Raw genomic sequence first — 88,619 nt, 5'->3', positions numbered from 1 at the left:
CAGGCACCCTGGTGTGCAGGGTGCGGCCCCCAGGCCGTCGCCGTCCCGGTACCGCCGTGTCAGATGGCCGCCTTCTTCAGACGCCTGCGCTCACGCTCGGACAGGCCGCCCCAGATCCCGAAACGCTCGTCGTTGTTGAGGGCGTACTCAAGGCATTCGGACCGGACTTCGCAGGCGAGACAGACCTTCTTGGCCTCTCGGGTGGAGCCGCCCTTCTCGGGAAAGAAGGACTCGGGATCGGTCTGGGCGCACAGCGCGCGCTCCTGCCAGCCGAGCTCTTCGTCCGCGTCCTCGACCAGCAGTTGCTGGAACAGCTCGGTCATGTGCGCCCCTCGTCTGTCTCTTGCGTCCCCGTGATGCGGCCGTTATCGGGCGGCCGAACGACACGAGTGAAATTACAAGTGTGTAGCTTCGGGCCAGTCAAGCGAAGATCTGCTATTGGCCTCGGGATTCACTCTGCGGAACCAAGCGTATGCAGAAAGTACCCAAATCACCAAAAACCTGACATATGCCTCAGGCTCCGCCGACCGAAGCTTCTCACTGAGTGAGACGAGCGGGCCCGGCCCGACGTTGCGGTTTGATCACCGAAGCGACCAAGATCACATTAAGGTCACGGTGCGTCAACCACGTTCACGGACACGGCTGATGCGCCACCTTGCCTCCGAGAGGGGGGCTAAAACCTTTCTCCTTTCACGGCAACCGGATGGGGTGAAACATTGCCGCCAAATCGGGCATTGGGTTGACAAGGGGCGGGCCCAGCCGCTCTTCTTGACCCCATGCCAGCGACCGCAGCGATGTACACGACCCACGTCCGTGGGTTCCGTACCGCTGTCCAGGCACGCTGTTGCTGTTCCAGCTGTCACAGCTGTTGAAGCCGTAGCGCTCCAGCTCTGATCCAGCCGCGTCCCACCGCATTCCGGTCTCCGCGACACCCCACGCACGCGCATCCACATGCCGAGGAACCACCGCACCCATGAACAGCGACAGCGATCTCTCCATCGCCGGCGACATCCTCGAGGTCCAGCACCTCCTGCGGCCCGCCGCCCCCCACCCCACCACGGTGGCCGGCTTCGTCGGCCTCGCCCGCTCCATCGCGGCGGACCGCACGCGCTGGGCCCCGCTCGTCCGGTACGACACCACCACCCGCTGGTACCACCGGCTGCACCAGGGCCCGGGCTACGAGGTATGGCTCCTGAGCTGGGTGCCCGGCCAGGGCAGCGGCCGCCACGACCACGGCCTCTCCTCCGGTGTACTCACCGTCCTGGAAGGCGAGTTGACCGAGCACACGGTCCGTGGAGCGCAGTCGCTGCACGCCGGTGCCCAGCGCGTCTTCGCCCCCGGGTACGTCCACGAGGTCGTCAACGACTCGCTGCAGCCCGCTGTCAGCCTGCACGTCTACTTCCCGGGGCTGACCCAGATGCCGATGCACGCGGCACGGTGCGAGGCGGCCACCGGGAACCCCGTACCGGCCGTGTGACCCGCGGCCGCACAGGACCGGGCTCCGCCTGACACCCCACCCGTCGCCCGCCACCACCCCCACAACGGTCAGGCTCCGCCTGACAGACTGTTGGGCATGCGCATTGTGGTTCTGGCCGGCGGTATCGGTGGTGCTCGTTTCCTGCGTGGCCTCAAACAGGCCGCGCCCGACGCGGACATCACGGTGATCGGCAACACCGGTGACGACATCCATCTGTTCGGGCTGAAGGTCTGCCCCGACCTGGACACCGTGATGTACACCCTCGGCGGTGGCATCGACGAGGAGCAGGGCTGGGGGCGTACCGACGAGAGCTTCCGGGTCAAGGACGAGCTCGCCGCCTACGGTGTGGGCCCCGAGTGGTTCGGGCTGGGGGACCGTGACTTCGCCACCCACATCGTCCGTACGCAGATGCTCGGCGCGGGCTATCCGCTGAGCGCGGTCACCGAGGCCCTGTGCGCACGGTGGAAGCCCGGGGTCCGGCTGATCCCGATGACGGACGACCGGGTCGAGACGCACGTGGCGATCGACGCCGACGGCGAGAGCAAGGCCGTCCACTTCCAGGAGTACTGGGTGAAGCTGCGGGCCTCCGTACCCGCGCGGGCCGTCGTGCCGGTCGGGGCCGAGCAGGCCGAGCCAGCGCCCGGGGTGCTCGAGGCCATCGCCGAATCGGACGTGATCGTCTTCCCGCCGTCGAACCCCGTCGTCTCGGTGGGCACCATCCTCGCCGTACCGGGGATCCGGGAGGCGATCGCCGAAGCGGGGGTGCCCGTGGTGGGGCTCTCCCCGATCGTCGGGGACGCCCCCGTCCGGGGCATGGCCGACAAGGTGCTGGCCGCGGTGGGCGTCGAGTCCACCGCCTCGGCCGTGGCCCGGCACTACGGCTCGGGACTGCTCGACGGCTGGCTCGTCGACAGCGTCGACGCCGGGGCCGTCGACGAGATCGAGGCCGCCGGGATCCGCTGCCGGGCCGTCCCCCTGATGATGACCGACGTGGACGCCGCCGCCGAGATGGCACGGCAGGCCCTGGCGCTGGCCGAGGAGGTACGGGCATGAGCGCCGGCCCCGCGGACACCGCGCCCTCCTACCGTGTCTGGGCGCTTCCCGGCATGCCCGAGGTACGGGCCGGCGACGACCTCGCGAAGCTGATCGCCGCGACGGAGCCCGGGCTGGCCGACGGGGACGTACTGCTCGTCACCTCGAAGATCGTCTCCAAGGCTGAGGGCAGGATCGTCCAGGCCGAGGACCGGGAGGCCGCCATCGACGCCGAGACGGTCCGGGTGGTCGCCAGGCGCGGGACCCTCAGGATCGTGGAGAACCGGCAGGGCCTCGTCATGGCGGCGGCCGGCGTGGACGCGTCGAACACCCCCGCCGGGACGGTTCTCCTGCTGCCCGAGGACCCGGACGCCTCGGCCCGGCTGATCCGGGACGGTCTCAGGGACGCGCTCGGCGTCGACGTCGGCGTGGTCGTCACGGACACCTTCGGCCGGCCCTGGCGCAACGGGCTGACGGATGTCGCGATCGGGGCCGCCGGGGTCAAGGTCCTCGACGACCTGCGGGGCGGTACCGACGGGTTCGGCAACCCGCTCAGCGCCACGGTCGTCGCCACCGCCGATGAGCTGGCCTCGGCCGGCGACCTGGTGAAGGGCAAGGCGGCCGGGCTCCCGGTGGCGGTGGTACGCGGCCTCGGCCATGTGGTGGCGGACGCCCCCGAGGAGGGTGCCCGCGCCATGGTGCGGGTCGCGGCGGACGACATGTTCCGGCTGGGCACGTCCGAAGCGGTGCGGGAGGCGCTGAACCTCCGGCGCACCGTGCGCGAGTTCACCGACGAGCCGGTCGACCCGGGCGCCGTACGGCGCGCGGTCGCGGCCGCGGTGACTGCTCCGGCCCCCCACCACACGACGCCGTGGCGCTTCGTCCTGCTGGAGTCGGAGAAGGCCCGCGTACGGCTGCTCGACGCCATGCGGGACGCGTGGATCGCGGACCTGCGGCGGGACGGGCGCGGCGAGGAGTCGGTGGCCCGGCGGGTGCGCCGGGGCGACGTCCTGCGCAACGCGCCGTACCTGGCCGTGCCCTGCCTCGTCATGGACGGATCGCACACCTACGGGGACGAGCGCCGGGACACCGCCGAGCGCGAGATGTTCGTGGTCGCCGCCGGCGCGGGCGTCCAGAACTTCCTGGTGGCGCTCGCCGGTGAGCGCCTCGGCTCGGCGTGGGTGTCCTCGACGATGTTCTGCCGGTCCGTGGTGCGCGAGGTCCTGGACCTGCCGGACACCTGGGATCCGCTGGGTGCCGTGGCCGTGGGCCATCCGAAGGGGACCCCGCCGGCCCGGGCACCCCGGGACGCCGGCGCGTTCGTCACCGTGCGCTGAGGAGGAGCCTGCCGGGCTGGACGGTGTCGTCGAAGTGGCTTCGCCCGCCCTTGAGGGCGGGGTCGGCCGGGTCCGGTGCGTGTGATCGCACGGCGGAGGAGGGCGGCGACGCTCGCGTCGTCGACCTGCGTCGACCCGGCGAGCGCGCGTGCCGGACCCGGTCGGCCAGGAGGGACTTCGACGACACCCTGACGAGCTCGTTAGAGCCGGGCGATGTCGCGCGGTGTCATCCGCGGGGCCCGGCGGGCCGGGGTGTGGCCGGAGAGCATGATCAGCCGGGTCGCGCGGTGGCGCTGGCCCTCGTAGGGGGCGAGGAGGGCCAGCATCTCCTCGTCGTCGGCGTGCCTGTTGCCGGCGAGGGCGTGGCCGACGATGCCGGGGAGGTGGAGGTCGCCGACGGTCACCGCGTCGGCCGCGCCGTTCGACCGCTGCAGGGTCTCCGCCGCGGTCCAGGGGCCGATGCCCGGGATCAGCTGCAGTCTGGCCATCGCCTCGGGGAGGTCCATGGCCGCCGCCTCCTCCATGCGCCGGGCCGCCCGGACCGCGCGCAGGATCGTGGCCGAGCGCTTCGAGTCCACGCCAGCGCGGTGCCACTCCCAGGACGGGATCAGCGACCAGGTCCGCGCGTCCGGCATGACGTACAGCCCGTGGGCGCCGAACGCCTCGTCCGCCGGTCCCGGGGCTGGGGTCCCGTAGGTGCGGACCAGGAGCCGCCAGGCGCGGTACGCCTCGTCGGTGGTGACCTTCTGTTCCAGGATCGACGGGATCAGCGACTCCATGACCAGCCCCGTGCGCAGCAGGCGCAGGCCCGGCCGCCGGTGCTGGGTCAGGGCCACGAGCCGGTGGCGCGGCTCGAAGGCGTCCGGGGTGTCGTCGGCGCCGAGCAGGGCCGGGAGTCCGTCCAGGAGCCACTGCGCGCCCGGACCCCACGCCGCCGCGGCGACCGTGCCGTCGCGCCGCGAGGAGACGCGCAGGGTACCGGGGCCCGCCGGGGTGCGGGTGGCCCGCCAGAAGGTGCCGTCGGGCAGCGCCCGGTAGGCCGGGTCCGCCGGGCCCCGGCGCAGCGGGCTCAGGACGAGCCGCAGGTCCAGCGGTCCGGTCGGGGTCCAGGTCCGGGTCAGCGGGGCGGACGCGGCGTCGCCGGGCCCTGCCGCCGGCTCCTGCCGGGGCACGGCGGTGGTGCGGGGTACGAAGCGTCCTGCCACAGGGGTCCTCGGTCGTCGGGGTGCCGGGGGTCGCCGGGCGGATCAGGTCCGCGCCGCGGTCCCGGGCGGATTCCGCCGGGCACCCCTGTGACGAGGGTACGGCCGGCGGGCGGCGTTCACTGGTCGGACGAGAAGCGGACCGAGGCGTCCGGGAGGACCGCGCCGCACCAGACGCGGATGCCGTCCCGGAGCTCGTTGTCGGCTCCGACCTGGGCTCCGTCGCCGATCACCGCACCGGTGAGGACCGTACGGCTGCCGATCCGCGCCCCGGCGCCGACGAGTGAGTCGGTGATCACGGCGCCCGGTTCGACCACGGCGCGCTCCAGGACGGTGGAGCCCGAGATCCTGGCGCCCTCCCCGATCAGGGCGCCCTCCCCGACGACCGTGCCGCCGGTGAGCTTGGCGCCGGGGGCGACCGACGCGGTGGGCAGCACGAGCCGGTCGCCGCAGCGGCCGGGAACGGCCGGGGAGGGGGCGCGGCCCAGGACGAGGTCGGCGGAGCCGCGTACGAACGCCTGGGGGGTGCCGAGGTCCAGCCAGTAGGTGGAGTCGACCATCCCCTGGAGGTGGGCGCCGGACTCCAGGAGGCCGGGGAAGGTCTCGCGCTCCACGGAGACCGGCCGGCCCTCGGGGATGGTGTCGATGACCGACCGGCGGAAGACGTACGCGCCCGCGTTGATCTGGTCGGTGACTATCTCCTCGGGCGTCTGCGGCTTCTCCAGGAAGGCCGTCACCCTGCCGGTGGCGTCCGTCGGCACGAGGCCGAAGGCGCGTGGGTCCTCCACCCGGGTGAGGTGGAGGGAGACGTCCGCCCCGGAGGTGGCGTGCGCCGTGACGAGGGCCCGGATGTCGAGGCCGGTGAGGATGTCTCCGTTGAAGACGATCACCGGTTCGTCCGGGCCCGAGGTCAGCCGCGACGCCACGTTGCGGATGGCCCCGCCCGTACCGAGGGGGTCGTCCTCGGTGACGTACTCGATGGAGAGGCCGAGCGAGGAGCCGTCACCGAAGTACGGTTCGAACACCTCCGCCAGGTAGGACGTGGCGAGCACGATGTGCTCCACCCCGGCCGCCCTGGCGCGAGCCAGCTGGTGGGTGAGGAACGGCACCCCCGCCGCCGGGACCATCGGTTTCGGGGTGTGCACCGTGAGCGGGCGCAGCCTGGTGCCTTTGCCGCCGACCAGGAGGATCGCTTCTCTTGCCTCTGTCACAGCGCCGTCTCTGCTTCCTGCTGGGGCCGGGCCTCGTTCGGCTGGCCAGTGTATGCAGACCGGCAGGGGCCTCCCGGTCAGCGGCCCTGCAGCTTCGCGGAACTGGTCCGTACGGTGCCGAGCTTGTTGTAGAGACGGATTCCCGGGCATTCGGTTGCGAAGCCGTCCCGGTGCCCGGAGATGACGTTCAGATTGGCCTTGGCGCCCTTCGCGTACTTCCCGCTGCCGCCCGAGACGAGTGTCACCTTGCCCTTGGGGTTGCGGCCGAAGAGTCCGAGCTTCCACGCGGTGAGCTTGGCGATCGCGGTGACCGCGGCGGCGGGCGGGGTCTTCGAGCTGTAGGTGCCGAGTACGGCGATGCCCATGCTGTTGGTGTTGAAGCCGAGGGTGTGCGCGCCGAGCACGGCCTTGGTCACGCCGCCCGCCCGGCCTTCGTAGATGTTCCCGCACTTGTCGATGGCGAAGTTGTAGCCGATGTCGCGCCAGCCGCTGCTCTTGACGTGGTAGCGGTAGATACTGCGAAGGACCGAGGGTGCCTGGGCGCAGGTGTAGTTGTTGCCGGTCGCGCTGTGGTGGACGAAGGCGGCCTTGACCGTCGAGGTGTAGGCGAAGGTGCGCTCCCGCAGGCTCTCGTCGGCGCCCCAGCCCTTGCGCGTGACGATGCCCGGGCGGGGCCCCACGTACGCCTTGGCGGCCGCTCCGACGACCGCCTGCTCCTCGGACTCCTCCTTGCTCAGCGCGGGGATCATCGTGGCGCCGAGCGGTGCGAGATCGGCGTTGACGGCTGAGCTCTCCGCCGCGGCGACGCTGGTCGTCGCCGTCTCGGGCAGCGTGCCGGGCTTGGGTGCGGTGGCGGGGGTGGCGGTCCCGGGGGCCGGGGTGTCCTCGGCGCGCGGCTGGTCCGGTTCGTCGCCCGGATCGACGAGTTCCACCCGCAGTCCCGCGGGGAGGAGGGGCGTCTCCTCGTCGTCTCCGCTGCGCGGTCCGGCGCTCTCGGAACGTACGCGGACCTCGACGCCGTCGGAGTCCCCGACCCAGAGCGGGGCGGTCGAGCCGCGCACGGTGCCCGACTCGCGCTCGGGGCTCCCCGCGTCGGCGGCGTGGTCGGTGTTGTGGGTCTCCAGCGACTGCCAGCCGGTCCAGGTGGTGGTGCCGGCCCTGCGGGTGCGGACCTGGACGGTGCCGTGCAGTTCGGCGTCGGCGTCGTCCCAGACGACGCCGACGAGTGAGAAGCGGTGCGAGCCGCGGCGGTTGAGTCCTTGCTCGGACCCGGGCCTCGTGGATTCGGAGGGCGTACCGGTGGCCCTCGACGAGGTGTCACCGAGCGGCCGCAGGGGCAGCGACTGGGTCGAGCCCGCCGGCTCGACGGGGGTGGCCGCGGGTGTCTGTGCGACCCGGGCGGGGACGGGGGCGGCGGGGGCCGGTGCGGCGAGCGGAAGGGTGAGTGCCGTCGCACAGGTGACGCCGATGGAGGTTGCAAGAAGTGCACGCATACAGGAAATCCTTGACAGAACCCGGCATTCCCGGCTACTGGAGTGCGCGCGCCTCCAGCTGACGCCCCGTCTGCCGAACCGGTGTACGGGGCACCCGTCACGTCCGGACGGGCCCGCGTCCGCCACGTACCCTTGCGCGGATGAACGCCAGTGATCGCACCCCCGCCGACCTGCTGCGATCCGCGCTCGCCGCGGACCCGGCCCGCCCACTCGTCACCTTCTACGACGACGCAACCGGAGAACGCGTCGAACTGTCGGTGGCCACCTTCGCCAATTGGGTGGCCAAGACGGCCAATCTGCTCCAGGGTGAGCTCTCCGCCGAGCCGGGCGACCGGCTCGCCCTGCTGCTCCCGGCCCACTGGCAGACCGCCGTCTGGCTGCTCGCCTGCTCCTCCGTGGGGGTGGTCGCCGAGGTGCAGGGCGACCCCGCCTCCGCCGACCTGACCGTCTCCGGGCCGGACTCGCTCGACCGCGCCCGCGCGTGCCGGGGTGAGCGGATCGCGCTGGCCCTGCGCCCGCTGGGCGGCAGGTTCCCCCAGCCCCCGGAGGGGTTCGCGGACTACGCGGTGGAGGTACCGGGCCAGGGTGACCGCTTCGCCCCGTTCGCCCCCGTGGACCCTGCGGCACCGGCCCTGACCGTGGCGGGCACCGCCCTGACGGCGGACCAGCTGGTCGGCCGGGCGCGCGAGGACGCGGCGCGGCTCGGACTCGGACCCGGCTCCCGGATCCTGACGGGGCATGGGTACGACTCCTGGGAGGGGCTGTCCACAGGGCTCTTCGCGCCGCTCGCCACCGGGGGTTCCGTGGTGCTCTGCCGGCACCTGGACCGGCTGGACGCGGCGGGGCTGGCGGGGCGCGTCGAGAGCGAGCGGATCACCGCCACCGCGGTATGACAAGCGCTCCGAGCACCACTCGTCCGGCCCATGGCGTGCCGAGCCCCCGGGACTGCGCACCGACGGCGGTACATGATCGGCGGTACGAAAGCACCGCCGGGAATGCCCTCTGGATGCACAACCAAGCGTGAGGCTCAGCCGTCTACTTCTGCGACCGGCGGCCCCTCGTGCCGCCGAAACGTGAAGGATGGACGCAGACGTGAGCGACAGCCCCGGTACCCCGGCCGACCCGGAGCGCCCGGACCACCAGGCCGGGGGCGGGCCGGCGGACGGGACCGGGGACCCCTCGCGGGAGACACCCCGGGACGACCGGTCCGGCGGTGAGTCACCCGCCGGGGAGGATCCGGGTCCGGACGCGGGCGACGGTGCGGGGGGCGGCGGCGACGGGACGTGGTCCGCGCGCCCCGGCCGCGCCGCCGGGGGCCGGCGTCACTGGCTGCGCTGGACCGCCCTCGGCGTCTCGTTCCTCGTACTCGTCGCCGCCGGTGTCGGCTGGTGGCTGTACCGGAAGCTGGACGGCAACATCACGACCGACACCGGCGCCGCCGCCGAGCTGAAGGCCTACGAGAAGGAGCGCCCGCGGCCCATCGCGCGGGACGCCCAGAACATCCTGCTGATCGGCTCCGACACCCGCTCCGGCGACAACAGCGCCTACGGGCGCGACGACGGCGGGAGCCAGCGGTCGGACACCACGATCCTGCTGCACCTCGCGGCCGACCGCCACAGTGCGACGGCGGTGTCGATCCCACGGGACCTGATGACGCAGATCCCCAGCTGCCACACGGCGGACGGCAAGGCGACGCAGGCGAGGTTCGCCCAGTTCAACTGGGCCTTCGAGCTCGGCGGCACGGCCTGCACGATCCGCACGGTCGAGAAGATGACGGGCATCCGCGTCGACCACCACATGGTCATCGACTTCAGCGGCTTCAAGGACATGGTCGACGCCGTGGACGGCGTCGAGGTCTGCCTCAAGGAACCGGTCGACGACAAGGACGCCCACCTCAAGCTCCCCGCGGGGCGCCAGGAGCTCAACGGCGAGCAGGCCCTGGGTTACGTACGCGCCCGCAAGTCGATCGGCGACGGCAGCGACACCGAACGCATGGACCGTCAGCAGAAGTTCCTCGGGGCCCTGGTCAACAAGATGCAGAGCAACGGGGTGCTGCTGAACCCGACGCGGCTCTACCCGGTCCTGGACGCCGCGACCAAGTCGCTGACCACGGATCCCGGCCTCGACTCGCTGAGGGACCTCTACGACCTGGTGCGCGGGATGCGGAACGTGCCGACGGAGAAGGTGCAGTTCCTGACCGTGCCCCGCACCTCCTACCGGGCCGACCCCAACCGGGACGAACTCGTTCAGCCCGACGCCGACCGGCTGTTCACGCAGCTGCGGGAGGACGAACCGGTGGCGGTGGTGCCGGCCGAGGAGAATTCAGGGGATTCACAGGCGGATCACAGCTCCGGGAACGAGCGGCCGGCCGAAAAGCCGGGCTCTCGGACCGGAAGCCCGACCCCGGCACCCACCTATTCGGGGTCGAATGCGGCCGACGACCCGTGCGGCACGTAAAGCAATTCTCAAACAATGGGCGGTAATCGCGACAGAACAGGCGGAATGCCCGGTTATAAAGGGCGTGGAATCTGTCACGCCCGGCCCCGGCGGCCGATTCCGCCGGATAGTGTGACGCGATCCGGTACGCGCGGCCTCGGGGCCCCGCGGCCGGAACGAGCGACCGGACGCCCCGACGGGAAAGCGTCCGCGCGGTACCGACGGAGGACTCAGCAGCCGTGGACGGGCACAGCCGTGGGCGGGCGGAAGGAATTCGCCGACCGGTGGACCGGTTCCTCGCGGACCTTCCGTCACGAATTGCGACCGGTTCGCTCCGAGGCGGAGTCGCCGCTCCCTTCCGTTCGTCCCGAGGGGATTCGTGCACGGTGCCGCACGTGGGCAGTGGCATGACATGGAGGCGCGGGGATACCCGTCATCGGACCGGCAATGGCGCCGGGCGGTATGCGACGGCCGGCGTCGGCACGGCGGAATGCGCGAAGTGACGGACAGTCGCGCCACAACGGAATTCTGAGATGCAGGGGGGTCCGGTGGGACGGAGCAGCGTACGCGGAGAGGGGACACGGCCGCGCGGCCGCCACGACGGGCCTCCAGGCTCCCGTGGGGCGGAGTCCGCGGGCGGCCGGGGCCGGCGTTCCGGGTCCGCCCCTGCGGGCGAGGGGCCGGGCCGGGGGCGGCCGGACCGTCGGGCCCGGCGGGCACCCAGGAACGGCAGGCGACGGGTCCTGCGCTGGGTGGCGACCGTACTCGCGCTCCTGATACTCGGCACCGGCGGGGCCGGTTACCTCTACTACAAGCACCTCAACGGGAACATCAGGAAGGAGGATCTGACCCTCGGCGACAAGCAGATGGCCGACCACAAGGCCAACGCCGCCGGACAGACCCCCCTGAACATCCTGCTCATAGGCTCCGACGCCCGGGACTCCGAGGCCAACCAGAAACTGGGCGGCGCCAAGGAGACCTTCGGCGGGACGCCCCTCGCCGACGTGCAGATGCTGCTCCACCTCTCCGCCGACCGCAGCAACATCTCCGTCGTCAGCATGCCGCGCGACACCATGCTGAAGATGCCGAAGTGCACCGACCCCGAGTCCGGCAAGGTGTACCCGGCCAGCACGGTCGACGTGCAGACCAACGAGAGCCTCGGCCGCGGGGGCCCCGGCTGCACGGTCGCCGCCTGGTACGAACTGACCGGCATCACGATCGACCACTTCATGATGATCGACTTCGCGGGTGTGGTCTCCATGGCCGACGCCATCGGCGGCGTCCCGGTCTGCGTCGACGCCAACGTCCACTCGCGCGGCAGCGACGGCAAGGGGTCGGGACTCAAGCTGAAGGAGGGCACGACCTCCGTCAAGGGCAAGCAGGCCCTCCAGTGGCTGCGGACCCGCTACGGCTTCGAGGACAACACCGACCTCGGCCGGACCAAGGCGCAGCACCAGTACCTGAACTCGATGGTCCGCCAGCTGCGCAAGGGCACCAAGCTCACCGACCCCGGCAAGCTGATGAACCTCGCCGAGGCGGCCACCAGCGCGCTGACGGTCGACAAGGGCCTCGACACCGTCAAGAAGCTGTACGACCTCGCCGAGGAACTCAAGAAGGCCCCCACCGACCGCATCACCATGACGACCATGCCGAACGTCTACGGCACGGGACGGTTCTCCGGGCGCGTGTACCCGAAGGCCGGGGAGGCCGAGCAGGTGTTCCGGATGATCCGTGAGGACATCCCGCTCGACGGCAAGGCGTCCAAGCGCAAGGCGCCCGTGGTCAAGGACGCGGCCGCCCCGGACGACCAGATCGCCGTGAGCGTCCGCAACGCCACCGGCACGGACACCATGGGCCCGGCCCAGGGTCGGGCGAGCGCGGTCAAGGGACTCCTGACCGACGCGGGCTTCACCAAGGCCTCGGTCGACTCGCAGAACACCGACCCGGCGGCCAGGACCGGCCTCCTCTACCCGAGCGCGGACCTGCAGGGCGACGCGCAGGCGGTCGCCAAGGCCCTCGGGATCCCGGTGAGCCAGGTGCAGAAGTCCACCGGCGTCTCGGGCATCGTCCTGGCCGTGGGAGCCGACTGGCGCGAGGACGGGGCGTACCCCGCCAAGGCGGTCGACGAGAAGACCCCGGAATCGGCGAACCCGCTCAACGGTGCGGACGAGGGCGCGTGCATGCACGTCAATCCGAACTACACCTGGTGACCGTGCGGAGATGAGGAAGGGCCCCACCGGTGGTGGGGCCCTTCTCCGTGGCCTGTCGGCGATCAGGCGGTCTGCTCCTGGACCGCGGGGCGGCGCCCTGCGATGACCTTCCTCGCCAGCGAGCGGGGGCTGGTCAGGAATCCGTAGCCCCACGACATGTGCATGGTGGCCAGCGCCAGGGGGATCTGTGCCCGCGCCTTCAGCGGCAGCCCCTTCCCGGCGGGCAGCGACCCCGCGACGATCGCCGCGGCGTAACCGGCGGGCACGACGAAGGCCCAGGGGGTGACGGCGGCGCCCACCACGAGCCCGGCCGCCATCGCGCAGACGGCGGTGGGAGGGGCGAGGTAGCGCAGGTTGATCGAGCCGGAGTGGTAGCGGGCGACGACGTGGCGCCAGCGGCCGTACTCCTTGTACTGCTTGGCGAGCGCGCGGACGCTGGGGCGCGGGCGGTACTGCACCTTCAGCTCGGGCGAGAACCAGATCAGGCCACCCGCCTCGCGGATGCGGAAGTTCAGCTCCCAGTCCTGGGCGCGGATGAACTCGACGTTGTAGCCGTCGGCACGCTCCAGCGCCTCCCTGCGGAAGACCCCCAGATACACCGTCTCGGCCGGGCCGGCCTTGCCGCCGGTGTGGAAGGCCGCGTTCCCGACGCCGATCTTGGAGGTCATCGCGGCGGCGACGGCGTCCTCCCAGGCGTTCTCGCCCTCGGCGTGCATGATGCCGCCGACGTTCTGCGCCCCCGTCTCCTCCAGGAGGCGGACCGCTGTCGCGATGTAGTCGGGGGACAGCATCCCGTGTCCGTCCACGCGTACCACGATCGGGTGATGTGAGGCCTTGATCGCGGCGTTGAGGGCGGCAGGGGTGCGGCCCGTCGGATTCGGGACCGTCTGGACCCGGGAGTCCTCCCGGACCAGCTCGGCCGCGATCTCGTCCGTACGGTCGTTCGAGGGGCCGAGGGCGATCACCACCTCCATCTCACCGGCGTACTCCTGCTCCAGGATGTGCCGGACCGCGTTCCTGAGATGGCGTTCCTCGTTGAGCACCGGCATGATCACGGAGACGGCGGGGTACTGCGCGGCAGACATGTGGTCCTCGGGTCCTCGGGGGTGCCAGGGCTCCGGGGGGTTTCGCACCGGAGGAGGTGGCGTGATTCCGCCGCCACGTTACCGCGAACGAGGGACAGCGGCGCGCGCCGCTGTGCCTTCTCCCGGTCTGCAGATCGTATGGGCCTACCGTGCGAAAGTCCCACTCGCACCGCGGAGGTGTCCCTCGTGCCCACGCCGCACCGATCGCCCCGTCCCCCGCACCCCCGCACCGCTCCCCCGCGCCGCAGGACGTCGCGGCAGCCCGGCACGGCGGCCGGACGGCCCGCACCGCGGAAGCGGGCGGGCGCCCGGAAGGAGCGGCCACGCTGGGGCATGCGGATCGCCACCGGGCTGTCCGTGCTGGTGCTCGGTGCCGGTGGCATCGGTCATGCCGTGGTCAGCGGTCTGGAGACGGGGATCGACCGGGTCGACCCGTTCAAGGACATGAAGAACCGCCCTCAGGGCGGTCACGGCATGAACTTCCTCCTCGTCGGCACCGACGGCCGTGACCGGATCTCCGCGGCGGAGAAGAAGAAGTACAGACTGGGCGGCGCCCCCTGCCACTGCACGGACACCCTGATGCTCGTCCACCTCTCCGCCGACAAGCAGCGGGCGAGCGTGGTCAGCCTGCCGCGCGACAGCTACGCCGAGCTGCCCGCGCACACCGACGCCACCACCGGCAAGGAGCACTCGCCGCATCCGGTGAAGCTGAACGCCGCGTACGCCGAGGGCGGGCCCCACCTGACGGTCCGGACCGTCGAGCAGATGACGGGCGTCAAGATCGACCACTACCTGGAGGTCGACTTCACCAGCTTCATGAAGACCGTCGACACCCTGGGCGGGGTGGAGATCTGCACCGCCAAGCCGCTCAAGGACTCCTACACCGGCCTGGACCTGACCCCCGGCACCCACACGCTGGACGGCGGCCAGGCCCTGCAGTACGTGCGCTCCCGCCACCTCGACGGGGCGGCCGACCTGGGCCGGATGCAGCGGCAGCAGAAGTTCATGGCTGCCCTGATCAAGCGGACGACCAGCAGTGGTGTGCTGATGAACCCGGTGAAGTTCCAGCAGGTGGCCTCGTCGATGCTGGAGTCCGTGCGCGCCGACAAGGGCTTCGGCACGGAGCAGATGCTGGAGCTCGGGAAGGCGATGCGCGGCTTCACCCCCGCGTCGTCCGAGTTCGCCTCCGTACCGTTGGAGGAGAAGGGCCTCCAGGTCAAGGGCATCGGCGCCACCGTGAAGTGGGACGCCGCGCGGTCGAAGAAGATGTTCCGCGCCCTGCGCGAGGACCGGCCGCTCGCCCAGCACGTCCCGAAGGCTCCCGAGGCGACGCCCGTCGACGTCGCCCCGGAGCAGATCCGGGTGCAGGTCTTCAACGGGACCACCAAGGACGGTCTCGGCCAGGAGGTCGACGCGGCGCTGCGGGCCACCGGTTTCAACACCACCCGCGCCCCGCTGAACGGCGGGCCGAGCGACCTGACCCGCACACGGATCACGTACGACCCGCGGTGGGACCGTTCGGCGAAGACCCTGGCCACGGCGCTGCCCGGCTGCGAGCTGCGGCCGGTGAAGGGGCAGGGCGCGACGATGGAGGTCACCGCGGGCTCCGACTTCACCAAGGTGCGGCGGGTCAAGGCGGAGGACGCCCGGCGAGGGGAGTTCGGCACGGTCACGGGCGACCAGGTGGTCTGCCCGTGACCGCGCCCGCGCGTTCAGTCGTCGATGCCCTCGGCGGCGCGCTGCTCCCGTAGCTCCTTGATCGCGCGACGGCGGGCGAGGCGGTGCGTGCGGCGGATCTGGGCCTCCTGGTAGCGGCGCCTGTCGCGCTCCGTCTCCGGAGCCACCTGCGGGACGCGGCGGGGCTTGCCGTCCTCGTCCACCGCGGCGAACACGAGGTAGGCGCTGCCGACCTGCTGGGCGGGGGTCGACTCGTTCCACCGTTCGGCCATGACCCGGACGCCGACCTCCATCGAGGAGCGGCCGGTCCAGTTGACCTGGGCCTTCACGTGGACGAGGTCCCCCACGCGCACGGGCTCCAGGAAGACCATCTCGTCCATGGAGGCCGTCACGGCCGGGCCGCCCGAGTGGCGGCCGGCGACCGCGCCCGCCGCGTCGTCGACCAGCTTCATGATCACGCCGCCGTGCACCGTGCCCAGCAGATTGGTGTCGTTGCCGGTCATGATGTGACTGAGAGTGGTCCGGGACGCCGAGGTCGGCTTGACCGGAACATCACCCTCCGTTTCCTGCGGCTGATCTGTCATGCCCTCCACCTTATGCGGGGGCTTGCGCCCGGTTGCATTGCATCAGCTTGGCAACAGCCACGCCCCGATCCCCGATACACCCTGTAAGAGCCCCCGGCCGAGACGGCACACTGGTCGGCATGAGCGATTGGCCCGAAGGACGGAACGGCGGACCCGGCGAGCACTACGGGCGGGGCAGTGCGAGCCCGCAGCCCGAAGGCGCCCGCGCCATGCCGCACGTCCGGCGGCGCCCCGCACCGCCGCAGTCCCCGCCCCGCATCCCGCCGCAGCAGGGCCAGGGCTACGACGGCTACGACGAGGCCCCCGGCTACGACAGCGGCTACAACACGGGCCAGGTCTACGGCGGCGGGCGGGGCGGCGGACACGGCGGGGGCGGTGGCTACGGCGGCGACAGCGGCTACGTACAGCCGCGACCCGCCCCGAACTGGGGCCGGCGGATCAAGGTCGGCGTGCTGACCCTGGTCGTCGTGGTGCTCGCCGTCTCCGTCGGCACGTACTTCTGGGCCGACGGGAAGCTCAAGCGTGACGTGGATCTCTCCAAGGTCATCGACCGGCCGGAGGAGGGCGACGGCACGAACTACCTGATCGTCGGCTCCGACAGCCGTGAGGGCATGACCGACGAGGACAAGAAGAAGCTGCACACCGGCTCGGCCGAGGGCAAGCGGACCGACTCGATGATGATCCTGCACGACGGATCCAACGGGCCGACCCTGATCTCCCTGCCCCGTGACTCGAACGTCGAGATCCCCACCTTCGTCGGCTCCGAGTCCGGCAAGAAGTTCCCGGGCACCGGCCGCCAGGTGAAGCTGAACGCCGCGTACGCCGAGGACGGCCCGGAACTCCTGGTCCGCACCATCGAGTACAACACCGGGCTGCGCATCGACCACTACGTGGAGATCGGCTTCGGCGGGTTCGCCAACATCGTGGACGCCATCGGCGGCGTCGAGCTGGACATCCCCAAGGCCTTCAAGGACAAGAAGTCCGGCGCCGACTTCCAGGCCGGCAAGCAGACCCTGAACGGCGAGCAGTCCCTCGCCTTCGTCCGCACCCGGTACGCCTTCGCCGGCAGCGACCTCGACCGTACGAAGAACCAGCAGAAGTTCCTCGCGGCCCTGGCCTCCCAGACGGCGACCCCCTCGACGATCCTCAACCCGTTCAAGCTCTACCCGACGATGGGCGCGGGTCTGGACACCCTGGTCGTGGACAAGGACATGTCGCTCTGGTCGCTCGGCAACATGTTCTTCGCGATGAAGGGCGTCACCGGCGGCGAGGGCACGTCGATGAACATCCCGCTGACGGGGCAGAGCGTGAACGGCAACCTGATCTGGGACAAGGACAAGGTCAAGCAGCTCGTCGGGCAGCTGAAGAACGACGAGAAGGTCACGGTCAAGGGCAGCTGACCGGATCACGGGCGAGGGCGGGCCGGGGAGTACGCTCCCCGGCCCGCCCCATGACCTCGTCCGCCCGCCGCCGGGCCCTCACCCGCGGAAGGTGATGGTGCCGCGCCGCCTGACCCCGTCGAACTTCGCCGGGTCGACGGACGGGCGTGGCGCCGGCCTGGAGGCCATCAGCTTGATGGTGTCGCGTCCGGCCAGGGCCGCCTGCCACTGCCCGAGGTCCGGGCGGCTGCCGTAGTCCCCCGCCGCCTGTGCCCACAGACGTTGCACCGCGGCCTCGCGACGCTCGTCCAGCGTCCCCGGCACCGTGACCAGCTCCCGGCCGGGTGCGACGTAGGCGTCCTGTGCCAGCACCCTGCCGATCATCAGGGCGGCCTTGTACCGGTCGCTGTCGACGGAGGCCGACCCCCTCGGTGCGCGGGGATCGAGCCAGTCGGGGGTGTCGGCCTGGTCCAGGACCGGGCGGTGCCCGACCAGCCGTGCGCCGTCGCAGTCGAGGAGATACGCCGCCGGACCGGGACGGACGGCCCACAGGACGTTCGCCTGCGAGAGATCCCCGATGACCAGCCCCATCGAGTGGAGCCACCGGTACATGTCCGTCAGCGCCACCGCCAGAGCGAACCGCTCGGCAGGGGACGGCTGGACGACGGCCTGCCAGGCGGGTCTCGCTTCGCGCAGCAGGTACGCAAGCTCCGTCAGCTTGCTGTCGCCGCGCGCCGTGGTCCACGACATGGGAGCCGGAGCCCGGTACATGAGAAATCCGGTGACCAGCTGACCGTCGACGACCCGGCACAGCGGCCAGGCCGTCTCACGGTCGAGCCGCCCACGGTCCTCGGGGCCCAGGGACTGGCGGAAGGCGACGAGGGCGGCGAGTGCGTCACCGTCCACCTTCCTCGGCTCCCGGTAGCTCTTGTACAGGAGTCCTCCCGGCCCTCCGACCGTGTGGACCTCCCCCTGCCCGCCGTCCCCGATCTTGCCCAGGAGGTGCAACGCCGCCCTGGGGGTGTCGGCGCCGTCGCGCTCACTCATTCCTGCCCTCCCAGAGCACCACGGCAGTCCGGTCGTCGTCGTACGACTTCACCCGGAACTGCGTCTGCCAGAGGAAGTCGGCGGGCCCCGGCACCGTGCCGCCACCCCAGGCCGACGCCAGGAAGGCGCGCATCTCCGGTTCCCCCGCGAGCGGTGTCGACAGCCCGTCGGTGCACAGGAGGAGGACGTCGCCCGGCGCGACCGGACCGATCACGGATGTCGTCGCCGACCGGGCCAGGGGCAGCGCGTCCGTGCGGGTGTCGATCACGCCGGAGCCCTCGCCACCGGCCTCGGTGATGTCCAGGGTCCAGCGTCCCGCGCGCAGCAGAGCCGTCCCGCCGTCACCGACGGCGAAGAACCCCCGGAGCCTGACGGCGGGGTCGAGCGGCACCAGCAGCACCCGCAACGTCGTCGCGTAGGCCGCCGGGGGATGCCCGTTCCGCAGTGCGAGGTCCGTGAGCAGGACGGCGATCTCGCCCACCACACCGTCCACCAGCTGGGCCAGCGCCGCGCCGTCGCCCGCTGCCAGGACGGCGCACAGGTCTTCCGCGGCACGGTCCAGGTAGGCGGCCGTCAGCCGGCAGGCCTCGTTCGACCCGACGTGCGAGTGCGCGGCGGAGCCGACGCCGTCCGCCACAGCGAGGACGAGCAGCTCGCCCGCGCCGGGCCTTCCGATCCGGGTGACGCACAGGGCGTCCTGGCGCGGCTCGCCGAGGTAGCGGTGGGAGTCGCCGCGCACGGAAGCCGCGCGCACACACGACGAGCCGTGCTGCGCACCGTCCACGACGATGTCGGGGAGCACGGCGGCCGCCGGATCCGCGCCCACGTACGGCAGCTCCAGGGGTACGGGCGGATACATCGGCGGCTTCGTGCCGCTGTGCGCGGGCTCGCCCAGCGTGGGCGGCGGCGCCTCCGACGAGGGCTGCTCCGCCGGGGCCGCGGGCTGATCCGCCCGGAACCCGCCCACCGGATGCGGTTCCTGCCGGTCAGGCTCCGGATACGTCTGCCCGTCCTCCCAGGCACAGGCCTGCGAAGGCGGGCCGTACGCCCCTCTCTCCAGGTCCGGCCGCCGGTCCGGGGCCGGACGGCTCCGGACCTCCGGGTCCGGGAGGGGAAGCTCCCGGTCGGCCTCCGGCCACTCCGGATGTGTCAGCGGGCTCACGGGGGTGGCGGCCACGACCCGCTCGGCCGTGCGCCATGTCTCGTCCAGCGGGTCGTTCACGCCGCCCTGATCTCTCATCGCCGGCCTCAGAGCTTGTCGAGGGACACGGTCGAGAAGCCGGGGACGGTCTCGTCGACAGCGAGCGTGAAGCCCGTTCCGCCGTCGGCCGCGATACTGCTGGCCGACCTCACGATCGAGCGGGTCAGGCTGGAGGCGAACTCCCGTAGCGCCTGCGCCGGCGACACCGTGGCGTCCTGCTGCATGAACGCGCGGAAGTTGGCGACCTGGCCGATCGTGACGGCCTCCGCGTCCCCGATCCCGAAGGCGATGATCTTCGGGCAGTACCGCGATTCGGTCAGTTCCTTGTGGGCGTACTCCCAGTCGTCGTCGGTGGGACCACCGTCGGAGAGGAAGAAGGCAACGGGCCGGTAGACCTCGTGCCCCTGGGCCTTGAGATCCGCCACGTCCTTCTCGATGCACCGGAGCAACGTGCGGAACGCGTCCCCGTACGAGGTCAGTCCGCCGGCGGCGAGCGCGGGCACCTCGTCGATGTCGCTCAGGTCGACGAGGGGCTGGAGCACACTCGCCTCGGTGGAGAAGCCGATCAGACAGAACCTCGTCTTGTCGGCGACCGTCGGGTTGGTGCTGATCTCGTGATGCAGTTCGGGCAGGGCGCCGTTGATCGCGTCGATGGGAGGGCCGGCCATCGACCCCGACTCGTCGCACAGCAGGTAGAAGGGAAGGATCTGCACGGTCTCGTACCTCCGTCGGTGCCGGTCAGTAGGTGTAGAAATAGATCTCTAGGTCGGCGTGGCCGGCCGGCGACCCGCCCTTCCAGAAGTCGCGTGTGGTCGTGCCCTCGAACATGTCGGGACGCGCTTTCCTCAGCAGCGAGTTGACCTCATGGGCGTACGCGCCCCCGGCTCCCGGGTCGGAGTGCCGCCCGAAGGTGAGGACGAAGGCGGCCCGGCGCCCCTCGTAGCGCGCCGTCACCGCGCGCAGCCGCTGCTCGATCCGGCGAGTGTCGCCCGGACCGGCGGTGATGGAGACCTTCACCGGCTTCTTGAGCACGGCTCGCGGGCCGCTCGGCTCCGGAGAGGGCGACGGCTTCGGCTCAGCGGCGGCGGACGCGGACGGACGGGCGGTCGCGGCCATCGGGTCGCCGCGGTCCCCCATCGCGACGAGGGCGAGCACGAGCAGCAGATCGGCGAAGAGCCACCCGGCGAGATGCAGCGGGTTGAAGCGGGGGACGGTCACCGCACACCGTCCCGGGGCGGCAGGTCCTCCAGCCACACGTCACCGGACGGCACCCCCTCGGCGTCCTTCGCCAGGGACACCGTGACGTCGTCGGCGGACCGGCTCGACGGCACGGGGACGCGGACGCTCCGGGACGCGTCGGAAGCGCCGGCCGGCCCGGGCACGGTCGTCGGTACGGCCGCGGCGGCCCCGGCCCGGCCGAGCTGCTCGGCGGCCCGCCGCAGCCCCTCTGTCTGCTCGGCCAGCCGACCGAGCGTCGCGTGTGACTCGGCGATGCTCCGGGCCGAGTCCTCGGTGACCTCCCCGAGGCGCGCGAGCACCTGCGAGGAGACGTCGGATGCCACCTCGACCCCGGTCGTGAAGGACCGCTGCGCCGCCGCGAGGGCGTGCACCGACTCCTCGACCCGCTCGCCGGCCCGGTCCAGGACGTCGCGGATCTCGCCGCTCGCGTTCCGCGCCCCCTCCAGAGCCCTGCTCACCATGGCTCCCCCGTCGGCCACAGCCGCGCCGACGTCCTTGGTGTTGCTCCGTACGGCCTCCTCGATGCGCCCGGCCGCTTCCTCCAGCGGCCGTACGGCCTGATCGACGCCGGCCAGACGGCCTTCGGCCCGCCCCACGGCTTCCCCGACGACCTCGGCGGCCGACGACAGGTCCTTCTGCACCTTCACCGCCCGTCCACTCAGCCGGGTCAACGTCGCGGCCGCCTCGGTGAGTTCGGCTGCGAAGCGCTGCGGGGAAGCCGTGCGGTGCACGTTGAGCACGAGCTGGGCGCGGGTGAGGACCGGGACGAGGCGTCGCATCAGCCGCTCCGCGTCCCTGGCCGCCTCCTCCTGGCCCCGGGCGACGGCGGAGCGCCGGATGCCGTGCACCAGCACCAGCGCGAAGAGCAGTGCGATCGCGGTGGTCGCACCGGTCGCCACATGACCGAAGGTGAACGCATCGGCCAGATGGCCCTCGAACCCGCTCTGCCACAACTGGAGGAACGGCCTGGCCGCGGACTTCGGGTCGGCACCGATCAACGCCTGGTAGGCGCTGGACGCCTGCGTCAGCCCGTACCACGTCATCAGCAGGGGCACGAAGACCAGTGCGCCGAGGGCTGCTTCCAGCCACGACCAGAGCTTGTGCCCCTGGGCCGGGTCCCGGTCCGTGCCGATGCTCTCCGGGCGGGCGAAGGCGTGGAGCAGGTCGAGCTCCGCCCACGGATCAAGACGCGCCGTGTCCGTCACGGCCAACGCCTCACCGAGGGAGAGGAGTTCGTCGCGCCTGGACGAGAGCCTGGGCTCGGATGCCAATTCCTTGATGTGCTGGGAGACCTCATGACGGTCCACCGGAGTCACTACGGGCATATCTGTCCCTGATGAGAGAAACCCCCAGGGGGCTCCCCACCCCGCGCCCTCCTCGCCCCCCGGCGAGTACGGAACGCGCATGCCCCCGCGCGACGGCACCGGTCCTCACCGGGCCGTCGGCGGCCGAGCGTATCTCACGGACCGTCAGCTGATTGCCGTATTCCGGCGATGTACCGAAACCGGAACGTCTGGTCCGGACCGAGGGCACCGGTCGGGCGGTCCGGACCTGGCGGGCCCGCCCGGGCGGGCCGGGCGGGCCGGACGGGCCGGGCGGGCCGGGCGGGCCGGACGGGCCGGGCGCCTGGGCCGGGCGCCTGGGCCGGACGGACGCCTGGGCCGCGGTGACGCGCCGCACCGTGGCCCACGCCGGCGCGGATCGCGCCGTGCGTGAGGTCCGCGGGCACGGCGCGGTCCACCACGCCTCGGTCGCGGCTCAGTGCTCGCAGAGGGAGAACTCCCGCTCGTAGAGCTGCTCGTTGTGCTCGTCGACGAAGAACTTGCGTTCCTTCATGAGCTGTTCGCGGTACTCCTCGGCCTGCGCGCGCGTCATCGTCGACGTCCCGGCCCACGGCTGCTGCGGTGGCACGTCCGAGGTCGAGACGAGTGGCACCGAGGGGTCGACCAGGAAGAACGCGAGGATCTTGCGGTGCCCCGGCCTGGAGGGGTCCGCGAGCCGGAACGGGCCGACGCGGTGCTGGAGGATGTTCGGGAACGCGAGCGCGCGGCCCGACGGCGTCGGGACCGAGCCGAGGACCTGGTTCAGCCGCCCCTCGTTCTCCAGGCCGTAGACCTCGCTCACCCCGTTGTCGTCGCTCTGCTCGTAGTCCGGTTCGTCGACGCCCGTCCTGAAGCCCAGCCGGCTCTCGGTGATGTTCTCGCTGTCCCAGTAGTAGATGCCGGTGGAGACGATCCGCTCGTTCATCATCCCCTCGACGTGCCAGGAACCACCCGCGTACTCGGGGTCCTCCGGCGTGAGGTGGACGGTGGCGAGCTTGACGATGACCTGGAGGCGCCGGCCGCGCAGGCTGACCCGGTCGGCGCCGCCGGGTACGTCGGGCGGGACGAAGACGGGGGCGTCCGGGACCACCGGGCGTCGCGTGTGCCACCACGCGTCCATCGCCTCCTCGTACCTCTCCCACGCCTCGTCGTCCTCGGTGTCCGGCTCGACCGGCTTGTCCGGGGACTCCTCGTACCAGCCGTACGGATCGGCCTCGATCCTCACGGGCCGCGGGTGGCGCAGATCGGTGAGCACGTTCTCCAGGAGCGGCAGCATGCGGCCGAAGAGGCCGGGCAGCACGGAGGCGAGTTCGCGGTGAGCCTCGGGATGGACGTTGTTGACGTACGAGCGGAAGACCGCCTCACCGTCGTCGCCGACCTCGACGTCCGTGGGCAGCCACTGGAACTTCTCCGAGAACTCGTAGCGGGAGACGGTGTCCGGCGGGCTCGGCCAGGCCTGGTCCGGAGTACCGCTCACGTCACGCACGCGGCAGAACAGGGAGGGGTGGACGAGGTCGAGCACCTGGCCGCCGGATCCCGGATGCCAGTCCCGCTCCGCCTCCGGTACGTCCTCCAGGACCCGGACCGCCTCCCGGAGCCTGGCCCTGAGCCCTTCGTCGATCAGCGTGTCCGACTGCCACACCCCGTCGACGGCGGACACCTCGACGCCGGTCGTACCGTCCCGCAGCTCGGCGTAGTGCGCGAGTTCGTCCAGCACGTAGCGGATCTGCGCCTCGGTCATGCCCTGCTCCGCGGCCTCCCGGGCCCACCTGCCGGTGATCCCGGCGTCCCGCATCTTGGCGGACCATCCCGGCTTCGCCCGGATGTGGGCGCTGCACCGCGCCATCTCCAGTTCCCGCAGGGTCCTGGGCTTCGCGAAGGCGGGGGCGCGGGCGCCCCTGAAGGGCAGCGGGAATGCGGCTGTCTCGGTCAACTCTTCTGTACCTCCCGGTCGGTGACGAGCGGCGGAAGCATACGGGAGGGGACCGGCACGGCCGCGCGGGCCTCCGGCCTCGGGGCACGCGGAGGAGACGGGCGCGGGACGGCCGGAAGCATGCGAGCGGCCCCCGGGAATCCGTCGGAGGATCCCGGGGGCCGCTCGGTGCCAGGGGCCTTCGGCCCGCGGAGAGCCCGTTACGGAAGGTTCCTCGCCATCACGATTCGCTGGACCTGATTCGTGCCCTCGTAGATCTGAGTGATCTTGGCGTCGCGCATCATGCGCTCCACCGGGTAGTCCCGGGTGTAGCCGTAGCCGCCGAGCAGCTGGACCGCGTCGGTGGTGATCTCCATGGCGACGTCGGAGGCGAAGCACTTGGCCGCGGCGCCGAAGAAGGTGAGGTCACCGTCGAGGCGCTCGGACTTGGCCGCGGCGCTGTAGGTGAGCTGGCGGGCAGCCTCCAGCTTCATGGCCATGTCGGCGAGCATGAACTGGACGCCCTGGAAGTCGCCGATCGGCTTGCCGAACTGCTTGCGCTCCTGGACGTAGCCCTTGGCGTAGTCCAGGGCGCCCTGGGCGATGCCGAGCGCCTGGGCCGCGATGGTGATGCGGGTGTGGTCCAGGGTCTTCATCGCGGTGGCGAAGCCGGTGCCCTCGGCGCCGATCATGCGGTCGGCGGGGATGCGGACGTTGTCGAGGTAGATCTCGCGCGTCGGGGAGCCCTTGATGCCGAGCTTCTTCTCAGGGGCGCCGAAGGAGACGCCCTCGTCGGACTTCTCCACGACGAACGCCGAGATGCCCTTGGAGCGCTTCTCCGGGTCGGTGACGGCCATCACCGTGTAGTACTCGGAGACGCCCGCGTTGGTGATCCAGCGCTTCACCCCGTTGAGGACCCAGAAGTCGCCGTCGCGCACGGCCTTGGTCTTCATGCCCGCCGCGTCCGAGCCGGCGTCGGGCTCGGAGAGGGCGTACGAGAACATCGCGTCGCCCTTGGCGAGCGGGCCCAGGTACTTCTTCTTGAGGTCCTCGGAGCCGGAGAGGATCACCGGGAGCGAGCCCAGCTTGTTCACGGCCGGGATGAGGGAGGAGGACGCGCAGACGCGGGCCACCTCCTCGATCACGATAACCGTGGCGAGCGCGTCGGCACCCGCGCCGCCGTACTCCTCGGGGACGTGGACGGCGTGCAGGTCGTTCGCGGTCAGGGCGTCGAGCGCCTCCTGCGGGAAGCGGGCCTCCTCGTCCACCGCCGCCGCGTGCGGGGCGATCTTCGCCTCGGCGAGCGAACGGATCGCCTCGCGGAGCATGTCGTGCTCCTCGGCCGGACGGTACAGGTCGAAATCGGTCGAACCCGCCAAGATGTTCACTCCCCAAGCTGCTAACTACCGTTAAGTAACCTGATTTTAGTGGGCCCTGTCCCGGTCGGCATACGGGCCGGGCACGTGAGCTTGCCGACAGGGCCCGGCGCGGCCGGAAAACGGGCGTCCCGCCGCCGCGGTTATGCTCGGCTCCGCACGTCTGTCCGCATCGTTCAGGAGCACCCCATGGCCCTCAGGATCACCGTGATCGGCACCGGCTACCTCGGCGCCACCCATGCCGCGGCCATGGCGGAGCTCGGCTTCGAGGTGCTCGGCCTCGACATCGTGCCCGAGAAGATCGAGATGCTCTCGGCCGGCCGGGTGCCGATGTACGAGCCAGGGCTGGAGGAGATCCTCCAGAAGCATGTCGCGGGTATCGAGGGATCCACGGGGCGGCTGCGGTTCACCACCTCCTGGGAGGAGGCCGGGACGTTCGGCGATGTCCACTTCGTCTGTGTGAACACTCCCCAGAAGCACGGCGAGTACGCCTGCGACATGAGTTACGTGGACAGCGCCTTCGAGTCGCTGGCCCCCCACCTCACCCGCCCCGCCCTGGTCGTCGGCAAGTCGACCGTGCCGGTGGGCTCGGCCGCCCGGCTCTCCCGGCGGCTGGCAGAGCTGGCGCCGGCGGGCACCGACGCGGAGCTGGCCTGGAACCCCGAGTTCCTGCGCGAGGGCTTCGCGGTCAAGGACACCCTGCACCCCGACCGGATCGTGATCGGTGTGGAGAGCGAGCGGGCCGAGAAGACGCTGCGCGAGGTGTACGCGGGACCGGTCGCCGAGGGCTCCCCCTTCGTGGTGACGGACTTCCCGACCGCCGAGCTGGTGAAGACCTCCGCGAACTCCTTCCTCGCGACGAAGATCTCCTTCATCAACGCGATGGCGGAGGTCTGCGAGGCGGCCGACGGCGACGTGGTGAAGCTGGCCGAGGCCATCGGGCACGACGAGCGGATCGGGAAGAAGTTCCTGCGGGCCGGGGTCGGCTTCGGCGGGGGCTGCCTGCCCAAGGACATCCGGGCCTTCATGGCACGCGCCGGCGAACTCGGCGCCGACCAGGCACTGACCTTCCTCCGGGAGGTCGACTCCATCAACATGCGCAGGCGCGGTCACATGGTGGAGCTGGCCCGGGAGGCCGTGGGCGGCGGTTCGTTCCTCGGCACGCGGGTCGCCGTGCTGGGCGCCACCTTCAAGCCCGACTCGGACGACGTACGGGACTCACCGGCACTGAACGTGGCGGGGCAGATCCACCTGCAGGGCGGCCAGGTCACCGTGTTCGACCCCAAGGGCATGGAGAACGCCCGCAAGCTCTTCCCGACGCTCGGCTACGCCGAGACGGCGCTGGACGCGGTGCGCGGGGCGGACGTGGTGCTGCACCTGACGGAGTGGCGCGAGTTCCGGGAGCTGGACGCCGTGGCCCTGGGAGAGGCCGCCGGACGGCGGATCATCCTGGACGGCCGCAACGCACTCGACCCCGAGGTGTGGCGCGAGGCCGGCTGGACGTACCGGGCGATGGGCCGCCCGAAGGCCTGAACCGCGAGGACATGTACGACGAGGAGGGGCGGCCGCGCGGCCGCCCCTCCTCGTCGTCGTACGGGGTCAGTGCCCCGGACCGTCCAGCTCGCCGATCGTGGCGTGGGACGGGCCGACCCGGGCGCCCAGGTCGCGGGCCACGGCCTCCGCGTCGCGCAGGACCCGTACCGCGTTCTGCCAGGTCAGCTTGGCCAGGTCGCTCTCCGACCAGCCGCGGTTGAGCAGTTCCGCGACGAGGTACGGGTAACCGGACACGTCCTCCAGCTCCAGCGGGAGGAACGCGGTGCCGTCGTAGTCGCCGCCGATGCCGATGTGGTCGATCCCGGCGATCTCGCGCATGTGGTCGAGATGGTCGGCGATCGTGCCCACCGTCGCCATCGGACGCGGGTTCAGCGCCTCGAAGTCCGCGTGGATCCGCATGGCGGCGGGCGTGGTGTCCAGGTGGTGCAGACCGTGCTCCCGCATGTTGCGGTCGGCGGCGGCCGTCCACTCCACCGCGGCCGGCAGGACGAACTTCGGCACGAAGGTCGCCATGGCGACACCGCCGTTGGCCGCGAGCATCCGCAGGACGTCGTCGGGGACGTTGCGCGGGTGGTCGCAGACCGCGCGGGCGGAGGAGTGCGAGAAGATCACCGGTGCGACCGAGGTAGCGAGCGCGTCCCGCATCGTGGTGGCCGCCACGTGGGAGAGGTCGACCAGCATCCCCACGCGGTTCATCTCGCGCACGACCTCGCGCCCGAACTCCGACAGCCCGCCGACGCGCGGTGAGTCGGTGGCCGAGTCCGCCCAGTCGGTGTTGTCGTTGTGCGTGAGCGTCATGTAGCGGACGCCGAGGGTGTGCAGGGCGCGCAGGGCGCCCAGTGAGTTGTTGATGGAGTGGCCGCCCTCGGCCCCCATCAGGGAGGCGATACGGCCCTCGGCGCGGGCCTTCTCCATGTCGTCGGCCGTCAGGGCCCGCCGCAGGTCGTCGGGGTAGCGGTCCAGCATCTCGCCGACCACGTCGATCTGCTCCAGCGTGGCGCTGACCGCGTCGTCGCCGGCCAGGTGCGAGGGGACGTAGACCGACCAGAACTGCGCGCCGACGCCACCGGCGCGCAGCCGGGGGATGTCGGTGTGCAGGATGCCGCTCTGGTCCCGCGAGATGTCCCGGGCGTCGAGGTCGTAGCCGCACTGTTCGCGCAGGGCCCAGGGCAGGTCGTTGTGGCCGTCGACGACCGGGTGGCCGTCGAGGAGGAGACGGGCGCGTGCCAGGTTCGCGGAGGAGGACACGGGCCGCCTACTTCCCGAAGCCGAAGGAGTCCGCGCCCTGGGTCTTGGCCCGGAGCCGCTTCCCCTTCTCCGTCGCCTGGTCCTTGAGCTCCTGCTGGAAGTCCTTCATCCGCGTCAGCAGGTCCGCGTCGTGTGCGGCGAGGATCCGGGCGGCGAGCAGGCCGGCGTTACGGGCCCCGCCGACCGAGACGGTGGCGACGGGGACGCCGGCCGGCATCTGGACGATGGAGAGCAGGCTGTCCATGCCGTCGAGGTACTTCAGCGGGACCGGTACGCCGATCACGGGCAGCGGGGTGACGGAGGCCAGCATGCCGGGCAGGTGGGCCGCTCCTCCCGCTCCCGCGATGACGGCCTTGAGACCGCGGTCCGCCGCCGACTCGCCGTAGGCGATCATCTCGTGCGGCATGCGGTGTGCGGAGACGACATCGACCTCGTAGGGGATCTCGAACTCGTCGAGAGCCTTCGCGGCCGCTTCCATCACGGGCCAGTCGGAGTCCGAGCCCATGACGATGCCGATGACGGGTGCGGAACCGGTTGCGGTCATTCGGTGATCGTTCCTCGCAGGTAGTCGGCCGCGTGCCGGGCGCGCTCGCGCACGTCCGCCAGATCGTCGCCGTAGGTGTTGACGTGGCCCACCTTGCGGCCCGGCTTCACGTCCTTGCCGTACATGTGGATCTTGAGCTGCGGGTCACGGGCCATGCAGTGCAGGTAGCCCTGGTACATGTCCGGGTAGTCGCCACCGAGGACGTTGCACATGACCGTCCAGGGGGCGCGCGGCCGGGGGTCGCCGAGCGGGAGGTCGAGGACGGCCCGCACGTGGTTGGCGAACTGCGAGGTGACCGCGCCGTCCTGGGTCCAGTGCCCGGAGTTGTGCGGGCGCATGGCGAGTTCGTTGACGAGGATGCGGCCGTCCCGCGTCTCGAAGAGCTCCACCGCCAGGTGGCCCACCACTCCGAGCTCGGCGGCGATCCGCAGGGCGAGCTGCTGGGCCTCGCCCGCGAGCTGCTCGTCGAGGCCGGGCGCGGGGGCGATGACGGTGTCGCAGACACCGTCGACCTGGACCGACTCGACGACGGGGTAGGCGACGGCCTGGCCGTGCGGCGAGCGGACGATGTTGGCCGCCAGCTCGCGGGCGAAGTCGACCTTCTCCTCGGCGAGGACGGGCACCCCGGCGCGGAAGGGCTCGGCGGCGTCCTCCTCGGAGCGCACCACCCAGACACCCTTGCCGTCGTAACCGCCGCGGACCGTCTTGAGGATGACGGGGAAGCCGCCCACCTCGCCGGCGAAGGCCGCGGCGTCCGCCGGGTCGGCGACGATGCGGTTACGGGGACAGGGCGCCCCGATCTCGGCGAGCCGGGCGCGCATCACCCCCTTGTCCTGGGCGTGCACCAACGCGTCGGGCCCCGGGCGTACGGGGATGCCGTCCGCCTCCAGGGCCCGCAGGTGCTCCGTCGGCACGTGCTCGTGATCGAAGGTGATCACGTCGCATCCGCGCGCGAAGGCCCGCAGGGTCTCCAGGTCTCGGTAGTCGCCGACGACGACTTCACCCACCACCTGGGCCGCCGAGTCCTGAGGGGTGTCACTGAGGAGCTTGAATTTCAGGCCGAGGGGGATACCCGCCTCGTGGGTCATACGGGCGAGCTGACCGCCGCCGACCATGCCGACTACAGGGAACGTCACACGCCCAGGGTATCGGGCGCGCGGAACCGCCCCCTCACCGTCTCCCGGGCCCTGCCGCGGAGACCGCGAGGGCGGGCGCCGCGGCGCAGCCCCGGCTGCTCACAGGCATCACACGGGAGGGCTGGTTAGCATGGCCCGGTTGACGAAACCGACCGGACGGGGCTGAGCGATCACCATGGGAGAACGGGGCACGCTGCGGGCCCGGCTCGATCTGCTGGCCCGGGAGGTGGCCAAGTTCGGCGCGGTCGGCGCTCTCGGGCTCGTGGTCAACATGGCCGTGTCCAACTTGATCTGGCGCACCACGGACATCCCGGTGGTGCGGGCAGGGCTGATGGGGACGGTCGTCGCCATCCTGTTCAACTACGTCGGCTTCCGCTACTGGACGTACCGGGACCGCGACAAGACCGGGCGGACCCGGGAGCTGATGCTGTTCCTGCTGTTCAGCGCGGCCGGAGCGGTGATCGAGACGGGGGTGCTCTATCTGGCCACGTACGGCTTCGGGTGGAACAGCCCGGTCCAGAGCAACCTCTTCAAGATCCTCGGCATCGGGATCGCCACCCTCTTCCGGTTCTGGTCCTACCGCACCTGGGTGTTCCGGGCGCTGCCCCCCGAGGAGGCCGTGCTCGACACGGACCGATTTCTGGAGCAGCGGCGGCCCTCCGACGCGGTAGCGCCGGGGCCCGTCTCGAACTGACGGCGGGTCCGGTGCGGGTCAGCGCACCGGGCGGACGTTCTCCTCGCGGCTGGGCACGACGCGGCTGAGGAAGAGGGCGAAGACCGGTGGCTGCTGCTGGAGCAGTTCGAGCCGGCCGCCGTCGGCCTCGGCCAGGTCCCGGGCCACCGCGAGCCCGATGCCGGTGGAGTTGCGGCCGCTGATGGTGCGCTCGAAGATCCGCGCCCCGAGGTCGGCGGGGACTCCGGGTCCTTCGTCGGTGACCTCGACGACGACCTGGTTGCCGGTGACCCGCGTACGCAGGGCGACCGTGCCGCCACCGTGCATCAGGGAGTTCTCGATCAGCGCGGCCAGCACCTGGGCGACGGCCCCCGGTGTGCCCACGGCCTCCAGTCCGTGCTTGCCCGAGCAGACGACCGCCCGGCCGGCGCTGCGGTAGGCCGGGCGCCACTCCTCGATCTGCTGCTTGACGACCTCGTCGAGGTCGAAGACGACCGCCGAGCCGGTGCGCGGGTCCCGGGCGTTGGTCAGCAGCCGCTCGACCACGTCGGTGAGCCGCTCGACCTGGACGAGCGCGATGTTCGCCTCCTCCTTCACCGTGTCGGGGTCGTCGGTGACCGAGATCTCCTCGATGCGCATGGAGAGGGCGGTCAGCGGGGTGCGGAGCTGGTGCGAGGCGTCGGCCGCGAGACGCCGCTCGGCGGTGAGCATCCGGGCGATGCGTTCCGCGGAGGAGTCCAGCACATCGGCGACCCGGTCGAGCTCCGTCACCCCGTAACGCTTGTGCCGGGGGCGCGGGTCCCCCGAACCGAGGCGTTCGGCGGTCTCGGCGAGGTCGGTGAGCGGGGAGGTGAGCCGGTCGGCCTGGCGCACGGCGAGGAGTACGGCGGAGATGATGGCGAGCAGTGCCACCGCCCCGATGATCAGCAGGGTCCGGCCGACCTCCCGGGTCACCGTGGACCGGGACTCCTCGACGGTGACCTTCTCTCCCTGCTCACCCGTCTCGGTGCTGCGGATGACGCCGCCCGTGGGGCGCTCGCCGACCTCGATGGGCTCCCTGCCCTGGATCTCGACCCGGGCGTAGCGGCTGGGATCCACCTGTTCGGCGAGGACACCGGGGGTGATCCGCTCGGCGCCCAGGAGCCGGCTCTCCACCACGCTGATCAGCCGGAAGGCCTCGGAGTCCACGCTCTCCTGGGCGCTGTTGCTGATGGTGCGGGTCTCGACGATGACGAGGGAGACGCCGAAGACGGCGATCACGACGAGCACCACGGCGAGCGTGGAGTTGATCAGTCGGCGGCGCATGTCTGTCTCTGTACGTCAGCTCTTCTCGAACCGGAAGCCGACGCCCCGGACGGTGGCGATGTAGCGCGGATTGGCCGCGTCGTCGCCGAGCTTCTTGCGGAGCCAGGAGATGTGCATGTCGAGGGTCTTGGTGGAGGACCACCAGGTGGTGTCCCAGACCTCTCGCATCAGCTGGTCGCGGGTGACGACCCGGCCGGCGTCGCGCACGAGGACGCGCAGCAGGTCGAACTCCTTCGCGGTGAGCTGGAGTTCCTCGTCCCCCATCCACGCGCGGTGTGACTCGACGTCGATCCTGACGCCGTGCGTGGCGGGCTGCGGGGCGGGCTCGGTGGCGCCGCGCCGGAGCAGGGCCCGGACCCGGGCGAGGAGTTCGGCCAGGCGGAACGGCTTGGTGACGTAGTCGTCGGCGCCCGCGTCCAGGCCGACGACCGTGTCGACCTCGTCGGCGCGGGCGGTGAGCACGAGGATGGGCACGGCGTGACCGTCGGCCCTGAGACGCCTGGCGACCTCCAGGCCGTCCATCCCGGGCAGTCCGAGGTCGAGCACGACCAGGTCGACGCCTCCCTGGAGTCCGGCGTCGAGCGCGGTCGGGCCGTCCTCGCGGACCTCGACCTCGTACCCCTCCCGACGCAGGGCGCGAGCCAGTGGCTCCGAGATGGATGCGTCGTCCTCGGCGAGCAGTACACGGGTCATGCAGTGATGGTAGTCCGCGTGGGACCGCTGGGGTGAAGCGCTCGGCAGGCCCTGCGAGCCAGGGGAGCGGAGACGTCTTACACCTTCGAATATGGGAGTGTGGTTCCACTGGGACCTGTGATCCATCTCTCAAGTCCTTTCATATCCCCCTGTGTCATGTCGTATGGTTGCTCGACGCCTGTTGCACCACCCATGACCTTTGGGCGATGTTTCGCACCGAAGGTCGGTTTTGTGTACGGGCCGGTTCCCCCCGGCCCCGATCAGTGAATGACCTGTGGGCCGGGCCCGGAACGCGAGGACGCGCGCCGGGCGTGGATCCCGGAGCGGTCGTCCCACGATTCCGCCACCCGCCCCTCCGTACGGAGCCCGGCGGCCGGATCGATCCCCTCGAGGCGTCGGGGGTGGGCCATGTCCGTACCGGTGCCGGCCACCCCCCACCGGGCGCGTAACGCTCACGAGGCGACGCGTCCCGACCAGCAAGGATCGACCATGGCGTCCAGCCTGACGAAGGACTCCGCCGGTACCGCCGGCTCGGAGAAGACCTTCTTCGGCCACCCCCGCGGCCTGGCCACTCTCTTCATGACGGAGATGTGGGAGCGTTTCAGCTACTACGGCATGCGCGCCCTTCTCCCGCTCTACCTGATCGCTCCCAACGGGCTTCACATGAACCCCGCCACGGCCACGGCGATCTACTCCGTCTACGTGTCGCTGGTGTACCTGCTCGCCCTGCCGGGCGGATGGTTCGGCGACCGCGTCTGGGGGCCCCGCAAGACCGTCGCCATCGCGGGCGGCATCGTGATGCTCGGCCACCTGGCCCTGGCGCTGCCGGCCGAGGGCACCTTCTTCGCCGGCCTCGGCCTGGTCGCGATCGGCTCCGGCATGCTGAAGTCGAACATCTCCACGATGGTCGGCCACCTCTACGACGGCCCGGACGACCCGCGCCGTGACGGTGGCTTCACGATCTTCTACATGGGCATCAACCTGGGCAGCTTCGTCGCCCCGCTGGTGATCGGAACGATCGGCGAGAACGTCAACTGGCACCTGGGCTTCGCCCTGGCGGCCGTCGGCATGGGCCTCGGTGTCGCCCAGTTCCTGCTCGGTACGCGCCACCTGGACGCGCACAGCAGCATCGTGCCCAAGCCGCTCTCCGCGGCGGAGCGCGCGTCCACCCTGCGCAAGTCGATGATCTGGCTGGGCATCGCGGCCGTCTTCTACATCGTGACCGTCGTCACCGGCGTCTACACGCTGAACTGGCTGCTGGTCCCGATCACCCTCGCGGGTCTGGTCATCCCGGTGCTGGTCCTGGCCCGCATCAAGCGGGACAAGGAGCTCACCGGCGCGGAGCAGAAGAAGGTCTCCGGCTACGTCTGGTTCTTCGTGGCCGCCGCCATCTTCTGGATGATCTACGACCAGGGTGGTTCCACGATGGCCATCTTCGCCGACTCGTCGGCGGAGAACTCGGTGCTCGGCTGGGCCTTCCCGGTCTCCTGGTACCAGTCGGTCAACCCGATCCTGATCATGGCGCTGGCCCCGGTCTTCGCCGCCTTCTGGATGGCGCTCAACCGCCGGGGCAAGGAGCCCAGCACGATCGTGAAGTTCAGCTCCGGTCTGGTGCTGGTCGGTGCGTCGTTCTTCCTGTTCCTGGCGCCGCTGGCCATCGCGGGCGACGGCCACAAGGCCGCCGCGATGTGGCTGGTCGCGATCTACTTCGTGCAGACCGTCGCCGAGCTGACGCTGTCGCCGGTCGGCCTCTCGGTCACCACGAAGATGGCCCCGGCCAAGTACGCGAGCCAGATGATGGGTGTCTGGTTCCTCGCCGTCACCGCGGGTGACTGCACCACCGGCCTCCTGTCCATCGCGGGTGTCGATCTCAACGGCACCGGGATCGTCGCCCTCCAGGCCGCCCTCGCGGTGGCCGCCGGTGTCGCGATCTTCGTGTACCGCGGCAAGGTCAAGACGCTGATGGGCGACGTCCGCTGATCCGGACCCGCCCCTGAGCGTGACTGAGGCCCCGCACCGATCGGTGCGGGGCCTCAGTCATGCTCCGGGTTACGTCGGCCGGGTCGCCCAGAAGGACTCCCTACGCGGGAGCCGCGAGCTCCGCCCAGACGGTCTTGCCGGGCTGGTCCGGGGTGCGGGTGACGCCCCAGTCGAGGCAGAGCCGCTGCACGATAAACATTCCGTGCCCGCCGGGACGCCCCGCCCGGTGCGGGGTACGGGGGGCCGGCTGGCCGGCGCCTCCGTCCACGACCTCGACGCGGAGCATCTTGGGCGAGCAGGCGATGCGGAGTTCCTCGGGGCCCTCCGCGTGCAGGCAGGCGTTGGTGACGAGCTCCGAGACGACCAGCAGCACGTCCTCGGCGGCCGCCCGGCGGTCGGCGCCGGCCGCGGGCAGCCAGCCCCAGTCGTGGAGGGCCTGACGGGCGAAGTCGCGGGCCATCGGCACGATGCCGCTGGCCCCTCTCAGCGAGAGGGTGCGCCACTGCCGGTCAGCGGGTACGGCAGAGGCAGTGCCCGTGCCGTCCGGCTCGCGGCCGAGGCCGCCCGGCGGATGCTGCCGGGTGGTGCTCATCAGCGCTTCACCTCACCGATTCACCGTGTGTTGCCATCGAACAGATACAGAGTGTGCGGGCTCCATGACCCCGACGGGATGACTTCTGCCCGTCTGAATGGGGGCGACACCCACTTCGTCCACGCCATCGGAGTGACGCGCGCGATAGTCGGGGCTCCCGGGCCCTGGGATACGCATCGCGGCGGCCGCTGTCAGCTGCTCAGGGCGTCTTCGAGGGACGCGTGGACGGTGAAGACCGCCTCGGCTCCCGTGATCTCGAAGACGCGCGCCACCACCGGCTGCATTCCGGCCAGGTGGACCGCGCCGCCCTCCGCCTCCGCCTTGAGGCGGGCGCCGAGGAGCACGTTCAGTCCGGTGGAGTCACAGAAATCGAGGCGCGAGCAGTCGACGACCAGGCGCGTACGCCCTTCCTCGACCGCGTTCTCCAGGGGCTCCCGCAGCAGGTCGGCGGTGTGGTGATCGAGCTCACCCACCGGCGTCACGACTTCGCTGCTGCCCTCGGTCCGGACCTCGACCTGTAGCCGACCCCGGTTCGCACTGCCGACCGTCCCGCGGTCCATGCCGTCCCTCTTCGCCGTTCGTCACTGCCCGCGGCACGGTGTGTACGCGGCTGTCATCGTGGCTGCCCCCGACGTGCGTAAAACATTACGCGTTTCCCTCGCCACACGGTAGTCGAAGAACTCAACAAACCGGACATACAGGCGCATTTGGCGCTTGTAACTCACCGCTGGGACCGGGTAAGGGTAGAAGGGACATCCACACCAGAACCCGATCGGCTTCGGAGGCGCCGCTTCACCGCAGGAAGACGTATGGGCATCGGCAGCCATATGCCGAGAACGATGGAGGAGAACCATGTCACCCCGGCTCGACGTATCGCGTACCCACATCGCGACGTCGGCATGTCCTCAGGGACCGACCGATTCCGACTCCGCTGCCGCGAGCACCGTTCCCGGTCCGCGCATCAGCACCACCGCAGACACGACCGCCGACGACCACTTCACGGACGACGGGTTCGAGGGCCTCGAAGGGCTCCCCGAGATCCCGCACCACTCCGAGGTCGGCGCGCTGGACGCCCGGGCCCTGTCGAAGACGCTCTTCGCACGGCTCGAAGCCCTCGAGGAGGGCACCCACGAGTACGCGTACGTACGCAACACCCTGGTCGAGCTGAACCTGGCGCTGGTCAAGTTCGCCGCCTCCCGGTTCCGCACCCGCAGCGAACCGATGGAGGACATCGTCCAGGTCGGCACCATCGGCCTGATCAAGGCGATCGACCGCTTCGAGCTCAGCAGGGGCGTGGAGTTCCCGACCTTCGCGATGCCGACCATCGTCGGTGAGATCAAGCGCTTCTTCCGCGACACCAGCTGGTCCGTGCGCGTGCCGCGCAGGCTGCAGGAACTGCGGCTCGACCTGGCCAAGGCCGGCGACGAACTGGCCCAGAAGCTGGACCGCGCGCCGACCGTGCTCGAACTCGCCGAACGGCTCGGCCTGAGCAGGGACGAGGTCGTCGAGGGCATGGCCGCGAGCAACGCGTACACCGCGAGCTCGCTGGACGCCAAGCCCGACGAGCACGGAGACGGCAACGAGGCCGCTCTCGCGGACCGCCTCGGCTACGAGGACAACGGCATCGAGGGCATCGAGTACGTCGAGTCCCTCAAGCCGCTCATCGCCTCGCTGCCGCTGCGCGACCGCACCATCCTCTCCATGCGCTTCGTCTCCAACATGACGCAGTCGGAGATCGGTGACGAGCTCGGCATCTCGCAGATGCACGTGTCCCGGCTCCTGTCCAGGACCCTCGTCAAGCTCAGGAAGGGCCTGACCGTGGAGGAGTGACCCCGCGTCACCTCCCGGACGGACGACTCGCGGAAGGACCCGCCCCGAAGGGCGGGTCCTTCCGCGTTCGCCGGTCCGCCCTCCTCCGTGAGGCTCAGACGACTCTCTCGCCCCGGCGCCACACCGCCCGGACCAGGGGCATCCCCGGCCGGTAGGCGAGGTGCACGTGACTGGGGGCGTCCAGCATCACGAGGTCGGCGCGGGCCCCGGGGGCGACCCGGCCGACATCGGTGCGGCGCAGCGCGGCCGCGCCGCCCGCGGTCGCCGACCAGAGCGCCTCGTCGGGTGTCATCCCCATGTCCCGCACCGCCAGGGCGACGCAGAACGGCATGGAGGAGGTGTAGGAGGAGCCCGGGTTGCAGTCGGTGGAGAGGGCGACGGTGGCGCCGGCGTCCAGGATGCGGCGGGCGTCGGGCCAGGCCGCCCGGGTGGAGAACTCGGCGCCGGGGAGCAGGGTGGCGACGGTGTCGCCCTGCCCGAGGGCGTCGAGGTCGGCGTCGTCGAGGTGGGTGCAGTGGTCGGCGGAGGCCGCGCCCAGTTCCACGGCGAGCCGTACGCCGGGGCCGTGGCCCAGCTGGTTGGCGTGGACGCGGGGGTGCAGCCCCTTGGCCGCTCCGGCTGTGAGGATCGCGCGCGCCTGGTCCTCGTCGAAGGCGCCGCGCTCGCAGAAGACGTCGATCCAGCGGGCGTGCGGTGCGCAGGCGTCGAGCATCGGGCCGGTGACGAGTGCGACGTATCCGGCGGGATCGCCGGCGTACTCGGGGGGTACGACGTGGGCGCCCAGGAAGGTGACCTCGTCCGTGTGGCGGGCGGCGATACGCAGCGCCCGGGTCTCGTCCTCGACGGTGAGCCCGTATCCGGACTTGGTCTCGAACGTGGTGGTCCCCTGGCGGAGCGCTTCGGCGAGGTGCCGTGCGACGTTGGCGGACAGCTCGTCGTCGGACGCCTCGCGGGTCGCCGCCACGGTCGTCCGGATGCCGCCGGCGGAGTACGGGCGTCCGGACATCCGGGCGTTGAACTCGGCGGTGCGGTCGCCCGCGAAGACCAGGTGGGAGTGGGAGTCCACGAAACCGGGGATCACGGCCCGGCCTCCGGCGTCGACGGCGTTGTCGGTGACGGGTGCTTCACTGGATTCACCGGTCCAGGCGATGCGGTCGCCGTCGATGACGACGGCCGCGTCGCGGATCAGGCCCAGGGGGGTCCCGTCACCGAGGGAGGGGTCGTTGGTGACCAGGTTCGCGATGTGGGTGATGGCGGTCGTGGTGGTCGTCATCGGGGTGCGGCTTTCGTCGGGTTCGGCAGGCCGGGCCGCGGGGCGGGCCGGCCTGGGCGTGGGTCGCGGTCGCGCGGGCGGCGCGTCCGTCGGGGTCAGCCGTGCAGTGCCGCCACGGCCGAGGCGAGCGCTCCGGGCACGTCCTCGATCCGGGTGTGCCTCCCGTCGCGGACGATGTGCCGTCCCGCGACCACGGTGTGCCGCACATCGGCGGCGGTCGCGGCGAATACGGCCGCCTCGGCTGCCAGCCGGGGGACGGGTCCGGCGGTCCTGACGGAGTCCAGGGCGACGGTCGTGAGATCGGCGGGCGCCCCCGGTTCGAGGATGCCCGCGTCCGGGCGGCCGAGCGCCGCGTGCCCGTCGGCGGAGGCGGCCCGCAGCAGGGCGGCCGCCGTCCAGTGGCCGCGTACATGGGTGCGCAGCCGTTCGTGGAGTTCCATCGCCCGCGCCTCCTCGAAGAGGTCGATCACGGCGTGGCTGTCGCTGCCCAGCGAGAGGGGGGAGCCCGCGCCCTGGAGGGCGGTGGCGGGGCCGATGCCGTCGGCGAGGTCGCGTTCGGTGGTCGGGCACATGCAGGTGCCCGTCCGGGAGGTGCCCAGCAGTTCGATGTCCTCGGCGGCGAGGTGGGTGTTGTGGATGCCGGTGGTGCGGGGGCCGAGGACGCCGTGGTCGGCGAGGAGGCGGGCCGGGGTGCGTCCGTGGGCGGCGAGGCATGCCTCGTTCTCCGCGGTCTGCTCGGAGAGGTGGACGTGCAGGGGCGCGGACCGCTCCTGGGCCCATCCGGCGACGGTGGAGAGCTGCCCCGCCGGTACGGCGCGTACGGAGTGGATGGCGGCGCCGATGACGACCATGTCGTCGTCGCCCTTGAGGAGGGAGGCGCGCTCGGCCCAGGCGTCGGCGGTGGTGTCGGAGAAGCGCTGCTGGTGCCGGCTGGGCTTCTCGCCGAATCCGGCCGCCAGGTAGGCGGTGTCGAGCAGGGTGATCCGGATGCCCGCCTCCGCCGCGGCGGCGATGAGCGCCTCCCCCATGGCGTTGGGGTTGTCGTACGGAGTTCCCCCCGGCGCGTGGTGCAGGTAGTGGAACTCCCCGACGGCGGTGATCCCGGCGAGCGCCATCTCCGCATACGTGGCGCGGGCCAGGTCGTAGTAGGTGTCGGGGGTGAGCCGGGACGCCGTCCGGTACATCGTCTCGCGCCACGTCCAGAAGGTGCCGGAACCGACCTGGACGGTGGAGCGGAGGGCGCGGTGGAAGGCGTGCGAGTGGGTGTTGGCCAGGCCGGGGACGGTCAGCCCGTCCAGCACGGTGGCTCCGGGCGGCGGGGCGTCGATGCCGGTCCGGACCCCGGCGATGCGTCCGCCCGCCACGTCCAGGAGGACGCCCGGCTCGACATGGGTGCCGAGCCAGGCGTGCGACATCCAGTACGTCGCGGTGACCGGTGTGCCCGTCGGTTGCGTTGTCAGCTGCACGCGAGACCTTCCAGTACGTCGGCGAGTGCCCCCACCCCGGCCACGCAGTCGTCCTCCGCGGCGTACTCGGCGGGTGAGTGCGAGATCCCGGTGGGGTTCCGTACGAACAGCATGGCCGTCGGCACGGAGGCGGACAGGATGCCCGCGTCGTGTCCCGCGCCCGTGCCGAGCACGGGCACGGTGCGCCCCGAGCGGTCCGGGCCCGGTTCGTCCAGCAGCCGGCGGATCTCGTCCCGGAGCGCGTGCTGGAAGTCCACCACCGGGGTGAACGACTCCCGTACGACGTCGAGATCGACCCCGGCGCGTCCGGCGTGCTCCCGGGCGGTCCGCTCGACACCGCTCACCACGGCGTCCAGGGTGGCCTGGTCGGCGGCGCGCGAGTCCAGCCAGCCGCGCACGAGGGAGGGGATGGCGTTCACCCCGTTCGGCTCCACGGCGATCTTGCCGAAGGTGGCGAGGCCGCCGGCGAGCTCCGCCTCGCGCCGGGCCGCGAGCACGGTCTCGGCGTACGGGAGCATCGGGTCCCGCCGGTCGGCGAGCCGTGTGGTGCCGGCGTGGTTGGCCTCCCCGCGGAAGTCGAACCGCCAGCGGCCGTGCGGCCAGATGGCCGAGGCGACGCCGACCGGGTCCCCGCCGATGTCGAGGGCGCGGCCCTGCTCCACGTGGAGTTCGACGAACGCGCCGATCCTGGCGAGGCGTCCCGGGTCGGGACCGATGGCGTCGGGGTCGTACCCGGCCGCCTCCATGGCCCGCGGCAGCGGGACACCGTCGGCGTCGCGGAGCCGGTGCGCCTGCTCGACGGTCAGCTGCCCGGCGGCGAGCCGGGAGCCGACGCAGGCGAGACCGAAGCGTGCCCCCTCCTCGTCCCCGAAGTTGACCACGGCGAAGGGTCTGGTGAACTCCGCTCCCCTGCGGCGGAGTTCGTCCAGGGCGGCGAAGGCGGACACCACGCCGAGCGGGCCGTCGAAGGCCCCGCCGTCGGGCACGGAGTCGAGGTGCGACCCGGTGACCACGGCGTCCCCGGCGAGAGGGTCGCCGAGCCAGGCCCACTGGTTGCCGTTGCGGTCGGTCTCGTGGACGAGCCCTCGGGACTCCGCCTGGGCCCGGAACCACTCCCGGCACTCCAGGTCCGCCTCCGACCACGCGTAGCGCCGGTAGCCGCCGCTTCCCGGGTGCCGGCCCAGGGGCGCGAGGCCGCGCCACATCGCGTCGAAGGACTGCGGCGCGGCCCCGGCTCCGGCCTGCGGGCCGGACGTGGACGGTACGCCGGCCCGCGCGTCCGTCACCGGTCCGCCGCCGTGCTCCCCTGCCGCGGCCTCACCGTCGTCAGCCGTGTTCACCGGGGTTCGTCCTCCGTCATCGGGACACGCACGCCCTGGTCCGCGGCGACGGACCCGGCGATGTCGTACCCCGCGTCGACGTGCCGGATGACCCCCATCCCGGGGTCGTTGGTGAGCACCCGCCGGATCTTCTCGCCCGCGAGCGCGGTGCCGTCGGCGACCGTGACCTGTCCCGCGTGGATGGAGCGGCCCATCCCCACACCGCCCCCGTGGTGCAGGGACACCCAGGACGCCCCGGAGGCCACGTTGACCATGGCGTTGAGCAGCGGCCAGTCGGCGATGGCGTCCGAGCCGTCCAGCATGGCCTCGGTCTCTCGGTAGGGCGAGGCGACCGAGCCGCAGTCGAGGTGGTCGCGCCCGATGGCCAGGGGTGCGGCGAGCTCGCCGCTCGCCACCATGTCGTTGAAGCGCTCGCCGGCCCGGTCGCGTTCGCCGTAGCCCAGCCAGCAGATCCTGGCCGGGAGGCCCTGGAAGTGGACCCGCTCCCCGGCCATCCTGATCCAGCGGTGGAGGGACTCGTTCTCGGGGAAGAGGTCGAGCAGCGCCTTGTCGGTCTTGTGGATGTCCGAGGCCTCGCCGGACAGCGCGGCCCACCTGAAGGGTCCCCTGCCCTCGCAGAACAGCGGCCTGATGTAGGCGGGGACGAACCCGGGGAAGTCGAACGCACGCCCGTAGCCTGCGAGTTGCGCCTCGCCGCGGATGGAGTTGCCGTAGTCGAAGACCTCGGCCCCCGCGTCCATGAAGCCGACCATGGCCTCGACATGGGCCGCCATCGACTCCCGGGCGCGCCGGGTGAAGTCGGCGGGCTTCTCGGCGGCGTAGGAGGCCATGTCGTCGAAGTCGACGCCGACGGGGAGGTACGCGAGCGGGTCGTGGGCGCTGGTCTGGTCGGTGACGATGTCGACGGGTGCGCCCTCGGCGAGCATCCGGGGCAGCAGTTCGGCCGCGTTGCCGAGCAGGCCGATGGAGAGCGGGCGCCTGGCGTCGCGGGCCTCGACGGCCAGCTGGAGCGCGTGCTCCAGGGAGTCGGCCCGCACGTCCAGGTACTTGTGCTCGATGCGGCGCTCGATGGCACGGGGGTCGCAGTCGACGCAGATCGCGACTCCGTCGTTCATGGTGACCGCCAGCGGCTGGGCGCCTCCCATGCCGCCGAGCCCGGCGGTGAGGGTGATGGTTCCCGCGAGCGTGCCGCCGAAGCGCTTGGCGGCGACGGCGGCGAAGGTCTCGTACGTGCCCTGGAGGATGCCCTGGGTGCCGATGTAGATCCAGGACCCGGCGGTCATCTGGCCGTACATGGTCAGGCCGAGGGCCTCGAGACGGCGGAACTCCTCCCAGTTGGCCCAGTCGCCGACCAGGTTGGAGTTGGCGATCAGGACGCGCGGCGCCCACTCGTGGGTCTGCATCACACCGACGGGCCGCCCGGACTGGACGAGCATCGTCTCGTCCTGCCTGAGCGTCCTCAGGGTGCGGACCATGGCGTCGAAGGAGCGCCAGTCGCGGGCGGCCTTGCCGGTGCCCCCGTAGACGACGAGCTCGTCGGGGTGTTCGGCGACCTCGGGGTCGAGGTTGTTGTGCAGCATGCGGAGGGCGGCTTCCTGCTGCCATCCCAGGGCGCTGAGCTCCGTACCGCGCGGTGCCCGTACGGGCCGGGGTCCTGACATGGGGATGCCTCCTCGCGAATGTGACTCACCTATTCACATCCTGTCTAGCTGAATAGTCCTAGTCAACAGGTGAGGTCCGCGTCTCTCCGGGAAGGCCTTCCGGCACCACACCCACGGGGAGGCCCCATGTCCGCACCGCAGTCGGCGACCTCGTCCGGTGAGCCCGCGCTCAAGCGGGCCATCGGCCCCAAGCTGCTCATCCTGTTCGTCATCGGCGACATCCTCGGCACCGGCATCTACGCCACGACCGGCAAGGTCGCGGGCAAGGTGGGCGGAGCCCTCTGGCTGCCGTTCCTCATCGGGTTCCTGGTCGCGATCCTCACGGCGGCCTCGTACGTCGAACTCGTCGGCAAGTACCCGAAGGCCGCCGGGGCGGCGCTCTACACCCAGAAGGCGTTCAAGGTCCCGTTCCTGACCTTCGTCGTCGCCTTCATGGTCATGTGCTCCGGCCTGTCCTCCGCCAGCGCGGCGGCCCGCGCCTTCGGCGGCGACTACCTCGGCGAGTTCACGCACGCCCTGCCGCCCACCCTGGTGGCGATCCTGTTCATCCTCGCCCTCGCCGCCGTCAACCTGCGGGGCGTCGCCGAGTCGGTGAAGGCGAACGTCGTACTGACCCTCGTCGAGCTCAGCGGACTGGTGGTGATCCTCTCCATCGGCGCGTACGCCGTCCTGTCCGGGGGCGGCGAGCCCTCCCGGCTCACCGAGCTGGAGACGGGCGGCACCGGCTACGCGCTGCTCACCGGCGTGCTCGGGGCGACGGCGCTCGGCTTCTTCGCCTTCGTCGGCTTCGAGGACTCGGTGAACATGGCGGAGGAGACCCACGATCCGGCCCGCACCTTCCCGCGCGCCATCTTCATCGGCGTCGCGGTGACCGGCACCATCTACGTGCTGGTCGCCCTGGTCTCCTCCCTGCTGGTGGACTCCCGGACCCTGGAGGGGTCGAGCGGTCCGCTGCTGGAGGTGGTGAAGGCGGGCGGCGTCGACTTCCCGCCGAAGCTCTTCGCGCTGATCGCCCTGTTCGCGGTCACCAACTCGGCCCTGATCAACATCATGATGGCCTCGCGCCTCTGCTACGGCATGGCCAACGAGCGCATCCTGCCCCGCGCGATGGGCCGTGTCCTGGCCAAGCGGCGCACGCCGTGGGTGGGCATCGTCTTCGTGACCGTCCTCGCCGTCGGCCTCGTGTCGACCGGGGAGATCGAGGGCCTCGGCGACACCACCTCGTTCCTGCTCCTGTGCGTGTTCGCCGTGGTCAACATCGCCGTACTGGTGCTGCGCAAGGACCGGGTGGAGCACCGCCACTTCCGGGCGCCGACGGCGCTCCCCGTACTGGGGGCGATCACCTCCCTGATCCTGGCCAGCCCCCTGGCCGACCGGGCGGCGGACGTCTACATCCGCGCCGGGATCCTCCTGCTGATCGGAATCGGCCTCTGGGTGGTCAACAAGGTGGTGATGTCCGCCCGCGAAGAGGCCTGACGACGGACATCCGCAGTCGGATTCCGCACCACGACGGACAGCCGGTCGGACGAGTTCCGACCGGCTGCCGCGCGTCCACCTGGGCTCCTTTACACCGCCGTTCGCATGTACCAATGGAAAATGCCAGAACTCCCACAGGGCACACACACGTTGCGTAGCCTCTCCATCACACCCGTACACCGCGTCGGGAGGGGAGTTCGCGTTGCCCGGAATCGACGAGTGCCTGATCGAAGTCATGAGACTGCCCGGTGCCCGTGGTGCCGCGGTCGTCGACTGGACCAGTGGTCTGGCGCTCGGCACGATCGGTGAGTCGCCCAACGGCGACCACGAGGCCACGGCCGCCGAGACGGCGGAGGTGGCCAGGATGGCCGCGGAACAACCGGTGTTCGCGCAGGCCGCCCTGTCCGCGGGGCCGCCGGCACCCGCGGTCGAGGACGTCATCGTCACCACGGCACCCGGCTATCACATCCTCCGTTTCGTCGAGACGGCCTTCGACAGCAGCGTCTTCCTCCACCTGTGGCTGGACCGCGCCGAGGGCAACCTCGCCCTGGCCCGCATACGGCTCGGCGAGATCGTCGACCGGCTGGTCCTGGCATGAGTCCCACCGCCACCGCCGGCCCCGGCACCACCGAACTGTCCGCGCCCTCCCCGATGCTGCAGCGGCTCGCGGCGGAGCGCGCAACCGGCGCACTGATGCGCGACCGCGGGACCCTGTATCTCGCCGACGGCCAGGTCGTCCACGCGGAGAGCCCGGCGACACCCGGAATCGACGTCCTGCTCACCACCGGCGGAGCCCTGCGTTCCGAAGGCTGGTGGGACGCGGTCGCCCAGGCCGGCGCGGGGCAGCGGGTCGGCCGCTATCTGGTGGACAGCGGGCGGATCCCCGGCGGGGCGCTCGAACTCTGCCACCTGGGAGCGCTGTACGACGCGGCCTTCTTCGCGCTGGCCCCCACCAACAGCCCGGCCCGCTTCCGTTACGGCGTCTCCCACTGGATCGGCCCGGTCCGCCCCGTGCCCGTGCACGCCGTGCAGCGCGAGACGCTCAGGCGCCGGGAGTTACTGGACCGCATCTGGCCGGACGCGCTGACCGACAGCGCCCCCCTCACCCTCACCGCACACCACGTGGACGCGTCCGTCCCACCACGCCAGCGCCGTGTCCTGGCCCTGGTGGACGGCGAGCGCACGGCCACCGACATCGCCCGGGAACTGGGCCGGTCGGCCTTCCACATCCTGGTCGATCTGCGCCGGCTCGCGGCCGCCGGACTGGTCGAGGCCGTCCGTCCGGCCCTGCCCGCATCCGCCGCCGAGCCCGGCCGCCCCACGCTGCCCGAGGTGACGACAGACCCCGACGTCGCCCTGCTGCGCCGCCTCAGAGACGCATTGGAGGCCCTGTGATACGCGCGCTCAGACAGCGTGCCGGGAGGAGACAGCTGATGGTGCCCGAGGCCGAAGTGAAGGATGTCCTCGACGAGCTCCAGCGGTTACGCGCCCGGGTCCCGCTCCTGACGGGAGGGCTGGCCGCCAGCACCGACGGCCTGATCGTCGCCCACGACACCCCGGGGATCGAGGCCGAGGGGGTCGCCGCACTGACCGCCGCCGCTCTCGGAGTCTCGATCCGGATGGCCGACGCCACCGGCCGCGGCGGGTTCCGGGAGCTCCTGATCCGCGGCACCAGCGGCTACATCGCCACATACGCGGCGGGCTCCTCCGCCGTGCTGACGCTGCTCGCCGACGACCGCATCAACGTGGGGCGGCTCCATCTGGAGGGCCGCAGGGCGGGCGCGCGGATCGGCGAAGTGGTGGACGCGGCGCAGGAGCGCGCCGACGCCCCCGTACCGCCTCCGCGTCCGGCGCAGCGGACCCTGCCGCGCCGCACCACCACTCCGGACCCCACATGACACCCGGACACGCACACACGCACTCACGCACACCGAGTCGACGGACCGGCCGCCCGGCCGGCCATTGAAAGGAAACGGACATCATGGCCAACACCGAAACGGCACTGAAGGAAGCGATGTCGTCGATCGAGGGGGCCACCGGCGTCGCTCTCGTCGACCACACCAGCGGCATGGCGCTGGGCACCCTGGGCGGCGGCAAGGACTTCAATCTCGACGTGGCCGCCGCGGGGAACACCGACGTGGTCCGGGCCAAGCTGCGGACGATGGAGCACCTCGGGATCAAGGACGAGATCGAGGACATCCTGATCACCCTGGGCACCCAGTACCACCTGATCCGCCTGCTCAAGGCGCGCGGAGGCAACGGTCTCTTCCTCTACCTGGTGCTGGACGGCAGCCGGGCCAACCTGGCGATGGCCCGGCACCAGCTGCGGCAGATCGAGGCGACGCTGGAGGTCTGAACCAGCCCTCTCACCGGCGGTGACGCCGCGCCCCACCGGGTGCGGCGTCCCCCGCCATGGGCCCGGTCGTCCGGTAGCCCTCGACCCGCCTGCCCGCGGGCCGTCCGCCCTCCACCCGGTCGGTGCGCACCCAGTACAGGACGTCCTCGCTCCGCTCGCGCCGCCCGATCCTGGCGGCCTTCAGCCACAGGCCCGCACCCGCGCCGGCCAGCAGCAGCCCGCCCGCGCCCGGCAGTACGTACGCACCGGCGACCGCGGCCAGGAACGCGCCCAGCAGCCACCAGCGGTGGGTGCGCCGCCAGTTCCGCACGGTCACGTCCCGGTCCTGGAGGAAGTCGCCCCGCCCCGCCCGCGTCGCTCCCCGGGCGAGCTCCGCGTAGCGCCCGTTCCGGGTGAACGCCACGAGGGCCAGGGCGATCAGGAAGAGCGCGGCGCCGGCCGTCAGCCCGATCCGCCGCCCGGCGAGTCCGGGGACGAACGCCCCGACGGCCGCCGCGAGCAGGCCCGGCCACCACAGCGGCGCGGCCCCGGCCCGTACGATCACGGCCACCCTCGCCAACGACTGCGCTCCCCGTCCCACGTCCGCACCTCATTCCCGCGGCTCCCTGCGAGCCTTCCGGTGGCGGAGGTTAACGGGCGCGGATGAGCGGTTTCTGAGAACGGCAGGGGCCCTCCCGACGGGACGGCTTCAGTCGAGGAACAGCCCCCGCGCGGCGGCCCTCGCGTCGAACTCCTCCAGCCGGGCCTGTGCCTCGGGCAGCCCGTCGCACATGGCCTCCAGGAGCGCCCGGCCCAGCAGCATCGGGGCGCAGGCGGTGTCGAAGGCGAGCCCCGTCCCCACGGCCGCCGGGATCAGCAGATCGCTGTGGGCGGCGACCGGGGCGAACGCCGAGTCGGCGACGGTCACCGTGGTCAGCCCCTGTTCCCGGGCGTACGCGAGGGCGTCGACCACCTCCCGCGGGTGCCTCGGCAGCGCGAAGCAGATCAGCGCGCTCGCACCCGCGCGCCTGGCGGCGTCGACGCGGTCGTACAGCATGCTTCCGCCCTCGTCGAGGACCCGTACGTCGGGGTGGACCTTCGCGGCGAAGTACCCGAACCCGCGGGCCTGCGAGGAAGCGGCCCGCAGGCCCAGCACCGGCAGCGGCCGGGACTCGGCGAGCAGCCTCCCCGCCCGCTCGACGGGGGCGGGGTCGGCCAGCAGCCCGGAAAGCTGCCGCAGGTTCTCGATCTCGGCCAGCACCGCCTGCTGGTACTCGTTGAGGGTCTCCCCCGTGTCCTCCCCGCCCGCGTCCCCGGCCGGTGCGACCTCCCTGAGGTGCCTGCGCAGGGCGGGGTATCCGTCGAAGCCGAGCGCCACGGCGAAGCGGGTGACGGAGGGCTGGCTGACGCCGGCCAGCTCGGCGAGCTCCACACTCGACAGGAAGGGGGCGTCGGCGGCCTCGCGGACCATGGAGTGCGCGATGCGCCGCTGGGTGGGAGTGAGCCGCCGCCCCTCGAAGAGCCGCTGCAACCGCGCGGCCGGGCTGCTCCCGCTCATGGTGTCCCCTCCAGATCTCCACCGCACCGCTCCGGCGCCGGAGAATCCATTCAGCCAGCAAGCGGTCTGCATGTCCATATACAGCCCGGGGACCGGACACGCCCGCGTACGCCGTGGCCCGTCCGGCCGCTCGCATTGCGGGACCGGCCGGCCCTGCCGAACCTGGGGTCATGATCCCAGCCAACACCAGAGGGCCCGGCGGCACCGTCGTCCGCTACGGGGACTCCGACGCCGCCCGTGTGCTGAGCGTCTACGCCGATCTGCGCTGCCCGTTCTGCAAGCGCATGGAACTGGGCCTCGGGGCCGTGATGGAGCAGGCCGCGGACGAGGGGAGCTTCGCGATCGACCACCATTTCGGCACCTTCATCGACGCCTCGGCCGGGGGCAGCGGCTCCCTGGAGGCCCTGGCCGTGCTGGGAGCGGCGGCGGACGAGGGGCAGAAGCCGTTCCTGCACCTTCTGCGGGCCCTGTACGCCGATCAGCCCAGCGAGGAGGTGGACGCCTTCTCGGACCGCGCCAACCTGCTGAGGCTGGCCGATGAGGTCGAGGCGCTGCACACCGACGCCTTCCGGCAGAAGGTCTCGGAGCGCACCTACCTGCCGTGGGCGGCGCAGGTGTCCGCGGCCTTCGAGGAGAGCGGCGTCCGTTCCACCCCCACGGTCCTGCTGGACGGTGTCCCGGTCCCCGTCATCAACCCGATGGGGTACGCGGTCACGCCCGAGGCGTTCCTCGCGGAGGTCGCCCCCCGGTGAGCCGCCTCGCGGGCCGGCCTGTCCCGTGACCGGACGGCTCGTGACGCCGCGGTCAGAACACGACACGGGCGGCGGTCAGCGCCTTCCGTGCGGCGGGTTCGCCCTCCACGTCCAGACTCCCGCGCACCCGCCGCCCCGAGAGATGGCGGGCGAAGTCGAGCGCGTCGGCCCGGAGGGTGGCGGCCGGGTCCCCGGTGCCCAGCAGATGCCGTCCGCCCAGGGGGCCGTGGAGGTCGATCTCCACGGCCGGTCCGGTCCAGGCCAGTGCCAGGTCGAGCACCGCCTGGGCGACGATCTCCCGGTCGTGCCCGTCGAGCACCGGCTCGGTGCCGGTGGCGTCGGCCAGGTCCACCCGGTGCATCCAGGTGTCCCGCGTGATGAGGACGTTGCCGAGGTAGTCCACCGAGTCGTCGGGCAGGGCCTTGGCCTCCGGGTAGAGCACGCTCAGCCGGATCCGCCGCCGTACGGCCGCCGGTATGCGCCGCAGCGCGACGAGGCCCTGGGGTGCGAAGTGGGCGAGGGCGCCGATCAGCTCGCGCCCCGGTACGGCGCGGCGGTCCTCGATCTGCGCCTCGTTGTGTCCGTCCAGTCTGCCGAGGTGCGGATGACTGCGAGCGGCCCCGCGGATGCGGCGGACGGCGACCCAGGGGCGCGGCAGCTCCTCGTACTGGCCGACGGTGTGGGCGAGCATGTCCCTGACCGTCCAGCCTGTGCAGGGCGTCGGACGCCGCCAGTCCTCGTCCGCGAGTTCACGGTATGTGGAGAGCGTGGCCCGTAGCTCGGCCTCGTTGACCAGCCGGGCTCTCGTGCCGGTGGTGCGGGGTATGGCCCGGGCGGACGGTGTGATGGTGGCCATGGGCTCGCCTCCCTCTCCCGGCATCCACGCTACGCCGACAGGCGGGCGTCCGCCGCGCCCGGCGGACCGGCCCCGGAACTGGGGGGCTAGCCCCACTGTCCCGGGCCTCCCGGATTCGTACCGTGGGTGCATGGACGCCCGTGATCCGGAGCTCAGGCGAGAGCTCGACGCCACCCTGCAGGCCCGCCGTGAGCTGGGGCCCGACTACGACTCCGCCCTGATCGACTCGTTCCTGGAACGTGTCGAGGAGCGGCTGGCCGGCCCGCACGGACAGCGGTTGCGGCGGAGCGCCGCGGAGCGGCGGACGGCGGAGGCGCGTGGGACCGCGCGGCCGGCGGGGCCGGGCTTCGGGGAGCGGTTCGGTTTTGGTGCCGTGTCGCTGGTCCTGGCGATCCCGCTGTCCGCGATCGGCGTCGCCAACGCGGGGATCGAAGGGCTCGTGGTGGCCTGGCTGGGCATCGTCGGTGTGAACGCGGTGCACGCGGCACGCGGATGGCCGTGGGGCCGGGACAGGCGGCGGTCCGCATCCTCCGGCTGGGACGGCTGAGGGCGGGCGCGGCACGCCGGCCGGGAGAGCCGAGGCCGTCAGCTGAGGGCGACCGCGATACGTGGCGGGCGCACGAGTAGTCGCGGGGACCGCCGCACCCCCGTTGCCGGGGGGCGGGACGACGGCGGTCCCCGCGAGGGACGCGGTCCCGGGTCAGGGCCGGGTGTCGCGTCCGGGCGACGGTGGAGGTCCGGGAGCCGCTCCGTAGTCCGTGTCGCCGTCTCGGGTGCCGGCGGGTTTCCCTGCCGACACCCATCACTCTGCCGGAGCCGTGTTAAGCCGGTGCTGCGGCGACGTGTCGCGCTCGTACCTTTTTCGCGACGTACGGAAACGCGCCGCCCGCGCGGACGGCCGGAGTCGCGGGCAACCCGGACGGGTGCCCGGGCCGCGCCGCCGTCCGGGCGCACCCCGCCCCGGGAACGGCACCCGCGGCCGGGCACGGCCTACGCCTTGGAGACCGCGTCCTTCGCCAAGAAGGCCAGCAGGTCCTGCCTGCTCACGACACCCTTCGGCTTGCCCTCGACGAGGACGATCGCCGCGTCGGCGCCGTCGGTGCCGCTGAGCACCGCCATCAGGTCCTCGACCGGCTCGCCCGAGCCGACCTGCGGCAGCGGGGCCGACATGTGCTTCTCCAGGGGGTCCGACAGCGTCGCCCGCTGGGTGAACAGCGCGTCCAGGAGCTGCCGCTCCACCACCGAGCCGATCACCTCCGCGGCCATGACGTCCGGGTGTCCCGCTCCCGGCTTCACGATGGGCATCTGCGAGACGCCGTACTCCCGGAGCACGTCGATGGCCTCGCCGACCGTCTCCTCGGGGTGCATGTGGACGAGTGAGGGCAGCGGGCCCTCCTTGAAGTCGAGCACCGCGCCGACCCGGGCGGACGGACCGCTGTCCTCGAGGAAGCCGTAGTCCGCCATCCACTCGTCGTTGAAGATCTTGCTCATGTATCCGCGGCCGCTGTCCGGCAGCAGGACGACCACCACGTCGTCGGGGCCGAGGCGCGAGGCCACCTCCAGGGCCGCGACGACCGCCATGCCGCAGGAGCCGCCGACGAGCAGGCCCTCCTCCTTGGCGAGACGCCGGGTCATCTGGAAGGAGTCCTTGTCGGAGACCGCGACGATCTCGTCCGTGACCGTACGGTCGTAGGCGCTGGGCCAGAAGTCCTCGCCGACGCCTTCCACCAGGTAGGGGCGTCCCGAGCCGCCCGAGTACACGGACCCCTCCGGGTCGGCGCCGACGACCCGCACACGGTTCCCGCTGATCTCCTTCAGGTAGCGGCCGGTGCCGGTGATCGTCCCGCCCGTGCCGACACCGGCGACGAAGTGGGTGATCCGCCCGTCCGTCTGCTCCCAGAGTTCGGGGCCCGTGGTCTCGTAGTGCGAGCGCGGGTTGTTGGGGTTGGAGTACTGGTCGGGCTTCCAGGCCCCCGGGGTCTCACGGACCAGACGGTCGGAGACGTTGTAGTAGGAGTCCGGGTGCTCCGGGTCCACCGCGGTGGGGCAGACGACGACCTCGGCGCCGTACGCCCGCAGGACGTTGATCTTGTCCGTGGACACCTTGTCCGGGCACACGAAGATGCACTTGTAGCCCTTCTGCTGGGCGACGATCGCGAGACCCACACCGGTGTTGCCGCTGGTGGGCTCGACGATCGTGCCGCCGGGCTTCAGCTCACCGCTCTGTTCCGCGGCCTCGATCATGCGCAGCGCGATGCGGTCCTTCACCGAACCGCCGGGGTTGAAGTACTCGACCTTGGCCAGGACCGTCGCCTGGATGCCTGCCGACACATTGCGCAGCCTGACCAGCGGGGTGTTGCCGACAAGACCGATCATCGAATCGTGGAATTGCACCGTGTACTCCGGGATCTCCGTGATGGTCCGCCAAGAGTATGCGTACGGGCAGGAGATCGGGCGAAGCGATTGAGCTACGCCCCCCACGGGGCAGGTAGTGCTGTGAACGGCTGTACGGCACGGAGGAGGTGGACCGGACTGTGTCGAGGGCGAGGGTGGCACGGCGGATCGCGGCGGGTGCGGCCTACGGCGGCGGCAGCGTCGGACTGATCGGCGCCGCGACGGTGGGGCTGGTACTGGCCGAGGTCCAGCTGGCGAAGCGGCTGGTGGGCGGCGGCAAGGCTCCCGTCCCGCCGAGTGCGGACGGACGGTACGGGGTGGCTTTCGCCGGCCCCGCGGACCCCTTGCGTTTCGTCCTGCTGGGCGATTCGACGGCCGCCGGCCAGGGGGTGCGCAGAGCCGGTCAGACGCCTGGGGCGCTCCTGGCGTCGGGGCTTGCGGCGGTGGCGGAACGCCCGGTGGATTTCCGGAACGTGGCCTTGCCGGGGGCGCGGTCGGACGACCTGGAGCGCCAGGTCTCCCTGGTGCTGGCGGACCCGTCCGGCCCTCCGGACCTGTGCGCGATCATGATCGGCGCGAACGACGTGACCCACCGGATGCCGGCCACCCAGTCGGTGCGCTGCCTGAGCACGGCCGTACGGAGACTGCGCACGGCGGGAGCCGAGGTGGTCGTGGGCACCTGCCCCGACCTGGGCACGATCGAGCCCGTCTACCAGCCGCTGCGGTGGCTGGCCCGGCGGGTGAGCCGGCAGCTGGCCGCCGCGCAGACGATCGGCGCGGTGGAACAGGGCGGGCGGACGGTCTCGCTGGGCGACCTGCTCGGACCCGAGTTCGAGGCGAACCCGCGCGAGCTCTTCGGACCGGACAACTACCACCCCTCGGCCGAGGGTTACGCGACCGCCTCGATGGCGATGCTGCCGACGCTCTGCGCCGCGCTCGGCCTGTGGCCGGAGTCCGACCACCTGGACGGCTCACGCCGCGAGGGCATGCTGCCGGTAGCCAAGGCCGCCTCCCGCGCCGCACGGGAGGCGGGCACCGAGGTGACGGGAGCGCGGGCGCCCTGGGCCCTGCTCAAGCACCGCAGGCGCCGCCGTCTTCCCGCCCACACCGAACCGGTGCCGCACGAGGGCACCGGGACGGAGTCCGGCCACGGACCGCTGCCCGGACACGGATCGGGCGCGACCTGGCGGCGGGCCTGAGGGCGGCGCCTCCCGCACGAGGCGGGTACCCCCGGGACGAGTGACTGGCAGGGGGCGCCCGCGACGAGCGACGAGCAGGGTGCGCCCCGGGACGAGCGACGAGCAGGGCGCACCCCGGGAGGAACACGCGGGGGTGCGCCCGGGAGAGGGCCGCGGCGGTCCGGCGCCGGGGGAACAATGCGGGCGACTGAGCGGTTGCTTAGAAAAGAGGTCCGCATCACATCACCTGTTGGGTGACCTCAGCTATACGTCCGGGTAACTTCCAAGGCAGCCCAGCCTTTCCTGCCTTCCAGCCCTCATGGAGCCGCGTGATGCCCGAAGCCGTGATCGTCTCTGCTGCCCGTTCGCCCATCGGCCGGGCCTTCAAGGGGTCCCTCAAGGATCTGCGCGCGGACGACCTGACCGCGACCATCATCCAGACCGCGCTGGCCAAGGTCCCCGAGCTCGACCCGAGGGACATCGACGACCTGATGCTCGGCTGCGGCCTCCCCGGCGGCGAGCAGGGCAACAACCTGGGCCGCATCATCGCCGTGCAGATGGGGATGGACCACCTCCCCGGCTGCACGGTCACCCGCTACTGCTCCTCCTCGCTGCAGACCAGCCGCATGGCGCTGCACGCCATCAAGGCGGGCGAGGGCGACGTCTTCATCTCCGCCGGCGTCGAGACGGTGTCCCGCTTCGTCAAGGGCAACTCCGACAGCCTGCCGGACACCCGCAACCCGCTCTTCGCCGAGGCGGAGGCCCGTACGGCCGCGCGTGCCGAGCAGGAGGGCACGAGCTGGTCCGACCCGCGCGAGGAGGGCCTCGTCCCGGACGCGTACATCGCGATGGGGCAGACCGCCGAGAACCTGGCGCGGATCAAGGGTGTCACCCGCCAGGACATGGACGAGTTCGGCGTCCGTTCGCAGAACCTCGCCGAGGAAGCCCTCAAGAACGGTTTCTGGGAGCGGGAGATCACCCCCGTGACCACGCCGGACGGCACGGTCGTCGCCAAGGACGACGGCCCTCGCGCGGGCGTGACCATGGAGGGCGTGCAGGGCCTGAAGCCGGTGTTCCGCCCCGACGGTCTCGTCACGGCGGCCAACTGCTGCCCGCTCAACGACGGCGCCGCCGCCCTCGTGATCATGTCGGACACCAAGGCGCGTGAGCTGGGCCTGACCCCGCTGGCCCGCATCGTGTCGACCGGCGTCTCCGGTCTCTCCCCCGAGATCATGGGCTACGGCCCGGTCGAGGCCAGCAAGCAGGCCCTGAAGCGCGCCGGGCTGACCATCGACGACATCGACCTGGCCGAGATCAACGAGGCCTTCGCCGCCCAGGTCATCCCCTCGTACCGCGACCTGGGCCTGCCGCTGGACAAGGTCAACGTCAACGGCGGCGCCATCGCCGTCGGCCACCCCTTCGGCATGACCGGCGCCCGCATCACCGGCACGCTGATCAACAGCCTGCAGTTCCACGACAAGCAGTTCGGCCTGGAGACGATGTGCGTCGGCGGCGGCCAGGGCATGGCCATGGTCATCGAGCGGCTGAGCTGAGCCGCAGCGGAGGGTAGAGGGCGTCCGACGCAGGAGGGCGCCATCTGCCCGCAGCGCAGGCGAGGCTCAGCGCGACCACAAGGGGTGTGCGGCTGAGCTGAGCCGCAGCGGAGGGTAGAGGGCGTCCGACGCAGGAGGGCGCCATTCCCCCAGCCTTCGGCCGGGGGCACCCCCAGCCCGCAGCGCAGGCGAGGCTCAGCGCGACCACGAGGGGTGTGCGGCTGAGCTGAGCCGCTGCTCAGCGGGCTGCCGAACCGGCCTGAGCCCCGATCGTGACCGAATCTCCCCCAGGATGTGATCTACGTCCCGGGGGAGAGTCGTTCCTGCAGGTCACATCAGCCACAGGGCCAAACATCGGGCACAAAGACCTGTCCATTTCGTGACGTAATGCACTGACAGCAGGCGCCCGTACAGGACAAGCTGATGTAGGAAGTCGGGGGTGTCGATCGAAACCGGGAGTATGTCAGTGAGCGCCATGCCGTTTGCCCTGTTGCTGACCACCGCCGCTGCCACGGCTGTCGGCGCCGCCGCTGTGCACGCCGCTCACGGGTTGCGCAAGCAGGTCACCGCCCTGCGCGCGGAGCTGGCCGAGGGCCGGCGGGTCGACGCCTCGGTGCCTCAGCAGCAGAACCGGAGCGCGGGCACACCCGCCGAGGAGATACGCGCGGCCGTCGCCGACGCGCTCGCCGAGGAGCGCGAGCGCGAGCTCGCCGAAGCCCGCGCCTTCTGGGCCGCGCAGGAGGCGCGCGACGCCGCCGACGCACCCTCGCTGCTGGGCGGTTTCGGCGAGGACGTGCCGTTCTTCATGCCCAGGCAGAGCGACTTCGCGGGCCTGGAGGCGATGGACCTGGAGGCCGGTGACGCACTCGACGAGCTGGTGGAGCTGGCAGGGCTCACCGACCGGCCGGAGGCCGAGGCCACGGATTACGCCGAGTACGCCGACGACTCCCCCGAGCTGGCCGCGGCGCGCCGCCGTCACCCCTCGCACCCGGACTTCGTCCCCGTGCAGACACCGGTCGTCACCGACCACGAGCGCACCGTGAACCGGCTGGAGCGGCTCGCCGACACGGCCACGGAGCTGACGGACGTCCGCCCGGGCCCGCTGGGCACGCTCGACGTGTACGTCTTCGCCGACGGCACGACCCTGTGCATGACGCCCGGCCACCGGGAGACGGCGGAACGCCTCGCGGACTCGCTGCGCTCGGGCCGGCAGCCGGTACTGCTGGGCGGTTCCGGGGTGTCCGGTGCCTACGCGCTGACCTTCTCGTGCGGCGAGGAGAACGTCTACATCCTCGCCGACCGCGTCATCGCCTCGTTCTGACGCCACGGCGCCCCGACCGGGCTCGGGGCATCCCCGCGGCGCACGCCGAGCACCGGGCGGCCGGCCCCGGCTGCTAGGGACCGGTCGCGAACACCCTCGCAGCCGCCTCGTCGACACATCGCACGGCCTCGTCCAGCTCCTGGGACGAGGCCGTTTCCAGTGCGACGGCCAGGTCCCGGCCCGCCACCGCGAACTGGTCGCCGACGGCGAACATCCCGGCGTCCGGCATGATCCTCAGCTCGGCGCCGGGCTCCTCGGCGCGCTGGGCCCGCGCGGACAGTTCCCTGGCCGCGGCCAGGGCCTCGGCGGCCACGCCACGCTGGAGCCGGCTCTGCGGGGTGCTCCGCAGCCGGTCGGCGATTCGGTCCACGGCGGTGATCAAGGGAGTCGTATCGAGCACGCCGTGACCCTACGCGCCCCCGCACGACGGTTGCCAAACGCGCCGCCGCTCGGGCACGGTGCCGGGAAGGTCCAGCAACGTGTACCGCGTCGGAGGCGCCGATGTCTCAAGTCTTCTCCGAAGAAACCCGTCGCAACCTGCTGTCCCGGACCCCCCAGTGCACCGGCCGCGACATCGCCGACTGGCTCCGCACCGTCGACGACGGCCCCTCGCTCCTCCGCTTCGAGGAGAAGGTGAGCTGGCTGAGGGGCGAGCACGACCTCACCTACGGCCACGCCAAGGCGATCATCCACGAGCACGATCTGAGGCGGGCCGCGAGAAGGCTCGGCTGAGCCGTCACGCCCCCACCCGATACGACGGAACGGCCCGCAGGCGGTGCCTGCGGGCCGTTCCGTCGTCGGGCTACGGGGTCAGTCGTCCCCGTTGAGGATGGAGAGCAGACGCAGCATCTCCAGGTAGATCCACACCAGGGTCAGGGTGAGGCCGAAGGCCGCAAGCCAGGACTCCTCGCGCGGTGCGCCGTAGGCGATGCCGTCCTCGACCTGCTTGAAGTCCAGGGCGAGGAAGCACGCGCCGAGGATGATGCCGATGACTCCGAAGAGGATGCCGAGCCCGCCGCTGCGGAAGCCGAGGCCGTCACCGCCACCGAAGACGCTGAACAGCAGGTTGACCATCATCAGGAGCACGAAGCCCATGGCCGCGGCCATCACGAAGCCGTAGAAACGGCGGGTGACGCGGATCCAGCGCATCTTGTACGCGATGAGGACACCGGCGAAGACACACATGGTGCCCATGACCGCCTGCATCACCGTGCCGGGGCTGATGTAGGTGCTGACCGTGCTGGAGATCACCCCGAGGAAGACACCCTCGAAGGCCGCGTAGGCCAGGATCAGCGCGGGCGAGGCCTTGCGCTTGAAGGACTGGATGATCGCGAAGACGAACGCCACCAGGGCGGCGCCGACTCCGATGCCGTACGACTTGCCGAGATTGGCCTCGTCGACGGGCAGCAGGGCCCAGGAGAGCGCGGCGGTGAGCACCACGGTGCCCAGCGTCATCGCCGTACGCGTGACGACGTCGTCGATCGTCATCGCGCCGGAGCGCGCGGGCGCCTGCGGGGCGCCGTACTGGGTGTCCTGCTGGGCGTAGGGGTTCGTGGCGTACGGGTTGGCGGCGGTGCCCTGCGCGTACGGGTTGGCACCCGTGGCGGGGGCCCCGGCCTGCGGCGCCGCGTTGAAGCCCGCGTAGCCGTTGTCGCGGCTGAACCCCCGTCGCGAGAAGACCGGGTTGCTGCTCCTCATTTCACTCCTCCATGGCCACCGTGCGTGGCCTTGCGTCAAGAGTAATGGGTAGGCAAAAGAATCACCCTAGTGCCAGAGGAGGATCTTTCAGGGATCGCGCCCCGGCAGGCTCCTCCTTCCCCCGCGCGACCAGCCGGAATCAGGAGGAGCGGCACACGGGCCGGTCCGTGCGGCGCGCCGCCGGTCAGGTCGCACCCGGCGCGGGCCGAAGGGGTCCGGGAGGGTGCATTCGCCCGCGAGGCCACCGGGCGTCCACGTTCACGGAGAGTGAGCGTACGGACCCGCTCCGCTTCGGGGGCGGAACCCGCCGTCACCCCGCCGGCCGTCCGGAATCCCTCGCGCCCGGCCTCACCGCGAGCCGTCCCCCGGTGCACTCACCGGCCTGGTCGGGGTCCTGGGACCCGAGCGGTGAGTGCCCGGAGCCGGACTCGAACCGGCACGCCCCCGAGGAGGCAGCGAGGTTTAAGCTCGCCGTGTCTGCATTCCACCACCCGGGCGTGGGCGCGCGGCTCCGCGTCTGGCACAAGACCCTATCGGGGGGCATCCCTCGAACAGCGGAACATTCGCTCGATGTTGTCTTATTTTATCGATCTCGTGATGGTCCGTCAGACAACTCCCGTCGCATCAGCACACGCCCGCCCCGGAGGGCGGGAACGAAAGCGGCAAAGGGGAATGACGGAAACTCGCCGCACCCGTACGGCCTCAAGCGCCAGGGGTCGCGCCACCGTCCGCCAGGGGGCGCGCCACCTCATCCTCGGGCCAGGTCGTTGACGCACCGGAGCACCGGCCGCGCCCCCAGCGCGCCGGGGTCGTCCAGCACCGCGCCGGTGACGTGGAAGACCGCGCTCTCGCCGGGCAGCAGGGTGACGAGCATGTCGTCGACCTCGGCCGCCGGATCGAGGCGGTCCGGGAAGAGCGCGACGTCACGCAGCAGGGTCCCGGCCGTCACGGTGACCAGGTACCCGCCACCGGATCCGTCACCCTGTGTCACGGCCGTCTCGTACCGGGCGGGCTCCAGTGCGACCCGGGTGTCCTCCGCGTAGAACTCGACCCTTCGCAGATCTCCGAGCTCCGCCACCAGCACCTCGCGGGCCGGATCGTCCGGCACGGCGACGGACGGTGGCAGCGGCACACGGGTGACGTCCCGGGCGCCGGTGCCGACCTCGACGCACTCCTCGGCGAGGACGTCGCCGCCCAGGGTGCGCCTGGTCAGTCGCAGGGTGCCCTCCCAGCGGTCCGGGGAGTCGTTGACCAGGTGCAGCGCTCCGTCCCGTACGGTCATCAGCCGGTCCGCGTACACCGAGCGCAGCGCGTACCAGAGGGGCTTGCGGCGGCCGTCTCCGTCCACGGCCGCCCAGGACACCACGGGCCAGCAGTCGTTCAGCTGCCACACGATCGAGCCCATGCAGTACGGGGTGTGCGAGCGGAAGTGCCGGATGCCGAAGGCGACCGCGCGGGCCTGGTTCAGCTGGGTGGCCCAGTGCCAGTCGTCGAACGATCCGGGCTGCGGGAGGTGGTCGCCGAGGCCCCGGAGCAGTTTCGCGTCGCCGTCCTCGGCCTTCTGGTGGTGGGCGAGCAGCGGACTGCCCGGTTCCAGCGGCCCGCTCACCGCCCGGCGCAGGGTGGCGTACGCGGGCGGGCCCTGGAAGCCGAACTCCGCCACGAAGCGGTGGGCGGTGTCGGCGTAGTGGAGGTGGTCGACCCGGTTCCACACGTCCCAGAGGTGGACCGTGCCCCGCGCGGGGTCCTGCGGGGGAAGGTCCGGGGAACCGGAGTAGGGCGAGCCCGGCCAGTAGGGGCGCGAGGGGTCGAGTTCGGCGCAGAGGGCGGGCAGCAGTCCGTGGTAGTAGCCGGCGCCCCAGGTGCGGCCCTCCAGCTTCTCCTGCCAGCCCCAGTCTGCGTGGCCCTCCAGGTTCTCGTTGTTGCCGCACCACAGGACCAGCGAGGGGTGCGGGGAGAGCCGCACGAGGTTCTCGCGGACCTCGGCCTCGACCTCGTCGTACAGCGGCTGCTCCTCCGGGTAGGCGGCGCAGGCGAAGGGGAAGTCCTGCCAGACGAGCAGGCCCTTCTCGTCGCAGAGCTCGTAGAAGTCGTCGCTCTCGTAGAGGCCGCCGCCCCAGACGCGGATCAGGTTGACGCCGGCGGCGATCGCCTGGTCGAGACGGTCGGAGATCCGCCGCCGGGTCAGGCGGGCGGGGAAGCAGTCGTCGGGGATCCAGTTCACCCCGCGGACGAAGACCGGCTCACCGTTGACGGAGATCCGGAACGCCTCGCGCTCCAGCCCGGCGCCCCGGAAGCCGGTCCGGACCTTCCTGACGTCCTCGCCGAGGCGCAGGGTGACGTCGTACAGCGGCTGCTCGCCGTGGCTGTGCGGCCACCACGGCTCCGCGTCGGGCACGGACAGGACGACGGAGACGCGCCGCTCGCCGGGGTCCGTGACGAACACGGCGCTCGCGCCGAGCACCTCGACCGAACCCGTCGGTCCGCCGGTGCCGTCGTGGTCCACCTCCAGGGTGACGGAGAGGCGCGGCACCCCGTCCGGGCCGAGGTCGCCGAGGACCTTGGCCCCGCCGATGCGCGGCCCGGTCCAGGACTCCAGGGCGACCGGCCGCCAGATGCCCGAGGTGACCAGGGTCGGCCCCCAGTCCCAGCCGAAGTTGCAGGCCATCTTGCGGATGAAGGCGTACGGCTCGGTGTACGCACCGGGCCGGTCGCCGAGCTTGTCGCGCAGCGCCTCCGCGTAGGTGTAGGGCGCGGTGAAGCGGACGGCGAGGGTGTTGGAGCCCTCCCGCAGCAGGTGCCGGACGGGGAAGCGGTGGCTCCGGTGCTGGTTGGCGGCGGCCCCGGCCTCGGTGCCGTTCAGCAGGACCGTGGCGACGGTGTCGAGGCCGTCGAAGCACAGGTCGGTGGAGGTGTGCGCGTCGGCGGACCACTCGAAGGTGGTGCGGTACGTCCAGTCCGTGCGGCCGATCCAGCCGAGCCGTGTCTCGTTGTCGTCGAGGTAGGGGTCGTCGATCAGCCCGGCGGCCAGCAGGTCGGTGTGGACGCAGCCGGGAACGGTCGCCGGGAGGCCGCCCTCCGGCAGGCGGACCGGTACGGGCCCCTCGGCGGTGAGCGTCCAGCCGTCGTGCAGGGGCGTCAGGTGGCGAGAGGTCACGCGGGGGTCCTTCCGCAGTCGGGGAGTCCGGCGCAGGCGACGAAGTGGTCCGGCTCGGTCTCGTACAGGCCGGTGCCGGGGGCGCCGCCCCGGTGGTACGCGCACTCCTCCACCGGCTCGGCGGACGTCCAGGGCTGGTTCAGCCGGGGCACCGCGGCCAGCAGGGTGCGGGTGTAGGGGTGGAGCGGGTTGCCGAAGACCTTCTGGGTGTCGCCCCGTTCGACGACACGGCCGTCGCGCAGGACGACCGTCCTCTCGGCGAGGTAGGTGCCGAGGGAGAGGTCGTGGGTGATGTAGAGGACGCCGAGCCCGCGTTCCTTGAGACCGGCGAGGAGGTTGAGCACGTCGATGCGGGTGGACGCGTCGAGCATGCTGGTGATCTCGTCGGCGACCAGGAAGCGCAGGTCGAGGAGGAGCGCGCGGGCGATGAGCAGGCGTTGCAGCTGTCCCCCGCTGAGCTGGTGCGGGTAGCGGCCGAGCACCTGCCCGGGGTCCAGGCGTACGTCCCGTACGGCCTTCTCCACGCGGTCGGCCCACTCCCTGTCGGACACGCCCGGGTGGTAGGCGCGGCGGACGAGGGTGAAGACGCGGTCGGCCTTGAAGACGGGGTTGTAGCAGCTGAAGGGGTCCTGGAAGACGCCCTGCACGCGGCGGTAGAAGTCCTTGCCGGGGCGTACCCGTTCGCCGTCCAGGGTGAGGCTGCCGGAGCTGACCTCGGTGAGGCCCAGGACCATGCGCCCGATGGTGGACTTGCCGCTGCCGCTCTCGCCGATGAGCGAGACGAGTTCGCCGGGGGCCGCCTCGAAGGAGACCCGGTCGACGGCGGTGGTGGATCCGCCGCCGAAGGCGCCGGCCCGGAAGGTCTTGGTGACGTTGTCGAGCGTGAGCATCAGGCCGCCTTCCAGCATGCGACGGTGTGGCGGGGGGCGATCTCGACCACGGGCGGCTCCTGCTCGCACCGGGTGTCGGCGACCGGGCAGCGGTCCCGGAAGCGGCAGCCCGCGGGAGGGTTCAGCAGGGAGGGCGGGGAGCCCTCGATGCCACTGAGCGGCTTGTCCTCGTAGCGGGCGCCGACCTGGGGCAGCGAGCCGATCAGCATCTTCGTGTACGGATGACGGGGCTCGGTCGTCAGCGCCTTGGTGGGGGCCTTCTCGGCGAGCTTGCCCGCGTACATCACCATGATCGAGTCGGCGATGTGCGAGGTCAGCCCGAGGTCGTGGGTCACGAAGATCATGCTGTTGACGAGCCCCTTGTCACGGAGCCCGGTGAGGGCGCCCACGACGGCCTGCTGGTTGGAGACGTCGAGCGCCGAGGTGACCTCGTCGGCGACGAGGACGGAGGGGTCGAGCAGGGTGGAGATCACCATCACGGTGCGCTGCTTCATCCCGCCGGACAGTTCGATGGGGTAGCGGTCCAGGACGCCGCGTTCGAGTCCCACCAGGGCGAGGCGGCGGTGGAGTTCGTCCGTGTCCACGGTGACCCCGCGTGAGGCGAGGAGTTCGCGGATCATGCGGCCGATGCGCCGCGTCGGGTTGAGCGCGCTCATCGAGTACTGCGGGACGAGTGAGATCCGGTGGAAGCGGTAGGCGTTCATCGCGCGGTCGTCGGAGAGCGGCAGTTCCTCGCCGTCCAGCGTCACCGTGCCGCCCACGTGCCTCATCCGGCCGTCCAGCCGGATCAGGGACTTGCCGAGGGTGGTCTTGCCGCAGCCGGACTCGCCCGCCAGTCCGAGGATCTCGCCGTCGGCCAGGTCGAAGCCGACGCCGTCCAGGGCGCGGACCTCGCCGCGCAGCGTGCGGTAGTGGACCCGCAGGTCGTTGACCGTCAGCGTCATGGGATCAGGACTCCCTCAGCTTGGGGTTGAAGACCTCGTCGAGGCCGACGTTGGCGACGTAGAGCGCGCCGACGATCGCGGTGATCCCGGCACCGGGCGGGAGGAACCACCACCACATGCCGAGCTGGAGCGCGCTCCACTGCTGGGCGCTCTGCAGCATCAGGCCGAGCGAGACGCCCTCGGTCGGCCCGAGCCCGATGAAGTCCAGCGAGGAGGCGATGAGGATGGAACCGCCGAAGAGCAGGATGAACGTCATGAAGAGGTAGGAGCTCATGTTGGGCGCGATCTCCCGGAAGACGATCCGCCAGGTGCTGCTCCCGCTGAGCCGGGCCAGGTCCACGAACTCGCGGGTGCGCAGCGAGAACGTCTGCGCGCGGATGGCCCGGGCCGCCCAGGGCCAGGAGGTCAGCCCGATGAACAGGCCCTGCACGGCGACGCTCCGCACCCCCATGTACGCGTTGATGATCAGCAGGACCGCGAGTGCGGGGATCACCAGGACCACGTTGGTGAGCATGTTCAGGACCTCGTCGACGACTCCGCCCCGGTAGCCGGCGAGGAAGCCGACCAGCATGGCGATGACGGCGGCGATGGCGCCGCCGACGGCCCCCACCAGGAAGGTGGCGCGCAGCCCGTGCACGAACTGCGCGTACACGTCCTGTCCGAAGGTGGTGGTGCCCATCCAGTACGTGCCGTCGGGCGCTGATGCCTGCGGGCCCACGTATTCGTTGGGGTTGCCGTTGTCCAGCAGCATCGGGCCGAAGACGCCGACGGCGAGCAGGACGGCGACCACGCCCACCCCGATGATCAGCTTGGGGTTGCGGACCGCGTAGTGCAGCGACTCCTTGCCGGGCTTGGCGACGGGCGTCTCGGCCGAGGGCGCCTCCGGGGCCGGTTCGGGCAGTGTGCTCATGACGTGCCTCCTGCCATGCCCGTACGGGTGCGGGGGTCGACGACGACGTACACGACGTCGATGAGGAAGTTGGCGATCAGTACGCCGATGACGATGAAGAGGAAGGCGCCCTGCAGCAGGAAGAAGTCCTGGTTCTGGATCGCGGCCAGGATGAGCGATCCGAGCCCCGGATAGGCGAAGACGATCTCCGTGACCAGCGCTCCGGCGACGAGCACGCCCAGTTGGAGGGCGAGCCCCGTCACCTGGGGCAGCACGGCGTTGCGGAAGGCGTAGCGGCGGATGAGCCGCTGGGGTGCGCCGAGGGCCGAGAGGTAGGAGGAGTAGTCGGACTCCAGCTCGTAGATGATCATGTTGCGCATGCCGATGGCCCAGCCGCCCAGCGCGACGAGGAAGAGCGAGAGGAACGGCAGCACCCAGTGGTGCAGCGCGTCCAGCGCGAACGCCGCGCTCATGCCGGGCTGGGTGTCGAGGCTGTATCCCCCGGATATGGGGAACCAGCCGGCCTTGGCTCCCAGCGCCCAGGCGAGGATCACGGCGATCCACATGTAGGGCATCGCGGTCAGCAGATACCCGGCGGGCAGCACGGTGTTGTCGAGGACCTTGCGGCGGGCGGACAGGGCGCCGATCCAGTTGCCCACGAACCAGCTGAGCAGGATGGCCGGGATCATCAGGCCGAGGGTGTACGGGAGGGCGTCCAGCAGGACGTCTCCGACGGGTGTGGGGAAGACGAAGACGGAGATCCCGAAGTCCCCCTGGAACAGCGCGCCCCAGAAGTGGAGGTACTGCTGCCACAGCGGCTCGTCGAAGCCGAAGAGGTTGTTGTAGTACGTGCGCATGGCCTCGGCTGCCTCGGGCTGCGAGACCCGGGCGCGGGCGACCATGGCGGAGACCGGGTCGCCCGGCATGAAGCGCGGGATCATCCAGTTGACGGTGACGGCGACGACGAACGTCAGCGCGTAGACGAGTAGTTTGCGGGCGAAGTAGCGGCGCAAGGGTGCTCCCCTGGTGGAGAGCCCCGCCGTGCGCGCGCGGTCAGGTGGGCGCGCACGGCGGGGCGGTCATGGAGTCGGTGACGTCACCGGGCGGGCTTCAGCTGGGTGAGCGTCTCGAAGCCGCCCATCTCCAGCCAGTTGCGCCAGAGCGCGGGCGCGGACTTGGGGGCGCCGTCGGCGTCCGACGGCCAGTTCTTCCACGCCCCGGTGGTGGCCTGCGACCAGAGGCCGTTGTACCAGAGGGGGATGATGGGCATCTCGGTCAGCTGGATGTCCTGGATCTTCGAGACCGCCGCCTTCATGCCGGCCGTGTCGTCGGTCTTCACCCCGCCGAGCTCCTGGACCAGCTTCCAGGCCTCCTCGTTCTCGTACCGTCCGAAGTTGACGGTGTTCTGCTGCTTCTGGACCGGCAGCTGGAAGACGTAGTCGTAGTACGTCCATGGGGTGTTGGACAGCTGGCGCTCGTTGTTGATGACCAGGTCGAAGTCGCCCTTGCCGCGCTGCTCGTTGAGCGCGTTCTGGTCGGGGAACTCCGTGGAGACCTTGATGCCCGCCTCCTTGGCGCCGGCGGCGATGACCTTGGCCGCCTCCATCCAGTCCGTCCAGCCGGAGGGCACCGCCAGCTTCAGGCTCAGGGCCGATCCGTCCTTGTTCTCGACGAAGCCGTCGCCGTCCTTGTCCTCGAAGCCGGCATCCGCGAGCTCCTTCTTCGCCGCGGCGACGTCGTGCGTGAAGCCCTTCTCCGCGATGAGCGCCTTGTCCTCGTACTGCTCCCACTGGGGCAGCAGACCGGTCGGGGAGGCCGGCTTGACCAGGTCGCCGTAGACCCCCTTCACGATCTTCGCGGTGTCGACGGAGGCCGCGAGCGCCCGGCGGAAGGCGGCGTCGTCCATCGGCTTCTTCGTCGTGTTGGGCACCAGCCAGGCGGTGTTGGCCGAGAGCATGTAGGGCGCCTTGTCGTAGTACGACACCACCTTCTTGCTCTTGATCAGCGAGGAGGCTCCCGGCAGGAAGTTGTTGCTGAGGTCCAGCTGGCCCTGGCCGAGCTGGCCGATGACCACCTCGTTGCTCGGGTTGGAGACGTCGACGATGTAGCGGGGGGCGGGCGTCATGCCGAGCGCCTTCGTGCCCCACCAGTCGTCACGGCGTTCCCAGACCACGCGGTCCTGGGACTTGCTCTTCAGCTTGTACGCCCCGCTGCCGACCGGCTTGTCGTTGACGCCGTTGAGTACGTCCTCGTCGCTGCGCGAGCCCCACACGTGCTCCGGGACGACCGGCTGGCCGTAGAGGGTGTAGTCCCACTCCTGGTAGCGGGCCTCCTTGAAGGTGAAGCGGACGGTGGTGTCGTCCACGGCCTCGGCGCCGGAGAGCCAGCTCCACAGGGAGTGGAAGGAGGACGCCTCGATCTTGCCGAGGCCGTAGGAGTACGCCACGTCCTTCGCGGTGAGCGGCTTGCCGTCGGCCCAGGTGATGCCCTGGCGCAGCTTCACCTCGTACGTCTTGTCACCGGTCCAGCTGCCCGACTCGGCGAGCCAGGGCGTGAGCTTGCCCTCGTTCGGATCGAAGTGGAACAGCGTCTCGTAGACCAGGCCCTTGGTGCCGGTCGCGTGGTCCCAGTTGCGCAGCGGGTTGTAGTTGGCCGGCGGCCCCCACTGGGTGCCGGTCGTGTAGAGCGTCTCGTTGCGCGGCAGCGAGCCGCCCTTGCCCACCGGACCACCGGTGCCACCCGCGCCCGTGCCGCCGCCCCCCGTGCAGGCGGTGGCGGCGAGCGTGAACACGGCGAGCGCGGTGGTGACACGCAGCCGGGTACGCGTACCCATAACCCCTCCTTCTCCCCCGCCGTCCCTGCGAGCGGAGTTACTGAACCGGGTAAGTGCGGCGAAGGTATGGGCACCCCAGGGCGCTGTCAAGGGAGCGGGAGCGCTCCCAACCGAGTTTTCTCAAGGACCTTTCGGAGAGGTCTGGACCGCCCGGAGGAAGACAGAGGTCAGGGTGGTGCGGCTAGGATGCATCACGAAAAGGAACCGGTTAAGCGAGGTCGCATGCCCAGACAGCGCCCCACCATCGCCGACATCGCGCGTCGCGCGGGGGTCTCGAAGGTCGCGGTGTCGTACGCCCTGAACGACCGCCCGGGCGTCTCCCCGGCGACCCGCGCCTCCATCAAGGCCATCGCCGAGGAGATCGGCTGGCGCCCCAACAGCGCCGCCCGTGCCCTGACCCGGGCGCGGGCCGACACGGTGGGACTCGCCCTCTCGCGGCCGGCCAGGATGCTCGGCACCGAGCCCTTCTTCATGGAGCTGATCAGCGGCATCGAGACCGAGCTGTCCGCCCGTGGCCGCGCCCTGCTCCTCCAGGTCGTCGCCGACCCCGCGGAGGAGCTGGAGGTGTACCGGAGGTGGTGGGGAGAGGGCCGGGTGGACGGGGTGTTCCTCGCCGATCTGCGCTGCCCCGACCCGAGGATCGAGGGCGTCGTCGAGCTGGGCCTGCCGGCGGTCGCGATCGGCCACCCCTCCGCCGCCGGGGCGCTCACCCCCGTCTGGTCGGACGACTCGGCGGCACTGCGCGACACCCTGACGTATCTGAGCGCGCTCGGCCATCGCTCGATCGCCCGGGTCGCCGGGCTGCCCGAGCTGGCCCACACCCGGCTGCGCGACCGCGCGCAGCGCGAGATCAGCGCCGAACTCGGTCTGGACGAGCCGGTGGTGGTGCACACCGACTACTCCGGCGACGAGGGCGCGCACGCCACCCGGCGGCTGATCAGCTCCGCCGCGCGGCCCACCGCCGTCATCTACGACAACGACATCATGGCCGTGGCGGGCCTGTCCGTCGCCCAGGAGATGGGACTGGACGTGCCGGCCGACCTCTCGCTCGTCGCGTGGGACGACTCCCAGCTCTCCCGGGTGGTCCGGCCCTCTCTGACGGCACTGAGCAGGGACATCCCCGCGTACGGCTCCCACGCGGCCCGCACCCTGCTCGCCATGGTGACCGACGGATCGGCCCCCGGGTTCGAGGACACCGCCGCCCGCCTGGTGCCCCGCGGCTCCACGGCCGCGCCGCGCACCGGAGCTCAGGGTTCCTCTCCTACCTCAGGACTACGGACCCGCCCCGCGGGTGCGACTCAAGGGGGCCCCGGAAACGGGCTCGGGGGGTGACGTCCGGGCGCCGTACGGGAGCGACGATGGGGAGGTCCCCGAACGCGCCACCCGAACCAGGAGCACCCCTGTGACCACCACCACCGCCCACCGCACCACCGCGGTCGCCGCCCGCGCGTCGGAGCTGTCGAAGGTCTACGGCCAGGGGGAGACCCAGGTGGTCGCGCTGGACCGGGTGTCCGTGGACTTCCCGCAGGGCGAGTTCACCGCCATCATGGGTCCGTCCGGCTCCGGCAAGTCGACCCTGATGCACTGCGTCGCCGGTCTCGACAGCTTCAGCAGCGGCTCCGTACGCATCGGGGACACCGAGCTGGGGTCCCTGAAGGACAAGCAGCTCACACAGCTGCGCCGGGACAAGATCGGCTTCATCTTCCAGGCCTTCAACCTGCTGCCGACGCTGACCGCACTGGAGAACATCACCCTGCCGATGGACATCGCCGGGCGCAGGCCCGACGCCGACTGGCTGCGGAAGGTCATCGCCATGGTCGGCCTGTCCGAGCGGCTGAAGCACCGGCCGACCGAGCTCTCCGGCGGCCAGCAGCAGCGTGTGGCGGTCGCCCGCGCCCTGGCCTCGCAGCCGGAGATCATCTTCGGTGACGAGCCGACCGGGAACCTGGACTCCAGGTCCGGCGCCGAGGTCCTCGGCTTCCTGCGCAACTCCGTGCGCGAACTCGGCCAGACCGTGGTGATGGTGACCCACGACCCGGTCGCCGCCTCCTACGCGGACCGCGTGGTCTTCCTCGCGGACGGCGCCGTCGTCGACGAGATGCCGAACCCGACCGCAGAGGGTGTCCTCGACCGGATGAAGGCGTTCGACGCCAAGGGCCGCACCAGCTGAGCGCGCGCCCGCCGCCCCCTCCCCGGCGTCCGTACGCCGTCCCGAACCCATCCCCAGGACACACAGACATGTTCCGTACCGCCCTGCGCAACGTGCTCGCGCACAAGGCCAGGCTGCTGATGACCGTGCTCGCCGTCACGCTCGGCGTCGCCTTCGTCTCCGGCACCCTGGTCTTCACCGACACCCTCGGCAACGCCTTCCGCAACCAGTCCGCGAAGAGCTACGACGACGTCGCCGTCGCCGTCTCGACCCAGGCCGGCGACCAGGACGGCAGGACCCCCGGCATCGACGACTCCACGCTGGCCCGGATCCGCGCCCTGGACGGCGTCGCCTCCGCCACCGGGCGGGTGTCCGGCTTCGCCGGCGTCGCCGGTCCGGACGGCAAGCTGATCGGCAACGGCTGGTCCAACACGGGTGCCAACTACGCGCCCGGCAAGGGCGGTCAGGACGCCCGCTACGCCTTCACCCACGGAGCCGGTCCAGGGCGTGACGACGAGATCGCGCTCGACCGGGACACCGCGGAGAAGGGCGGGTACCGCGTCGGCGACCAGGTACGGGTCGCCACCAACGGGCCGGTCGAGGAGTACACCCTCTCCGGGGTCTTCACCACCGAGGACGGCGCGGTCAACGCGGGTGGCAGCCTCGTGCTGTTCGACACCCGGACCGCGCAGGGGCTCTACCTGAAGCCCGGCGTCTTCAAGGACGTCACCGTGACCGCCGCGGCCGGCGCCTCCGACCGGAAGCTGCTGGACGCGATCGAGCCGCTGCTCCCCGAAGGCGCGACCGCGCAGACCGGGCGGGCGCTGGCGGACGAGCAGGCGAAGCAGATCGAGAGCGGGCTCACCAGCCTCAACACCATGCTGCTGGCCTTCGCGGGGATCGCCCTGTTCGTCGGCGTCTTCCTCATCGCCAACACCTTCACGATGCTGGTCGCGCAGCGGACCCGCGAGCTGGCCCTGATGCGGGCCATCGGCGCCTCCCGCCGCCAGGTCAAGCGTTCGGTGCTGGTCGAGGCGGCCGTCGTCGGCACACTCGCCTCCGTCATCGGTTTCGGCCTGGGTGTCGCGCTCGCCGCCGGGCTGCGCTCCGCGATGGGTGTGATCGGCGGCAAGATCCCCGCAGGCCCGCTCGTCGTCTCGCCGGCCGCGATCGGATCGGCCTTCGCCGTCGGCATCCTGATCACCGTGATCGCCGCGTGGCTGCCCGCCCGCAGGGCCGCGAAGATCGCCCCGGTGGCAGCCATGAGCAGCGTGCACGCCACGGCGAGCACCCGCTCCCTGGTCGTCAGGAACTCGATCGGCGCCGTGATCACGCTGATCGGCGCGGCGGGGATCGTCGGGGGCGCGGCGGTCGGCGGCGGTGACGGGCGGTACCTCGTCGCGGCCGGCGCCTTCTTCGCCCTGATCGGCGTGATCGTGCTGATCCCGCTGCTCTCCCGCCCGGCCGTCGCCCTCGTACGGCCGGCGCTGGGGAAGCTGTTCGGTGTCTCCGGCAAGCTGGCCTCGCAGAACGCGGTCCGCAACCCGCGGCGCACCGGTGCCACCGCCTCCGCGCTGGCCATCGGGCTGACCCTGGTCACCGGCATCTCGGTGCTGGGAGTGACGCTCGGCCAGGCCGTCGACAAGATGACCACGGACAACATCAAGGCCGACTACATGGTCTCGATGGCCAGTGGCGGAGCGCTCGACCCGTCCGCGCTCACCGCCCTGGAGAAGGCCGACGGCGTCACCGCCGTCTCCCCGCAGCAGGCGGCCTGGTTCGAGGTGGACGGGAAGTACCACTCGGCCTCCGGCGTCACCCCGGGCGACGTGGAGAAGGTCTTCGCCCTGAAGACCGTCTCCGGTTCGCTCGGCTCCCTGAAGGACGGCCGGGTGGCGGTCGGCTCGAAGACCGCGAAGTCGAACGGCTGGAAGACCGGCGACACCCTCCCGGTGACCTTCGACGACAAGAAGAAGGGTGAGCTCGAGGTCGGTGCCGTCTACCAGGAGAACGAGTTCCTCTCCCCCTTCCTGATCCCGAAGGACCTGGCGGACGCGCACAGCACCACCGCCCGCCCCGACATCCGTGAGATCTGGATCAAGACGGAAGGCGGCGCGAGCAAGGCCCGTGAACAGGCGGTCGTGGACGCGCTCGGGGACAACCCGGCGATGAGCGTCATGGACCGGCAGGACATCCGTGACATGTTCGGCGGCTTCGTGAACACCGCCCTGAACATCATGTACGGGCTGCTCGCCATGGCCCTGCTGATCGCGGTCCTCGGGGTGGTCAACACCCTCGCGATGTCGGTGTTCGAACGGCAGCAGGAGATCGGCATGCTCCGCGCGATCGGTCTCGACCGGCGCCGGGTCAAGCGGATGATCCGGCTGGAGGCGGTCGTCATCTCGGTCTTCGGCGCGGTGATCGGGATCGGCCTGGGCGTCTTCCTCGGCTGGGCGATCGGCCGGACCCTCGCCGAGAGCGTCCCCGGCTACGCCCTGGTCGTCCCGTGGGACCGGCTCGCGGTGTTCCTGGCCCTCGCCGCGCTGGTGGGTGTCCTGGCCTCGCTGTGGCCCGCCCGCAGCGGAGCGAAGCTGAACATGCTGACGGCGATCAAGACCGAGTAGGCGCCGGACGCGCGGGAGCGCGAGGGGCGGTACCCGCACACGCGGGTACCGCCCCCTTTCCGTCCGGTACCGGTCAGCCCTTGCGCGAGGCCGTCCAGTCACGGGCCCTGAGCGGCATGCCGCTGGGCCCGCCCTCCCGCGGGCGGACCGCGAGGATCTGGTTGACCCCGATCCTGTTGTGCTCGAAGGAGAGCGCGGAGGCCGCCATGTAGAGCCGCCAGACGCGGGCCCGCCCGGGGGAGGTGGCCCGGACGGCCTCCTTCCAGTGGCTCTCCAGGTTGGCCACCCACTGCCGCAGGGTCAGTGCGTAGTGCTCGCGGATCGCCTCGACGTCGCGGGCCTCGAAGCCGGCCTCCTCCAGGGTGGCCACGGTGCGTCCGACCGGGGCGAGTTCGCCGTCGGGGAAGACGTAGGCGTCGATGAACTCGTCGATCCGGTAGGCGGCTTCGTCCTTCTCCGGCCGGCGCGCGATCTGGTGGTTGAGGAGCCGCCCGCCGGGCTTCAGGAGCGCGTAGAGGTCGTCGGCGTACTCGCGGTAGCGGACCGAGCCGACGTGCTCGGCCATGCCGATGGAGGAGATGGCGTCGTACGGACCGTCCTTGACGTCCCGGTAGTCCTGGACGCGGATCTCGATCCGGTCGGTGAGGCCCTCCTCGGCGATCCGCTTGCGGGCGAAGGCCGCCTGCTCGGTCGAGAGGGTCACCCCGGTGACCCGGGCGCCGTACTCGCGGGCGGCGTGGATGGCCATGGAGCCCCATCCGCAGCCGACGTCGAGGAGGCGGTCGCCCTCCTCCAGGGCGAGCTTGCGGCAGACCAGGTCGAGCTTGTCGCGCTGGGCCTCCTCCAGGGTGCCGCCCTCCTGCCAGTAGGCGCAGGAGTAGACCATCGAGGGGCCGAGGACCATGGCGTAGAAGTCGTTGCCCACGTCGTAGTGGTGGCTGATCGCCTCCTTGTCGCGGCGCCGGGTGTGCAGTGGGCCGGTGCGGCGGCGCACTTCCTCGGCGGGCGGGGGCGGGGGCGGCCAGGGGCCGGCGAGTTCGAGGAGTCCGCGGGCGAAGGCGCGGACCTTCGGGTCGCGTACGGGGTGGACGGAGTCCTTCGCCTCGGCCCCGCGCTCCCAGAGGAGGGCGGCCACGGCGTCCAGGGCCGCGTAGAGATCGCCGTCGACGTCGATCTCACCAGCCACCCAGGCGCGGGCCAGGCCCAGTTCACCCGGCTTCCAGAGCAGCCGGCGCAGGGCGCGGCGGTGACGCAGTACGAGGGTGGGGGCACCCGGCGGACCGGATTCGCTGCCGTCCCAGGCCCGGATCCGGACCGGCAGGGGTTCTCCGAGCAACTCTTCGGCGAGAGCGGTCAGCCGCGATGCGGCGTCGGCCATGGCGCACACCTCCGTGGTGGTGTTTCCGAACGTGCCTGAATTTCGCATATGCGCACCCGTACCGGAGCCACGACACCTCGGGGCCACGGCGAGGTACACGGGCGTCAACGCCGTATGACGCCTGTACCATCCCGCCGGAGCGCAATGGAACGGCAAAATACATTCACTGACCACGTACTTGCGGGGCCGCCGGTGCGCGCCTGCGAGGTCCCGGGCACGCCGAAGGGGCCGACCGCACCACGGATGGCGGTCGACCCCTTCGGTGACGTACGGGCGCTGCTAGGCCTTGGCCTTCTCGCCGTCGGCCTTGGCCGCGACGGGAGCCGGGCTCGGCTTGGCGGCCTCGTAGAACTCCTCGCGCGGAGTCTCCATGGCGCCGAGCGAGACGACCTCGCGCTTGAGGAACATCGCCAGCGTCCAGTCGGCGAAGATCCGGATCTTGCGGTTCCAGGTCGGCATGGCCATGCCGTGGTAGCCGCGGTGCATGTACCAGGCGAGACGGCCCTTGAGCTTGATCTTCACCTTGCCCATGACGATCATCGCGACGCCCTTGTGCAGGCCGAGTCCGGCGACCGCACCCTTGTTGGCGTGGCTGTACTCCTTCTGCGGGAAGCCCCGCATGCCGGAGATGACGTTGTCACCGAGGACCCTCGCCTGGCGCAGCGCGTGCTGGGCGTTCGGCGGGCACCAGGCGTTCGGGTTGCCGGCGCGGCGGCCGACCATGTCCGGCACCTGGGCGTTGTCGCCCGCGGCCCAGATGTAGTCGGTGCCCTGGACCTGGAGCTTCTCCGAGGTGTCCACGTGGCCGCGCGGGCCGAGCGGCAGGCCGAAGCGGGCCAGCGCCGGGTTCGGCTTCACGCCGGCGGTCCACACGATCGTGCTGGAGTCGACCTCCAGGCCGTTCTTCAGGACGACGTGGCCGTCGACGCAGGAGTCCATGGAGGTCGAGAGGTAGACCTCGACACCACGGCTCTCCAGGTGCTCCTTGCCGTAGGCGCCCAGCTTCGGGCCGACCTCGGGAAGGATCTTGTCGGCGGCGTCGACCAGGATGAAGCGCATGTCCTCGCGCTTGACGCTGGTGTAGTACTTCGCGGCGTCGCGGGCCATGTCCTCGACCTCGCCGATGGTCTCCGCGCCGGCGAAGCCGCCGCCCACGAAGACGAACGTCAGCGCCTTGCGGCGGACGTCCTCATCGGTCGTCGAGTCGGCCTTGTCGAGCTGCTCGAGGACGTGGTTGCGCAGGCCGATGGACTCCTCGATGCCCTTCATGCCGATGCCCTGCTCGGCGAGGCCGGGGATCGGGAAGGTGCGGGAGACCGCGCCCATCGCGATGACCAGGTAGTCGAAGGGCAGCTCGTAGGCCTCGCCGACGAGCGGCGCGACCGTGGCGACCTTGCGGTCCTGATCGATGGTCGTGACACGGCCGGTGAGAACCTCAGCCTTGGGCAGCACGCGTCGCAGCGGGACGACGACATGCCGAGGCGAGATGCTGCCGGCAGCAGCTTCGGGGAGGAAGGGCTGGTACGTCATGTACGAGCGCGGGTCGACGACCGTGACGGTCGCCTCTCCATACCGCATCTTCTTCAGAATGCGACGAGCTGCGTACAGGCCTACGTACCCACCGCCTACAACGAGGATCCTGGGACGCTCCGTGGTGCTCATGCCATCGAGTATCCACCCCCCTCGGAGGGCATGCTCGTGAGCCCCTTCACAAGGTATGCGCGACCCTCTGCTACACTTCGCCGCCCACGTGACCCAGGTCATGGCTGCGACGGGGAACCACGGGCCGTCGGCGAACGTTGTTCACCGCCTGTGAGCTGGCCCTTGAGCCGACGCGTCAAGGGCTCCGGCGCCGCGGGACACGCTTCCGCCACACTGCCGAAACACCCCCGCATCACCCTCTCCGCACCCCCGGAACCGCCCGCACGGCTCCCCGGACGAAGAACTTCGCCCAGGAGAGCCGAATTCCTTGTGAAGAAGTTCACGAAGCTTGTCGCGGCGGCTCGCCGAAGCCCTCCCCGGACGGCCCCGGGGAGGGCTTGTGCGAGCTCAGAAGTGCAGGCCACGGTGCGTCTGAGCGGGATCTCACCGCTCGGCCGGGGCCGCTGTGATCAGGCCGCCGATCAGGCCGCCGACCAGGCGATCCCGTCGAGGATGTCGTGCTCGCTGACGACGACCTCGCGGGCGCCGCACCGCTCCATCACCGCGAGCAGGACGAGCGCCCCCGCGGCGATCACGTCGACCCGGCCGGGGTGCATGGCGGGGATCGCCGCCCGCTCCTCGTGCGTCGAGGCCAGCAGCTCGCCGGTGATCTCCCTGACCCGCTCCAGAGACACGCGGGAGTGGTGGATGGCCGCGGAGTCGTACTCCTCCAGCCCCAGGGCGATGGCGGCGACGGTGGTGACCGTGCCCGCCAGCCCCACGAGGGTCGCCGCCGAGGAGAGCGGCACGGTCTCCTCCGCCAGGTCCAGGGCGGCACCGATGTCCGCCCGGATCGCCGCGATCCGGTCGGGGGCCGGCGGGTCCACGACGGCTCCGTCCACCACGAGGTGACGCTCCGTCATGCGTACGCAGCCGATGTCCACGGACCGCGCGGCCCGCACCCGGTCGTCACCGACGACGAACTCCGTGGAGCCGCCGCCGATGTCCACCACCAGGTACGGCTTCTCCAGGTGGTCGGCGCCCAGCAGCTCCTTGGTGGCGCCGTCGAACGAGAGCTGAGCCTCCCGGTCGCCGGTGACCACCTCGGGCTCGACACCCAGGATGTCCAGGACACCGCGGACGAACTCGTCGCTGTTCTCCGCGTCCCGGGAGGCGGAGGTGGCGACGAAGCGGATCCGCTCGGCCCCCAGCTCCTTGACGACGGCCGCGTACTCCCGGCAGGCGTCGAAGGTGCGCTCGAGCGCCTCGGGGGCCAGCCGTCCGGTCCGGTCGACGCCCTGGCCGAGGCGGACGATCCGCATCCGGCGGTCGAGCTCGGCGAAGTCCCCCGTGGCGGGGTCCACGTCGGCGACGAGCAGACGGATCGAGTTGGTACCGCAGTCGACGGCGGCAACGCGGGTCATGGGGCTCCTGTGTTCGTACGGGTACCGCGGCCGGGTGTCAGGACGCGTCGGGCTCGGCGTCGCCGCCGCACGGCGTGACGCAGGGGCCCTTGGCCCACCACTCGGGCAGCATCGCGATCGCCTCGTCGCCCAGCGGGTTCACCCCGGGGCCGGCGACCAGGGAGTGGCCGACGAGGACGTGGAGGCACTTCACGCGGTCGGGCATGCCCCCCGCGCTCGGGAAGCCCTCCAGGACCTCGATCGCGTCCCGGCGCGCGAGGTAGTCCTCGTGCGCGGCACGGTAGGCGGCGGCCAGCTCCGGATCCGTCGTCAGCCGCTCGGTCATCTCCTTCATGACCCCGTTGGCCTCCAGCGTGCCGATCGCGGACGCGGCACGCGGGCAGGTCAGGTAGTACGTCGTCGGGAACGGCGTGCCGTCCTCCAGGCGGGGCTGGGTCTCGACCACGTCCGGGTTGCCGCAGGGGCAGCGGTGCGCGATGGCGCGCAGACCACGCGGCGGACGGCCGAGCTGGAGCTCGAACGCGGCGATGTCCGCTGCGGTGGGCGTGGTGGGTTCTGTCTGCGGAGGGGGCGTGTCCATGCCTGCCTTGAATGTCATCGGTCGGACTGTATGAATCGGTACGGGGATCGGGCCCGGCGCGCGCCCCGCGTCATTCGCGGTCCGCGCTGTCGACGCCGTCCCAGAGGTTCGAGTGCCACGGGCGGCCCGTCGCCCCCGGATCGCCCCGGCGCTCCTCGGCGGCGTCCGGGTCGACCACGGTGTAGCCGGTCTCGCCGGGCAGCACGTAGTGCAGGTGCTGGCGCGCCAGACGGCGGATGTACGCGTCGTCCTTGAGCCGCGCCTTCTCGTCGCGCAGCTCCTCGGTCCGCTGCCGGGCCTCCTGCGAGAGCCTCTCCTGCTCGGCGATCTGGTCGCGCTGGGAGACGTACTGGCGCATGGGATACGCGAGGGCGACGACGAGGGAGCAGACGATCAGGGCGAGGAACGCGGCCCGGCCGGTCAGCCGGGAACGCCGCGCCTGACGGCGGTTCTGGGACCGGTAGACACGGGCCGCGGTCTGCTCGCCGAGCAGGCGCAGCCTGGTCGCGGTGGAGAACCGGTCGCGGTCCTTCCCGGCCATGTCTCACGCTCCCGTCACGCACGTCCGTCCCCGCACACGGTACGGGACCGGATGCGGGGACGGACGGAGGCTGGTGCCCGGACTCGGGCTGTCAGCCCTCGAAGCGGAACCGCGGGAACGCCGAGCGTCCGGCGTACACGGCGGCGTCGTCGAGGATCTCCTCGATGCGCAGCAGCTGGTTGTACTTGGCGACGCGGTCCGAGCGGGCCGGGGCGCCGGTCTTGATCTGGCCGCAGTTCACGGCGACGGCGAGGTCGGCGATGGTGACGTCCTCGGTCTCACCGGAGCGGTGCGACATCATGCACTTGAAGCCGTTGCGCTGCGCCAGCTCGACGGCGTCCAGGGTCTCGGTCAGCGAACCGATCTGGTTGACCTTGACGAGCAGGGCGTTGGCCGAGCCCTCCTCGATGCCGCGGGCGAGGCGCTCCGGGTTGGTGACGAAGAGGTCGTCGCCGACGATCTGGACCTTGGAGCCCAGCTTGTCGGTGATGACCTTCCAGCCGGCCCAGTCGTCCTCGTACAGCGGGTCCTCGATGGAGACCAGCGGGTACGCGGAGACGAGCTCCTCGTAGTACTCGGTCATCTCGGCGGCCGAGCGGGACTTGCCCTCGAACTCGTAGACGCCGTCCTTGTAGAACTCGGACGCGGCGACGTCGAGCGCGAGCGCGATGTCGCGGCCCGGGACGTAACCGGCCTCCTTGACGGCCTCGATGATGAGGTCGAGGGCGGCGCGGTTGGACTCGAGGTTGGGGGCGAAGCCGCCCTCGTCACCGAGACCGGTGGACAGGCCCTTGGTCTTCAGGACCTTCTTCAGGGTGTGGTAGATCTCCGCGCCCCAGCGAAGGGCCTCGGAGAAGGACTCGGCGCCGATCGGCGCGATCATGAACTCCTGGATGTCCACGTTGGAGTCGGCGTGCGAGCCGCCGTTCAGGATGTTCATCATCGGAACGGGCAGCAGGTGCGCGTTCGGGCCGCCGAGGTAGCGGAAGAGCGGGAGGTCCGAGGCCTCGGACGCGGCGTGGGCCACGGCCAGCGAGACGCCGAGGATGGCGTTGGCGCCGAGGGAGCCCTTGTTCTCGGTGGCGTCCAGGTCGAACATCGCCTGGTCGATGAGGCGCTGCTCGGTGGCGTCGTAGCCGACGAGCTCCGGGCCGATCTGCTCGATGACGGCGAGGACGGCCTTCTCGACGCCCTTGCCCTGGTAACGGTTGGGGTCACCGTCGCGAAGCTCGATGGCCTCGAACGCGCCGGTGGAGGCTCCGGACGGAACAGCAGCACGTCCCGTGCTGCCGTCGTCGAGGCCAACCTCGACCTCGACCGTGGGGTTGCCCCGGGAGTCGAGGATTTCCCTGGCTACGACGACGTCGATGGACGGCACGAGGCATCTCCTTCTGGGATCTGACACTGATTGGGCAGGGTCACTGTGGCCTTGCGTCACGAGCCTAACCGGCCCGGCCCGCTCCGTCGGCCGTCCGCCCGTCCCCTGGGACGAAAAAGGACCCGAGGGCCTGCATTACGGACAAATCTCCAGAATCTTACTGGACAGTAACCACAACAGTTGAACGCTCGCCTCCACGGGTGAGCGGTGGCCCGCTCCCGGGAGGGCGGTGGCCGCGCTCCCGGGTGCGCGGCGCCCCTGATCCCGCACCCTCGCGGCGGGTGCGGAACGGCCCGGCCCGGCGTGCGGGGGGTCTGCACGCCGGGCCGGGCCCTCCGGGGCAGGAGGAAGACCCCGGGCTGCTTCCGACTACTTCAGGTGGAGCTGCTGCCCCGGGAAGATCAGGTCGGCCTTCTCGACGATGTCGTCGTTCAGCTTGAACAGCTTCTTCCAGCCGCCCTTGACCTTCTTCGCGTCGGCGATCTTGCTGAGGGTGTCGCCGGCCTTCACCTTGTACTCGCCGTCACCCTTGGCGACCTTCTTGCCGTTGGGGGTGGTGACGGTCTTCTCGGGGGCCGTGCGCTTCTCGCTGCGCGTGGTGGGCTGCTCGGCCTTGCGCTCCGGCGCGGCCTTCGGGGCCGTGTCGCCGTTCTTGGCGGAGCCGGTGTCGACACCCGGGTCCACACCGTCGTTCGTGAGGCCGCCGGCGGAGGCGCAGGACCAGGCGCCCGGGCCCTGCATGTCGAGCAGCTTCTCGGCGACCGCGATCTGCTGGTCCTTGGTGGCCAGGTCGGCGCGCGCGGCGTACTGCGTACCACCGGCCGCGGCCCAGCTGGACGCCGAGAACTGCAGGCCGCCGTAGTAGCCGTTGCCGGTGTTGATGGACCAGTTGCCACCGGACTCGCACTGGGCGACGGCGTCCCAGGTGTCCACGGAGGCGGCGGAGGCGTTGGTCGCGCCCATGAGCGGCACGGCGACGGCGGCACCGGCGACACCGGCCAGGGTCGCGATCCGAACGGCCTTGGACGGGCGACGGTGCTTGCCCGTGCTGGAAAGCAGCATGGTTCTCCTCACCGACGCCTACGAGGTGAGCTGTCGGGTTCGGGCCTGTGAGTTGCCCGGCCACCCGCTCCCGCGGGCGGCTCCACCCCTAGCCGTCCCCCTCCGTCTCTCGACGTCCGGGTCCGGCACCTACCTGGGTCCCCCGCTCCTGCCTACGGCGCTTTACGCGTCGGTACCCCTCGACCGACGGCAGGATTCGGCGTGACGGTCGAAGGTGCCCGCGGTGCGAGCGGCTCCGACGGTAATCACACGCAACGCCCACATTCAAAGATGGACATAACGACCAATCAGCCCGTAACGAAGCGGCGCGAAGGATCGTTTTCGCAGGTCGGAGCCAATACGGACGGACCGGACGCCCGAGACGCGCCGACCGACGCAAAGAGACCCATGTCTCACTTACGCATAAGTGGACATAGGCCTCTTAACTGCCCCCGATTTCGGGGTGTTTCAACGCTTTGGATCAGTTGGCGGGGGTCTCCGCCGAAGCGTCCTGGGCACTGTCGCCGACACCCAGGTCCAGGCTCTGGCCGGGGAGGATCAGGTCCGGGTCGGGACCCAGCTCGTCCTTGTTGGCCTCGTAGAGGGCCGGCCACCCGCCGGGGAGCTCCTGCGCGTCGGCGATCGCCCACAGGTTGTCGCCCTCGCGGACGGTGTACGTGCCCTCCGCGTCCTCCGCGCCCTCACGCGCGCCGGAGTCGCCGCGCGAGGCGTGGCGGGCGGTGTCGCGTCCGGTGCCGGGCGCCGAATCGGCGCCCTCCTCGGGCGCGGGGGCACCCCGGTGCTTCCCGCCCTTCGGTGCCTGGGAGTCCTCGGGCGAGGGCGTCGCCGAGGGGGAGGCCGAGGGAGAGGCCGCGGACTCGCCGCCCTTCTCGCTCCCGCTCGCGTCCTCCTTGCCGGCGGACGCCTTCCCCTCCGCGGCGTCCTTCCCCGCGGAGGCGTCGTCGCCGTCCGCGGTGTCCGCCGCGCCACCGGCCTCGGCCGAGGGGTCCTCGGAGGGCCCGGCGCTGTCCGCGGAGTCGTCGGACGGCTCGTCGCCCGGATCCACGCCGGGCAGCGTGCCGTCCAGCGCGAGCCCGGAGATCACGGCGCAGCTGGCCCACGCCTGCGGGCCCTTGTCGTCCAGCACCTTCTCGGCGACCGCGATCTGCTGCGAGCGGCTGGCGAGGTCGGCCCGGGCGGCGTACTGCGTACCGCCGTAGGCCGACCAGGTCTCCTGGGAGAGCTGCAGACCGCCGTAGTAGCCGTTGCCGAGGTCGGCGCTCCACATGCCGCCGCTCTCGCACTCGGCGACGTTGTCCCAGGTGGTCGCTTCGGCGGCCTGCGCGCCGCCCGCGCCGAGCAGGGGGATGGCGATGGCCGATCCCGTGACGCCTGCGGCGACGACGATCGCGGGTGCCTGGCGAGGGCGACGGTGTCTGCCGTTCGCGGAGCCCATGGGATTGCCTTCCGTGTGACTGACATGTGACGGGTGGGTCGAGGGGTGAACCTAGCCCTACTCGAACGTGTGTCACAAGTCGATGCAGCGGAGATCACGTGAAAGTCACAGAGTTGACAGAGTGTCACTTCTGACGGCGGGGAGGCGCGTCCCGAACTCCACGGGAAGCGTGCACAGTCCACGCATGACGAGACCGCCACGCCGTCCCGGATCGGCCCCATCCACGGCGATCCGCAGGTCGGGAAGGCGCCGGGGCGGCGTCGCCCGCGTCACCCGCCCCTCCCGGCGGGCCTGTCGGGCGTCCGGGCGGCGGAGGGTACCGGCCCCTTCTCCGCGGCACCGACCGTCACCGCGCGCGAGATCCAGGCCGTCCGCATACTGAGATCGCCGGGGCCGTCGCCGGCCTGCGCCGGGACGGCGGTCACAGCCCCGCGCGGGGAGGGAAGCCTGAGCCGGAGCCCGGTACTGTCGTCCGGTGAACCGCACTCCGCAGCCCGAACTCTTCACCTGGGAGTTCGCGACCGACCCGTACCCGGCCTACGACTGGCTCCGCGAGCACAGCCCCGTGCACTGGACGGTGCTGCCCAGCGGTGTCGAGGCCTGGCTGGTGACCCGGTACGCGGATGCGCGCCAGGCCCTGGCGGACAGCCGGCTCTCGAAGAATCCCGCACACCACGCGCAGGACGCGCGGGGGAAGAGCAGGACCGGCATCCCCGGCGAACGCAGCGCCAACCTGATGACCCATCTCCTCAACATCGACCCTCCCGACCACACCCGGCTGCGGCGGCTCGTGTCCAAGGCGTTCACCCCGCGCCGGGTCGCCGCGTTCGCTCCGCGCGTGCAGGAGCTGGCCGACTCCCTCATCGACGCCTTCGCCGAGAAGGGGAGCGCGGACCTCATCCACGACTTCGCCTTCCCCCTCCCCATCTACGCGATCTGCGACCTGCTGGGCGTTCCCCCCGAGGACCAGGACGACTTCCGAGACTGGGCCGGGATGATGATCCGCCACGGCGGAGGCCCACGGGGCGGAGTCGCCCGTTCGGTCAAGAGGATCCGCACGTACCTCACCGAGCTGATCCACCGGAAGCGGGCGGACCTCGGGGACGACTTGATCTCGGACCTCATCCGCGCGTCCGACCACGGTGAGCACCTGACGGAGAACGAGGCGGCGGCGATGGCCTTCGTGATCCTCTTCGCGGGTTTCGAGACGACCATCAACCTGATCGGCAACAGCGTCCACGCGCTCTTCGGCGATCCGGCTCAACGAGCCGTCTTCCAGGACGCGGTGGAACGGGGGGACGGCGCGGTTCTCGACGGCGCCGTGGAGGAACTGCTGCGCTTCGACGGCCCGGTGGAGCTGGCCACCTGGCGGTACGCCACCGAGCCGCTCGAGATCGGCGGCCGAGCCATCCGCGAGGGGGACCCCGTCCTGGTGGTGCTCGCCGCCGCCGACCGGGATCCGGAACGCTTCCCTGAGCCGGGCACCCTGGATCTCGTCCGCCGGGACAACCAGCACCTCGGGTACGGCCACGGCATCCACTACTGCCTCGGTGCGCCCCTTGCGCGGCTGGAGGGGCGCACCGCCCTGGAGACGCTGTTCCGCCGGCTGCCGGACCTTCGGCCGGCGGTCGAGCCGGACGATCTCCGGTGGCGGGGCGGGCTCATCATGCGTGGGCTGCGGACACTCCCGGTCGAGTTCGCCCCGGAGTCGGCCGCCGGCCGGTCGTGACCCGCCCCGTTCGTCCTCCCGGGCGCGGAGCCCGGGGCGACGGGCCGGGGTCCGGTCCGGAGCCGTCGCTCACCCCTCGACGCGGTCCCGCCCCCCGGTGAGCCCCTCCGCCGCCCGGATGGCGTCCCGGTAGGTACGGGCGGCGGCCCGCAGGGCGGCCTCCGGGTCGATACCGTCCTCCTCGGCGCGCACGGCGAGGGCCAGCAGCCGGTAGCCGGTCCCCTCGGTCCCGGCCGCGTCGCCCTCGGGGAGGGCGACGTCGAGACCGGCGGCGCGCACCCTGCTGCCGAGCTTGGCCGCGAGCGCGAGACCGGGCTGCCCGAGGGGCACCCCGTCGGTGACCGATTCCCGCTGCTTCTCGATCGCCTTCGTACGCATCCAGTGCGCGCGCACGTCCTCCGGGGTCTCGGCGGTCTCGTCCCCGAAGACGTGCGGGTGCCGGTGGATCAGCTTCTCGACGATGGTGGCCGCGACGTCGTCGATGCCGAACGGCTCCTCCTGGTCCTCCTGCGCGATGCGTGCGTGGAAGACGACCTGGAGCAGTACGTCCCCGAGCTCCTCGCGCAGTTCCTCGCGGTCGCCGTCCTCGATGGCCTCGACGAGTTCGTACGCCTCCTCGATGGCGTACTTCGCGAGGCCCTCGTGCGTCTTCCGCGACGTCCACGGGCAGGCGAGCCTGATCCGGTCCATGACCTGCACCAGATCCAGGAGCCGGGCGCCCGGCAGGTCGTACGAACCGGGCAGCAGCTCCAGGTCGGGCATCCGTACCCGGCCCGAACCCCCCAGCCGGGCCAGGCCGTCGGTGAGCCGCTGGTCGCCCTCGCCGCCCACCAGGACCACGACGGTACGGGCACCCGCACAGTCGTCGACCAGTTCCTCGGCCGGGGGTGCGGTGTGCTCCACGGCGATCCCGGCCTCCCGCAGGTAGGGGAGCTGGGGGTGGTCCCGGTCGGCGCACAGCACGCGGTCTGCCGCGTGCAGCGTCTGCCAGGCGGGCCAGGACAGCAGTCCGGGGGCGACACGGTGGCTGGAGGTGAGCAGGACGATGCGGCCGGGGTCTTCAGCGTTCACACCCCGAACCTACCTCCGCGTGCCGGGGTCAGGCTCCGGCCTGGGGGTCCTGGCCCGGGAAGGTGGTGACCTGGGTGATCCACGGGGCCTTGTACGTGCTGAGCTGGACCTTCTGGTCGTCCCAGCTGCCGTAGCGCGGGTTGACGTCGATGTGCAGGGCCTTCGACGCCTCGGTGAGCGCCTTGCCCACCACCTGCTGGCCGTCCGGGGTCTGCAGGTCCGCGCCGAGCGCCCGGGCGAGCTTGGGGAGCTGGACCTCCTTGCGCAGGTCGTCCTCGATCTGGCCGGGGGCGACCCAGCGCTGTTCCAGCATGACCGTGCGCAGGCCCTGGTCGCCGCCGGACTGCGAGGCGGCGGCGGAGTGGATCTGCTGGATCTCCTTGCGGCTGACGGTCACCCCGGCGTCCTTCGCCGCACGGTCCAGGACCCGTCCGAAGATCAGGCTGTGCAGCTTGGCCCGGTTCAGCTGACCGGACTTCTTCACCAGTTCCTCGGACTGCGCGGATTCCTGCTGGGCACTGCGCACGTCCGACGCCTGCTGCTGGACCGTCGCCACGTCGATCCGCTCGCCGCCGACGACGGCCGCGGCACCGGGGTGGGCCTCGCTGCCGCAGGCGGTCAGGAGGGGGGCCGCGACGAGCGTGGCGGCGGAGAGGGCGAGCGCGGTGCGACGACGGCGGTGCAAAGGAGCCTCCCGGGGAGAGTTTGTGCATCAGTGCACAAAGCCTTGCGGTGATCGATGTTAGGCAGTGGACGTGATTCGGGCCACTGCTTCGACCAACGATTTCCGGACCGGTCGGTGCGGGGTCGGGGGCGAAATCCCTTCGGTCGTGCGCGTTCCCGCCGATTCCGCCTCACACGGAACCGCGTACGTCCTGGTGGTGGGTCAGCTGCCGGCGCAGTTCGGTGGGAAGGGCGTGGTGGGGGCCCCAGGCGCGCTCGGTGTCGTAGAGCAGGGCCTGGAGCTGGGCCCGGCCGGCGGTGTGGTCGCCGACCGCGAGCAGGAGGTGGCCGATCCGGTGCCGGATGTCGAATGCCCGGCCCGGGCTCGTGCGGTCGTTCTCGTAGGAGGGGAGCACGGCACGGTACTCGGCGAGGGCCGACGCAGCCTCGCCGAGCTGTTCCAGGCACTGCGCCGCGTCGTAGCGGAACTGCAGGGCCTGCGAGTCGGCGGGGCCGGCCTCGGCGGCGCGGTCCTCGGCGAGGCGGCGGAGCTCCGGGAGGGCCCGGCGGTACTGGCCGTCGTCCATCAGGGTGGCCGCGTACTGCTTGCGCAGGATGCGGACCACCGGTGAGTGTTCGCCGTGCTCGGCCGCCGCGGCGGGCAGGATGCCCCCGAGGATGTCGACGGCCTGGGTGATGCGGCCCTCCCCCAGCAGCCGCTTGACCTCGTCGACGGCGCGCGCCACGTCGGGCCTGGCGGGCGGTGTCCGGGGAGGCTCGGGGACCTGCCGGGGTACGGCGGCGGGCGCGGGGACGGCGGGACGGTCGGGCCAGGGGGCATGGGGCCGGAGGAACGGGCGGGTCGGGTCGAGCGGCCCGGACGGCGATCCGCCGGCGGGCAGCAGGGGGCGCAGCGACTCGTAGACCTCCTGGGCGGAGGCGGGGCGGTGCTGGGGGTCCTTGGAGAGCAGGCGCAGCACGAGCGCTTCGAGCGCCTCGGGGACCTCGGGCCTGAGCTGGCGCACCGGGAGGGGAGGCTCGTAGAGATGGCGGTGGAGCACACCGAGTGCGGTCGAGCCGGCGAACGGCACGTTCCCGCTGAGGAGTTCGTGCAGCAGCACACCGAGGGCGTACAGGTCGGTGTACGGGCCCACGGCGCCGCCCATCGCCTGTTCGGGGGCCATGTAGGCCGGGGAGCCGATCGGTGAGCCGGTGTGCGTGAGGCGTGTGGTGTCGGTGTCCATGACGGAGGCGATGCCCAGGTCGAGCACGGTGAGGGTGCCGTCGGGCTTGATCATGGCGTTGCGGGGCTTGAGGTCGCGGTGGACGATCGGCACGGCGTGCACCGCGGAGAGCACCGCGCACAGCTGGGCGGCGACGGCCACGGCCCAGGTCCACGGGTAGGGCTCGTGCTCGGCCAGGTGGTCGGCGAGGTCGGCGCCCTCGACGTACTGCATGACGAGGTAGAGGTCCTCGCCGTCACTGCCCGCGTCGTGGACGGTGACGAGGCCGGGGTGGTCGACCTGTGCGGTGACCCTGCACTCGCGGACGAACCGCCTGCGCAGGTCGTCGGCCGCGTCGCTTCCCGAGGGACCGGCGACCCGGTCGGGGCGCAGCAGTTTCACGGCGACCCGGCGGTCGAGGCGCTGGTCGTAGGCGGTCCACACCTGCCCCATACCGCCTTGGCCGAGGATGGTCGCCAGCTCGTAACGCCCGGCGATGACCCGCCCGTTCACCGGTTGTCACCCTCCTTGCGGAGGTAGTCGCTCAGCTCGTCGAGCTCCGCCCGCACCTGGTCGAGCCGCCGGGGAGGGGTGGCCCTCGGCGGGTCGGGGGGCGGGGTGGGTGCGGGGTCCTGCCGGGGGGCGGGCGGGTAGCCGTACGACGGCCGGTGTCCGGCGGGCATGGTCGGATGCTGGGCGTGTGCGCCGGCCGTCGGCATGCCGGGGCCGCCGCCCGCGTACGGGTTCGGGTACGCGACGGGGGCCGGGCCGGGCTGCGGGCCGAAGTGCCGGATCTCCGTGTACAGGTAGTAGGTGACCGTCCCGGCGAAGATGACCAGCATCCAGACGAGCATGGTGACCGCCTGGCCGTCCGTCAGTTCCTCCCCCTCCTCGGTCGGGAGGAGGCCCAGGTAGACCACGAGCCCGACGTCCAGCGCGAGCACGAGGCCGAACATCCACCAGTCGCGTGGCTTGCGGGTGACGATCGCGAGCCTCAGCATGGCCGCCCAGCTCAGGAAGGTGCAGCTGAACAGGGCGAGCGCCACGAAGACCACGCGCAGCGTGACGAGCGTGGCCGGGGACGGGCGACGCTTCGGCTGCTGCTGCGGCGGATAGCCGTAGCCGTGCATGTGCTGCTCCCGGATGGCGTGGGTCGGACGTGTGCAGTGAGCGTATACACCGACACGGACAACCGGTCCGGGGTTGTGCACAACCGTTGTGCTTCACGTCACTTCGGGGCGACCGTACGTCATCCCGGGTCGACCGTGCCGTCCGTGAGCCCGTCGTACATCCCCTGCACCAGCTGTCCGCCGAGCCGTCCCGCGGTGCGCAGGGCGTCCTCGAAGGCGGCCAGCGCGCTGAACCTCTCGCCGTAGCCGTGCTGTTCGGACAGCGGGAGGCGTGGGACCTGGAGGCGCCGGGCGTCGAGCCGTGTGGCGGTGGAGGCGTAGCTGCTGGCCTGGCGGTTGTTGGCGGTGCCCCGGAGGAATCCGGCCAGGAACCAGGGGTCGAGGGCGGCGGGGTCGGGGCGCAGCAGCTGGAGGTTGCGTCCGAGTACCGCTCCGGCGGTGGCCTCGTCGACGACCCGGGCGACCGAGCCGCCGCCGAGGACGGGTACGACGACGTCGCCCACGTCCAGGAGGATCGGTTCGCTCTCCGCGGGCGCGGACGGAGTTCCGCTCGGCGCGGTACCCGCGAGGACGTCGTGCTCGGTGAGGACCCTCCCGGAGAGGTGTCCGGTCCCGGTGCCGGTGCGCAGGTGCAGGGCTCCGGCGCGGGCCAGTTCGCCGACCGTGGTGAGGGTCAGCCTGGTCTGTTCGCCGGGTTCCGCGGCGGGCGGGGTGAGCCGGGAGGCCAGTTCGAGGGTGGCCGCGACGCGTTCCCGTACGCGGACGAGTTCCGCCGCGCCGCCGCCGGCCGCCGGGGGCGGCAGATGGCGGGCGGGCGCCAGGTCCACGTCGTCGTCGAGGAGTTCGATGACGGGGACGGCGCGGCTGGTGCCGGGCCGCTCCTCGACGGGCAGGTGCCTGCCGGGCGCGTCGAAGGCGTGCCACGCGTCGAGGGCGGCGGCGCGCACCGCCGGCCAGTCCAGGCGTTCACGTCCTGACTGGGTGCCGGGTGCCTCCGCCCCGGCGGTGTCGACGAGGAGGAGTTCGGGCGCCGGGGGGTGGGCGGGGTCGGGCCGGCGCAGCACCCAGATGTGCAGCGGAATGCCGTACGGGGGTGCGGCTCCCGCGGGCAGCGCGATGACCGCGCGCAGGGCTCCCCGCCTCAGCAGGTCGGCCCGGACCCTGCGGCCCGAGCGGCGGGAGGCGGCGGCCGGGGGCATCAGCATCACCGCGGTGCCGCCCTCGCGGAGGCGGGCGAGGGCGTGCTGGACCCAGGCGAGCTCGGACTCGGTCCGGGCGGGGAAGCCGTACTCCCAGCGGGGGTCGTAGGCCAGTTCGTCATGCCCCCAGTTGCGTTCGTTGAACGGCGGGTGGCAGAGCACGGCGTCCGCCCTGAGCTGAGGAAACGCGTCCTCGCGCAGGGTGTCGCCGGTACCGAGGGCGAGCACGGGCGCGTCGGCCCCGTCGCCCGTGGCGTGCAGGGCGAGCCGGAGCGAGGCGAGCGCCGCGAGGTCGGGGTCGGCCTCCTGGGCGTGGAGCGCCGTGGGCCTGCGTACGGCGCACAGCAGGGCGCCGGTGCCTGCCGCCGGGTCCAGGTAGGTGCGGGAGGTCCGTCCGCCGCTCCCCCGGGCGGTGTCGCCCGCCGGCTCCGAGAGGCCGGCCATCAGCTCGGCGAGGCCGGGCGGTGTGAGGGTGTACTGCCGCGGGTTGGCGTCCAGCTGACGGCCGAAGAGGAAGGCGAAAGCCTGGCCGGCCCCGGCCTCGGCGGCCAGTTCGGCGGCGGCCCGCAGCAGCGGCACGGACGGCAGCAGTCCGGCCGCCGTGGGGGTGGGCACGGCGCGGTCCTCGCCGAGGCGGGCGGAGAGGACCTGGTCCAGGGCGGCGGGCAGCAGATCCGCCATGCGGGCGTCCGAGACCGCGGCGATCTCCAGCCAGGCGGTGGGCCTGTCCCGGACGAGCAGGAGGGCGCATCCTGCGTGGACCAGTGCGTTCACAGCGCCGTCGGGGTGCCCCGCCAGCTGCTGCCAGACCCGCTCGCGCAGGGGTACCTCGGCGAGCTTGCCCTGGTCGCGCAGCCACTGCTCGACCTCGGGGAGTGCGAAGGAGGGGCTGGCCTCGGTGCCCCCGACCGGCTTCGGGAAGTCGGCGTGACGCCGCCTCCAGTTGCTGACGGCCGCGCGGCCCACGCCGGCGAGCCTGGCGATACCGGCCGCGGTCACCTCTGTCGAGTCATCCGGCACTGGACTGTCTCCCGTTCCGCGCG

General features: G+C 71.5%; 76 protein-coding genes, 1 tRNA gene and 1 riboswitch. Of the genes, 27 read left to right on the top strand and 50 right to left on the bottom strand.

The window, feature by feature from the left end; all coding sequences use genetic code 11:
- Positions 1-59 precede the first annotated feature (59 nt).
- Positions 60-323: a WhiB family transcriptional regulator gene (locus ACFXOA_RS16275; protein ID WP_031093859.1), complete on the bottom strand. Its 264-nt coding sequence runs from the start codon at positions 321-323 to the stop codon at positions 60-62.
- Positions 324-973: 650 nt separating this feature from the next.
- On the opposite strand from ACFXOA_RS16275, the gene ACFXOA_RS16270 reads away from it, so the two are divergent.
- The 3 genes from ACFXOA_RS16270 to ACFXOA_RS16260 all read left to right on the top strand — a co-directional run bounded on the left by ACFXOA_RS16270 (position 974) and on the right by ACFXOA_RS16260 (position 3,846).
- Positions 974-1,477 (top strand): cysteine dioxygenase, encoded by a 504-nt coding sequence (locus tag ACFXOA_RS16270; protein WP_385027865.1) that lies wholly within the window; start codon positions 974-976, stop codon positions 1,475-1,477.
- A 96-nt stretch (positions 1,478-1,573) separates the two neighbouring features.
- The gene (gene cofD / locus ACFXOA_RS16265; protein WP_385027862.1) at positions 1,574-2,530 is read left to right on the top strand and encodes a 2-phospho-L-lactate transferase; all 957 of its coding nucleotides are present in this window, start codon (positions 1,574-1,576) and stop codon (positions 2,528-2,530) included.
- A complete protein-coding gene (locus ACFXOA_RS16260) occupies positions 2,527-3,846 on the top strand; it encodes a coenzyme F420-0:L-glutamate ligase (protein WP_385027859.1) in 1,320 nt (439 codons plus the stop codon). Before cofD ends, ACFXOA_RS16260 begins: the two co-directional genes overlap by 4 nt.
- Positions 3,847-4,046: 200 nt before the next feature.
- Here ACFXOA_RS16260 and ACFXOA_RS16255 read toward each other — a convergent pair whose 3' ends face one another.
- From ACFXOA_RS16255 to ACFXOA_RS16245, 3 genes are all read right to left on the bottom strand, one after another.
- Positions 4,047-5,051 (bottom strand): DNA-3-methyladenine glycosylase family protein, encoded by a 1,005-nt coding sequence (locus ACFXOA_RS16255; RefSeq protein WP_385027856.1) that lies wholly within the window; start codon positions 5,049-5,051, stop codon positions 4,047-4,049.
- Between the two features lie 116 nt (positions 5,052-5,167).
- Positions 5,168-6,259 (bottom strand): sugar phosphate nucleotidyltransferase, encoded by a 1,092-nt coding sequence (locus ACFXOA_RS16250; protein ID WP_385027853.1) that lies wholly within the window; start codon positions 6,257-6,259, stop codon positions 5,168-5,170.
- 77 nt (positions 6,260-6,336) lie between these two features.
- Positions 6,337-7,752, bottom strand: coding sequence for an N-acetylmuramoyl-L-alanine amidase (locus tag ACFXOA_RS16245; RefSeq protein WP_385027850.1), 1,416 nt, complete (start codon positions 7,750-7,752; stop codon positions 6,337-6,339).
- Between the two features lie 140 nt (positions 7,753-7,892).
- Between ACFXOA_RS16245 and ACFXOA_RS16240 the strand changes: the two genes are divergently transcribed.
- The 3 genes from ACFXOA_RS16240 (at position 7,893) to ACFXOA_RS16230 (ending at position 12,398) form a co-directional block, all read left to right on the top strand.
- A complete protein-coding gene (locus ACFXOA_RS16240; protein ID WP_385027847.1) occupies positions 7,893-8,645 on the top strand; it encodes a TIGR03089 family protein in 753 nt (250 codons plus the stop codon).
- Positions 8,646-8,832: 187 nt separating this feature from the next.
- Positions 8,833-10,209, top strand: coding sequence for an LCP family protein (locus ACFXOA_RS16235; protein ID WP_385027844.1), 1,377 nt, complete (start codon positions 8,833-8,835; stop codon positions 10,207-10,209).
- Positions 10,210-10,736: 527 nt separating this feature from the next.
- Positions 10,737-12,398: an LCP family protein gene (locus ACFXOA_RS16230; RefSeq protein WP_385027841.1), complete on the top strand. Its 1,662-nt coding sequence runs from the start codon at positions 10,737-10,739 to the stop codon at positions 12,396-12,398.
- Positions 12,399-12,460: 62 nt separating this feature from the next.
- On the opposite strand, the gene ACFXOA_RS16225 is transcribed toward ACFXOA_RS16230, so the two are convergent.
- A complete protein-coding gene (locus ACFXOA_RS16225; protein ID WP_385027838.1) occupies positions 12,461-13,483 on the bottom strand; it encodes a glycosyltransferase family 2 protein in 1,023 nt (340 codons plus the stop codon).
- Positions 13,484-13,816: 333 nt separating this feature from the next.
- Between ACFXOA_RS16225 and ACFXOA_RS16220 the strand changes: the two genes are divergently transcribed.
- On the top strand, positions 13,817-15,181 hold the full coding sequence (locus ACFXOA_RS16220; RefSeq protein WP_385027835.1) for an LCP family protein: 1,365 nt from the start codon (positions 13,817-13,819) through the stop codon (positions 15,179-15,181).
- 14 nt (positions 15,182-15,195) lie between these two features.
- On the opposite strand, the gene ACFXOA_RS16215 is transcribed toward ACFXOA_RS16220, so the two are convergent.
- Entirely contained in the window at positions 15,196-15,744 is a 549-nt protein-coding gene (locus ACFXOA_RS16215) for an acyl-CoA thioesterase (RefSeq protein ID WP_385027832.1), read from the bottom strand.
- 119 nt (positions 15,745-15,863) lie between these two features.
- On the opposite strand from ACFXOA_RS16215, the gene ACFXOA_RS16210 reads away from it, so the two are divergent.
- Positions 15,864-17,144, top strand: a complete 1,281-nt coding sequence (locus ACFXOA_RS16210; protein WP_385027829.1) for an LCP family protein — start codon at positions 15,864-15,866, stop codon at positions 17,142-17,144.
- Positions 17,145-17,222: 78 nt separating this feature from the next.
- On the opposite strand, the gene ACFXOA_RS16205 is transcribed toward ACFXOA_RS16210, so the two are convergent.
- The 7 genes from ACFXOA_RS16205 to ACFXOA_RS16175 all read right to left on the bottom strand — a co-directional run bounded on the left by ACFXOA_RS16205 (position 17,223) and on the right by ACFXOA_RS16175 (position 25,223).
- A complete protein-coding gene (locus ACFXOA_RS16205; RefSeq protein ID WP_385027826.1) occupies positions 17,223-18,170 on the bottom strand; it encodes a hypothetical protein in 948 nt (315 codons plus the stop codon).
- On the bottom strand, positions 18,163-19,410 hold the full coding sequence (locus ACFXOA_RS16200) for a protein phosphatase 2C domain-containing protein (RefSeq protein ID WP_385027823.1): 1,248 nt from the start codon (positions 19,408-19,410) through the stop codon (positions 18,163-18,165). The genes ACFXOA_RS16205 and ACFXOA_RS16200 overlap by 8 nt, the downstream gene beginning before the upstream one ends.
- A gap of 8 nt (positions 19,411-19,418) precedes the next feature.
- A complete protein-coding gene (locus ACFXOA_RS16195; protein WP_385027820.1) occupies positions 19,419-20,084 on the bottom strand; it encodes a VWA domain-containing protein in 666 nt (221 codons plus the stop codon).
- Positions 20,085-20,109: 25 nt separating this feature from the next.
- Positions 20,110-20,589 carry a hypothetical protein gene (locus tag ACFXOA_RS16190; RefSeq protein ID WP_385027817.1) on the bottom strand — a complete coding sequence of 160 codons (480 nt, stop codon included), beginning with the start codon at positions 20,587-20,589 and terminating at the stop codon, positions 20,110-20,112.
- Positions 20,586-21,935: a methyl-accepting chemotaxis protein gene (locus tag ACFXOA_RS16185; RefSeq protein ID WP_385027814.1), complete on the bottom strand. Its 1,350-nt coding sequence runs from the start codon at positions 21,933-21,935 to the stop codon at positions 20,586-20,588. The genes ACFXOA_RS16190 and ACFXOA_RS16185 overlap by 4 nt, the downstream gene beginning before the upstream one ends.
- Positions 21,936-22,368: 433 nt before the next feature.
- On the bottom strand, positions 22,369-23,865 hold the full coding sequence (locus tag ACFXOA_RS16180) for a DUF4246 domain-containing protein (RefSeq protein ID WP_385027811.1): 1,497 nt from the start codon (positions 23,863-23,865) through the stop codon (positions 22,369-22,371).
- 200 nt (positions 23,866-24,065) lie between these two features.
- Complete coding sequence (locus ACFXOA_RS16175; protein ID WP_385027808.1) at positions 24,066-25,223, bottom strand: acyl-CoA dehydrogenase family protein; 1,158 nt, start codon at positions 25,221-25,223, stop codon at positions 24,066-24,068.
- 186 nt (positions 25,224-25,409) lie between these two features.
- On the opposite strand from ACFXOA_RS16175, the gene ACFXOA_RS16170 reads away from it, so the two are divergent.
- Positions 25,410-26,753, top strand: a complete 1,344-nt coding sequence (locus tag ACFXOA_RS16170; RefSeq protein ID WP_385027804.1) for a UDP-glucose dehydrogenase family protein — start codon at positions 25,410-25,412, stop codon at positions 26,751-26,753.
- A gap of 66 nt (positions 26,754-26,819) precedes the next feature.
- On the opposite strand, the gene ACFXOA_RS16165 is transcribed toward ACFXOA_RS16170, so the two are convergent.
- From ACFXOA_RS16165 to ACFXOA_RS16155, 3 genes are read right to left on the bottom strand one after another with little or no spacing between them, the layout of a single operon-like run.
- Positions 26,820-28,022 carry a dipeptidase gene (locus ACFXOA_RS16165; RefSeq protein ID WP_385027801.1) on the bottom strand — a complete coding sequence of 401 codons (1,203 nt, stop codon included), beginning with the start codon at positions 28,020-28,022 and terminating at the stop codon, positions 26,820-26,822.
- Between the two features lie 7 nt (positions 28,023-28,029).
- Entirely contained in the window at positions 28,030-28,566 is a 537-nt protein-coding gene (purE, locus tag ACFXOA_RS16160) for a 5-(carboxyamino)imidazole ribonucleotide mutase (protein ID WP_385027798.1), read from the bottom strand.
- Positions 28,563-29,702: a 5-(carboxyamino)imidazole ribonucleotide synthase gene (locus ACFXOA_RS16155; RefSeq protein ID WP_385027795.1), complete on the bottom strand. Its 1,140-nt coding sequence runs from the start codon at positions 29,700-29,702 to the stop codon at positions 28,563-28,565. The genes purE and ACFXOA_RS16155 overlap by 4 nt, the downstream gene beginning before the upstream one ends.
- A 175-nt stretch (positions 29,703-29,877) precedes the next feature.
- Between ACFXOA_RS16155 and ACFXOA_RS16150 the strand changes: the two genes are divergently transcribed.
- Positions 29,878-30,396, top strand: a complete 519-nt coding sequence (locus tag ACFXOA_RS16150) for a GtrA family protein (RefSeq protein ID WP_385027792.1) — start codon at positions 29,878-29,880, stop codon at positions 30,394-30,396.
- An 18-nt stretch (positions 30,397-30,414) separates the two neighbouring features.
- Here the strand turns inward: ACFXOA_RS16150 and ACFXOA_RS16145 are convergent, their stop codons facing one another.
- Both ACFXOA_RS16145 and ACFXOA_RS16140 read right to left on the bottom strand, forming a co-directional pair.
- On the bottom strand, positions 30,415-31,680 hold the full coding sequence (locus ACFXOA_RS16145; protein ID WP_385027789.1) for an ATP-binding protein: 1,266 nt from the start codon (positions 31,678-31,680) through the stop codon (positions 30,415-30,417).
- A 15-nt stretch (positions 31,681-31,695) separates the two neighbouring features.
- Positions 31,696-32,373 (bottom strand): response regulator transcription factor, encoded by a 678-nt coding sequence (locus tag ACFXOA_RS16140; protein ID WP_031098784.1) that lies wholly within the window; start codon positions 32,371-32,373, stop codon positions 31,696-31,698.
- Between the two features lie 489 nt (positions 32,374-32,862).
- Between ACFXOA_RS16140 and ACFXOA_RS16135 the strand changes: the two genes are divergently transcribed.
- Entirely contained in the window at positions 32,863-34,353 is a 1,491-nt protein-coding gene (locus ACFXOA_RS16135; protein WP_385027785.1) for an oligopeptide:H+ symporter, read from the top strand.
- 100 nt (positions 34,354-34,453) lie between these two features.
- Here the strand turns inward: ACFXOA_RS16135 and ACFXOA_RS16130 are convergent, their stop codons facing one another.
- On the bottom strand, positions 34,454-34,945 hold the full coding sequence (locus ACFXOA_RS16130) for an ATP-binding protein (RefSeq protein WP_385027783.1): 492 nt from the start codon (positions 34,943-34,945) through the stop codon (positions 34,454-34,456).
- A 191-nt stretch (positions 34,946-35,136) separates the two neighbouring features.
- Positions 35,137-35,505 carry an STAS domain-containing protein gene (locus ACFXOA_RS16125; protein ID WP_385027780.1) on the bottom strand — a complete coding sequence of 123 codons (369 nt, stop codon included), beginning with the start codon at positions 35,503-35,505 and terminating at the stop codon, positions 35,137-35,139.
- Positions 35,506-35,797: 292 nt separating this feature from the next.
- Here ACFXOA_RS16125 and ACFXOA_RS16120 point away from each other — a divergent pair, with 292 nt between their 5' ends.
- Positions 35,798-36,775 (top strand): RNA polymerase sigma factor SigF, encoded by a 978-nt coding sequence (locus ACFXOA_RS16120; RefSeq protein WP_385027777.1) that lies wholly within the window; start codon positions 35,798-35,800, stop codon positions 36,773-36,775.
- 94 nt (positions 36,776-36,869) lie between these two features.
- Here ACFXOA_RS16120 and hutI read toward each other — a convergent pair whose 3' ends face one another.
- The 4 genes from hutI to hutU all read right to left on the bottom strand — a co-directional run bounded on the left by hutI (position 36,870) and on the right by hutU (position 42,515).
- Positions 36,870-38,048 carry an imidazolonepropionase gene (gene hutI, locus ACFXOA_RS16115; protein WP_385027774.1) on the bottom strand — a complete coding sequence of 393 codons (1,179 nt, stop codon included), beginning with the start codon at positions 38,046-38,048 and terminating at the stop codon, positions 36,870-36,872.
- Positions 38,049-38,143: 95 nt separating this feature from the next.
- Positions 38,144-39,514 (bottom strand): formimidoylglutamate deiminase, encoded by a 1,371-nt coding sequence (locus ACFXOA_RS16110; RefSeq protein ID WP_385027771.1) that lies wholly within the window; start codon positions 39,512-39,514, stop codon positions 38,144-38,146.
- Entirely contained in the window at positions 39,505-40,719 is a 1,215-nt protein-coding gene (locus ACFXOA_RS16105) for an allantoate amidohydrolase (RefSeq protein WP_385027877.1), read from the bottom strand. The genes ACFXOA_RS16110 and ACFXOA_RS16105 overlap by 10 nt, the downstream gene beginning before the upstream one ends.
- Positions 40,720-40,850: 131 nt before the next feature.
- Positions 40,851-42,515 carry a urocanate hydratase gene (hutU, locus tag ACFXOA_RS16100; protein WP_385027768.1) on the bottom strand — a complete coding sequence of 555 codons (1,665 nt, stop codon included), beginning with the start codon at positions 42,513-42,515 and terminating at the stop codon, positions 40,851-40,853.
- A gap of 126 nt (positions 42,516-42,641) precedes the next feature.
- Between hutU and ACFXOA_RS16095 the strand changes: the two genes are divergently transcribed.
- From ACFXOA_RS16095 to ACFXOA_RS16075, 5 genes are all read left to right on the top strand, one after another.
- Positions 42,642-43,991 carry an APC family permease gene (locus ACFXOA_RS16095; protein WP_385027765.1) on the top strand — a complete coding sequence of 450 codons (1,350 nt, stop codon included), beginning with the start codon at positions 42,642-42,644 and terminating at the stop codon, positions 43,989-43,991.
- 202 nt (positions 43,992-44,193) lie between these two features.
- Positions 44,194-44,589 carry a hypothetical protein gene (locus ACFXOA_RS16090; RefSeq protein WP_362540679.1) on the top strand — a complete coding sequence of 132 codons (396 nt, stop codon included), beginning with the start codon at positions 44,194-44,196 and terminating at the stop codon, positions 44,587-44,589.
- Complete coding sequence (locus ACFXOA_RS16085) at positions 44,586-45,386, top strand: winged helix-turn-helix domain-containing protein (protein WP_385027762.1); 801 nt, start codon at positions 44,586-44,588, stop codon at positions 45,384-45,386. Before ACFXOA_RS16090 ends, ACFXOA_RS16085 begins: the two co-directional genes overlap by 4 nt.
- A 38-nt stretch (positions 45,387-45,424) precedes the next feature.
- Positions 45,425-45,889: a roadblock/LC7 domain-containing protein gene (locus ACFXOA_RS16080; RefSeq protein ID WP_385027759.1), complete on the top strand. Its 465-nt coding sequence runs from the start codon at positions 45,425-45,427 to the stop codon at positions 45,887-45,889.
- 83 nt (positions 45,890-45,972) lie between these two features.
- Positions 45,973-46,347 carry a hypothetical protein gene (locus tag ACFXOA_RS16075; RefSeq protein WP_385027756.1) on the top strand — a complete coding sequence of 125 codons (375 nt, stop codon included), beginning with the start codon at positions 45,973-45,975 and terminating at the stop codon, positions 46,345-46,347.
- A 10-nt stretch (positions 46,348-46,357) separates the two neighbouring features.
- Here the strand turns inward: ACFXOA_RS16075 and ACFXOA_RS16070 are convergent, their stop codons facing one another.
- A complete protein-coding gene (locus ACFXOA_RS16070) occupies positions 46,358-46,897 on the bottom strand; it encodes a hypothetical protein (RefSeq protein WP_385027874.1) in 540 nt (179 codons plus the stop codon).
- 138 nt (positions 46,898-47,035) lie between these two features.
- Positions 47,036-47,884 carry a MurR/RpiR family transcriptional regulator gene (locus tag ACFXOA_RS16065; protein WP_385027753.1) on the bottom strand — a complete coding sequence of 283 codons (849 nt, stop codon included), beginning with the start codon at positions 47,882-47,884 and terminating at the stop codon, positions 47,036-47,038.
- A gap of 170 nt (positions 47,885-48,054) precedes the next feature.
- Here ACFXOA_RS16065 and ACFXOA_RS16060 point away from each other — a divergent pair, with 170 nt between their 5' ends.
- Positions 48,055-48,636: a thioredoxin domain-containing protein gene (locus tag ACFXOA_RS16060; protein ID WP_385027750.1), complete on the top strand. Its 582-nt coding sequence runs from the start codon at positions 48,055-48,057 to the stop codon at positions 48,634-48,636.
- 52 nt (positions 48,637-48,688) lie between these two features.
- On the opposite strand, the gene ACFXOA_RS16055 is transcribed toward ACFXOA_RS16060, so the two are convergent.
- Positions 48,689-49,492 (bottom strand): maleylpyruvate isomerase family mycothiol-dependent enzyme, encoded by an 804-nt coding sequence (locus ACFXOA_RS16055; RefSeq protein WP_385027747.1) that lies wholly within the window; start codon positions 49,490-49,492, stop codon positions 48,689-48,691.
- 130 nt (positions 49,493-49,622) lie between these two features.
- Between ACFXOA_RS16055 and ACFXOA_RS16050 the strand changes: the two genes are divergently transcribed.
- A complete protein-coding gene (locus tag ACFXOA_RS16050; RefSeq protein ID WP_385027744.1) occupies positions 49,623-50,039 on the top strand; it encodes a hypothetical protein in 417 nt (138 codons plus the stop codon).
- 443 nt (positions 50,040-50,482) lie between these two features.
- Here the strand turns inward: ACFXOA_RS16050 and ACFXOA_RS16045 are convergent, their stop codons facing one another.
- Complete coding sequence (locus ACFXOA_RS16045) at positions 50,483-51,886, bottom strand: cystathionine beta-synthase (RefSeq protein ID WP_385027741.1); 1,404 nt, start codon at positions 51,884-51,886, stop codon at positions 50,483-50,485.
- 155 nt (positions 51,887-52,041) lie between these two features.
- Here ACFXOA_RS16045 and ACFXOA_RS16040 point away from each other — a divergent pair, with 155 nt between their 5' ends.
- The 3 genes from ACFXOA_RS16040 (at position 52,042) to ACFXOA_RS16030 (ending at position 55,938) form a co-directional block, all read left to right on the top strand.
- Positions 52,042-53,085 (top strand): SGNH/GDSL hydrolase family protein, encoded by a 1,044-nt coding sequence (locus ACFXOA_RS16040; RefSeq protein ID WP_385027872.1) that lies wholly within the window; start codon positions 52,042-52,044, stop codon positions 53,083-53,085.
- 311 nt (positions 53,086-53,396) lie between these two features.
- Positions 53,397-54,617: an acetyl-CoA C-acetyltransferase gene (locus tag ACFXOA_RS16035; RefSeq protein WP_385027738.1), complete on the top strand. Its 1,221-nt coding sequence runs from the start codon at positions 53,397-53,399 to the stop codon at positions 54,615-54,617.
- A 460-nt stretch (positions 54,618-55,077) separates the two neighbouring features.
- Positions 55,078-55,938, top strand: coding sequence for a hypothetical protein (locus ACFXOA_RS16030; RefSeq protein WP_385027735.1), 861 nt, complete (start codon positions 55,078-55,080; stop codon positions 55,936-55,938).
- Between the two features lie 73 nt (positions 55,939-56,011).
- Here ACFXOA_RS16030 and ACFXOA_RS16025 read toward each other — a convergent pair whose 3' ends face one another.
- Positions 56,012-56,338 carry a hypothetical protein gene (locus ACFXOA_RS16025; protein WP_385027733.1) on the bottom strand — a complete coding sequence of 109 codons (327 nt, stop codon included), beginning with the start codon at positions 56,336-56,338 and terminating at the stop codon, positions 56,012-56,014.
- A 101-nt stretch (positions 56,339-56,439) separates the two neighbouring features.
- On the opposite strand from ACFXOA_RS16025, the gene ACFXOA_RS16020 reads away from it, so the two are divergent.
- Positions 56,440-56,670 (top strand): DUF4287 domain-containing protein, encoded by a 231-nt coding sequence (locus ACFXOA_RS16020; RefSeq protein WP_385027730.1) that lies wholly within the window; start codon positions 56,440-56,442, stop codon positions 56,668-56,670.
- A gap of 78 nt (positions 56,671-56,748) precedes the next feature.
- On the opposite strand, the gene ACFXOA_RS16015 is transcribed toward ACFXOA_RS16020, so the two are convergent.
- The 8 genes from ACFXOA_RS16015 to ACFXOA_RS15980 all read right to left on the bottom strand — a co-directional run bounded on the left by ACFXOA_RS16015 (position 56,749) and on the right by ACFXOA_RS15980 (position 66,349).
- Positions 56,749-57,636, bottom strand: coding sequence for a Bax inhibitor-1/YccA family protein (locus tag ACFXOA_RS16015; RefSeq protein WP_385027727.1), 888 nt, complete (start codon positions 57,634-57,636; stop codon positions 56,749-56,751).
- A gap of 413 nt (positions 57,637-58,049) precedes the next feature.
- Positions 58,050-58,133, bottom strand: a tRNA-Leu gene (locus ACFXOA_RS16010).
- A 251-nt stretch (positions 58,134-58,384) separates the two neighbouring features.
- The gene (locus ACFXOA_RS16005; protein WP_385027724.1) at positions 58,385-60,793 is read right to left on the bottom strand and encodes a glycoside hydrolase family 2 protein; all 2,409 of its coding nucleotides are present in this window, start codon (positions 60,791-60,793) and stop codon (positions 58,385-58,387) included.
- A complete protein-coding gene (locus ACFXOA_RS16000; protein WP_385027721.1) occupies positions 60,790-61,683 on the bottom strand; it encodes an ATP-binding cassette domain-containing protein in 894 nt (297 codons plus the stop codon). Before ACFXOA_RS16000 ends, ACFXOA_RS16005 begins: the two co-directional genes overlap by 4 nt.
- Entirely contained in the window at positions 61,683-62,627 is a 945-nt protein-coding gene (locus ACFXOA_RS15995) for an ABC transporter ATP-binding protein (RefSeq protein WP_385027718.1), read from the bottom strand. Before ACFXOA_RS15995 ends, ACFXOA_RS16000 begins: the two co-directional genes overlap by 1 nt.
- 4 nt (positions 62,628-62,631) lie before the next feature.
- Positions 62,632-63,537 carry an ABC transporter permease gene (locus ACFXOA_RS15990; RefSeq protein WP_385027715.1) on the bottom strand — a complete coding sequence of 302 codons (906 nt, stop codon included), beginning with the start codon at positions 63,535-63,537 and terminating at the stop codon, positions 62,632-62,634.
- Complete coding sequence (locus ACFXOA_RS15985) at positions 63,534-64,529, bottom strand: ABC transporter permease (protein ID WP_385027712.1); 996 nt, start codon at positions 64,527-64,529, stop codon at positions 63,534-63,536. The genes ACFXOA_RS15990 and ACFXOA_RS15985 overlap by 4 nt, the downstream gene beginning before the upstream one ends.
- 83 nt (positions 64,530-64,612) lie before the next feature.
- On the bottom strand, positions 64,613-66,349 hold the full coding sequence (locus tag ACFXOA_RS15980; RefSeq protein ID WP_385027709.1) for an ABC transporter substrate-binding protein: 1,737 nt from the start codon (positions 66,347-66,349) through the stop codon (positions 64,613-64,615).
- 222 nt (positions 66,350-66,571) lie between these two features.
- Between ACFXOA_RS15980 and ACFXOA_RS15975 the strand changes: the two genes are divergently transcribed.
- From ACFXOA_RS15975 to ACFXOA_RS15965, 3 genes are all read left to right on the top strand, one after another.
- Complete coding sequence (locus tag ACFXOA_RS15975; RefSeq protein WP_385027706.1) at positions 66,572-67,681, top strand: LacI family DNA-binding transcriptional regulator; 1,110 nt, start codon at positions 66,572-66,574, stop codon at positions 67,679-67,681.
- A 70-nt stretch (positions 67,682-67,751) separates the two neighbouring features.
- Complete coding sequence (locus ACFXOA_RS15970) at positions 67,752-68,519, top strand: ABC transporter ATP-binding protein (RefSeq protein WP_385027703.1); 768 nt, start codon at positions 67,752-67,754, stop codon at positions 68,517-68,519.
- A gap of 68 nt (positions 68,520-68,587) precedes the next feature.
- Positions 68,588-71,122 (top strand): ABC transporter permease, encoded by a 2,535-nt coding sequence (locus ACFXOA_RS15965; protein ID WP_385027700.1) that lies wholly within the window; start codon positions 68,588-68,590, stop codon positions 71,120-71,122.
- Between the two features lie 73 nt (positions 71,123-71,195).
- Here ACFXOA_RS15965 and ACFXOA_RS15960 read toward each other — a convergent pair whose 3' ends face one another.
- The 8 genes from ACFXOA_RS15960 to ACFXOA_RS15925 form a co-directional block, all read right to left on the bottom strand.
- Positions 71,196-72,500: a class I SAM-dependent methyltransferase gene (locus tag ACFXOA_RS15960; RefSeq protein ID WP_385027697.1), complete on the bottom strand. Its 1,305-nt coding sequence runs from the start codon at positions 72,498-72,500 to the stop codon at positions 71,196-71,198.
- A 279-nt stretch (positions 72,501-72,779) separates the two neighbouring features.
- Complete coding sequence (locus tag ACFXOA_RS15955) at positions 72,780-74,162, bottom strand: NAD(P)/FAD-dependent oxidoreductase (RefSeq protein ID WP_385027694.1); 1,383 nt, start codon at positions 74,160-74,162, stop codon at positions 72,780-72,782.
- A gap of 461 nt (positions 74,163-74,623) precedes the next feature.
- On the bottom strand, positions 74,624-75,565 hold the full coding sequence (locus ACFXOA_RS15950; RefSeq protein ID WP_385027691.1) for an exopolyphosphatase: 942 nt from the start codon (positions 75,563-75,565) through the stop codon (positions 74,624-74,626).
- A 37-nt stretch (positions 75,566-75,602) separates the two neighbouring features.
- Entirely contained in the window at positions 75,603-76,145 is a 543-nt protein-coding gene (locus tag ACFXOA_RS15945; RefSeq protein ID WP_385027869.1) for a DUF501 domain-containing protein, read from the bottom strand.
- Positions 76,146-76,215: 70 nt separating this feature from the next.
- Positions 76,216-76,686, bottom strand: a complete 471-nt coding sequence (locus tag ACFXOA_RS15940) for a septum formation initiator family protein (protein ID WP_385027688.1) — start codon at positions 76,684-76,686, stop codon at positions 76,216-76,218.
- 91 nt (positions 76,687-76,777) lie between these two features.
- The gene (gene eno, locus ACFXOA_RS15935) at positions 76,778-78,064 is read right to left on the bottom strand and encodes a phosphopyruvate hydratase (protein ID WP_356880541.1); all 1,287 of its coding nucleotides are present in this window, start codon (positions 78,062-78,064) and stop codon (positions 76,778-76,780) included.
- A 369-nt stretch (positions 78,065-78,433) separates the two neighbouring features.
- Complete coding sequence (locus tag ACFXOA_RS15930; protein ID WP_385027685.1) at positions 78,434-79,126, bottom strand: transglycosylase family protein; 693 nt, start codon at positions 79,124-79,126, stop codon at positions 78,434-78,436.
- Positions 79,127-79,296, bottom strand: a riboswitch (cyclic di-AMP (ydaO/yuaA leader). It abuts the gene before it with no gap.
- Positions 79,297-79,586: 290 nt separating this feature from the next.
- Entirely contained in the window at positions 79,587-80,561 is a 975-nt protein-coding gene (locus ACFXOA_RS15925) for a transglycosylase family protein (RefSeq protein ID WP_385027682.1), read from the bottom strand.
- A 475-nt stretch (positions 80,562-81,036) separates the two neighbouring features.
- Between ACFXOA_RS15925 and ACFXOA_RS15920 the strand changes: the two genes are divergently transcribed.
- A complete protein-coding gene (locus ACFXOA_RS15920; protein WP_385027679.1) occupies positions 81,037-82,290 on the top strand; it encodes a cytochrome P450 in 1,254 nt (417 codons plus the stop codon).
- Between the two features lie 69 nt (positions 82,291-82,359).
- On the opposite strand, the gene ACFXOA_RS15915 is transcribed toward ACFXOA_RS15920, so the two are convergent.
- The 5 genes from ACFXOA_RS15915 to ACFXOA_RS15895 form a co-directional block, all read right to left on the bottom strand.
- Positions 82,360-83,361 carry a nucleoside triphosphate pyrophosphohydrolase gene (locus ACFXOA_RS15915; protein WP_385027676.1) on the bottom strand — a complete coding sequence of 334 codons (1,002 nt, stop codon included), beginning with the start codon at positions 83,359-83,361 and terminating at the stop codon, positions 82,360-82,362.
- A 28-nt stretch (positions 83,362-83,389) separates the two neighbouring features.
- A complete protein-coding gene (locus tag ACFXOA_RS15910) occupies positions 83,390-84,046 on the bottom strand; it encodes a SurA N-terminal domain-containing protein (protein ID WP_385027673.1) in 657 nt (218 codons plus the stop codon).
- A 169-nt stretch (positions 84,047-84,215) separates the two neighbouring features.
- Complete coding sequence (locus tag ACFXOA_RS15905) at positions 84,216-85,760, bottom strand: protein kinase (RefSeq protein WP_385027670.1); 1,545 nt, start codon at positions 85,758-85,760, stop codon at positions 84,216-84,218.
- The gene (locus ACFXOA_RS15900) at positions 85,757-86,377 is read right to left on the bottom strand and encodes a hypothetical protein (RefSeq protein WP_385027667.1); all 621 of its coding nucleotides are present in this window, start codon (positions 86,375-86,377) and stop codon (positions 85,757-85,759) included. The genes ACFXOA_RS15905 and ACFXOA_RS15900 overlap by 4 nt, the downstream gene beginning before the upstream one ends.
- Before the next feature lie 119 nt (positions 86,378-86,496).
- Positions 86,497-88,596: an N-6 DNA methylase gene (locus tag ACFXOA_RS15895; protein ID WP_385027664.1), complete on the bottom strand. Its 2,100-nt coding sequence runs from the start codon at positions 88,594-88,596 to the stop codon at positions 86,497-86,499.
- Positions 88,597-88,619 lie beyond the last annotated feature (23 nt).

The sequence above is a fragment of the Streptomyces sp. NPDC059166 genome (genome assembly GCF_042755185.1).
GTDB lineage: Bacteria > Actinomycetota > Actinomycetes > Streptomycetales > Streptomycetaceae > Streptomyces.
Note: the sequence above shows the minus strand (reverse complement) of the source record. Positions and strands in the feature narration are given on the sequence as shown.

Coding starts and splice junctions, on each gene's coding strand:
- ACFXOA_RS16125 (WP_385027780.1), bottom strand. CDS start 35,505: ATGGACCGCGGGACGGTCGGCAGTGCGAACCGGGGTCGGCTACAGGTC.
- ACFXOA_RS16120 (WP_385027777.1), top strand. CDS start 35,798: ATGTCACCCCGGCTCGACGTATCGCGTACCCACATCGCGACGTCGGCA.
- ACFXOA_RS16130 (WP_385027783.1), bottom strand. CDS start 34,945: ATGAGCACCACCCGGCAGCATCCGCCGGGCGGCCTCGGCCGCGAGCCG.
- ACFXOA_RS15900 (WP_385027667.1), bottom strand. CDS start 86,377: ATGCACGGCTACGGCTATCCGCCGCAGCAGCAGCCGAAGCGTCGCCCG.
- ACFXOA_RS16015 (WP_385027727.1), bottom strand. CDS start 57,636: ATGAGGAGCAGCAACCCGGTCTTCTCGCGACGGGGGTTCAGCCGCGAC.
- ACFXOA_RS15995 (WP_385027718.1), bottom strand. CDS start 62,627: ATGACGCTGACGGTCAACGACCTGCGGGTCCACTACCGCACGCTGCGC.
- ACFXOA_RS16080 (WP_385027759.1), top strand. CDS start 45,425: ATGGTGCCCGAGGCCGAAGTGAAGGATGTCCTCGACGAGCTCCAGCGG.
- ACFXOA_RS16020 (WP_385027730.1), top strand. CDS start 56,440: ATGTCTCAAGTCTTCTCCGAAGAAACCCGTCGCAACCTGCTGTCCCGG.
- ACFXOA_RS16215 (WP_385027832.1), bottom strand. CDS start 15,744: ATGACAGATCAGCCGCAGGAAACGGAGGGTGATGTTCCGGTCAAGCCG.
- ACFXOA_RS16275 (WP_031093859.1), bottom strand. CDS start 323: ATGACCGAGCTGTTCCAGCAACTGCTGGTCGAGGACGCGGACGAAGAG.
- purE (WP_385027798.1), bottom strand. CDS start 28,566: ATGACCGCAACCGGTTCCGCACCCGTCATCGGCATCGTCATGGGCTCG.
- ACFXOA_RS16270 (WP_385027865.1), top strand. CDS start 974: ATGAACAGCGACAGCGATCTCTCCATCGCCGGCGACATCCTCGAGGTC.
- ACFXOA_RS16140 (WP_031098784.1), bottom strand. CDS start 32,373: ATGACCCGTGTACTGCTCGCCGAGGACGACGCATCCATCTCGGAGCCA.
- ACFXOA_RS15950 (WP_385027691.1), bottom strand. CDS start 75,565: ATGACCCGCGTTGCCGCCGTCGACTGCGGTACCAACTCGATCCGTCTG.
- ACFXOA_RS16145 (WP_385027789.1), bottom strand. CDS start 31,680: ATGCGCCGCCGACTGATCAACTCCACGCTCGCCGTGGTGCTCGTCGTG.
- ACFXOA_RS16055 (WP_385027747.1), bottom strand. CDS start 49,492: ATGGCCACCATCACACCGTCCGCCCGGGCCATACCCCGCACCACCGGC.
- ACFXOA_RS16030 (WP_385027735.1), top strand. CDS start 55,078: ATGTCAGTGAGCGCCATGCCGTTTGCCCTGTTGCTGACCACCGCCGCT.
- ACFXOA_RS16200 (WP_385027823.1), bottom strand. CDS start 19,410: ATGAGAGATCAGGGCGGCGTGAACGACCCGCTGGACGAGACATGGCGC.
- ACFXOA_RS15955 (WP_385027694.1), bottom strand. CDS start 74,162: ATGAGCACCACGGAGCGTCCCAGGATCCTCGTTGTAGGCGGTGGGTAC.
- ACFXOA_RS16095 (WP_385027765.1), top strand. CDS start 42,642: ATGTCCGCACCGCAGTCGGCGACCTCGTCCGGTGAGCCCGCGCTCAAG.
- ACFXOA_RS16135 (WP_385027785.1), top strand. CDS start 32,863: ATGGCGTCCAGCCTGACGAAGGACTCCGCCGGTACCGCCGGCTCGGAG.
- ACFXOA_RS15925 (WP_385027682.1), bottom strand. CDS start 80,561: ATGGGCTCCGCGAACGGCAGACACCGTCGCCCTCGCCAGGCACCCGCG.
- cofD (WP_385027862.1), top strand. CDS start 1,574: ATGCGCATTGTGGTTCTGGCCGGCGGTATCGGTGGTGCTCGTTTCCTG.
- ACFXOA_RS16205 (WP_385027826.1), bottom strand. CDS start 18,170: ATGAGTGAGCGCGACGGCGCCGACACCCCCAGGGCGGCGTTGCACCTC.
- hutI (WP_385027774.1), bottom strand. CDS start 38,048: ATGACGACCACCACGACCGCCATCACCCACATCGCGAACCTGGTCACC.
- ACFXOA_RS16085 (WP_385027762.1), top strand. CDS start 44,586: ATGAGTCCCACCGCCACCGCCGGCCCCGGCACCACCGAACTGTCCGCG.
- ACFXOA_RS16240 (WP_385027847.1), top strand. CDS start 7,893: ATGAACGCCAGTGATCGCACCCCCGCCGACCTGCTGCGATCCGCGCTC.
- ACFXOA_RS16000 (WP_385027721.1), bottom strand. CDS start 61,683: ATGCTCACGCTCGACAACGTCACCAAGACCTTCCGGGCCGGCGCCTTC.
- ACFXOA_RS15965 (WP_385027700.1), top strand. CDS start 68,588: ATGTTCCGTACCGCCCTGCGCAACGTGCTCGCGCACAAGGCCAGGCTG.
- ACFXOA_RS15975 (WP_385027706.1), top strand. CDS start 66,572: ATGCCCAGACAGCGCCCCACCATCGCCGACATCGCGCGTCGCGCGGGG.
- ACFXOA_RS16065 (WP_385027753.1), bottom strand. CDS start 47,884: ATGAGCGGGAGCAGCCCGGCCGCGCGGTTGCAGCGGCTCTTCGAGGGG.
- ACFXOA_RS15930 (WP_385027685.1), bottom strand. CDS start 79,126: ATGCTGCTTTCCAGCACGGGCAAGCACCGTCGCCCGTCCAAGGCCGTT.
- ACFXOA_RS16150 (WP_385027792.1), top strand. CDS start 29,878: ATGGGAGAACGGGGCACGCTGCGGGCCCGGCTCGATCTGCTGGCCCGG.
- ACFXOA_RS16050 (WP_385027744.1), top strand. CDS start 49,623: ATGGACGCCCGTGATCCGGAGCTCAGGCGAGAGCTCGACGCCACCCTG.
- ACFXOA_RS16245 (WP_385027850.1), bottom strand. CDS start 7,752: ATGCGTGCACTTCTTGCAACCTCCATCGGCGTCACCTGTGCGACGGCA.
- ACFXOA_RS16210 (WP_385027829.1), top strand. CDS start 15,864: ATGAGCGATTGGCCCGAAGGACGGAACGGCGGACCCGGCGAGCACTAC.
- ACFXOA_RS15945 (WP_385027869.1), bottom strand. CDS start 76,145: ATGGACACGCCCCCTCCGCAGACAGAACCCACCACGCCCACCGCAGCG.
- ACFXOA_RS15940 (WP_385027688.1), bottom strand. CDS start 76,686: ATGGCCGGGAAGGACCGCGACCGGTTCTCCACCGCGACCAGGCTGCGC.
- ACFXOA_RS16075 (WP_385027756.1), top strand. CDS start 45,973: ATGGCCAACACCGAAACGGCACTGAAGGAAGCGATGTCGTCGATCGAG.
- ACFXOA_RS15990 (WP_385027715.1), bottom strand. CDS start 63,537: ATGAGCACACTGCCCGAACCGGCCCCGGAGGCGCCCTCGGCCGAGACG.
- ACFXOA_RS16035 (WP_385027738.1), top strand. CDS start 53,397: ATGCCCGAAGCCGTGATCGTCTCTGCTGCCCGTTCGCCCATCGGCCGG.
- ACFXOA_RS16220 (WP_385027835.1), top strand. CDS start 13,817: ATGCGGATCGCCACCGGGCTGTCCGTGCTGGTGCTCGGTGCCGGTGGC.
- ACFXOA_RS16185 (WP_385027814.1), bottom strand. CDS start 21,935: ATGCCCGTAGTGACTCCGGTGGACCGTCATGAGGTCTCCCAGCACATC.
- ACFXOA_RS16260 (WP_385027859.1), top strand. CDS start 2,527: ATGAGCGCCGGCCCCGCGGACACCGCGCCCTCCTACCGTGTCTGGGCG.
- ACFXOA_RS16225 (WP_385027838.1), bottom strand. CDS start 13,483: ATGTCTGCCGCGCAGTACCCCGCCGTCTCCGTGATCATGCCGGTGCTC.
- ACFXOA_RS15960 (WP_385027697.1), bottom strand. CDS start 72,500: ATGGCCGACGCCGCATCGCGGCTGACCGCTCTCGCCGAAGAGTTGCTC.
- ACFXOA_RS16105 (WP_385027877.1), bottom strand. CDS start 40,719: ATGTGGCGCGGCCTCGCGCCCCTGGGCCGGCACCCGGGAAGCGGCGGC.
- ACFXOA_RS15980 (WP_385027709.1), bottom strand. CDS start 66,349: ATGGGTACGCGTACCCGGCTGCGTGTCACCACCGCGCTCGCCGTGTTC.
- ACFXOA_RS16170 (WP_385027804.1), top strand. CDS start 25,410: ATGGCCCTCAGGATCACCGTGATCGGCACCGGCTACCTCGGCGCCACC.
- ACFXOA_RS16060 (WP_385027750.1), top strand. CDS start 48,055: ATGATCCCAGCCAACACCAGAGGGCCCGGCGGCACCGTCGTCCGCTAC.
- hutU (WP_385027768.1), bottom strand. CDS start 42,515: ATGTCAGGACCCCGGCCCGTACGGGCACCGCGCGGTACGGAGCTCAGC.
- ACFXOA_RS16235 (WP_385027844.1), top strand. CDS start 8,833: ATGGACGCAGACGTGAGCGACAGCCCCGGTACCCCGGCCGACCCGGAG.